Genomic DNA, 102,870 nt, shown 5'->3' on the forward strand with positions numbered 1-102,870 from the left:
TTATGAGTTATTGCCAGAAACATCGGAGACTTTTATTTATCTGGCAATGATCCGTATCATGGTCAGGCGGTTGGCATAATATTTAACCCCTCACCACTTTTCAAACATCCTCTAAAACTGACTGTCTGGGCTTTCGCATTGCAGCAAAAAATTCATCACTTTTAGCGACGGATTCGAGTTGCAATGCAAAAGCACCTACCGACTAACTAATTACTCTTAGCTTTTCCACTTTTTAGCCATCAGTTCAGCCAAGTCTACAACCCGCTGAGAGTAACCCCACTCGTTGTCGTACCATGCGACAACCTTAACCATGTCACCGTCCATAACCATCGTCAGACTGGCATCCACAATGGAAGAGGCATCGTGACCGCGATAATCAGAAGAGACAAGCTCCAGGTCGCTATACTCCAGAATGCCTTTCAATTGACCTTCAGCTGCGTCCTTGAGAACTTGGTTAACTTCTTCGGCAAACGTTTTCTTCTCAACGTTGACCACCAAATCCACTACAGAAACATTAGGTGTCGGAACCCGCAGAGCTAGGCCATTCAGCTTGCCTTTGAGTTCTGGCAGCACCAGAGCTACTGCTTTAGCCGCACCTGTTGTGGTGGGGACAATGTTCATTGCTGCTGCTCTTGCCCGGCGCACGTCCCGGTGAGAAGCGTCTAGTAAACGCTGGTCGCCAGTATAGCTGTGGGTTGTGGTCATCAGCCCTTTGATAATGCCAAAGTTGTCATTAAGCACCTTGGCAAAGGGAGCCAGACAGTTAGTGGTACAACTGGCGTTGCTGATGACAACGTGCTTATCGTGATCGTAGTTTTGATCGTTGACACCCACCACGAAGGTGCCGTCATCGTTTTTACCGGGAGCGGTAATCAAAACTTTTTTTGCTCCAGCGGTTAAATGCTTGGATGCCCCTTCCTTGCTGGTAAAAACGCCTGTTGATTCGATAATCAGGTCAATTTCCCAATCTTTCCAGGGCAAGTTTTCGGGATTGCGATCCGATGTGCATTTTACCGTCTTGCCGTTGACGATGATGGAGTTGTCATCGTGACTGATGTCAGCCTTAAACGTTCCCAACATGGTGTCATATTTCAGCAAGTGGGAGTTAGTTTTTGGGTCGGAAGTGTCGTTGATGGCAACGACTTCCATATTGCTATTTTCCCGACCCAGCCAGCATCGCATGAAATTACGTCCGATGCGTCCAAAACCGTTGATCGCTACTCTAATCACTGCTACTTGCCCTCTGTCTTTTGACCTACAGTAATTTCCTGTTGATGACCCCAATCATATCGCAAAGGGCGCTCATACATAGCGCTAACTGCTGAACAATTCGATGTTTGGTCAGGTAAGACTTCGCACAATTCAGTATGTTGGGGGATCGGCAGGTATTTGTTTCTACTCAAGCAGGTGAGTTTTGCTGGTCTGAAAAGCCAGTAGCGATCGCCCAAGTTCAACAGCCGTCAGCAACTTGGCAGCATAGCGATCGCTCTTTTGTGAAGCTTCGAGTCTGCTTAGAAACTGGGGCATCCGTGTTCAAATCACCCTGTACACCATCAGGTTAAGCAGTTTTTTAGCCTAAATTTCTATTAAAATAATTTATTTCAGCTTTTATATATGATAATTGCTCATAATGAGCTTTTTCTAGCTTATTTACTTCTATTCTCTCTTCTTAATGACTAGTATCTATTTTTTATAACAGATAGCACAAAAAACAAAAATATTCTGGCAGCATAAACTCTCAGCGAAGCAATTTGGGATTTTATATTCAGGAATTGGGGATTGTGTATCCAAAATCAATCGGTTTCAATGTTGCGTAAGTTTAAGAACATTATTAGCCGATCAATTTGAGTAAAGTTTGTGGGTATCAATGTAAATTCGGACAGCTTCCGGGACTAAGTAACGAATCGAACGTCCTTGGCGGCAATACTGCCGAATCAAACTTGATGAAATGCCCACACTTGGCATGGCAAGCAACGAAGAGCGAATCGTCATACCTTGGAGAGCCAGCTGTTGAGCAACCTGGGTGTCATCTAGCTGGACATGAGTTGATGGACGCGGTGCCACCAACCAGTCACAGATTGTTATAAGTTCCTGACGGCGATACCAACGGGGTAAAGTTGTGAAGGCATCCATGCCAATAATCCAGTGCCAGTGGGTGTGGGGGTAGAGAGACTGGAGGTAATTCAGGGAGTGGATGGCATAATCTATAGCCTGGAGATTTGCCTCTACGGGTGCCAGAGCAAAGCTGGGATGGTCAGCGATCGCTAGTTGCACCATTGAGGAACGATGCTCAAATTCCATCACTTGTTTGTGGGGAGGAGAGAAACTTGGTACCCAGATCACCTTGTCCAAATCCGCTTGAATTAAGGCAGTTTCCGCCATCAACAGGTGTCCCCAGTGAACGGGATCAAAGGTGCCACCCAAAATTCCCCAGTTTTGCATAATACAACAGCCAACCCAGCTTGTCTCCCATAGTCTTTGTCCAACAGTGAAAACTCGGATGAACTGCAACCAACTATGGTGTTAGTCTTTTCAAGAAGTTTCCGGAGTGTAAGCAATTTTGACGAGTAAAGATAAAAACCATCTCATGATAGAAGCTACTGGGTCAGGAATAACCTAGTGTGTAGTTAATCTAACTAGGGTGCCTAGTGCTACGCTCTTGAAGTGCGGGTATTGCGTGAAACAAAAATACTCTTATTATCGAATTGCGCTCTGGGATTGTATTGTAAATCTCGACAAGGTTGTATCAAGAAAAATCAATTCTTGATATGATAGCGCGTGTTATCGGTGCAGCCTGGATGTGGTGTGGTGTGTAAGGAGCTAAAATGCCGAATACAGTTGATTTTACCGGGAGGCCATTTCATTTCATCGGCATTGGTGGAATTGGAATGTCAGCTCTCGCCTACGTTGTAGCTAAACGTAAGTTGCCTGTATCTGGGTCGGATATTCATTCGAGCCATATTACCAAGCGTTTGCAGGCAGTTGGCGCTCACATTTTTGGTAGTCAAGATGCCTCAAACTTAGAATTTTTTCAACCGAGTAGAGACACTGAAGCGGAGAAAGCGGCAGTTATAGGCATAAGCGACGCAAAAGAATCTTCTTTGGAACCAGAGAAGAACGGACAAGTCCGTTCTGGCGGTCGATGGTCATCTACGAATGAGAAAGTAATGTCGATGACCTTGCCGCAAGTGATTTGTTCCACAGCAATCAATCCGGCAAATGCTGAATATCGGGCAGCACTTGATTTAGGCTGTCCGATTTTTCATCGTTCGGATTTACTGGCAGCTTTGATTCAGGATTACCAGAGTATTGCGGTCGCTGGTACTCATGGCAAAACCACAACTAGCAGCATGATTGGGTATTTGCTGCTAAAAGCCGGGTTAGACCCGACAATTGTAGTAGGTGGAGAAGTAAATGCCTGGGAAGGCAATGCGCGTTTAGGAGAAGGGCCCTATCTGGTTGCAGAAGCAGATGAATCTGATGGTTCTTTATCTAGACTTTCAGCTGCCATTGGGGTAGTGACAAACATTGAACTGGATCATCCAGACCACTACGATAGCCTCGAAGAAGTGATTAACACCTTCGAGATATTCGCTTCTCGGTGTAAAAGTGTCATAGGTTGCATCGATTGCGCGGTAGTTAAAGATTCCTTGCAACCGGAAATTAGTTATAGCCTGCGGCGGGACTCTGGGGCTGATTACACCGTCGATGAAATTAATTATGGAGCTGACGGCACAGAGGCCAGAGTTTGGGAACAAGGAAAAATTTTAGGGAAGCTTTCAGTGAAGTTGCTAGGGGCGCACAATCTGAGCAATGCTCTGGCGGCAGTAGCTGTAGGGCGCAAATTGGGTGTAGATTTTGGGGTAATTGCAGAAGCGATCGCATCCTTCGAGGGCGCACGCCGTCGATTTGAGCTGCGGGGCGAGAGCAATGGCATCTGCTTTGTAGATGACTATGCCCACCACCCCAGCGAAATCATCGCCACAGTAGGGGCAGCACGTTTGCAAGTCAAAGCACCGCGCAGGATTGTGGCAATCTTCCAGCCACATCGCTACAGCCGGACTGTCACTTTTTTGGCAGAATTTGCACAGTCGTTTAAGGATGCCGACATTGTTGTCCTCAGTGATATCTACAGCGCGGGAGAACCAAATTTGGGGCAGATTAGCGGTGAACAGGTCGCAGAATTAATTGCAACCCATCATCCGAATGTTCACTACCAACCGTCTCTCCCCGAAATCTGTAGGTTGCTTACCCGAATCCTCCAACCAGGCGACTTGGCTCTGTTTTTGGGAGCGGGAAACCTGAATCAAATTATTCCAGAGGTCATGGCTTTCTATCAAAAAGAAGGAAGTAGTTAATAGTCATGAGTCATTGGTTACAGCTTTTGTAATGACCAATGACTGATAAATAATGGCCTTTCTTCCGTGGTGTCAGCTGTCTCGGCATTCTCATTAGCGAATTGATATGACTCTTTCCTATGATCCACCAAGCGTTTTGGACGCTTCTGTTAACCCCAGCAAAGAATCCCTGAAATCTTCACCCCTTTACTTACCAGGAACTGAGTGTTTATTGCGATCGCAAGCACCACTCGACCGACTCACCTCTTACAGAGTAGGAGGCCCCGCCGAGTGGTACGTGGCTCCCCGTCGCATCGAAGAACTGCAAGCCAGTTTTGAATGGGCTAATTTTGAGGAGTTACCAATTACTTTGTTGGGGGCTGGTTCAAATTTACTGGTAAGTGATAACGGGCTTCCCGGTTTAGTTATTTGTACTCGCCATCTCCGTCAGACTCACTTTGACCTCGAAACTGGTCTAGTGAGTGCAGGTGCAGGAGAACCGATAGCCCGCCTCGCATGGCAAGCAGCCGAACGCGGTTGGCAAGGGCTAGAATGGGCAGTTGGCATTCCCGGTACAGTCGGCGGCGCAGTAGTGATGAATGCGGGCGCTCACACTAGCTGTACTGCTGATATTTTGGCCAACACCCAAGTCTTCTCACCAGACGGGAAAATAGAAATTCTTACCCCGGAAAAACTCAAATTTGCTTATCGTACCTCAATACTGCAAGGAGGCAATCGCTTAGTCACCCAAGCAACCTTCCAGCTTCAGCCTGGAGCAGATCCTGCCTTCGTTATGGCAGCAACCAGCAAACATCTAGAACAACGGCGCACCAGTCAACCTTACAACTTGCCTTCCTGTGGGAGCGTTTTCCGCAATCCCAACCCCCACAAAGCAGCTTGGTTGATTGAACAAACTGGTCTCAAAGGATACCAAATTGGCGGCGCTCAAGTTTCCCAGCGCCATGCTAACTTTATCCTTAATTGCGGCGGTGCCAAAGCTAGTGATATTTTCCAACTCATCCGCTATATTCAGCAGCAAGTGGAACATCGCTGGTCACTGTCTTTAGAGCCGGAAGTGAAAATCCTAGGTGACTTTCAACCTGTGTAGAGATGTCGCACGGCCTCAACAATACTAAGATCAAGATAGACTTGCAAGTCCAACTAATACAGCGTTAAATAGTCATGACACAAAAAGGATTCGGCTTCGGTTTAGGCAAAATGAAAGAACTAGCCGAAGCTTTCAAAAAAGCCCAGCAGGTTCAAGAAGGTGCTAAAAGGCTTCAGGAAGAACTGGAGCAAATGGAGATTGAGGGAACTAACGACAATAGCACCGTCAAGGTTTACTTGAGCGGTAATCAAGAACCTCTGCGGGTAGAAATTTCAGCAGATGCCTACAATTTGGGGGCAGAAGCCCTTTCTGGACAAGTGACGGCGGCGATGAAAGATGCCTACGAGAAGTCCACAGCAACCATGCGATCGCGCATGGAAGAACTCACCAGTGGACTCGATCTACCGATGTAGTTAGGGATTGGGGATTGGGGATTGGGAAAGAGGAAGAAGGCTTACCTAGTCCCTAAGTCCCCAGTCCCCAGTCCCCAGTTCCCAGTCCCCAACCCCTATCTCGGCTTCTGAGTTGCAATCTGAAGCAGAGGTAACTCCAACATAGTTTTGTAGAGTCTATCTGCCAGGATTGTATTAGCTTCATCCGTCAGGTGAACGGCATCAGAGAAAGCCTGACGGGGAGACTTCTCGTAAAGTTGGTAGAAGTTCAGCGTTTTCACATTTTGCCCATACATTCGCTCTAGCTGCTGATTGGCTGCGGCTAATTGTACATAACCGTCTTTGACTCGTTGAGTGTAGGTTGAACCTAGTTCGCCCAAAAGCTGCCGCTCTTTTTCCGACATACTACTTGTTGAGCGCCCGGTAATTTCGGGTTGAGTAACTACAAGCAAAGGAATCTTTGCCGGTGCTGTCAAAATAGCCATCTGCTTCATGCGATCGCTATAGCGCTCAACCCGACGCTTCAACTCAGCTGGCGAAGCCGCCAAACGTTTTTCTAAAGGCAAACTTTCCTCACTCACCGCCATACTCAGCTGATCTACCGATGGCTGCGGTTTCAACACCCAATACTGCGTTGCTTTCACTAGATACGTTTGACTTAGCCAGCGCTTAATATCCTGGCTCAGAACGAACCCTAGATGCCCAGGCGCATTGTTCAGAAATTTGTCTAAATGAGGAATATCCGTTTCGTTTTCGGTGCTGGGCAACATTAAGTCACCATACCCATCCAAAACTATGATCGCGTCCGGCTTATAAGGCAAAATCTGGAGCGCTAATTGAGCTAGTTGATTGCCAGAAGTATAGCCTGGTACTGCCGCATTGATGACGCGATATTTGCCTTCGCGAATCCGTAGCGGTAAGGAGAGCGCTTTTATTCGTTCTGGCTTGTAGTAAGGCAAAAAATCTGGGCGAAAGTTCTCCGGAGCCGCTTTTTGTTTGGCTACTCGTATATTGAGGCTACCTTCAAGCTTGTTAGCGAAGGTTTCTTGGTTACTCAAATTCATGTGACCAAAGGCGGTTGATCCGCCCAAAACGAAAACCCGAATTTCATCTTTGGGTTTTGCTAGGGGAACCGCTTCGTTGTCACGAAAACCCTGCTGGTTAATGCGCCAAAATTTGCTCTTCTGGTTAGGAGCCAGCTCATATCCTACAGATAAACGCCGATTAGCAATCAGATGCCCATAGTTGGGTAGACCGTCGAAGGGTTGCTGGTTTTGATCGAGGAACTTAAGACGGTAAGCTGTAACTTCTGGTGGTTCGCCTTCATAGGCTGCCAATTCGGGGCTTTTGCCTGCGACACCCACGAAAACCCGTGCCAACAATTCTAGAAAAATCAAGAATAGGGGCAGGGCTAAGAGTAAGAGGAGAAGCTGAGGCGGCTGGCGGCGTTTTTGGTAAGATTTGTAGCTGTAGCCGGACTTTTTAAACATCAAGTAATAAACCTCAAATAAGCAACGAACAAGGGAAGTTAAAAGTTAAAAAGCAAAGGTAAATATTTATTCTTTTTTGCCTTTTGCTTTTTGCCTTTTGCCTTCGGCAAGCGATCGCGCTATGCTGCAATTTCGTTGCTAAACTTAACAGCGTGGTAGATGACAACCTATGATGAATTTGCTGTGCCAACTGACTTTTCCCTAAATGCTGGTGCGGTATTCAGGGAATCGTTACTGCATTAGAGTACAAAAGTAGATATCTTACCATATGCCCTACAAGTTATTATTCGTCTGCCTTGGTAATATTTGCCGTTCGCCTGCGGCAGAAAACATTATGAACCATTTGATTGAGCAAGCGGATTTAAGCGATCGCATTAGCTGCGATTCTGCCGGTACTGGAGGTTATCACATTGGCAGTCCTCCAGACAGACGCATGGCAATAGCCGCTAAGGCGCGTGGAATTACGCTTCAGGGTCAAGCGCAGCAATTTCAAAAGTCAAACTTTGAGGAATTTGATTTAATTTTGGCAATGGATCGAGAAAACTACCAAGATATCCTCTCCCTTGATCCAGCTCTCAAGTATCAGGACAAAGTGCGCCTAATGTGTGACTTTTGCACCCACCATACCGCCAAGGAAGTTCCTGACCCCTACTATGGTGGCCCGGAAGGATTTAATAAAGTCATAGATTTACTTTTAGATGCCTGTGAGGGTCTGCTGCAACACATTACAGCTAATGGCATTTAAACAATTAGCTATTAACTATTGACTATTCCACCAAATGATGCTCCATAGCGAAACGCACCAGTTCGGATCGGTTGTTAGTTTCCGTTTTTCTCAGTAGACTGCTGACGTGCTTTTCCACCGTCCGAGGACTCAGGTGCAGCTTGTTGCCGATGTCGCCATTAGATAGACCTTTGGTGAGTTGATCTAGAACTTCCTGTTCTCTCTGAGTGAGGTTGAGTATCACGGAAGCAACAGGTGGAGAAAGTCGAGAAGCTTCGACTTCTTGTGTTGGTGCAGCTCCACCTTGGATGAACGATCGCCACTCGACTTGGATCATTTGCGATCGCTCCAACAAATTGCGAATCACCGCTCCCAACTCCTCCAGTTCAAACGGCTTGGGCAGATAAAGATCGCACCCCAACTTATACCCCTGAATCCGTTCTGAGGTACTGGCACGTTCTGTCAAAAAAATCACAGGTAGTAAGCGGAAGGTTGGACGCTGACGAAGCTGCCGCACCAGTTCGTAGCCGTCCATCCGAGGCATCATAATGTCTGTCACCAGCAAATGAGGATGATACTTCTCAACCAAGCCGAGTGCGGCTTGACCATCCTCGGCTGTAATGACCGAATAGCCAGACAGCTCCAGATAATCGCTAATAGAAAGACGAATCCCTGGATCGTCATCGGCAACCAGGATGAGCAAAGGCATGGCAAACAGGAAACAGCGTACTTAACCCCTAGAATAAGTCAATTTTATTTATAAGATTAAAACATTATAAGTTTTAGGCAACTTTTCTACCCATTGAGGTAAAAGCTGAGGATGCGTGAACACCGACTCAAACAAAAACTCCAGCAGGGCGAAGTCGTACTAGGTCCATTTATCAATTGCGCCTATCCCGCATTTATTGAAATCTGCGGACACGCCGGATTTGATTTCGCTGTCATTGATATGGAACATGGTGCCTTAAACACGCTAGTTGCCGAAGACCTATGCCGTGCAGCAGACTGCGTGGGATTAGCACCTATTATACGCATCAGCAAGAATGACGCGCCACAAATCCAACGAGCGCTAGACATCGGCAGCGCAGGTGTCCAGGTGCCTCAGATTGAAACCCAAGCGGACGCAGCAGACGTTGTGCATGGTGCCAAGTATAGCCCTCTTGGTTCTCGCGGTCTATCATTCTACACCAGGGCTGGTGTGTATGGGGCAGATGGCACGCAAATTACCGATCGGCTAAACCAAGAGTCTTTAATTGTCGTTCACGTCGAAGGCAGGCGCGGCGTGGAAAACATCGAAGAGATTGTCAGTGTCCCCCACATCGATGTTATATTTCTCGGCCCTTATGACCTGTCGCAGTCGTTGGGAATTCCCGGACAGGTACGCGACCCGCGGGTTATTGACTTGATGCAGAAATGCGTTACCAGCATCCGCAACGCTGGGAAAGCTGCTGGCACCTTTGCCGATAATCCGGAAACCGCGAAGCAGTGGATTGATGCTGGGGTTCAGTATGTCGGGCTAGGCGTGGATGTGGGCATCTTTTTAAAAGCGTGTCAGGCGTTGGTTCATGCGGTGCGGTCTTAAAGCTTTTTACCAGGCGTCAAGATGCGATAACCGCAAGTTTTATATACCAATCCTATTTGAGTTGTCAGGCAGCTCATCAGATCCCCGACTTCTCCAAAAAGTCAGGGATCTCACCTTCAGGAATCATTTAGAGCTGCTACACAAAATGGCAGCCAGCTTCATCAAAAATTTATATGAGTTTTGTATCAAATATAATAGTTTTTTATTTTTCTGAATCTATGCTTGATATAGAGTCCTCATAAAGAGGCTGAATATATAGGGATCAATGCTTATTGGAGAAAAAGCTATGCAAACGCTATCTGAAGTCAAAAATTTGGCTTATGCCATGATGTTTACTTTGCACAAAGTCAAGTCAGTAAACATTGAGGAGTTTAAGCCATTCTTTACCAATCTTCCTGTTGACCCTTATATCAAAGGTAATTATCGCTTTAGAAGGTTATCTCGCTTCAAAGTATTGGGGGATGAGTTAATCAAGCTGCCTCATGGCTACTTGTTCCAAAGCAAAAAATACAATCCATTACTGGGGGACATTAAGAGAGAGTTTGCCGAACTCGATGATGCCATTACAAAACTTGAGGATTTTAAAAAGCTGGTGTTGGCTTTTATTGATTACTGCCAGCTCGACGAACAAGCTGTTGAAATTGGAGTTCATCAAATCAGAACTACCTGTTCGCCGGATAATTATGGAAACCCAGCGCCTGAAGGCATTCATAAAGATGGCACTGATTTTGTAGGGATATTTTCTGTGGGTAGGAACAATATTCAAGGCGGGGAAACCGAACTGTATAAGTCCAAAAAGGAGAGTCCAGTTTTTCATAAAATCCTCAATCCAGGGGACTTGCTATTAGTCAATGATGACGAGTTTTTTCACTACACTACTCCTATCCAACCGCTAGTTTCTGGTGAAGGTACGCGAGACGTGTTTGTTCTGACTTGCCCAAGTTTACTCAAAGATTAAAAATGGGAAGTTGTTAATTTCCCATTTTTACTGAAGGCAGAGTTTCGATTGTTCGAGAAAATCGAAATTCTGCCTCGGTTTTTTTAAGCTATGCTTTTGCATCTGCCAGATCGTATAGGAATAGATGGTGTCATGGCACGATAATCTGGATCGTGGGAAAACCATGACCCAGCACTGCATTCACTAGCAAACACAGTTCTGAATTGGGGTTGATAGCACCGTAGGGAATTGTAACTGCAAGTAGATGGCGATCGCTCAAAGGAATGTACTGATATCGGTTTTGCAACAGCACCATCATAAAACTCCTGAAGATTACGGTTGGCGGCTCAAACGCCGACTGAGAAGCCGATTGTCAGAGGAATTAGAAGATGTTCGACGCGATCGCGATCGCGTCATTTTTTCCTATTGGTGGAATTTATCTGAATAGTTGCTACGTTTGAAGCGATCGCCCTTCTCACTTTACCACTGCCAACGACACTGATAGATGGGGCAGAGTTTTAACCCCTCCATGATGTCCTCTAGCCATCTCGCACAATTGTTCAACAGCCATCCTTGCAGCGCTAGTAAGGGCATTGCTGCAAAAATCCTAGCGATAGGATAGCGCCCAATGATTCCGCGGGACAGGTAATTAATACGCCTCCTCTTCTGTCTACCAACGCTATTACCTTATCCCCTAACTACCTATATTTTCCATGTTATTCCGTATGTTTACGGATATTGCCAAAGCCAAAAGTGCTTTACCAATAACTTGAATTACTAATAACCCTAAGTATTTATAATTAAGCACTTATCAGTTCGGATAAAGATTTGAAATCTTTACCCAAACTTTACTAAATAATTTAGCAATTTCAGTAAAGATTCGGTTTACCCCAAGGAAAAGAGTCAGTTAATTTTAGACAAGGGAATAAATATTATCAATTGCTCTAAACGGGCGGCGTTATTGAGTTCTTATTAAATTCATAGCCTTGAAAATTGATGCTTTTGCAAGTGCAAAAGCATCCCTATTGTGATGTTTAAACAAGATATCTACCAGAAAATTAATCATGGGAAATCTCTGGAATAACTCTTATTCTCAAAATCAAGAACTAAATCCCACTTTTAATGGCACCAAGAGTGGTGGCAACTCAAGAGAAGTGACTTCTCTCATCTCAGCTTCCCCAAGAAAAGAAATCGTCTTCATTGACTCTACAGTTGAGGATTACCAAAGTCTTGTTGCTGGTGTCAAACCAGAAACTGAGGTAATTATCCTTGACCCTTTGCAGAATGGAGTAGTGCAAATTGCACAGGTGTTGGCAAACCGCACCGACATCAGTAGCGTTCATATTGTCTCCCACGGCAGCGAAGGCAATTTGCAACTGGGGTCAACTCTGCTCAATTCTGACAACTTGGAAGCCTACACCAGCTTTTGGGAGCAGTGGACAGGTGCCTTGACAGCTGATGCCGACATTCTCCTGTATGGTTGCGATGTGGCAGCGGGCCAGGTGGGGGAAGCCTTCGTGCAACAGTTGAGTCAGCTGACAGGAGCAGTTTTCGCTGCTTCTACCAACCGCACTGGTAGTGAGGCAAAAGGCGGTGACTGGGAACTAGAATTCACCACTGGAAACATCAAAGCCGATTTGGCGTTTGGGCAGTTGGTGAGGGAGGCTTACGGTGCTGTTCTTCCCATCAACCGCGTCTCCGTTGCTAGTGACGGCACTCAAGGGAATGGCTCCTCAGACTACGCCTCTATTTCCGGTGACGGACGGTACGTGGCGTTTCAGTCTACTGCCAGCAGCTTGGTGAGTGGCGACACTAACAACACTTCCGATATTTTCGTCTACGACCGAGAGACTAACACTACTAGCCGCGTCTCCATTGCCAGTAATGGCACTCAGGGGAATGACTACTCCTACGACCCGTTTATCTCCGCGGACGGACGTTATGTAGCGTTTGAGTCTCAGGCTAGCACTTTAGTGAGTGGCGATACCTCTGGAAGTGTCGATATTTTCGTCTACGACCGAGAGACTAACACTACCAGCCGCGTTTCCGTTGCCAGTGGCGGCACTTATAAAGGAGGTAACTCTTACGACCCCTCTCTCTCCGGCGATGGGCGCTATGTAGCGTTTTATTCCAATGCCAGCAGCTTGGTGAATGGCGATACCAACGGTCAATCCGATATTTTCGTCCACGACCGAGAGACTAACACGACCAGCCGCGTCTCGATTGCCAGCGACGGCACTCAGGGGAATAACTACTGCTACGAACCCATCATCTCCGCCGATGGACGTTATGTGGCGTTTGCTTCTTTTGCTACCAACTTGGTGAGTGGCGATACCAACGGTGCATCCGATGTTTTTGTCCACGACCGAGAGACTAACACGACCCGTCGGATCTCAGTTGCCAGTGACGGCACCCAGGGGAATAACTACTCCCGCAGCCCCTCTATCTCAGCTGATGGACGCTATGTGGCCTTTTATTCTAGTGCCAGCAACTTGGTGAGTGGCGATACCAACGGTGCATCCGATATTTTCGTTTACGACCAACAGACCAACGCTACCAGCCGTCTCTCGGTTGCCAGTAACGGTACTCAGGGGAATAACTACTCTCTCGATCCTTCCATTTCCGCTGATGGGCGCTACGTAGCATTTTATTCTCTTGCCAGCAACTTGGTGAGTGGCGATACCAACGGTCAAAGGGATATTTTTATCCACGACCGACAGACGGGTACCACCAGTCGCCTCTCCCTCTCTAATGACAGTACTCAGGGGAATACTCACTCAGACTCCCCTTCCCTATCAGCCGATGGACGCTATGTAGCGTTTCATTCTGATGCCAGCACTCTAGTGAGTGGTGATACCAACGGTCAAAAGGATATCTTTGTCGCCGCTAACAACAGCGCCCCCGTACTTGACAACACGGGGAATCCTACCCTAACAACCATCAACCAAGGTGATGCCAACAATACTGGCACCCTGGTTTCTGCCTTAATTGCCAGTGGCGCTAACGGCGACCCTATTACTGACTCAGACGCAGGTGCTGTTGAAGGAATTGCCGTCACCGCCGTCAATAATACCAATGGCACCTGGCAATACTCCATTGATGATGGGAATACCTGGAATAACTTTGTGGTGTCCGCCACGAATGCCACAGTTTTGACAGACACCGCAAGCGATCGCATCCGCTTCGTTCCCGGTACTAAGTATAGTGGTACGGTTACAAACGGCATTACTTTCCAGGCTTGGGATGCTACAGACGGACTTGCTAGCGGCACAACGGGAGTGAACGCGAGTATCAGTGACGGGGCAACGCCTTTCAGCTTCGCTGCTGAGACAGCCAGTATTACTGTCAATCCCCCACCTACCCTCAGAATCATCGGTACCAACGTCATCGAAGGCGACAGCAACACCCCCAACGCCGTTTTCACAGTTCGCCTATCAGCCGCTAGCACCCAATCGGTGACAGTCAACTATGCCACTGTCACCGGGAGTGCTACAGCTGGCTCAGACTACACCGCCACCTCTGGACAACTCATGTTTGCGCCTGGAGAAACTACCGCTACTATCAGCGTCCCGATTCTCAACGACTCCCTAAGCGAAGCGCTGGAATCTTTCAGCGTTAATCTATCCAATCCCACCAATACCACTATCGCCACTCCAACGGGTACAGCTATGCTCACCGACTTCCTCGTGACTTCGGTTAGCACTACTCTCAGCCCTGGCATTGAAAATCTCTCGCTTGAGGGTGACAGTGCTATTAGTGGGATCGGTAACTATTCTGGCAACCTGATGATTGGGAATGCAGCTAACAACTTCCTGCGAGGAAAAGTTGGGAATGATACTCTCATTGGTGGCGCTGGCAATGACACCCTTGTAGGCAATTACAATAACGATACGCTGTTTGGCGGTACGGGCAATGATTTGCTTAAAGGCGGTAAAGGTGCAGATATCTTTGTCTTTGCCAGCCCTAGCGAAGGGATGGATACCATCGCTGATTTTAATGTTGCTGAGGATACGATCCACGTTTACAGTGATAGTTTTGGTAGCGATTTAGTTACTGGAGCTGTAATTACAACCCAACAGTTTTGGCTGGGTGCTAGTGCAGCTGATACCAGCGATCGCTTTATCTACAACCAGAGTACGGGTGGTTTGTTCTTTGATGTTGATGGTAAAGGTGGAGCTGCACAAATCCAAGTAGCTCAACTCTCAACTGGCTTAGCGATGACTAATAATGACCTTTTTGTTGTTTGATACTGATGACATTAGGGCATTGATTTAGGGCGCAAAAAATTTCGGGGTAATGCCAAAAGCATTACCCCGGAATTTTTAGGGTGCAATATTCCTTCTCTAGCTACCTACTGGAGTTTAGAGTCAAGCTAGGTGACTCTTAAGAGCCGAGACTTAAAAATTTGAGTACCTTTTTTAACCACAGGATATGTGATTCTATGTTAGCGAGACTGATCTTGTTTCCAACCTGGAGATTTTCCACGCCAACCACAATTCCCAGATGATCAAGGGCATTAAATTACTCCAGCGATCGCTTGTTTTTAGCCTAAACTCCAGGCTGGAACCTCCCCCACAAAAACACTACTGAAAAACCTAATCACCCAGTTTTGCCTACGTTAGCGAAGCGGCACAAAGTGCCGGAAGGGGAGCCTGTTGCCCCTCCCCTTGCTCCCGGAGAGGTTGGGGAGAGGTCAAACGAGCTATTTTCCCGGCTGAGTCTGGGAACGAGAAAACGAGAAATTAGGTGGCGGAAACCATCAAAGTCGCTGGTTTGGCAAAATTGCCTTCTAAGGCGACACCCCGGTGGTTGGCATGGAGATGCCGCAGGATTTTGTAAATCGCCTCAACTTGATCGGAAGCACCAGCTTTCTGTGCTAATTGGGTAAGAGAGAGGGCAGTGCCTTCTTCCTGTAGGACTTGCAAAACTTGTTTCTGCAAGTCGAGAATGGTGGCGGCAGCTTTTTTACCAGCTTCTACACCTGGTTGGTGATAAGCATTGATATTGACAAGGATTCCATAAAATCCAACAGCCCGCTCATACAATGCAATTAACGCTCCCACCATGCGGGGATTGACTTGCCCAATCGTCACGGTGATAGAATCTCGGTGATTTTCGTAAAGAGCTTGTCGCGTTCCCTGCAAGAAACCGGATAGATAGTCGCCTGATGTGACACTAGGCTCTATTTCTGGGGAGTTGCCAGAGCGATCGCGTAACACTTCAATAAAGGTTAAGAAGAAATTCGGAACCCCATCTCGCAACTGCTGGACATAGGCGTGTTGGTCAGTTGAGCCTTTGTTGCCATAGACGGCGATGCCTTGGTGAACGATATTACCGTCCTTGTCTCTTTCCTTGCCCAAAGATTCCATCACCAGCTGTTGCAGATAGCGGCTGAATAACAGCAGGCTGTCTTTGTAAGGCAACACCACCATGTCTTTTTCGCCTTTGCCGTTGCCAGCGAAGTACCAGCTGAGGGCAAGCAGTGCCGCTGGGTTTTCTTTCAGTTTGGGAATGCGGGTGGCGGCATCCATTTCTTTTGCACCGGCAAGCATAGCGCGGATATCGATGCCTTGCAAAGCGGCTGGAACCAACCCCACGGCTGACATTTCCGAAGTTCTTCCTCCCACCCAGTCTTCCATTGGGAAGGTGTCTAACCAGCCTTCTGACTTTGCCTGCTGGTCTAATTTGCTGCCGTCTCCTGTGATGGCGACGGCTTGGGGGGGAAAGTTCAAATTCTGAGCAGCATAGGCTGTTTGCACCTCAATCATGCCGTTGCGCGGTTCTGGCGTTCCCCCAGATTTGGAGATGACTAAGACTAGGGTGCTGGCTAGTCGGTCTTTGAGTTTGTTGAGGATACTGTCGATACCAGCGGGATCGCTGTTGTCGATGAAGTGAATTGCCAGGGGTGGGAAATCTGGCGCTAGGGCTTCGGCGACAAACTCAGGGCCAAGTGCTGAACCGCCAATGCCAATGGAGATAATGTCGGTAAATTTGGGGGCGTTGGGGGGCTTAATTTCCCCGCTATGGACTTTTTGGGTAAAGGCTTCAATTTTTTCTAAAGTTTTGACAATCTGTTGTTTTATTTCCGGGGTGGGGGCTAAGTCGGGATCGCGCAGCCAGTAGTGTCCGACCATGCGGTTTTCGTCAGGGTTAGCGATCGCGCCTCCCTCCAATTCTGCCATCTCCTTAAACGCCTTCTCAAACCCCGGCTGCATCGATTGGACAAACTCATCATCAAACCGCATCCGGCTGATATCGAGGTAAAATTCTAACCCCTCGTGATAGTAGAGCCAATCCTGGTACCGTTGCCAAAGTGCCACTGCATCCATAAGCGAATCTCACCAAGCGTGTTTTCAGTCAACACAAGTGTAAGGTAAGCGATCGCATTACTTCTGTGCTTACAGTCTAAAATTCGGTATTTGTGCCGAAACAACCCAGAAGTAAAATTCTAAATTTCTTTTCGTCTCCCTAAGAGAAGGGACTGGGGGCTGGGGACTGGGGACTGGGGACTGGGTAAGAGTCCTTCCAATACCCAATCCTCAATCCCCAGCTTACAAATCAGGTTTAGGCAGAACCCGCAGGAATTTAACAATATGCCCTGTCACCTCAATTGCAATCAGATAGTCATCTATACTGAAGCGGTAGAAAATGGTATCGGAACCGAGTCGCTGTAATTCCGGTAGGTCATAAATTTGATTGATCCGCATGAACTCTTCAAAAACGAATTCATAGATGCGTTCTCTAGCCGCGTACTCTAAATTTTTAAGGTCACGCAAAAAAGACCGGGCGTAGCGCACTTCTAGTTTCACTTTCCAGCTTTAGCTTATTTTAATCGGCACACCCAATTTATTTTGCACTCTTCATGCTGCCAAACACATTTCCCCAGTGATGGAAAAACTTAGGGGAATTGCAACATACGTATAGCCTCTTCGCGGGTTAGGCTTTCCCCTGGCTGTACGCTTTGCTTCGACTCTTGGATGGCTTTGAGCATATAGAGGTCATAATAAACCTGTTGTAGAACTTGCCAAGTGTCTTCCAAGTTATCATCAGTTAGTTTCTCGATTAACTTAGGCATCTTAGCAATTAAGCGTTGTAACCGGCCTCTGACAAAATTCATACTTAAATACCACTGAACAAATTAACATCTTCTTTCTTCGGGTGCTGTTTTTATAAAACGGTTGCCCCTTGTTAGAGGACTCTAGATAGTCTAAAGTCTAAAGTCTAAAGTCCATTGTTTCATTACGTTTCACAAGCGTGACATGATTGGCTATCTAATTTTTTTGGTAACTTTTACTGCGACCTTTGCGCTGTTTAGCCTGGGGTTAAATTTACAGTGGGGCTTTACGGGGCTGATTAATTTTGGACACGTTGCCTTTATGACTGTTGGTGCATATACCACAGTATTGTTGAGTATGAAAGGCGTACCGCTGATTTTTGCGGTTTTGATTGGTGCAGCTGTGGCGGCGCTGTTGGGTCTGTTGATTGGTTTATCGACGCTGCGGTTGCGGGAGGATTACCTGGCGATTGTTACTATTGGGGTTGCCGAGTTGCTGCGTCTGGTGGCGCTGAATGAGGAGGAGTTGACTTTTGGCAGCTTTGGGGTGCAAGCTCGTACTTCAGTAGGAAGATCGGGGTATGCGCTGCCACTAGATTCTCTGCCACTGGATTTGAATATTGGGTTGATGGTGTTGTCCCTGTTGGTGTTAGGGCTGACGTTTTGGCTGCTGGAGAGGTTGGTGCGATCGCCTTGGGGTCGAGTGCTGAAAGCTATCCGGGAAGATGAGCAAATACCGAAAGCGTTGGGAAAGAATGTTTTTTGGTATAAGTTGCAAGCGTTTATGTTGGGGGGCGCGATCGCGGGTGTCGCTGGTTCGTTCTATGCTTGGTATCTGAAAACAGTTTACCCGACTAACTTTGAGCCTCTAATTACTTTCAACGCTTGGACAATCGTGGTTTTGGGCGGTGCTGGTAGCAATCTAGGTACTATACTAGGAGCAATTATTTTCTCGGCATATTTCGAGGCAACTCGCTTTATCCTTCCCGGACTTGTTAACCTCGATAGTGCGCGTTTGGGGGCGTTGCGAATTATGCTGATTGGTTTAATCCTAATGTTGCTGATGATTTGGCGACCGCAAGGTATCTTGGGAAAAAAAGAGGAATTGACCCTTGGCAAATAATTCTCACATTCCGCCCAATTCACTTTCTGATGATTCTTTAAACGGTAGCACCCACCATGTCGAAAACAGTTCGGATGTGGTGGAAGAATACCAAAAACCCCAAACAGAAATATCTTTGCTGGCCGCTACTGGATTGTACAAAAGCTTCGGCGGAGTCCGGGCGGTGAATAATGCCGAAATTAGTGTAGCTCAAGGTAGCATCACTGGGCTGATTGGCCCGAATGGTGCTGGCAAAACTACTCTTTTCAACCTTTTGTCTAATTTTATTCGCCCAGATAAAGGGCGAACCATTTTTGACGGCGAACCTATTGAACACTTACAGCCTTATCAAATTGCCCAGATGGGGATGGTTCGCACGTTTCAGGTAGCGCGGGTGCTGTCGCGGCTGACGGTGATGGAAAATATGCTCTTAGGGGCGCAGAAGCAAACTGGGGAGAACTTTTGGAATGTCTGGCTTCAGCCGCATCTGGTTGTTAAAGAAGAAAAGCAACTGCGGGAACGGGCGATGAGTATGTTGGAATCTGTGGGTTTGGCTGCGAAGGCGCAGGACTACGCAGGGGCGCTGTCTGGCGGACAACGCAAACTGCTAGAAATGGCGCGGGCGCTGATGACTCAGCCGAAGTTGATTTTGTTGGATGAACCAGCGGCGGGGGTGAATCCGACGTTGATTAATCAAATCTGCGAGTACATTACCCAATGGAATCGCGAGGGGATGACGTTTTTGATTATTGAACACAATATGGACGTGATTATGTCACTATGCGATCGCGTTTGGGTTCTCGCGGAAGGTCGCAATCTTGCTGTAGGTACTCCGATAGAAATTCAGCGCAACTCAGAAGTTTTAGAAGCTTATTTGGGGCAGTAAGCCTTTTGGGAAGGCAAAAGAAAGAAGATTATTTACTATGTTTCTATTGTTTTATAGTAATCCTATTTAACTTGTGAACGATTATTGACCCTGGCGTAAGGAAACGGCAGTGCCGTGTCCCTACAATGGTTAACGAATCATTTAGGATTGCTATATCTAATTCGTCTTTCTTTTGCCTTTTTTCATTATATATTTATTTTTCTTTCATCTATCTTATGGCTGAAATTTAACTATTTTAAAAATTAATAAATATTGATTGAAGAATGTGCCTATATATTGGAAAAAATATAATATGTAATATTTATAATAATTGTACTAAATTCGGTATAAAGAATAACAACGTATGAACGTGCTTTAAATGTAGATTCATACTAATTTAGACCGACGGGTGAGAAATATTCTAAGCTTTTGCATTAAGGGTTTAATTTATCCATCAATGCACTACTTAGGTGTCAGGAGAGACTATGCGGAAACTTTGTGGGAAGATACCTTTTGGTATAGCTGCCCTAGTCAACACGTTGCTAATTGTCAATTTTACCCAAGCAAAAGCTACTGGTCAAACCACAGATTCTTTAGAAATAGACACTTCTCTAGAACAAATTAATCAGTACAGCGATGATAATCAATCAGTTTCCCCGTCCGAGAAAGATACGGATACGATGGATCAAGTTACCAATATGTCGCAGTTGCGGGATGTAACGCCGACAGATTGGGCTTATGAAGCATTGCGAAGTCTTGTGGAACGTTACGGCTGTATTGCAGGATATCCTGATGGCACTTTTCGCGGGAATCGCGCTTTGAGTCGCTATGAATTTGCCGCTGGGGTAAACGCTTGTTTGACGCAAATTGAGAAATTAATTGCCGCCAGTACCGCAGATTTTGTCACCAAAGAAGATTTAGCTACGCTGCAAAGGCTGATTGATGAATTTAGCACAGAACTGGCAACACTACGCGGTCGAGTCGATGTGCTGGAAGCTAGAACCAACGAAATAGAAGCTAACCAATTTTCCACAACTACTAAACTAGGCGGTGAAGTAATAACCTATACTGGCGCTGCTTTTGGTGAGAATGCTAGCGACGTAAACAATGCTACTATCGGTCATCGAACTCGCATCGATTTTAATACAAGTTTCACTGGAAAAGACCGTTTAAGAACTCGTTTTCAAATAACTAATTTGAGACAGTTTGACACAGGGGCAACATTTGGCGGAGGGCCAGATCCAGGTTTAACAGGCGAAACTCGCTTTACTCCTAGTAGCGTATCTCAAAATAATGATGCCAGAATCAGCCAGCTAGAGTATCGCTTTCCAGTGGGAGATAAACTAAGAATTTATCTGGAAGCTGGGTCAATTGATCCGTCGTATGTTACGGATACAATTACTCCTTTTATCGACACGTCTACTGGTGCTATTTCTAATTTTGGTCAAGTCAATCCTGTGTATTTTCCACTGGGAAATCGAGCAGGTATTGCGGCAAATTATGCCCTTAGCAAAGCCATCAGTTTAGACGTTGGTTACTTTGGTGAAGACGCGCCTAATGGGCCTAGTAACCCAGGCAGAGATTCAGGTATATTTAATGGTGGTTACAGTGCTTTTGCCCAATTGGTTTATAGTGGCGATCGCTTGAAAGTTGGGTTGCTTTACCTTAACTCTTTTTCTCAAGCTTTTGGTGTCGATACTCTTGCAGGTAGCAACGCCGCCAAAGTCATCGATCTCACCGATCCTGATGGTAATCCCGTGGTGGGTAACGGTTACGGCGCACAAGTTAATTACCGCTTCAGTCCCCGCTTTGAACTCGGCGGCTGGGTGGGTTATACTGCCGCCCGCGCTCTTGGTAATATCAAGGGGGATGCAGATGTCTGGAACTATGCAGTGACGTTGGCTTTTCCTGATTTGGGGAAAAAGGGAAATTTGGGCGGTATCGTGTTAGGGATGCAGCCTAAGTTAACTGGTACTAGCAATAGTGCTTTAGCGCAGGCTATTGGTTTACCTCCCGGACAAAGAAGCGATCGCGATACGGGATATCACATCGAAGCTTTTTACAGATATCAGTTAACAGAAAATATTTCGATTACTCCTGGTTTCTTTTGGCTAACAGCGCCTAATCATGACGATCGAAATCCTGATGCTGTGATTGGTGTGGTGAGAACAAGTTTCGTTTTTTAGGATAAAAATATACCTGGCGAATAGAATTCGCGGCTACACAAATAAAGTCCGCCTATGCGCTAACGCGGACTTTTGAAACCCGCGAAGGCGAGTTTAGTCTGTGTAGATGTGAATTCTATTCGCCCTTTCTACTTATGAATATGTAACTTTTTGTTAATAAAATCTCATCCTTAAGATAGTAGAAATCATCCTATAGTTTAAGTGTTAAATGTTGATAATCAAAACTATTAAGGAATTCCTAGCCATGCCAAAAAGGAAATGGCTCTTCTTTATCCTATTTTCTGTCGCGCTGACGATAAGTTTGGTTTTTGGAGGTTGGAGAAGCGATCGCGTCTTAGGACAATCGCCCCAATATCAAGGTAAAAAATTTGTGATGGTCACGTCAGCGGACTATCCACCTTATGAATTTCGAGATACTGCTAGTGGTAGCGCTGATATTGTTGGTTTTGACGTAGATATTGCCAACTATATTGCCAAAGAGTTAGGGTTTCAACTCGATATTAAAGATACAGATTTCAGCGGCATAATTCCTGCTGTGCAATCAGGTCGGGCTGACTTTGCGATGGCTGGAATGACACCGACAGCAGAACGGAGACAAAATGTAGATTTTTCCAATATTTACTATGAAGCCAAAAATACAATTGTTGCCCAAAAAGGTAGCAACCTAACTACACCTGAAAGTTTAGCCGGGAAAAAAGTCGGCGTTCAATTGGGTTCAACTCAAGAAAAAGCTGCTAAAGAAATAAAAGGCGCAAATCTTGTCGCACTAAACAAGACTGGGGAGATCATCCAAGAAGTTAAATCAAATCGTATCGACGCTGCAATTATTGAAGATACGATCGCCAAAGGCTTTATCGCCAATAACCCAGATTTGGAATTTAATACTGTTCCCAATACTGGAGAAGCAGGGAGTGCGATCGCTTTCGCCAAAGGTTCGCCTCTAGTCAATGACTTCAACCGCGTTCTGGCAGAAATGAAGCAGAACGGGGAAATAGACAAGTTGGTAACAAAGTGGTTTGAAAATAACGGGAAAACCGAAACACCAGCGAGTAGTTCCAGCTTAGCTTTTGCTAAGATAACGCCCCGGATTCCTTTCATTATAAAAGGAATATTAGTTACTCTCCAATTTACTGCCATCTCCGCAGTTTTAGGATTCATCTGGGGAACAATCCTATCGTTGTTTAAGATTTCTACCTTCAAGCCTTTGGTTTGGTTTGCCACAGCCTACACATCTATCTTTCGAGGCACACCACTACTGTTGCAAATCGCTTTAGTTTATTACGCAACGCCTCAATTGATTGGCTACAATATTCCCGCCTTGTTAGCAGGTGTAATTACTTTTACTCTCAACTCAGGCGCTTACATTTCTGAGACAATTCGCGGCGGTATTCTGGCAGTTGATAAAGGACAACGGGAAGCGGCTTTATCGCTTGGTGTTCCCTACAGACCAATGATGCTGGATATTATCTTGCCACAGGCGATAAAAAACATTTTGCCAGCATTGGTAAATGAGAGTATTGCACTACTGAAAGACTCAGCATTAGTCTCTACAATTGGTGTAACTGACTTGTTACGCCGCGCCCAAATTGTGGGAGCAGAACAATATATCTACTTTGAACCTTTGCTATTTGCAGGTGCGATTTACTATTTAATGGTCATGAGTTTAACATGGGGGGGTTATGCACTCGAACGAAGATTACAACGCAGCAGTTAAGGTTGATAACTTGCATAAATCTTTTGGCAACCTCAAGGTTTTGCAAGGAATTTCTACTGAGATTGGACACGGGGAAGTTGTGGCAGTTATTGGGCCTTCGGGTTCTGGTAAATCCACTTTCTTGAGGTGCATGAATTTACTAGAAGTGCCAACTTCAGGTAAGATTTACATCCAAGGAGCAGACATTACCTCGCAAAAAACTGACATTATGAAGGTTCGTCAAAATGTCGGGATGGTATTTCAACATTTCCATTTATTCCCTCACAAAACTGTCCTTTCTAATGTGACGTATGCACCAAAAAAGGTGAAAAATGTTTCAGCGGAGGAGGCGCGGCGAGAAGGAATGGAGTTGTTGAGTAAAGTTGGCTTGGCAGAAAAGGCTGATGTTTATCCTTCCAAGTTGTCAGGGGGACAGAAACAGCGGGTAGCGATCGCGCGTTCCTTGGCAATGAAGCCTGATATCATGTTGTTTGACGAACCCACCTCCGCACTCGACCCGGAAATGGTGAAAGAGGTGCTGGAAGTGATGAAAGACCTTACAAAAACTGGGATCACAATGGCAATTGTCACCCACGAAATGGGGTTTGCGCGAGAAGTTGCCAATCGAATTTTGTTTTTGGATAAAGGGATGCTGGCGGAAGATTCACCGCCTAGCAAGTTCTTTACAAATCCAGAATGCGATCGCGCTAAGCAATTTCTTGAGAAGATGCTGTAAAAAAATGCCGAATCGACTTTAGGCACGCCTTCCCGAAAGGTAGTTAAGGGTAAAAAAAAGCCTGCCGACCCAGGCTTTTACAACGCTTTTCGGCTATGTACTTCATCCGGCTGCAAGCCGCTGTTTAATAAAATAAAGTACCCGTAGCCGGACGAGAGTTAGTCTAGCGCCATACTTTAGGGTGAGCGCTAACTAACATTCTTGACACATTCATGAAGCTGAGTTTTGAGCTTTCTACAGTGAGCCTTAACTTCATTAGCTTTTTGTCTAAGCCTGTTAGATCGAGCTTGAAGTTTATCACTTTGCTCTGCCAGCGATGTAAACTTAGTTCTAAGTTCACTTCCCCTGAGAGGGTCAGGTGCATTATTAGGGTGAGCGTTTGTCAGACGAGTAATAGAACTTGCTGTGTCTATTTGCTGCAACTCATCGGCTTTGACTGGAGTACCATAGATAGCACTGAGGAGTTCACAGAGAGATTCGCCAGTAATATTCTGGCTTGCCAAAATGTTTTTAGCTAATTCCTTAGCCTCATCAAGAGTTAGCTGCTTTACTGTGAGTACGGCACATAGCTCCTGATTTGTAAAAATCAATTCTTGCTGTATCTGTTGCAGTTCTAACTCTTTGTAATGCAGCTCTTGCTTTAAGCTTTCTACTTGCTCTTGCAAAAGCTCTACGGCATCCTCAATTTCCGTTCTGTCTGCGTACATCTACTTCAATAGCGACTTTTTTAACTTGTTGTAGTAGTAGCGATCGCGTATCAAGAGCAACAGACTTATTGCACCTTTACGCTAGCCTTTACTATTTAGTATAGAGTTTTGAAAATCGTTGTTCTGTCCGATACCGTACTCTAGGTAGAAATCGCTGCTGGTGTCTTTGGCGCTATAAAGCTGGTTCCTCCACTGGACGGATAATGGGAGGACTTGACGGGGTTTCTGGTTGGAAGATAGCCTGGAGTGCTTGCTCGAGAGTTTCTGCCATGATGATGCGGTTTTCATAGGCAACAATTACGCGCACTAAAGTTGGTAAACTATTTCTTTCTGCTTCTAAATAAAGAGGTTCAACATAAAGCAGCGATTCTTCAATTGGAATGACCAATAAATTTCCTTGAATTGCTCTTGAACCTTGACGAGTCCACAGAGAAATCTGTTGGGAAATAACCGGATCTTGGTTAATCAACGCTTCAATTTGCTCGGTTCCATAGATTAATTCCTGCTTAGGAAATTGGTAGAGTAACAGCTTACCGTAGTTATCACCATCGGAACGCGCCGCTAACCAAGCAATTAAGTTATTGCGTTGTATGGGAGTGAAGGGTAACAGCAGGATAAATTCTTCTTCTTCGGCTGTTGGCAGTCTCATAATTAGAAAGTAGGGTTCTACTGCTTGCTGTTCGGCGGCGTAAATTTCCATCGGAATCCGCCACTGATCTTCGCGGTTGTAGAACACCTGCTGGTCTGTCATGTGATATGTTAGTAATCGTTCCGATTGGGTGGTGAAAAAGTCCATCGGATAACGAATATGACTGCGTAAGGTAGCTGGCATCTCGTTTAAGGGTTTGAAGAGTCCCGGAAAGATGGCACTCCAGCTATTAATAATTGGGTCGTTGGGATCGGCAATGTAGAAGTTAGCAGAACCGTTGTAAGCATCGATAACAACTTTGACGGAATTCCGCATATAGTTAAAGTCATACTTGCCTGGATCTGAGTAGGGATAGCGATCGCTTGTTGTATAAGCATCCACAATCCAGTACAAGTAACTTTGAGTCTCGCTGTCGCCAGTATTAGCAGCTACCAAATAAGGTTCGCCATCGTATCGCAAAAAAGGCGCGATCGCTCGAATTCTCTGATTAATATTGCGGCGAAACAACAACTTAGTTTCTGGCGTAAAGTCCCGCGTAAGCAGCATTTGCCAGTCTTTCAAATACTCGGCAAACAACAACCGCCGCCACCAAGCACCGATAGAAATACCGCCGCGACCATCATAAGTGTTGTAAACATTATCGTCACCACTGGGAAAATCTAACTCTCTAGCTCTTGTTGATGTCATTACATAGGTGTTGCTAATTTCACCGTAGTAAATCCGAGGCGTTTCAATCGGAATACTAGCTCGAACTGCTTCGCTAGATGTCTTTAAAGTGCCAGCTTCACCCGCCTCCGTGCCAATATCTTTTACAAAATAGTCTGGTAGTCCGCCTGGGCCTACTGTATTTACTGGAGAAAGGGTAAAACCGTAACCGTGAGTGTAAACTAGGTGTTCGTTTACCCAAGTCTGCGCTTGTTGCGGAACGGCGGTATAGTCTAGTTCTCGCGCGGCGATCAGTACCTGTTGTCTTGATGTTGGGGGCGTTTGTGGAGCAATAACCTCACTTTTTAAAGTATATCTATCGATATCTGCATCGGGAAATTTGTAATAGAGTCTGATTTGCTGTAACTGGCGATTAGTTTGCAGAAGTGGTCGCGTATCCCAAAGGCGAATATTATCAATAGTTAGATTGTTATTCTGCAAGTCAGCTGCGGTGAGTTGATCTGTGGGATTAAAGGTTTGTACTTCAATATCATCTAGAGCGAATGCTTGACGTGTGAAAGTGATGCTGCGTTTAATAAAAGGGCTTTCTCGGCGGAGTTCGTTAGGCTGAACAACTAAGCGTTGTACTACGAAGGGTAAGACAATAAAAAATGAAATATGAAGACTTAAAAATGCAATTAAAAAGAATTTTAATTTTAAAATTTTTAGTTTAAATTGCATTGTTCGCCAAAACAGGAAAAGCGCGATCGCTATTGCCAAAATGCTCAAACCTGTATTCAACGGCAACTTCACTGCGACATCAGTGTAACTGGCACCATAGCTAACACCACTGGTGGAATACAACAATTGATAGCGCGACAGCCAATAATGCAGCGCCAACGCACTAAATAAACATCCCCCCAGTCCGTACAAATGCCGCAGTTGCGCTTTAGAAAATCCCGGAAATACGCCTTGACTAATACTGTCCCCGGAGGTTAAGTATGTCAAAGTTACTGCTACCAAACCATACAAAAATAGTCCAGAAAGCCCAAAATCCAACAACTCCCAAATTGGCAAATTAAATACGTAAAAGCTGATATCGCGTCCAAATAAGGGGTCAGTGCTATTAAAACTTATGGGATGGAAAAACTGTAAAACTCTCGCCCAGTGACTTGAGAGAACCAGCCCAAAAAATAAACTTATGACAACAGCGATTGCTGTTACCAAAAACTGCGGAAAACTAAAAACTAGCGCCGTCGCTACCAACACTACAACTATCTGCCAGCTGTTAGATAGTATCTTGCTACTTTGAACCAAAATCAACTCTGGCTGAATCCACACTGGCACGGGTGGAGATATATTAGGCAAGTTGAGATTTGGATGCCAATAGCTTACGGCTATTTGACCATAGTGCAGCAACATTAACCCAATCAGCAAACTGAGGGCAATGGTGGTTACTAGAAGTGATCGCAATTTCAGTGCTGAGGATTGGGGATTGGAGGCTGGGGACTGGGGACTGGGTGAAAAAAAGGATTCTCCCTTATATTCGCTTAAGATTTGATCCCCCCTAGCTCCTCTTAAAAAGAGGGGAGAAAAGCCCCCGTTTTTAAGGAGGGTTGGAGGGATCTCGTTGGGATATTTGAGACGATGGGCGAGATATAAATTGCCCAGTAAAAAGCCTGCTGTAAGGATAAATGCGATCGCTCCTAACAACAGCTGAGTTTTTATCCTCAGAAGAAACGCCGCTAAATACCCGACTTCCTGAAACCAAAAAACATCTGCTACTAGGTGTGCGACTAGATCGAAACCTAGCCAAACCCCCAGTAGCAGTACAATTAATCGGAAAATTCGATTCATTATGTTAATTGCTAATGGCTAATTGTTCATAGCCATTGGCCATTAGCTAAATTGTTCACCTACATCCAGGTTAAACAATACTTGCAGCGATTGCATCGCTTTGCGTCTGGCTTCGATATCTTGCTGCGATCGCAACTGTACCATCGGATCGTGCAGAATCTTATTAACAATTCCGCGAGTTAGTGCTTCGATGACTTCTTGATGTCTTTCCGCAAACTCAGTCCCCAAGCGGGATAGAGCTTTTTCTAACTCTTGGGCGCGGATAGTTTCCATCTTGTCGCGCAGACAGCTAATGGTTGGAACAGTTTCCAGCGATCGCCACCAGACATCAAAGGCATCCACCTCCTCTTCTAGCAGCCCTTGCGCTTCCATTGCCATCTTGCGACGGCTTTCGTGATTTTGCGCCACTACCGCTTTCAAATCATCCACATTGAACGCCTGCACGTTCTGCATTTCCTTGACATCCCCGTCCACATTGCGCGGTACGGAAATATCAAATATCATCAAAGACCGATGCGCCTCTATGTGAATTTCCAGCTTTGAGCGGTTCAATAGCGGTTCAACAGAAGCGGTACTGGTAAACACCAAATCCGATTGGGCGATCGCGCTCATCATTTCTGACAGCGGATACAGTTGAAACTGTGCTTCTGGGAACTGACGCGCCAATTCTTGCGCCCGATCCAAAGTGCGGTTAAGAATTGTGATGTGGACAGCTCCCTTTGCAACTAAATGCTGCACCAAAAGCCGTGACATTTTCCCAGCGCCGACAATTGCCACCCGACAAGCTGCCAAGTTCTGCGCTTTAACTTGAGCCAATTCTACAGCCGCCGAGCTGATCGAGACTGCCCCAGTACCGATACTCGTTTCGGTGCGGACGCGCTTCCCAGCGGTAAGCGCACTTTTAAACAACCGATTCAGGATGCTGCCGATACCCTTGTATTGCTGCCCCAATTTGTGAGTATGTTTCACCTGAGCTAGGATTTGCCCTTCTCCTAGCACCAGACTATCTAACCCAGCTGCCACCCGCATCAAGTGCATTACAGCATCTTGGTGCAGCAACATAAACAAATGTTGCCGCAACTGGTGCATAGGTAACTTGCTGTATTCCGAGAGAAACTGGATAACTTCCCGGACTCCCTGTTCAGTCTCTTGAGCGACGATGTAGATTTCCAGACGATTACAGGTGCTAAGTATCGCTACCTCTTGAATATGAGGGTAGCTGGTAACGTGGGCGATCGCACCTTCATACGCTGCCTCTGGAATACTGAGTTTTTCCCGAATTTCAACTGGCGCTGTCTTATGGCTAAGACCTACGACTGCAATATTCATTTGCTAAATTGCTAATTACTAATTGCTAATTACTAATTGCTAATTACTAATGGCTAATTGTAATTAACCATTAGCCATTAGTCATTAACGTCTTACTTCAATTGCAGCTGCTTTGGCTCTTCAAACATATGGATAGTATCCACAAACCGAGCCGTGCGCGACTGACTGGAAATTACCAGGCTTTCAGTCCTTGCCCCTCCCTTGAAGAACCGGACACCTTCCATGAGTGTTCCAGGGGTGATGCCACAAGCTGCAAACAGAACCGTCTTGCCAGAGGCTAGTTCGTCAGCGTTGTAAACTTTGTCTGGGTCTGTGATACCCATCCCGTTGAGTCGCGCAATGTTGCTTTCTCTGCTCTCCCCAATCAAGCCTGTTTTCACCACATCTGGATCGTAGATCAATTGACCCTGGAAGTGTCCACCCAGACAGCGCAGGGCGGCGGCTGAGATAACGCCTTCTGGTGCAGCACCAATTCCCATCAAAGCGTGGATATTAGTACCGGAGAAGGCGCAGGAGATGGCAGCAGAGACATCACCATCGCTGATCAGGCGCACTCTAGCACCAGCTTGCCGGATTTCCTGAATCAACTCTTTGTGACGGGGACGATCCATCACTACTACCACCAGTTCCTCAATCGAGCGGTTCAGGCACTCGGAGAGAATTTTCAGGTTTTGGGTAGCAGACTTGTTAATATCTACATGACCCCGTGCCACTGGCGGCGCTGCCAGCTTTTTCATGTAAAAGTCAGGAGCTGCAAACAAACCGCCTTTTTCAGCGATCGCCAGCACTGCCATTGAACCATTTTGACCGTAGGCAACCAGGTTGGTGCCTTCGCAAGGGTCAACGGCAATGTCAATCTCCATCAATTCATCTGGGTTGCAGAAAGTTTTGGCATCTTCGCGGGTGCAAATGCCAACTTCTTCCCCGATATACAACATGGGAGCGTCGTCCCGTTCGCCTTCGCCGATGACAATGCGACCCCGCATATAAATTTTGTTCATCCGCTCCCGCATAGCTTCCACGGCTACTTGGTCAGCCGTGTTCTTTTCGCCTTTGCCCATCCATCGGGACGATGCGATCGCAGCTTGCTCAACTACCTCTATAATTTCTAATCCCAGCGTATTTTCCACGAAGACTGTCCTCCCAAGTGCTTGATTTGGCGACGTTTTATCTGGCGATTCCAGTTAGAAGTCTATCAGAGGGGGGATACCGAAAGCTGGAGATTTTCCGGCTTATTTATGTTAACTTTTGCTAAAGGCTAATAGCTAAAGGCTTTCTGAGCCTTTAGCTATTAGCCTTTATGGCAACTCAACCGATGTTGGTTTAGCAATGTGAGGCAAACCCCAGCCGAGTTTTTCCCGCAAAATCCGGAAAAACTCAGGTGGTTGCAGGCGAATGAAATGAGCCGAATAAGGCGATCGCTGCATCTGTACCCGATCTTCTGGCAACACATAACACCCTGCATTCCCATCGACTACCATCACCAGTGGATTAGAATTAGCTGGGAAAATTGTCACCGTTTCGCTATCAGCAAACACCAAAGCCCTAGATGCCAGCGAATGCGGACAAATCGGCACCAACTGTAGAGTCGGCACCCCTGGTGTCACCACTGGCCCTCCAGCACTCAACGAGTAAGCCGTCGAACCAGTCGGAGTAGAGATAATCAAACCATCTGCCGCAATATCCACAGGCGCATGACGACCTATCACCACCTCAAAATGGCACATACTCGTCAACGGTTCCCGGTGAATCACCATTTCATTCAGACAAAGCGCTTCCCACAACAGGCAATCATCCCGAAACAGCTGCACCGACAGCATCGCCCGTTGTTCAATTTCAAATTCCCCAGTCTTCAACATTTCCAGGGCGGCCGGCAACTGGTTCACATAAGCTTCAGTTAAGAAACCCATGTGTCCCGTATTTACCGCCAGCAAGGGAATCCCGCAGGGTGCCACTTGCCGAAATGCCGCCAACACTGTGCCATCTCCCCCCAACACCACCGCAAAGGACATCTCGGCATCAAATCCAGGGGGAGCCAACGAATCAATCGGTGTATGACAAACTGGACCACCCGGGCGAGAGTAACCCAAAATCCCACCGGAACCCGTTGCCATGCAAACTTCCCAACCATCTGCCGCCAGCTTGTCTTTCAACTCCACTGCCGCACGACAAGCTACAGGTTTGATGTCATTGTAGATAATCCCTGCTTTAGGCACGCTTCGAGTCCGGTAATGGTTCATTATTTGCTATTTGTTTATCTTGGTTTTTAGTTATCTAATAACTAAAAATTAACAAGTAAGCAACTAACTTGGGATTGGTAATTAGTATGGTGGACAATGCCACCATACTGCTGTAAATTTAGCTCAGAATGTAAAAGGCATCTTTTTCTTCTGCTTTTTATTTTTGGATGTTTGGTAATCTATTTCCTTAAGCTTTTTCAAAATTCGACTAAAGTAGTCTTGCAGGTACGCTTCTAAGGTTGTGATTTCCTCTTTGTCTATCCCGAAGACAGGATAAACTTCATCCATCGAGGAACTTAGCGGCTTGCCACTAGCCAAAACTTCGGCAAAAGCTAGTCTATCAGCTAAATTCCAGCCCCATTCAAAAAAGCGGGCAGTGGAACGAACCCCACGTAGTAAACCCAGAGGCATCCGCGATACCTTTGCCTGCCGCCCCGAAAGTCGTTCGCACAAGCGGATGATTTCGTATGCACCCCACGCACGAGATCCGACCACTGGAAAAGATTTCTTTTCTGTTTCCGGAAGCCGCAAAGCCGCAACTGCAAACTTAGCGATATCCTGAGTATCCATGTAGGCAATCGGAGAGGTGTCACCCGTCACCCACACCGCTTGCCCATCCAAAATCGGCACTGCATATTGACCAATTAGCCCTTGCATAAAGCCGCTTGGTCGCAAAATTGTGTAATTTAATCCTGATTGGGCTAAAAAAAGTTCTGTACACCGCTTGATTTCCATCAGCGGCACATTGGGGTACTTTTCGGCATCCAAAATTGAGAAGAAGATAAAACGCTCAATACCCCCTGCCGCTGCTGCTTGAATCAGTGCGACTTTGCCATCCCAGTCTACCTGTCTCATACTCAGGGAGTCGGTGGGGCGAGAAGTTGCTGCATCAATCACAGCGTTTACTCCGCTGAGGGCAGCTTTGAGGGTTTCAGGTTCGCAGAGGTTGCCTGGTACAAGTTCAGCGCCCCATTCTTTTAAGAATGCGGCTTTTTTAGCACTCCGTACCATACAGCGTACTTGATAGCCCTCTTCTATTGCCCGACGAGCCACCTGTCTTCCTAAGGTGCCGGTGGCACCGACTATTAATACAGTCATCTAGATAAATTAGTAAGGAATCTTAATCTTTCTATAAGATGTTATCAGAAATCTCTGGTTTAACTCTAAGAAAGTTTACAAAAGCCGGGAAGCTGGGATCAATGGCACGACGGATGCGATCGCGTAACATACGGGCTATCTGTGCTGTTCCCCATCAAAACAGGAAATTTTCGCCTCATGGCAATGCCACAGGCGAGTTATAAAATTAAACAAGTACCGCAAAAGGCGACACGCGGCTTTAAGCCGCGTGTCGCCTTTTGTGCGAATGAAGAATTTTCCCCTACAAGGACTCGTTTTCACCGCCTTGGATTTTGAGTAACAAAAAGCCCATGCCCAGACCCACTAAAATCAAGGAAAAGGACAATATAGCTGCCTTGACAATCTCTTCGGTCATTGCTTGCAAACTCCAACGTTGGTGAATTTAAAGTTAGTCGTATTTTAAACTGAAAGCTGTGACAAGTTTCTTTACAAAAAGTTCAACCAATTTCACACAACAGCAAACTCGTCCCCGGTTGGCTGTTACATTGGGAGATCCAGCCGGAATTGGGCCAGAAGTGGTGCTAAAGGCGCTGGCAGATCCGGATGTCACTAAAGATTGCCATATTACAGTGGTTGGCACCTCTGCGCTGTTGCAAGCCGGACTGAAGTCGCGGCTATCTGAACAAAGCCTGCCTTCGCAGACTAAAGAGTTATCTATTATCGATGTGCCACTGGATTCGGAAATTACAATTGGTACTGGAAATGCTGCCAGTGGTGCCGCTAGTTTTGCTTATATGGAAACTGCGATCGCACGAACTCTTTGCGGCGAGTTCGATGCCATCGTCACTGCACCCATCGCCAAGTCTGCTTGGAAAGCTGCTGGACATCATTACCCCGGTCAAACGGAACTTTTAGCTATCCGCGCTGGTGTCGATAAATTTGGAATGCTGTTTGTAGCGCGATCGCCTCATACTGGCTGGACACTCCGCACTTTACTGACTACCACACATATTCCACTTTGTCAAGTTGCAGAAACATTATCACCGCAGTTGATGACAGCGAAACTAGATTTGCTGGAAAAGTGCTTGCGGGAAGATTTTGGGATAGAAAAGGGAAAGATTGCGATCGCGGGTTTAAATCCCCACAGCGGCGAACAAGGACAACTCGGACGAGAAGAAATAGACTGGTTAATTCCTTGGCTAGAACAAGAACGCCAAAAACGTCCGCACCTGCAACTCGACGGCCCAATTCCCCCAGATACCATGTGGGTGAAGCCTGGTCAAGCCTGGTTTGGTTCTGGCATTTCATCTGCTCATGATGGCTACCTTGCACTTTACCACGACCAAGGTTTAATCCCAGTAAAACTGATGGCTTTTGACCGTGCGGTTAATACATCTATCGGTCTTCCCTTTATCCGCACCTCACCGGATCATGGTACAGCTTTTGATATTGCTGGTAAGGGAATTGCTGATGCTACTTCGATGAAAGCAGCGATCAGGTTAGCAACCCAGTTGGCGTATCAGCGACAAAATTGTTCAAGCTAAACTGGTCGTTAAATGCGATCGCAATCTCTCACTAATTGCCTTATGGCTACTATCACCACTGTTACTCCCAAGCGTTTTACTCTAGAGGAATATCATCGCCTCATTGAATTGGGGTTCCTCACCGAAAATGACCGCCTAGAGTTAATCAAGGGAGAACTGATGCAAATGGTAGCTAAAGGAACCCCCCACACCGTTTGCAATACAAGTTTGGTTTGCGAAGTCACATTTTTGTTGCAAAGACAAGCAATAGTCCGAGGACAAGAACCAATAATCCTACCTCCCAATAGCGAACCTGAACCCGATTTAGTAATTGCACGTTATCGTCCAGATCGTTATTTATCTGATCATCCCAGTCCATCTGATATTTTACTCGTAGCTGAGGTTGCGGATTCTACGCTTAAGTATGACCAGGAAGTGAAATTATCTCTCTACGCTGAATCTGGAATTTATGACTACTGGATATTCAATTTAGTAGCAAGTTGCTTAGAAGTTTATAGTCAACCTTATCAAGACTGGCAAGGCAACTTTGGTTATGCCAGTAAACGAATTTTTCTATCTAATACTATTGTTACTTTACCAGGTTTCCCCGATTTGTCTCTCGATTTATCTAGAGTGTTTCCCGATTTTGACACAATGAATAATTGACGCGATCGCTTCGGCCGCATCTAATTTTTGTAACTTAGCGATGTTCCTAATCGCAACTACACTGGCGTTACCCGAATTGTGCGCGGGTTAAAATTTATTAGTCCGCGCAGGCGGACGAGAGTTTGTGTAGCCGCGAATTACATTCGCCAGGGTCTATTTGCTTCTCTTGGTAGAAGGCTATCGGCGACGCGCCCCCTAAAGTAGAAAATATACTCAGGTGAGTATTGTTTGCAGTTGGTGGCAAGTCATGACTTCTTCTTGGCGCGATCGCTTTAATCGAATCAGTGGCAAAACCCGCTTTGCGGTCTGTCGTATATTTATCCATCTAGCAGGTGCAGAGGTTGCGCCTCTCCTGGGAGTCCTCAATCGTGCCGCTAGGGAGGCAGTCGAAGCCGACGGCGATATTACAATCTTAGGGGAAGGATTAGTTGAAATTTGCCAGAATTTATTACAAAACGATATTTACTGGCAATCAGCAGCGAATGAAGGCGATGTTTTCTGGGATGAAGGTGAAGCTGGAGACTATGTGAATGAACTATTCACTGACTCTGCCGAACGCTATCTAAGCGAACCTGATTTCAGTCAAAATCCTAGCAGGGGAAATGAACCGTTATCATTGCCTGTAACCCGGAACTTGATTGTAATGATTACAGTGGCTTACGAGGGTGAAGTACCGCAATTGGAAACTGACCTGGCAAATATTGATGCGCTCAAACAAGGTTTAAAAGCCTTGGTAAATCTGCACTATCAGGAAAAATTGCGGGCTATTCAAGTTCATTTTTCTCCGGCACAGTTGGGCGATGAATTGACAAGCGATCAACTGTTGGAGTATTTTCCAGAACTGATTCCCCTCTAATCGATTTTGGATTTTAGATTGGGGTTGATGGGAAAAACTATAGATTGTTGAGTATAACAATTTACCCAAAATCCCAAATCTAAAAATAAAAATTTATAAATCCAAAATCCTTGCATCGAAAATCCCAAATTGTTATCCCGGTTTATGTTGCGAAAATTTACCATCTTTTTAATGACCATGACGTTGTGTTTCACCACATTAGCTTGTGGTGCGCCAACACCTCCTCCTACCCAATCTCAAAATCGGGATTTCAACACAACGTCCGCTCAAACTCGATTAAGCGAGGGACAATATCCCGTACAACAGGCTACTTACAATGATGCCAATGGGGAATATAGTGTAATGTTGCTCAATACCCCTCCTGGCACACCGTCTGTTTATCGCAATACAGATTTGCAGATGGCTCGTCTGACCGACGAAGAAATTAAGTCTGGACAAAAAGGTTATCTGAAGATGGATAACGGTCAGGCATCTCTACACATACCAGAAGACTTCAAAATTGAATACATTCACAACGTTACCGAAACTCGAACCGACCCACAAACAGGTCAACCCCAAACCGTAGTCGTGCGTCAGCAACCTAGCTTCTGGACTCCTTTTGCGGGAGCATTGGCTGGCCAAGCTGTGGGCAGCTTGTTGTTTTCTCCGCGTTACTATGTGCCGCCAGTTTACCAACCAGGAGGCATTCTCAGAGGCTACGGCGGCTATGGCAGCAGTTATGGGCAAGCGGTTCAGCAATACCAAACTCGCTACCAAGCGCCGCCACCAGCTGTACGCAATCGTCAAGTTCTCCGGACTACTGGACGCTTGCGATCGCCTTCATACAATCAACCAACGGTGCGCCGAACACCTGCAACCGGAAGCGGTCGGGCTACAGGATCAGGTTACGGTACTAGCACTCTGCGCCGTTCTAATAGATCTACTCCCAGCCGTGCCGAGAGAAGCCCAAGTTTTGGCAGTGGTGGGCGATCGCGCGCTCCTAGCCGCAGTCGCGGTTTCGGTTCAAGCGGCAGAAGGCGCTAATTCTGTCTCTTCCTCTTTCCAATGATTACTTCTTCCCTACAAGGGTGTTAACCTCTCCCCAAACCCCTCTCCTAAAAGGAGAGGGGTTTTGATTTCCCGTTCCTTTCAAGGGAAGGGGCTAGGGGTTAGGTCTTTTTCCTACCCACCAATTGCTAAAGTATCGCCGGATTCAGTTTGCAGCAACCCTGTCAAAATAGAGGCGGGACGCTGAGCGTAAGGCCAAGCGAAGGCATGGCGGAAAGCTGCTTCTTGACAAGCTTGCAACTGGTCAAAACCAATCACATCTAAAGTCAGCAGATTTTCATACTCAAAGGGCAAACGCACATTGTGCAAGCCAGCATTATCGGTGCAGATGGCGATGTCTACCCCAGCATCAAAACAGCGGTCGAAAACCAGTTTCAGTTGGCGCATATCTTCAAGCGTGCCTGTTTTCAGGTACGTGGTCGGGCAAACTTCCAAACACTGATTGCGTTGAGCCACTTCGGGCAGTAATTCTGGATACTTTAGGGGAATTTGGATGCCGTGACCAATTCGCATCAAATAGGGTAGCAGTTGGGGATAACAGCCAGATGAAGTTTCAAACAGGTGTCCGGTGGTTTTAATGCCGAGACTCCGCGCATACTCAAACAATCCCACAAATTCATCCAAACGCTCGGCTACATGGGCATCTCCCCCGGCAATATCCACCGCACATACATACTCCTTAGCCTGGGAAGCCAAGTCAACAATCGCCCGGTTCACCTCATAAGGCAACCGCGAGTGCATACACAAGATTTGGCTGGTGACAATGGGATACTCAGGCACTCGGCTGGAAATGCCTACAATATCGACAATTTCCGCCATTTTCTCAATCCGTTCTGACTGACTCAAATGGTCTGGTGTTCGGAGATAAGGCGTATAGCGCAACTCCAAATATGCCAGATTTTCAAAAATGTAAGCACCCCGAATCAGCCGATAGATAAAGTAAGGCAGCGTTTGGGCTGTTTGGACACTTTCTACCAGCGTATGCAGTTCTAAATACTCATCAAGAGTATTGCGCGGGCGCGTATAAAATTCTTCAAACTCAGGATACTCAGGAAACCGTTGCGCCAGATCGCGATCGCTGCGATGGAAATATCGCCAGAGAACGCGAGGTACAACCGAACCGCCTAGATGGCGGTGTAATTCAGCATATAAAGACATTTGATTCTCTTCTATTTAGTGGTTTGCGGTTTAGTTGATATGAGCTTGACATTTTGCAACACAAGCAACAAGAATCGGGAGGCAGAGCCGCCAAGAGCTTCGTTAACAAGCATTTAATGAAGGCAGACCCTTGACTGCGAATTGTTAACTCTGTATTGACAGCGATATCACTATCTGTTAATAATTGTAATTTGTGAAAACTCTAGCACTTTTAATAAACCCTTGGCTAACGTAGTTGTGATTGGCGCCCAATGGGGCGATGAAGGCAAAGGTAAGATAACCGATTTACTGAGCAAGTCAGCAGATGTCGTAGTACGTTACCAAGGGGGTGTCAATGCTGGACACACCGTTGTGGTGCAGGGTCAGACATTTAAGCTGCACCTGATTCCGTCTGGAATTTTGTATCCTGACACCGAGTGCATTATTGGCTGTGGTACGGTCATCGATCCGCAGGTGCTGATAGAAGAACTCGATCAGCTGGAAGCTCTGAATATTTCCACCCGGAATCTGCTGATTTCCGAGACTGCCCATGTAACGATGCCTTATCATCGGATGATTGACCAGGCATCCGAGGAGCGTCGGGGTACTCATAAAATAGGCACGACCGGGCGCGGTATTGGCCCGACTTACGCCGATAAGTCGGAGCGAACGGGGATTAGAATTTTAGACTTGATGGATCCAAAAGGGTTGCAAAAGCAACTGCGCTGGACGATTGAGTACAAAAACGTCATTTTAGAAAAGCTTTACAATTTACCGCCGTTGGATGCAGAGACGGTGATTGCTCAGTACAGAGAGTACGCTGAGCGTTTGCGTCCCCATGTGGTAGACAGTTCCCTGAAAATTTACGATGCCATTCAGCGGCGGCGAAATATTCTGTTTGAGGGCGCTCAAGGAACGCTCTTAGACTTGGATCACGGGACTTATCCTTACGTTACGTCCTCGAACCCAGTTGCAGGTGGAGCTTGCGTGGGAACTGGCATAGGGCCGACAATGATTGACCGCGTGATTGGGGTGGCGAAAGCTTACACAACACGGGTGGGAGAAGGGCCATTTCCTACGGAACTGGATGGGGTAGTAGGGGAAATGTTATGCGATCGCGGTGCTGAATTCGGCACCACAACAGGACGCAAACGCCGCTGCGGTTGGTTTGATGCTGTGATTGGTCGCTATGCTGTCCGCATTAACGGTCTGGACTGTCTCGCCATCACTAAGCTGGACGTATTGGACGAACTAGAGGAAATCAAAGTTTGCGTCGCATATGAGATTGATGGCGAAACTACGAAAGATTTTCCTAGCAACGCCCGTCACTTTGCCAATTGTCAGCCGATTTACAAAACCCTCCCCGGTTGGCAAAAATCGACCGCTGAGTGCCGCACCCTGGAAGACTTACCCAAAGAGGCACTTTCTTACCTGAAGTTCCTAGCAGAGTTGATGGATGTCCCCATTGCGATCGTCTCTCTCGGCGCTAGTCGCGATCAAACGATTATAGTAGAAGATCCGATCCACGGTCCCAAGCGGGCGCTGTTACACGCCAACGGCACACCCGTGACATCACATAGGTAATAGTTAATGGCTAATAGCTAATGGCTAATCGGAAGACTTCACCAATTAGCAATTAGCTATGAGCGATTAGCAATTAGCTTTTTCCCCTGAACACCTAACAAACGACGAAAATGCAAGTTACAGTTGAATGTCAAAAGCGACCCGAAGGCAGCAAGCCAAATGCTCTTCGTCGCAGTGGGTTAATCCCAGTAGTTTTATACGGTCACAAAGGAACTGAATCCCTTTCCCTGACCATGCCTGTCAAAAAGGCTGAAGTCTTACTCAGAGAGTCGTCTGTTAACAACACTCTGATCGATCTGAACATTCCTGAAATCTCTTGGAGTGGTAAGACGCTGCTAAAAGAAGTCCAGAAGCATCCCTGGAAAAACTCTCTCTACCACCTCAGTTTTTTTGCGGTTGCTGCTCATGGCGACCTGGATATTGAGGTGCCATTGCATTTTGTGGGAGAGGCAGCTGGTGTCAAGCAAGAAGGCGGCTTATTAGACCCCGTGCTTACACAACTTCAGGTGCGATGTGCGCCTGAAAGTATCCCAGATTCAATTGAAATTGATGTCTCTAATATGCAGGTTGGGGATGCCTTGCATATCAATGAACTGGTTTTGCCTCCAGGCGTTACAGCTTCAGGCGAGCCAGATCAAGTAATTGTCAGCGTTCTCCCGCCGCAAATCAGCACTGAACAGACAGAGACTGAAGAGGCAACCCAATCCGAATAATTGAGGTTGGTTTTTCTGACATCTTGCACCATTCGCAACAGGGGGGAGGCACCTCCCAGCTTTCGTTCCCAGGCTCAGCCCAGGAATGAGAATATTGAGGCACCTCAATTTGATGCTGGTGCAAAATCTCAGTTTTCGTTAATCTGTATAGCCAGGGGTTAACCCCTGGCTTTTTTTTAACCGCTAAGACGCTAAAAACGCAAAAAATATGACTGAGAATTCTTTTCCTCCTTTGATTCAGCAGATGTTGCAACCGGGTTTTTATCCGCACCCAGTGATAGAACCAATTGAACTGATTCAAACACACGTTTCTTATGTGCTGTTGACTGGCGATTATGTTTATAAAGTTAAAAAGCCAGTAAATTTTGGCTTTTTGGATTACTCGACTTTGGATAAAAGGCACCATTTCTGTAAGGAAGAAATTCGGCTGAATCAGCGCGGTGCAGCAGAAATTTATTTGGAAATTTTGCCAATTAGTCAGGCTGGGGAAAAATATCAGTTAGGCGGTACTGATGCAGTAGAATATGTGCTAAAAATGCAGCAGTTTCCGCAGGAAGGGCTATTTAGCAATATGTTTGAGCGGGGCGAACTGACAGAAAAATATATGGAAGATTTGGGGCGGATTGTCGCCAAATTCCATGAAAAAGCCCATACGGATGATTATATTCGCAAGTTTGGCGAAATTCCCCAGGTTCGCGATGCGATTGATGAGAATTATCGGCAAACAGCCAGTTATATTGGTGGGCCTCAAACTCAGGAAAATTACGAGGAAACTCAGCAGTATACAGATAAATTTTTTGCCTCTGGTCAAGAAGTTTTTGCCAGTAGAATTAAAAATAATTGGATTCGGGAATGCCACGGGGATTTGCATCTAAGAAATATTTGTTTGTGGCAAGACAAAATTCTGTTGTTTGATTGCATTGAATTTAATGAACCTTTCCGCTTTGTGGATGTGATGTTTGACATTGCTTATGCGGTGATGGATATGGATGCGCGATCGCGTCCTGACCTGGGCAATGCCTATCTAAATACTTATGTGGAGCAGATCGGCGATTGGGAAGGGTTGCAGGTTTTACCTTTGTACTTGAGCCGTCAGGCGTATGTCAGAGCTAAGGTGACTTCTTTCTTGTTGGACGATCCCTCTGTTCCCGCAGCCGAGAAGGAAGCTGCTGCGGTGACAGCGGCGAAATACTATCAGCTGGCGTGGGAATATACGCGATCGCCGTCTCCGGCATATGCCCCTCAAAGCGGCTCCAGCCAAGGAAAACTAACTTTGATGTCAGGACTATCAGGTTCTGGTAAAAGTACCGTAGCGCGTCACCTAGCGCGGCATACGGGGGCAATTCACATTCGCTCGGATGCGGTGCGAAAACACCTTGCAGGCGTACCATTGGACGAGCAAGGCGGAGCCGACCTTTACTCAGCCGAAATGACTGAGAAGACTTACAGCCGCTTGTTGGAATTGGGAATTAAGCTGGCAAGTGTTGGCTGGTCAGTGATTCTCGATGCGAAGTACGATAAAAAGAAGTTGAGACAAGATGCGATCGCTGGGGCTAATTCCCACCAGCGGCCTCTTTCAATTCTCCACTGCACCGCACCGATCGAAGTTTGCCAGGGTCGCGTTTCCTCTCGCACGGGAGATGTCTCTGATGCTACCGCTGACCTACTGACTAAACAACAAGCAGCAGCTGAACCCTTCACCGAGTCGGAACAACCTTTTGTGAAAACTTTAGACACAACCCAAGATTGGCAGTCACAATTAAATTGTTAGCACTCAATAGCTAATTGCTAATAGTAGCGCAGGCATCACGAGAGCGACTTCCCGGATATAACTGTCAATTACTATTAGCAATTAGCTATTAGCCATTAGCCGTGAACTAATAACTAATGACTAATAAAAGCACTGCGCGAATTTCAGCGGGTTTTTCATCGGCATTGAAGTATTGGTTATTTTTCCTGGTTAGCTTTTCCTTGCTAGGCTACCCAGTACCTTTAAGTATCTTTATTGGGGCTATTGGTGGTTTAGCTGGAGGCTGGGTCGTTTCCTGGTCAAAAGCCAAAGATGATGTAGCACCGCAGATAAGCCCTGCAAAAACTCCTGAAGAAAAAGCCGAGGAGCAACCTAAGATTGGTTCACAAAAGCGACAACGGTATGGTAAACCAAGGGATGCTTACATCCGGCGTCGCGGTTCTGAGGAAAAGCCAGAAGAATAGAAGCAGTTAGCCTCCTGCGGGATTGACATTCCAGACAATCGCTCGCTACCTTAACATTGCCTGACTATCTCATGAAATGGCGAGCGGCTAAGTTCATGGCATCAGAAATATCGACATCCCCATCCCTGTCAGCATCCAAGAAGGCACTCAGCACAGGATTAGACCCGCGCCCACTTTGAGTATGGGAGCCAGTATGTAGGAAATTTAGCACTAAGGGAACCAAAATTGGCAGCATCTGCTGAATCATCCCAGCATTTAATCCTGTCCTTTGAGTAACTGCTTGGACGATTTGCTGCACCTGAGAAGCACCAAAAAGGGCGTTTACGGCTTGAGGGTTGGGAGAAGACCCGCTATATTGATTAACGAAGGCTTCCGCTTGCTCAGGGCCTTGGGTAGCTTGCTTTTGCTGTAACGCAGAGCGAACATAGTTTCCGACAATCGACATGGCAGATTGAACGGATGAAGGATCGGCACCGTAGCTATTACTCACCTGCTGCACAGTATTGAAAATACCAGACATCTGTCCCGGACTGGCTGCTTGATTCGGATCGCCGATGGCATTCAAAATTTGGTCGAAAAGTCCCATAATCTTTCTTTGTACTCAGTTTTCACCTTTTCAAATGTCTCACTTTTCGGAGGCAATCGCCTCTAACTAATAGCAGATAATTGCTTAAGTTAGTGCTTTATTAGGTTCATGTTTGATGGGTAAAGCGATCGCAAACTCTGTGCCTTTCCCTAACTGGGAAACGCAGTTCAACTTACCGCCATGTTTTTCTACGACAATTTGATAGCTAATCGATAAACCCAAACCAGTACCAACGCTTCTCGGTTTCGTTGTAAAGAAAGTATCAAATATTTTCCCCTGATTTTCTGGAGCAATGCCAGAACCATTATCAGAAATTTTTACTTTAACCCAGTCTTTGTCTATGAGTTCTGTGGAAATAACGATTTCCTGCAACCCTTTTACTTCTTCCAAGGCATCAATCCCATTACTCAGCAAATTCATAAAGACTTGATATAGCAAACTTGTATAACCTTCAATTGGGGGGATGTCGCCGTAGTTTTTCTGTACCGCGATTTCCTTGTTGAGACGATGGTTTAGAATTAGCAGTGTACTATCGATACAGGCGTGCAAATCTACAAAGGTGGCTTTTGTCTGATCTAAGCGAGAGAAATCTTTCAAACTGAGAACAATTGACCTAGTGCGTTCTGCTCCAAATTTCATTGATTGCAATAGCTTAGGCAAGTCTTCTTTGAGGAATTCAATATCAATTTCATCAGCTTGCTGTTGAATCTTTGGGGAAGGATTAGAAACCTCGTTTTGATACGTTTCCAGCAGTGCTATCAGTTCGTCAATGTATTCACTAGCATGGATAATATTGCCATAGATGAAGTTAACGGGATTATTTATCTCGTGGGCAACTCCTGCCAACATTCTTCCAAGGCTGGACATTTTTTCACTCTGAAGCAGCTGGGTTTGTGTGGCAGCTTTTTGTTCTTCTAAAAGGTGCTTGACTTGTTGAATCAGCTGGTTAAGGGAAGTGGCTAATACCCCAACTTCATCCTTAGTTGTTACTGGTGCTTGCAAGTCGAAATTTGCTTCTTTAGTGACGCGCTCAGCAACATCGGTTGCTGCTAGAATAGGATACGCGATCGCTCGACTCGTATAAACAGCACAAAGGGCAGCGAACACAACTGATAAGAATATACTGGCAGCAATGATCTGCACTCGAATTGTCTCCGCAGCAATTAGGGCAGTCTGTGCTTGCGCGTCCTCCTGATAAGCGGATTGAATTAGCTCCGTTAGATCATCTGAAAACCCATCAAATTTAAGTGCTACAGGGCTATTTGTGAACTTTAAAAGTATTTTTTGGGCGGCATCAATTTCCCCTGACTTTAAATTAAGCGGCTCGATTTGCTTTAAAAGTTGGTTTATCTGCTGAAAGTAAACTTCTGGCACATCTTCGTAGGTTTGCAGAAACTGTTCTATATTCTCAGTATTAGGATCCTCTTTAAAAGAGGTACGCTCTTCAAAAGATTTGACTTCCAGAAATACTTTAGTAATCTCAGCGGCATGGTGCAGAAAATGTGAGTATTCTTCTTGGAATTTTTCTGGTTCATCCATCAAAGGTATGAACTGTTGTTGATGCGTTCGTGCCTGTATTATGCCCGTTTGCAAGCGATGCAGAAGACGTATTTCTTGGTGAGCGTGTTCTTCTTGCTCTTTAGCCGTTCGCTGAAAGGAATCTCCAATGGTAAATCCGGCAGTTGTTCCTACAACGGCAATGCCAAGGGTAAGCGCATATCCATAACTGATTTTGTTACTAATACTTAGGCGACGACTCAACTGAGCGATCCACTTGCTTAAGGGTAGCTGAGTCTCTCTGGTGTCACGCTTAGAAGTCACGATTTTGCTCCTGTGAGCGATACGAAGGTATGTTTACCTGGTAAGTTGCTTAAGCAAGCGTCATGTTTTCACAAGTCATCCCCTATTCCACATCCATCACCACCGACTATTTGCCTAGGGAAATGCTTGATACTATAACCTGCTTTTTGAGTTTCAGGCTTATTATGGCAGTACGGTGTGGCAAGAAGATCCGTGTAGATTCTGAATTTGCTTTCCTGACAGCTCTGATTGCGCCGCTGTTTTTCTAAAATTTAAAGTAAATTACCAAACTTCTTCATGCCTTTGTCGCGCTTATTAACGCTATTAGTTGGCCTCAGTTTAATCCTGGGGCTAATGCTGTGGCTGATAAACTCTCTATATCGGCTTTATATTCAAATCTCCTTCACAGCCCCCCTGCTGGCGAATCTGCTGTTATTGTTGGTGATTGTGTTGTTGGGGGCGATAATTGGCGCATTTATATATTACGTAAATTTGTTTGGGCAGCCAAAACGCTCATCACGCCGCAGACTTCCGAAAGTTCCGGAAGCGAAGACGGAAGCAGCTGAGGAAACTCTTAAAGCTGTACGCCAGCAAGTAGCGCAAATTCAGGATGAGGTATCTAAGCAGGCTTTACTAGAGCGATCGCGCGAAATTGAGGCAAACTTGTCTCGTGGGGAACTGTTGGTAGTCGTCTTTGGTACGGGTTCCGCTGGTAAAACTTCTCTGGTAAATGCCTTAATTGGTCGCATGGTGGGCAGAGTAGACGCGCCAATGGGTACAACAGAGGTAGGGGAAACTTACGTTCTCAAGTTGAAAGGATTAAATCGGGAAATTCTGGTCACGGATACGCCAGGAATTTTAGAAGCAGGTGTGGCGGGAACGCAACGAGAACAACTGGCGCGACAATTGGCAACGGAAGCCGATTTATTGCTGTTTGTGGTAGATAATGACTTGCGACAATCGGAATATCAACCGCTGCGAACTTTAGCGGAAATTGGCAAGCGATCGCTTCTTATCCTCAACAAAACCGATCTTTACACAGAAACCGACAAAGAAACCATACTCGCTCGTCTCCGAGAAAGAGTGCGCGGATTTATCTCCACATCTGATGTAGTCGCCATTTCTGCCAATCCTCAACCAGCAAAATTGGAAACCGGCGAAACCTTCCAACCCGAACCCGATGTCATGCCCTTAATCCGCCGCATGGCAATCGTTCTCCGCGCCGAAGGTGAAGACTTGGTGGCAGACAACATATTACTGCAATCTCAGCGACTGGGAGAAGAAGCGCGACGACTACTTGATACCCAGCGCCGCCGACAAGCCGACAAAATAGTAGAACGTTATCAGTGGATTGGTGCGGGTGTCATCGCCGTTACTCCCTTGCCAGTGGTAGATTTGTTGGCAACTGCTGCCGTAAATGCCCAAATGGTGGTAGAAATTGGCAAAATTTACGGTTGCGAACTGAATATGGATCGCGGGCGCGAATTAGCGCTTTCTCTGGGGAAAACTTTGGCAAGTTTGGGAATAGTTCAAGGAGCAATAGAATTGCTCTCCAGGGTATTGCAACTGAGTGTCGCCGCCTATCCGATTGGAAAAGCAATTCAAGGCATTACCGCAGCTTACCTCACCCGCATTGCTGGTAAAAGTTTTATTGAATACTTCCGCCACGATCAAGATTGGGGTGACGGCGGCATTACCGAAGTTGTGCAGCGACAGTTTCAACTCAATCGCAAAGATGAGTTTGTGAAGGCGTTTGTACAAGAAGCGATCGCTCGCGTTGTCAAACCTTTGACAGAAGCCTCACCGAAAAATACACCCCAACAAGAACTTGACGAGCAGGGTCATTGATAATAAAGGGACATCCATAAACAACTTTATCTTTTATATTAGACTTCTTGCAGAAATCCTAAACTAGGATATTTAACCACAGATGAACATAGATGAATCCGGATAATTATCGACTACGTACAAGAGGTTTATAGTCTCCCTTTCCTCGTCTAGGAGAAGCGGCTAGGGGGTGAAGTTCTTAGTATATTGTGCTTTTGCTACACAGCTTGAAGATTATCGTAATACGTATACATCACATCCGATCGCAGTACATACTTCCGACCCTGAATGACGGGTGCGCCTTCGTGTTTTAGTTCATGGATAAAGAACAACACCATACCCATTTTTGGAACTATAGAGACGTAGGGTGAGAAAAACCGAGTTTCACCTCCCTCAAAGTCTTCGTTTAGATAAATCATAAAAGTCAATCGGCTATGATCGCCGTTTGTTCGCCAATAACCACCATCGTGATGCGGTGCAAAGCGCTGACCCGGATCGTATCGGTAGAATCGCAAGCGCTCATTAAGCCCAATTGCACACCAGTTATCGATCCTGGGAACATAAGTTTCCACACGACACCACAAACTTGCTGCAAGCTCTTCATTATCCAAAATCACGCGATCGTTATTTCGGATTGATGGAGCCATTAGGTATTCATCCTGTCCTACAGTGAGACCAGCAGGAGTATAGCCAATGTTCTCGCTCAGGGTGATATACTCGGCACATTCTGCTTTTGACAGAACATTTTGGACTGTAAAAATTGGATTTTCCAAGGGGTGTTTTTTCATGATTAAGTATTATTTAATACTTGTTTTATTCGGAAAATAATGTAACATTAAATAATGGAAATCTGTCTGCTCAAGAAAATCTCTAATTGTGACGATTTCTAGCATCCAAAAACTTTAGCTGCTGGTAAAGCATAGTGATTTGCGATAAATTACCACCCGCAGCTTTAGCAATTCTCAGCGGGTTGCCAAACATTGTTTCTACTTCCATCTGTCGCTTTTCGTCGTAGTCTATTTTCATGCTGGTGCGGTACGGCTTCATCTTTAGAGTGTAATCGAGCATCTTTTGCACAAAGCTATCTGGGATAATGCGATCGCACGCTTTAGCACCCGCCACGACTTCATCCATCAGTTGCTTAACTAAAGTGCAGGTGTGACTATCCGCCATCAACTCGTCTGTGGTAGCATTGAGAACCACAGAAAGACCGTTGTAAGGAATATTCCACACCAGTTTCTGCCAACGCGCCAGCAGCAAATCTTCAGCGAGTTGGATAGGGATACCAGCATTCTCAAAGTCATTGGCAATCTGACGCATTCGCCCAGTTATCCCGCCGGGACTATAATCGGGCGTATATTCGCCAAGCTTAATCTCGCCATAGTCAAGGTGGTGGATATGTCCTGCGCCTACCTTATTAGAGCAGAGAAAGCACAACCCGCCGATAACACGTTGCGAACCGACAATTTCGGCAACTTCCGCCTCAACACCCAGACCATTTTGCAAAACCAAGACAACGCCATCATCTTTGACAACAGAGTGTAGCATCTGAGGTAAAAGATGATTTTGGGTAGTTTTGAGAGCGATCGCTACCACATCACAAGGTGGCATCTTAGCAGCATCTTGGTAAGCATTTACACGAGGCAGGGTAAAATCCCCGTCTGGAGACTCCACAACTAAACCATGCTGACAAACGTGTTCATAATCGCTGTGCAGCAAAAAATGCACATCCAGCCCCGCACGTTGCAGTTTAGCACCGTAATACCCGCCCAAGGCACCCGTTCCCAGGATGCCATAACTGCGATTAGACATTGCCTTCCGGTTGTAGAGACGGTGTAAACGAGATTTCTACAACCAAATCGACTGGTAGGGCAACTTGCACTGCTTGCGGCAGTATACTTACAGGTGCAGGTATCATCTCCCGCCGGAAGTCTAGCAACTGTACCAGCAGCAGGTAGGCAAGAGCTAGAGTTATAGAAATCGCCCCGGCGACAATTGCAACTATTTTTGAACGATCCATAAGTTACCTCGAAATATTATTAACTTCATACACTATTCTTAACTGATATGAAACCAGGCAAAATAGGGAATTAATCTACTTAGTTGCCACAGCTACGATATGTCGTTGATATAGATATGGATACTGTTGTCGATAAACCAGGGGAACTCGTTACTGTCAACCGCGAACCAGTGGTGCAAACTTCTCAACTGCGAAAAGTCTATCGCACTGGCTTCTGGATGAATCAAAAAATTGAATCTTTGAAAAGCTGCACTCTGACAGTGTATCAGGGAGAAACTTTTGGCTTGCTAGGGCCAAATGGTGCCGGAAAAACTACCCTGTTGAAGACGCTGCTGGGCATTGTGCGCCCGACTTCTGGGCGGGGATTCTTGTTGGGAAAACCTGTAGGCGATCGCATCGTTAAGCAGCGCATCGGGTATCTCCCAGAAAACGCCTATTTTTACGATTTTCTCACAGGTTGGGAGTTTTTGCAGTTTGCCGCCGGGTTATTTCAAATCCCCGCCTCAGTCCAACGTCAGCGCATCCCCCAACTGCTAGACTTAGTTGGTTTAGCCCAAGCCTCCGCCCGGAAAAAGCAGATGCGTCAGTATTCTAAAGGGATGCTACAACGAGTTGGCATGGCTCAGGCATTAATCAACGACCCAGAACTGGTATTTTTAGATGAGCCGATGTCTGGACTCGACCCGATGGGGCGTTACCAGATGCGAGAGATTATTCTATCTCTCAAAGAGCAAGGCAAGACAATTTTCTTCAATAGTCACATTTTGGCGGAAGTCGAGCAAATATGCGATCGCGTCGCCATCCTTGCCCAAGGCGAATTAATTTGCGGCGGTTCCCTCAACGACCTCCTCGGTACAGCCGAAGCCTACCATGTCAAAGGCAAAGGCGGCAACCTGGATATACTCAAACGCTGGATACCCGATCTAGAATTTGACCATGACGGTTGGTACGGTCATTTAAAAGGCGAACCCCAAGAGTTTCTCGCTAGCCTCCGCATCATGAACGCCCAGCTAATTGCCATGAACCTCTCTCGTCCCTCCCTGGAAGACTTCTTTATTCAGCAACTCCAGCAGCGCGGTATTCGTTCGAGTAGTTGAGTTATTGCGCCGACTACTAAAGCAATTCTCCATCGGGTGCGATACATCTCTAGGGACATGGCATTGCCATGTCCCTACCAACGTGGCGAAAACAAAACAACCGCGATATATTCCACCCAACTGAAAAGCGGTATAAAATCGCGACAAACAAACAAAATTTACGCGGTTCCACCCTTCTAGGATGCGGTTGTAGTTGCAATCGCTACCAATTTAATCTCACTTGCAACTCCAGAAAGATGCGCTCTTGCTCTTCTAACCTGTATCCCTAAACAGGATACATACTTAGAAATCATCAAAACACATGGCTGACCTTCTAGAAACTGCCGCCAACGCCGAATCTTTCACAACCCTGCTGAGTGCTGTTGAAGCTGCTGGTTTATTAGATATTCTCAAAAGTCCTGGCCCCTTCACCATCTTCGCACCCACCGATGAAGCTTTTGCCAAGATTCCCTCTGACACCATCACTTCTTGGATGGAAGACATCCCCAAACTCAAGAAAATTCTGACTTATCACGTCCTGTTTGGCGATGTCAGAACCGACAACTTGGTTGAACTAGATTCCGCTGAAACAGTTGAGGGCGGCATTGTCGGAATTGATAAAATCGACGGTGGCTTCAAAGTCAATGATGCTAAGGTTCTCCAAACAGATATCCTCGCCGACAACGGCGTTATCCACGTCATTGATAGCATACTTATGCCAGCGCTAGTGTAACAAAAACAACAATTGTCAGCTATTGTCTTCTCTCTAAGGACATACTTATTCGACTCACAACCTTGTCCTGTGGAGGGGAGCGAGTTTTGGTTCAATGTAATTTGGACGACATCATAAAACTTAAAAGTCCTTTACATTTGTTAAAGAAACGTTTTTAGAGATTAGGTGCAACAAATGGCTGACATTGTAGATACCGCCGTTAGCGCTGGAAATTTCAAGACCCTAGTAGCTGCTGTCCAGGCTGCGGGCTTAGTAGACACCCTCAAGGGGCCCGGGCCGTTCACAGTCTTCGCACCAACCGATGCGGCATTCGCCAAGCTTCCCGCCGGAACAGTAGATTCTCTGCTGGCGAATATTCCTGAACTGACCAAAATTCTGACCTATCACGTTGTCCCAGGCAAAGTGATGTCTTCTGATGTGGTCAATCTGGATAAAGCTACAACCGTTCAAGGTTCAGACCTCACCATTGATGCTTCTAGCGGAGTCAAGGTAAATGCTGCGATGGTTGTGACACCGGATATCGAAGCTGACAATGGCGTTATCCATGTCGTTGATATGGTTTTGCTACCACCTCAAGGATAAGCGATCGCTGCTGACCAGATTAAGTAAATAAAAAGGAGGCTACCTGTGCTGCGGTACCTCCTTTTTGTTTATCAAAAAATAAAAGTTTAGGTGGGGTTGAACCAACAAAACCCTACCATTGCTTAAAATGGTAGGGTTTTGTTGTAAGTTTCAACCTACAGAGATCGCATTCTCAATCGCTTACTTTTACAAGTAACCTATATTAGCGGTTAATACAGTTGGTAGGTGCGCCTTTTGCTGATTGGCTATAGCGATAAAAACCATCTAATTTGAGTACAGCATCGCGATAGCGAATTTTTCTACTCCCGGTGGTAGCATTCCTGCCAATTTGAGTGGCTCTCGCAACTTTCAAATAACCTTGGCTATCCCAATTAACCAGTCTATTTCCTCGTGAATTTGGCGGGATATTGCGGTTCCCAATATCTCCTACCAATTCTACAGATTCGCCGCGAACAGTTTTATTGTTGAGCGTACCACTAACACAGGCGCTTACTTCGCCCAAAGACCTGGAATCGTAAAAGTCTCCGACTAGGCGATTTCCTCTTTTATTGAATACATAACAATAGCCTGTATCTCCGTTACCTGTGTCCGCTGAAGGCGACTTGCTACAAAATCTGTAGTCACCATTGGGTAAGCTTTGAATAGACTGAGTTGGCGTTGGGGTTGGGGTGCTGGATGCGATCGCTGTAATTTTAAACGGTGTAGCCACCAAACGTTCATTAGGATAGATTTCTTTTACTTCACCGCTGAATACGATTGCTTTTCCCTCTGTTTTGAAAGCATCGGGAAGATTGCAAGTAACAAATCTTGTTCCATTAACGCCTTCAGTAACAATTACATAATTGTTAGCAATCAGAGTCACTCTCCCCTTTTGACTTTTCACAGTTTGCACTGTTTTTCTAGTGTCGTAGACACACTTAGGGGAAAGTTGCGTTGATTGGGCTAGGATGTTCTGTGATGTTGTGACTGTTTGGCTTGACGCGGAAGATTGGGATAAAGCTATGACGTGATTAGCAGAAGTAATTGTTCCCAAGGTTGTCAGAGATAAGCTGACAAATAGCATTGATTGACGATGAATACGCATTTTGATTGTTGTTGCTAAACTAATTGTGTACTACACCAATGTAGAAAACGTTTCCGAAAAAGTTCGGTTGATTGTGTGTCAATATTTGAACTGACATAAAGGATTAACTTTTACCTTGGGGAAACTAGAATTACCCTCTAAGCAAAAAAACCTGCATACACAGGTGTTAAATCTATTTGTAGAGACACGAGTCTCTATCCGCGCAGGCGGACTTGGTTGGTGCGGTTGCGAATTCTATTCGCTGGGGTTTATTTTTATTTCATCCTTGCTCGTACATCTGTTTATGCTTTGCTAAAAGCTGTAAATACTTCTCATTTGTCTTGGCTTGCAGCCATTTTTCTTTGAATATTGCCGCAGATTCAGCTTTCACCGGGTCTACTTCGTTTGGTAAAATATCTTTTCTGGCTTCAAGCTGGGCTTCTTTAGAATCTTCTTTTTGAGGATTTGACTTATATTTTTTACCGCTTTTATGATTGGCATAGCGACGCGATCGCGTATAACCCATTTGTAAAAACTTCCGCGCCATATCCGCCCCAATAAAATCATCCTGCTCCAGATAATCCAGAAACATTTGGTAGATTTTTTCGCTAGACTCCCTAGCTATATCCGGAGTTTTAAAACGCCAATGGGGAAGGATTTCAGATTTGTATGGCTCCACCAAAAGCACTCCCTGTTCCCCCTTGCCAACTCGATAAAGTTCAGGGGAGCAGCGAAAATTGATATTTTTAAAATCTAGAGAATAATCAAACTGCATAATTAATTTTTAATTTAAAATAATAGAATTAAAGATAAAACTCTAGCTTCTATCTTAAGTAATGAAAGGTTGCGATTACTACCATGCTTTCTAGCCCTCAATCTCAGAATATTGCTCTTACCCCAGGTAATCTGCGTCGGGTACACCACATAGCCTTGAACGTTCAAGATATGCAAGCTTCCCGTCACTTCTACGGAGCTATACTTGGTTTACACGAACTGACAGGCGAAGAAGTTCCCGCAACATTGCGATCGCTTGTGACAGATGGAAAAGTGACCAACTTCGTCACCCCAGATGGCACCGTCCTCGATCTGTTTTGGGAACCGGAACTGTCACCGCCAGACGAAAACCCCCATCGCGCCTTTACCCGCGCCAATCACCTTGCCTTTGACATCGATCCGCAATTGTTCGACCGCGCCGTCGAAGTGCTAAAGCAAAATCAAGTGCAGATCGATCATGGCCCGGTTAGTCGCCCTACCGGACGAGGCATTTACTTCTACGATCCAGATGGGTTTCTCGTCGAGATCCGCTGCGATCCAGAATAAATTTAAGCTTGAAAGTCTTACCTTTGTCGCTGATGATAAGAAAAGTGCCTGATGGGAGTTAAACCAGTGCAGCAGCTATTTAAGGTAATCGAGGAAATATTTACCAAGCCTCCGATAAAATTTGAGGCAGAAAAACACTCGCTAAAAGCGTGGGCAATGTATTGTCTTAGAGACAAAGGCTTTAAAGTAGTCTACGCTGAAAAAGCCGACTTTGCGGTTGAACCTAGGAACGGAGAAAAGATATATTTTAAGGTCACAAATAGTTCAGATAATTTAGACAATAAGTTGGCTTGGATTGTCTGGGATAACTCCACTAACAGCGCCAAAGTAATTGCACCTCAACAGTAAAATACCCTTCCACATCTACAGGGTGTACTGCAATCAGAACAATATTAATGGAGATTAAATTATGTGGCTGCTAACCGTCACCTGTTCAGGCGATGACTGGAAAAGACATGGAAATGAATTTAAAGCGATCGCAGACAAGTATCAAAATACTTGTATTTCTTCCAAAAAAATGCCCGATGGCAAGCGTTTCATGGAATACCACGTTGAAGACGTGGGGGACGCGGAAGCCTTCCAAGACGAGAGTTTAAGCCTGGGGGGATTTTCGGCTTCCTTTGAGTCACTTTGAGAAATGACAAACTAAGAAAGCCAAGCAGCAGAAAGTTATGTTTAGAGTAATAACCCCTGGATTCTCCCAAGAGTTTGAAAGATGGACGGACGCATTGAATACTGCTAAGTCTCTTCAACCAAAATGCAAAAGTTTGTTTCAAGATATCCGAATTCTTGATGGTGAAGATGTGGTATGGGTATATAGCCGTTCTCACACTTACCCGCAGTTTATTGGTGCTGGCACATACAACAGATTGGCAATGCTATTTCTTCAGGAAGCGATGGAAGATAGTGAATCATCTGATGGAGAAAGCACGGATAATTAAAAGTAGTTTAATTTAGCTAAAGATTAGGGGAATAATGTTGAATAAGTTAGTGAAAATCGCAATGCTGATCGTAATAATGCTGACCATTGCATTTATTCCAAATGCTTTAGCGGCAGATACAGCTAATGGTGCGAAAATTTTCAGCGTCGAATGTGCTGGTTGTCATATCAATGGCAGCAATATTATTAGACGGGGAAAAAATCTGCAACTAAAAGCTTTAAAACGAAATGGATATGATTCAACGGATGCGATCGCATCCATCGTCGCCAACGGCAAAAACAATATGTCGGCATACAAAGACCGCTTAAGCGAACAAGAAATCCAAGCTGTTTCTGCTTACGTGTTAGAACAAGCTGAAAAAGGCTGGCAATCTTAAAGAGTTGCTGGTTACTGATACATAACTAAGAAACACAAATCTCAGTTAAGAGGTGATAAATGTCTGAACCACAGCAAATAAAAACCACAACTTTTAACAGCTTTGCTGACTGGTGTTTGCACAAAGATAGCCTCTCTCCAGCAGCAAGGCATACGGTTGAGGTGCTGTTGCATAAAGCTGGCACTTCTGACTGCTATGAAGCTGATCGGATACTTTCAAACTACACTAAGCTGGATATCAGTCGCAATCAAATTAGCGACTTGAGTCCACTTTCTGGGTTAATCAACCTCACCCAACTGAATCTCTACAACAATCAAATCAGTGACTTGAATCCGCTTTCTGGCTTGATCAACCTCACTCTCTTGTATTTAAATAAAACTCAAATTACTGACTTGAGACCCCTGTCTAGGTTAACTAACCTTACTCAACTAAATCTCAGTGATAATAAAATTAACGACTTAAGTCCGCTTGCTGAATTAAGCAATCTCGCCTACCTAAGTCTTAGTAATAATAGAATTACTGACTTAAGTCCGATTTCTGGGTTAAGCAATCTTGCCCTGATAAATTTTAGTAATAATAGAATTACTGATTTAAGTCCGCTTTCTGGGTTGACCAACCTCACCCGCCTGTACCTTTATGTCAATCAAGTTACAAGCTTAAGTCCCCTGACTGAGTTAATCAGCCTCACCAATCTGAATCTCAATAGCAATAGAATTACGGACTTGAGTGGGCTTTCTGGGTTAATCAACCTCAGCCACCTGAATCTCCACACCAATCAAATTAATGACTTGAGTTGGCTTTCTGAGTTAACCAACCTCACCCAACTGTATCTCTACAACAATCAAATTACCGGCTTGAGTGGGCTTTCTGGGTTAATCAACCTCACCCAACTGTATCTCGGTGGCAATCAAATTACCGACTTGAGTCCGCTTTCTGGGTTAATCAACCTCACCCAACTGTATCTTCAAGTCAATCCAATTTCCAATCGAAGTTTGTTGCGCTCGCTTCAACAGAAGTGGCGCACTTTGTTAACGAAGCCGATCGACTTTCAAAAAGCCAAAAATGCTATCATATCTGCCTATGCAACGATTGGCAAAGAAGAACCAGAAGTTCTTTTTTTCCGGAGTCCATACGCAGGGTGTACTCAACTATTCAACTTGCTCAAACTAGACAATACACAAGAAGAACAAACATTTGGGAAGCTGAAATCCCTTATCGTGTGGGGAGAGTCACTATCAAAGCCGCTCCAGGGAATTTTGGAAGGACTTCCGTGTCAAGCGCTGTGGAAGCATATTCAAAATACAATAGCGTCAGATCACATAGCACTAGAGCCGACAGCAGGAGATAAAGAAGCATGGTGGGAGCTGGATGAATTAATTAATAACTCTCCAGAACTTCTAGGAGCTGATTCCAGCTCTTTTGATGCAGATGATATTTACCCAGTAACCCCCACCGAGCTTTTTAAGCAAATCTACGCAACTGAATTTTATGTTTCTTCGTTAGGTGTCACTCTCGACCAAAAGACACGGGAAGCATTTGACTGTCTGAACCAGCTTTTCGAGCATTGTGGTTTAATTTTCCCGTTTGAGAAGGTTTGTATTGTATGCGATCGCCCTACTAAACTCTTGCTCGACAACGAAGATCGCCTCCACGCCGAAGGTGAACCCGCGATTCAGTTTGCCGATGGATGGCATACGGGATATTACTATCACGGTGTGAAACTACCTGAAAAATATGGCAAACTGCATCCCCATCAATGGCAAGCGCAATGGCTTTTAGAAGAAGACAACGCGGAACTGCGTCGAGTATTAATTCAGGGGATTGGCTATGCACGAATCTGTCAAGAATTACAAGCAACTGAATTAGATTCTTGGCAAGAATACACTTTGCTAAAACTTGATGCTGATATTGATGGTTTCGAGCCTGATGATTTTGATGATGATGCTCCTCAAAAAGAGCCAATTCATTTGCTGAAAATGACCTGTCCTAGCACAAGTTTCATCCATGCTATACGAGTTCCACCGGATATTACATCGGCTCGTGTAGCGATTCGCTGGATCAATTGGGACATCGATCCAGAAGAATTTTCCGTGCAAACCTGAAGAGCAAGTTTTTAGAGTAATTACCACAAATAAACGCAGATAATTTATCAGTGTTTATCTGTATTTAAATTTCAAAACCAGGAACTTGAGAAAGCCTTTATCCTTGTATGAGATGGGTTTTGGGAGAGGTTAAATTTGTGTATCGCATCCAAATTCTGGCACTATAAGCAATAATTTTATCTATACATAACAAAGCGTCAACATGAACTTACCCGAATCAAGCAGATTGCAATTTACCCCAGATTTGAATATTTGCCGCGTACTGAATGGAATGTGGCAAGTGTCCGGCGCTCACGGACGAATTAACTCAAAAGCCGCCATCCAAAGTATGTTTGATTACATAGATGCAGGCTTCACAACGTGGGATTTGGCAGACCATTACGGCCCCGCAGAAGACTTTATTGGCGAGTTCCGGCGGCAATTGGTAGAAACCCGTGGAAACGAGGCGCTATCTAACTTGCAAGCTTTCACAAAATGGGTGCCAAGACCAACTAAAATGACGCGCAAGTTGGTAGAAGATAACATTAATATTTCCCTAAGAAGAATGGGAGTTGATTCCTTAGACTTGATGCAGTTTCACTGGTGGGATTACCGCGATGAAAACTACTTGGAAGCGCTCAAGTACATGACCCAACTTCAAGAAGAAGGTAAAATTAAGCACCTGGCTTTAACAAACTTTGATACGAAACACCTAAAAATTATTACTGATGCAGGAATCAAAATCGTTTCCAATCAAGTGCAGTTTTCCCTAATTGACCGCCGTCCTTTAGTAAATATGGTGCAGTTTTGCCAAGAAAACAATATCAAACTATTTGCTTACGGTACGCTCTGCGGCGGCTTGTTGTCAGAAAAATATTTGGGAAAACCGGAACCGCGCGGCGGAGAACTGAACACGGCTAGTTTGAGGAAATATAAAAACATGGTAGATGGGTGGGGTGGTTGGAGTTTATTTCAAGAACTACTTTCAACTCTCCAGCAAATTGCCCAAAAACACGCTGTGAGTATTGCTAATGTGGCGGTTCGTTACATTCTAGATCAGCCAGCAGTCGCAGGTGTAATTGTCGGCGCACGGTTAAGCGTGTCGCAACATTTAGAAGACAACGCCAGAGTATTTAATTTAATGTTAGATAACTCAGATTATCAGCAAATTGATGCTGTCTTAGGACAGTCGCGGGATTTGTATCAGGCGATCGGTGACTGCGGAGATGAGTATCGAAGATAACGTTTTTGTAGTAAAAATGTCCGACGACTAAAGTCGCGGCTCAACAAACAAAGCCAGCCAACGCAACGGCTTGATAGTATTAGCCGTTGCGTTGCTAGGCTTTGTTCTTTGAGTATCGAGGCTTCTAGCCTGTGGGCTTATATTTGCCGGGATTAAGCGATCGCTTAATCCGGAACCACAAAAAAAAGCTTTGGATTCGACCTTTGGAGGATTGGCGAGGACGTAGAGACTCTTTTAAGCTGGCTGTCAGCTCGTTTTTTGAATTTGAGATTTTAGATTGATGTCTGTGCGGGTTAAGCCACAATAGTTCATATCGCCCCGAAGGTTCAAATACCAACATCAAAAAATTCCCCTTCAGCCTTAAATCCAGAATCAAAAATTTAAAATCAAAAATTATTTACACTTTGTATACAAATGCCACAAAATACCATCCGTTACATATCTCGTCCCCTAATCAAAATTGACGGACAGGATGCTCCGGCGGGATTGGCAGAGGATATTCTTCAAATCTCCGTCGAAGAAAGCCTCCATCTCCCGGCAATGTTTACTTTAGTTGTCCGCAATGACTACTTTCCAGGTAGCGACTCCGAGCAGCTTTGGAAGTACGACAATCTCTTTACAATTGGTAAATCTGTCCAGCTCGGTTTAGCCTCCAGCACCACAGAAGATTTGGACTTTGATGAGGCACAGCGAGGCGATATTCTCAAAGGGGAAATCACCGGGATCGAAACTCACTTTTCTAGTCAATCTCAGGCACCAGTTATCATTCGCGGTTACGACGTATCCCACCGCCTGCACCGGGGACGCTATAACCGTTCTTTCCAAAACATGACTGATACTGACATTGTGCGGCAGATTATCGGTGAAGTCGGGATGACCGCTGGCACAATTGATGAGAGCGGCGGGCCTTATGGTTTTGGCGATCCGGTCGGCTATGTTTTCCAAGAAAATCAAACCAACATGGAATTTCTGCGGGAAAGGGCGGCGCGGCATGGCTTTGAATTATTTGTGCAAGATAGTAAGCTGCATTTTCGCAAACCTGTAGCAGGCGATACTTTAAACCTTAAGTGGTTGCAAGAAATACATAGTTTTCAGGTGCGAGTCACCAGTGCCGAACAGGTAAGTGCTGTAGAAGTGAGGGGTTGGGATTACAAAAACAAAACAGCAATTACATCGAGTAAAAATAGTCAATCAGATGTAGTAATTACTGATACCGAACACGGCAAAGGTAAAACGACTAGCACTAAATTTGGGCTAGAGAATCAGGCACCGAAAATGATTGTGGTAGATCAAGCCGTCTACAGCCAGAAGGAAGCCGATAAAATAGCTCAAGCCCTGTATAACGAGCTTAGCGGAGAATTTGTCTATGCTGATGCAAAAGCTGAGGGAGATCCGCGAATTCGACCGGGACGGGTAGTAGAACTATCAGGTATGGGAAAGTATAGCGGCAAATATTACGTCACCGAAACTCGTCAAAACTATCAAGACCGCTATTACAGTACGGAGTTTAGTGTCAGAGGTTTGCGGGGAGGAGATTTGCTGACAACTCTATCCCCGCAAACTCGCCTGCGACCGGGACAAACTATGTTAGTAGGGATTGTTACTAATAACAAAGACCCGAAAAAATGGGGCCGGGTAAGGGTAAAGTTTCCTACCCTAACTCCAGAAGATAATGCCAGCGCCCACGAAAGCAACTGGGCGAGAGTAGTGGGGGTCGGAGCAGGAACCACTCGCGGCTTTGACTGTCTGCCGGAGATTAACGACGAGGTGCTGGTAGCTTTTGAACACGGCGACATCCATCGCCCTTATGTGATTGGTGGGGTTTGGAACGGTAAGGATGCGCCGCCGGAAACAGTGGATAACAGTATCTCAGGTGACGGCAAGGTACGCTTACGGACGATTAAAACCCGTGTTGGGCATAAAATGCAGTTTGTGGAAGAGGATAAAGACAGCAGCAAAGCTGGTGTCTATGTCGAGACTATAGGCGGTCATAAATTACACATGAATGACAGCGACAAATTTGTGGAAATTAAAACCACTGACGGTCATTATGTGCGCCTAGACGATCAGAATAAGAAGATCGAAATTAAGACTAAGGGCGGTCACAAGATACTCATAGACGATCAAGGTAAGAAGTTAGATATCACAACCAGCGGCGGTCAGAAGGTGCTGATGAATGACATGACCAATAGTATCAAAATGGAGGCGGTGCAAAAAATTAGTATTTCCGCACCAATGGAGATTTTGCTGCAATCAGGCCCTAGCACTATAAAACTGGCACCTGCTGGCATAGAATTTCAAACCGCAGCCAAGTTAAGCGCTCAAGCAGGCGGAGTTTTAGACTTGAAGTCTGGGGGTGCTGCCACTATGAAATCTGGTGCGGCTTTGTCGCTGCAATCTGGCGGTGCTTTGTCGGCGCAGTCTGGTGCGGCTGTGAGTGTGCAGTCTGCGGCGGCGCTGAGTCTGCAAGCGGGTGCGGCGGTGGCGATTATGGCAGCTGCCACAGCTAGCATGACAGCGCCTTTGATTCGACTGAACTGTTGATATGGTGTGATATGGTGAGCGATCGCTACTAATCCCTATTAATCGCTACTAATGGCTAATGGCTAATCATAAAAAATTGCCCCACAATCGACCAAATAGCAATTAGCCCCATTAGCAGAAGGAAGATTGCCATGTTACCAGTAGCAGTAATCGGTGATGTCGCTGGCGGTAGTCCCATTATTGGCCCCGGCGCACCAACCGTGCTAGTTATGGGACGACCTATAGCTTGTATGGGAGATGCCGTCGTCGGCCCGACAATAGCCACTGGCGTTCTAGCTATGCCTTGTTCTGTCACCGTCCTGGCTTGCGGTCGTCCAGTAGCTCATATGGGTACTATGGCTGTGGGAGTGACTCCCCCCGCCCCCGTTCCAGTTCCCATTTCTTTACCTGTTATCGCCACCGGAGCCACCGTATTAGTTATCCCCTAATTGCTAATTGCGATTTGTTCTCTTCCAAGTATTGACTTCTCCTTTTAAGGAACGAAACCGAACACAGTCCTGGGTTTCGTTCCAATGACTCAACCTACAACTTAGTAATTCTGAAGCGTTGTTAAGAGTAACTCGACTTTTGGCGAATACTCTTGGAAAGAGCAGCTAGAGTAAAGTGGCTGCGATACTAGGCAAAAAGTCACTTGTATGCCAGAAGGAACTGATAAGCAGCGCAGCCACCTGGGTACGGGGTGGTCTTTCCCACTACGGGTGAACGTACAGGGAGGGCTTCAACTCAGTTCGGCAGAGCGCAACATCGAAGAGTCGATTCGGATTATCCTGCAAACTCAGATAGGTGAAAGGGTATACCGACCTAATTTTGGATCGCGTCTGTCGGAAATGGTCTTTGCGCCCATGAACACCCAAACCCTACTGCTATTACGTCTTCACGTACAGGAAGCTCTGGAAATGTGGGAGCCTCGCATAGTTCTGGATGTGGTGCGTACTGAACCCGATCCGATTCGCGGCCGCGTGGATATCATTATTGAGTACCACGCTAAGGGCAGTTACGATCGTGGGAGCTTGGTTTATCCTTTCTACCTGAACGGGGGAAATGATAGTTAGGAGATGAGCAGTTTTGAATTAATAACTCTTAAGTGTTAATTCCTCGCCTCTTAACTTTTAGCAATTACCTATTACCTATTAATAATGGATTTTGATTTTTTACCCAAGTTACCGAAGTCCGATTTAGACGATCGGACATTCAAAGATTTAGTAGATGAGTGCATTCTGCGGATTCCTCGCTACTGTCCGGAGTGGACGAATTACAACCCCAGCGACCCTGGAATCACGCTGATTGAGCTATTTGCCTGGCTGACTGACCAAATGTTGCTGCGGTTTAATCAGGTTCCCCGTCGCAACTATGTTGCTTTTCTAGAGTTATTAGGGGTTCGCCTGCAAGCTCCGGTTCCAGCTCAGACAGACTTGACTTTTTATCTAAGTGCTGCATTGCCCGAGCCGTACACTATTCCATCTGGGGTGGAGTTGGCAACATTGCGGACAGAAACCGATCCGGCGATTGTTTTCAGCACCGATCGTCCGTTGGTGATTGGTAAGCCTAACATCCGCCACTTTCTGACGGCGCAGAGTGTAGAAGATACACCCCAGATGTTGCGCGATCGCTTCACGAATCTCTGGACATTCCGACCTAATGGCGAATGGGCGGGTACAAATCTCTCCATCTTTGACGACCAACCCAAGCCGGGAAATTGCTTTTATCTGGTGTTCAACCCAGAGGACGAGTGCGAAGGTAATGTTCTAGCACTCAAATTCAAAGGCGAAGCAGCTACCTCTACTGGCATTAACCCGGAGGCTCCTCCCCGTCGCTGGGAAGCTTGGAATGGTGCTTATTGGCAGCAGGTTCTGTTGCAGGAATCAGATGATAGCACCAAAGGATTCAGTTTTAGCGAAATCGATCGCACTGGCAGCAATCCCATCCAAAGCGCAGATGTAGTCCTGCATATGCCTCAGCGCTGGCCCGTGTCCCACTTCCTCACCTATCAGGGGCGGTGGCTGCGTTGCGTATACAGTCATATAGACACCACGCAACCAGATTACAGTAATTCCCCCCGAATTGTGGGTTTGTCTGCCAGAGCAATTGGCGGCAGCGTGGGCGCTTCTCAAAGTGAGATAATTAGAAATGAACTTCTGGGAGAAAGTGACGGTTCGCCCGGTCAAACTTTCCAATTGCAGGGGGTTCCCATCTTGACTCGCCGGGAAGATGAATACATTTTGGTGAGTCCGCCGGGAGCATTACCTCAAGCTTGGACAGAGGTAAGTGATTTTGCCGAATCTGGTTCCCAGGATCTGCACTACACCATCGATTCGCGTACCGGGTTGGTTCAGTTTGGCCCCTTGATTCGAGAGCCAGCCCACCTCCAGCAGCAGACGCAGTTGCGTGCTAGAACGCAGACGGCTGGAGACTGGGGACGTGCTGCGATCAATTCCCAATCCCCAATGCTGAATGCCCAAACCCCAATCCCCGCAGACGTGCGATCGCTAGAACGTCAATATGGCGCAGTACCTCCCAAAGGTTCCGTGATTCGCATGGTTGCATACCGCACAGGCGGCGGTCGCAAAGGAAATGTCCAACGGGGGACAATTACCGTACCCAAGTCAGCGCTTCCCTACGTTGCCAGAGTAATAAATCATACACCAGCCCGTAACGGAGCCGATGCCGAATCTTTAGAAGATGCGGTAATCAGAGTGCCTGCAATGCTCCGGACTCGCGATCGCGCCGTCACCCCAGAAGACTTCGAGGTACTGACGCTACAAGCTGGTGGCGGTGCCGTTGCCCGCACCCTGTGCTTGCCACCAAGTACCAGCGAACAAGCCGGGACAGTACGGATGCTGCTGGTGCCGCAAGCAAATACAGATGCGATCGCGCAAGGCGTTGGCATTCCCCCGGATTTACTTTCCCTGACTCCCCAACTCAAAGAACAAATTCACGCTTACCTGGACGAACGCCGACTACTAGGAGTTCACGTACAACTGCAAGCACCCGAATATGTCGGAGTCGCAGTTCAAACCGAAGTGGCACTAGAGCCAGAATACAAAAATCCCCGCGCCCAAGAAGACATTCTCTTAAAATTGCGGATCGCTTTGTACCGCTTTTTAAATCCACTTACCGGAGGCATGGATGGCACAGGCTGGCCTTTCGGTCGTCCCGTCTATCCTTCAGATATTGTCACCTTATTCCAGCAAATCCCCGGTGTGCGTTATTTAGGTGTTGTCCAGCTGTTTGAGTTGCGTAAGCAGGAACAAACTTGGCTGCGAACATTACCCCAAAACCCAGTCATCGATCCGGGCCCTCTCGGTTTAGTCTGTTCTTGGCAGAATAATCGACTGCGCTCCGGTCACGTCGTTAATATTATCCAGTAAATACTTCAACTTATAGTGCAAAGAGGATTAATGTATCAGAAATGAGGAATGAGTATGAACAAGGAAAGTTAAAAGCAACACAGGAAAAAGTAGAAAAATCGAAATTCATACTTCTTCCTAACTCTTTTACTGTTTCACTCAGCCCTCACTCCCCCTTACTCAGTTCTGGCCATGACTCAAAGCACTTCCCACAGTAAAATTCTCCGCCTGCAACTCACCCCCATGCAGATCACTCAAGCGATCGCGCCCGTGGGAAATGCTTTTGATAGTCCGCAATTGATGAGTGGCGGCGTAAATAGCAGGCTTACCAGTTGCGATCTGGTTGTGCATCCCAAAGAACCAAGTGAAATGGTTGTACAGCTAGAAAACTTGGGAAGGCGTAACTTACAAGTGAACCTGCAAATTGAGGGCTTCCCGCCACAATGGTGTCGCATCGGTATGGAAGGACACGAAATTGCTCCCGGTCAGCAGATGGATGCAGTTTTATACTTCCAAGTTCCAGCCAACTTCTTTGAAAATAATGAATCTTTGGCGACAGATGAAACCCTGGTAGTTGATTATCAGAGCCGTCTTTATGTTTACTACGTAGAAGAAGGTAGTGGCAGGCAACAAATTGAATCCGCCGTCTTTAACCTCTATATACGTCCCCGCAGTCTCTACCTGAATTTTTTGCCAGCACTCTATCAAGAAGTAGATTTTATTGGTCGCTTCTTGAAAATTTTTGAGGAGACTTTTGAACCCGCAGTGCAGTCTATGGATGCTCTGTGGGCTTACCTAGACCCCTTGACTGCGCCTGCGGCGATGCTACCTTTTCTCGCCCACTGGGTAGCTTGGCCCATGAACCCCCGCTGGAGCCTGACTCGGCAGCGTTATCTAATTCGACAAGCTGTGGAACTTTACCGCTGGCGCGGGACAAGACGGGGCTTGCGCCACTATTTGCATCTCTACACAGATTTACCTTTAGACGACCACATACCCCAAGAAGCTGATAAACATATTTGTATTGAAGAAATCTTTGGTAGAGGTTTTGTATTAGGAGAAACACACCTTAGCGAAGATTCTATGCTTGGTGGCGGACGACCCTATCACTTTGTTGTACGTCTGCGTCCTGACCGACCGGAACAAATTGATGAAGGATTAGTGCGCCACATTATTGAACAAGAAAAACCAGCTTTCTGTACTTACGAACTTACTATCGAAACAGGTTAATCGCTAATTTCTAATGGCTAATGGTAATAAAAAAGCAATTAGCAATTAGCAATTAGCAATTAGCAATTAGCAATTAGCATACCAACTATGTTTCCCCCACCATCCACCAACCCCTTAGAGCGCTTACACGTCACTGACGGTCTACTAATGAACGCCGACCGCTGGCGGCGATCGCATGAGTACCATCGACAGCGCCAAAATATTCATTATCAGTCCTTGAATCAGCCAGGAATTGTCTCTGGTTTAGGCGTACATTTGATTTCAGCACCAGCAGATGTAGCACCGCAATTCCGGGATGGACGTTGGCTGCAAATTCAGCCGGGAATTGCCATAGATTTAATGGGAAATCCGATTGTAGTTCCCGAACCAATTGAATTTCGGGTGTCGGGGGAGATGGCACAAAATCCCCAAATGGTTTATTTGGTGGTTAGTTATGTAGACCCAGAGAAATTGCGTCGGAAAGAGTCGCGTGAATTTGAAAGGGAAACTTTTAGAATTGACGAAAAAATGGCTCCGCCTAGTGATTTGGAAGTGGAATTGTGTCGAATTCTCCTGCAACCAGAGGCGGAACAATTAGAGAATCCCAAGGATGTATTTTTTCCGACAGTTAATAGTTTAGATTTGCGCTACCGAACAGTTGCGCGATCGCGTCCAGCAGCAGTTGTCCGAGTTGCCCATATAATGCGATCGCAACCCGCCGACGAGCGCAGTTTTACTAATCTTTCCTATTTGCTAGATTCTGTTGCTGCTCTTTACCCAAGTTTACAGGGAGAAGACACAATTGGACGAGTAACTTTAGCAGATTCTAAAATTTCAGATTATGACTTACTTTATCTAACTGGTAAGCGCTCTCTTTATCTGAACCAACAAGAATTTGAAGCTTTGAGGAATTATTTAGATACAGGCGGTATTCTGCTAGTAGATGCTCCCACAGATGCCATAAACCTGATAGAAAGTGTCATGGCTATCACCCAACAACTAGGGACACCTCTAGAAGATATCAAACGCCTGAGTCGAAATCACCCCTTACGCACCAAGCCTTTCTTATTTGCAGCGCTACCCACATTAAATAATCAGCAAATTCAAATAGGTTATGGGGGAGGAATCATTTTAGTAATTGGCGAACTGTCAGCAGCTTGGGGATTAGATGACAAGCTTCTCCTATCGCGAGAAACCATTCGTACCGCCCAAGAACTAGGAATTAACCTTCTACATTTTGCCCAAGCTCGAAGACAAATGACGCAGTTAATAAAAGCAGGAAGTGTAGTAGCGATCGCTCCGGAAACGCCTGTTTCTAAAAGGCAAGCTATTTTTGACAAACTCCAATTTTAAATTAATCATAAGCAATCCAGGCAAGTTGCCTGAGTTATTAGGCATTTCTTACTAACAAAAAACTATGACGAAGAGTTTTATTAGTGCAAGTATCTCCACACAGGTACTCAGATTAAAGCCAGGAGGAAACACAGCTTCCTTTGAAGTAAGTGTTACCAATGAAAGCGAACAATTTGCTACTTTTCAAGTAGAGCTTCTAGCCGCTGGTACCGATGGTAACTTAGGTTCTCGCTGGTACAACCTTTCACCAGGAATAAGCGCTAAAAAACCACCAGGAGATAGTACAAAGTTTTATGTAACTATTACCGATACACCTGTTCCAGGGTTTGTCGGCAAAATGAACATCACAGTACGCATTTTCTCCCTGGAACTGCGGGAGGAAGAAAGACAACTTTTGCGTCTGGCAGTTGAGCAGGGAATTGGCTCTATACCGATGCAGCTGGAGCTGCCAGTTCGAGAATTTAAAACTCATCCGACAGACCTGATAGAAATACCAGTCCGCGTTTATAATCCCAGTCAATCGCCCGCGAATGTTGTACTGCATTTTTTAGGTGTAGAACGCAGCTGGTTGATAGAGGGAACCGACCGAAAATTGCTAGTTCCTGCTGGCACCAAAACAGAGACAATTTTCTTATGCCAATTACCCAGCGCCGGACTCGCTCCCAGTGGAACATACCCTTTCACCATCGAATGCCAACAGGTAAACGGCCCCCCATCTAGTATCCAAGGGGCGGTAATAGTTTCTCCTGGGGGGTTTATGGACTTCCTGTGTACCCCAGCTTTACATCAGATACCCGAATCCCGCAATTGGCGGCTTCTTAAAAACTGGAAATCGAACGCTGCAACTTATAAAATTCAATTCGACAACGCCAGCAATTTAACTCAGCAGGTGAGTGTTGAAGTCCACCCAGAAGAGCCGCGTGCCTTTAAGTTAGAGGTGATTCCTGAAAGTTCGCAAGTAGCTCCGGGTGAGACAACTGAGTTGTTGCTGGTGGCTAATAAGAAGCGGCGGCGCTGGTTGGGGATATTGCCGCAAAGATTTTTGTTTGAAGTCAAGGCTGTGGTGTCGGACGATAGATTAGATGTACGCAACGACACTCAAATCGTAAAATTGCGTGTTTTACCTGTTGTACCGATTTGGATGCAGTTAGTAGGCGGGTTTTTATTATTATTCCTGCTCTGGTGGCTCTCCTGGCTTAACCCTAAAAACCCATTTTGGGGTCACAAGGAAGCTGTTACTTCTGTGCAATTCAATGGAGTAGGCGAACAAGTTGTCAGCGGTTCTAATGACCAAACTACGATTAGATGGGGGAGTGCAGGCTTTTTCAATCCATTAATCAACCAACAACTGGGAGTAATTGGGAGAAACGAAAAGGGGGTGCGAACTGTTCGTTATAAACCTGTAGACAACGATCTGATGGCGGCAGGATTGGAAAATGGGGAAATAAAACTGTGGGATGTATTGGGTAATGGGAGAAACCCGATAAGTTCTTTCTCCTACCAAAAAGATGACCGGGTTTTGGCTTTAGAGTTCTCGAAAGACTCGCGCTATCTGTTCAGTGGTCACGGTAGCGGCTTAGTGCTGGTGTGGGATGTGGAACGCACTAACATTAGCACGCCTAACAATCAACCTCTTCGGGGCAAGAAATTTGACTTTGTGGTGAATTCTTTAGCGCTGGTGGGGAAAGCAGGTAAAAACCTGATGATTGGCGGACGGTATAACCAATTGGTAGTGTGGAACTTAGAAAAAGACAAATGGGGGCGGGTGTCCTATCCCCGCAAAGGTAGTCAGGAAGATTACATTGTCAGCTTGGATAGTGCTGAATATAACCCTAATCTTTTGGTAACTGCTGATAACCAAGGCTACATTACCTTGTGGAATATGCAACAATGCCTTGCCGATAAGGGGCTTTGTGAGGTTTTAGATGAATGGTCTGATGGTCACGGTGGCAAACCAGTTCGTTCGGTGGCTCTGAGCGCTAATGGTTGCTACTTGGCAAGTGGCGGGGATGATGGAAAAGTGATGCTTTGGTATCTGACGGCTGAAGGTAAGCGCGATCCGCAATTCTCGAAAGGAAAAAAAATCGATCAGTCTTTGAAGGAGTCTGAAAAGATCAATAGTGTTGATATTAAGCAGACAGGGAAATATATTTTAGTGGCTAGTGGAAGCGATGATACAGAGGTGAAATTAGATCGTGTGGAGCGACAACGTAACGCGCAGTGTGGGAACCAGGAATAGGGATTGGGGGATTGGGAATTAGGAATTGGGAATCCCTAGTCCCCTTCTCCCCCATCACTACTTTTTTGTAGAGGGGGTAACATGACGAGGCAGCACTTGAACCCTTCTGGGGCAGAGACGGGGAGACAAGAGCCGGAAGGCTCCGGCGGTCTAAATATGGTGGATATACTGACGCTGCCTGACGAGCAGCGGCAGGTTGTCCAATGGATGATGCGAAAAAAATCAGATGTCAGCTTGGCTGAGGTAGCAGAGCGCATTGACTCAAATCAGTCGGATGCGATCGCTATTATGGACGAGTTGGTAGATCAAGGCTTCGTGCAAGAAATGCAAATTGCAGGCGAGGCACGCTACCGGATTCGTCTTGCTGCCAAACGAGGAACCCAGCAGCAGACTATCCAACAGGCTTTGGCTCCTGGTAATCCTCTCTCTGTCATCCTCAATCCCAGTGGAGATTACGCCCTCGTAGCCGGGAGTAACTTCGATCTGTGCGTCACCGTAAGTAACAAGGGCAACCAGAGCGCCTTAATTGATATTTTTATCGATGAAGTATCCTATCCCCGCAACTGGTGTATTAATCCCCATGAGCGGCTGGCTTTGGGTGCCAACTCCACTAGCGAGGTTATATTTCAGTTTCAGGTGCCATTGGAGGCTAAACCCAGCACCTACAACTACCTGTTAGTGGTTGATGCGCCACTGCACTACCCAGAAGATACTCCGATTCGACATAACAGCCGGCTTCAGGTTTTACCGCCAGTTGAGGCTGCTATCCGAGTCAGCGACCCTACTTTCAGTCTTTCACCACCTACGAGTTCTACTGCACCTGCCCTTCTGCAACCTGGAGCGCTGTTGCAAGTCGCGGTGAGCATACATAATCGCTCCGACCGAGTAGACCGTTTTCGACTGACGTGTCCAGAGCTGAATGAAAAATGGTATACCGTGCGCTATCCAGAGGGTTTAAATTCACCTGGATTAGTAACAACTGCAACTGCATTAGACCTTAACCCCGGAGAGAAGGGCGACATCCTGCTATTTTTGAATCCGCCAATGGACGCTGTGGCGGGAACTTACTTTCCCACTGTGCGGCTATATTCTGCGAACAATCCAGACTTGGTGTTGCTGGATGTGGTGTACTTACAAATTCTCCCGACTTACCTGCTGACTGTAGAATTTCGCAGCTTGGTGGGCAAGGTGCGGCGTTTAGCCGGACTGTATGAGGTTAGGTTGAACAATTCGGGTAACATATCGCGGGAAGTCATTGTACGAGCTAAAAGTTTAGATGAGGAGGATGTGTGTAGTTACACAGTGCTGCCGACTATGCTGCGGATAACGCCTTTTTCCTTAGCTACCGCGGAAATTAAGGTAAAACCGCTCAAGTGGTGGCGTCGCCCAATCTATGGGGGAGGACGGCTGATCAACTTCGGCGTTGAAATTGAAGATACGCAGCAGTTGCCTTTAATTAATGATGCGCCTCAGGGGACTTTGTATTGGGAGCCGCGTCCTTGGTGGCAGTTTTTGCTGGTGTTGCTCACTGTGTTGGGAACTGTCGCTGCGATCGCATTCCTCGTTTGGTTGCTATTCTTTAAGCCAAAGCCATCACCAAAAGTTATTGAATTCGGCTCTCAAGACAATTTCTATCAAGCGGCTGAAGGTGATTTTATCCGCCTCTCTTGGCAAATTCGCAACCCGCAACAACTAAACTCGCTAACCATCACTGGTCAATCACCTGATGGTACAGCTGCCATTGAACCAATATCTTATGATTTCAGTCGAGGAGTCCCAGATCAGCTCAAGTCCTTCTGCGCTATTCGGCAGATACTAATCTGCAAAAATGTGCGTACAGATGCCCGCAAACCTGGTGACTATGTTTTTGAACTAAAAATATTTCCCAAGAACAATAAAGATATAGCATCTAATATTTTAAAAACTAACGTAATTAAAATCGAGCCTATAGCTCCTCCAAAAATTGTCGAGTTTTCCTCTAGCCTACCTGTCTACCAAGAAAGATTAGCAGTTCCGCCAAATAACACACCCAACGATAAAATCCTTCTCAACTGGAGAATTATCAACAGAGATCAAATTAAAGAATTACAGCTAATCGGGCGAGCGCCTGAAGGTGAAGTCACAAGTGTTTTGAAGCGTTATAACTTCAGCGAAGGGATTGCTGTAGGTTTGAAGAAATATTGTTCCATCGAAGTTGGACTCTTATGCAAAAATGTACCTACAGATGCCCGTAAACCTGGAGACTACATTTTTGAACTCGCAGTAATTCCCAACAACGGACAAGAGGAACCATCAGATACCAAAAAAACTGATGCTATTAAAATTCAAGCTCAGCCCTCCAAAATTGTAGAATTTAAAATCAATAATCAAGAGGCTTTGGCGAAATATCTTGTTCCAATTAATAAGAACAAACCTGGGGGAATCTTTAGAATTTCTTGGAAAGTAGAAGGCGGCAAAGATATAAAAGTGCAGCTGCTTCCCTCACCTGGAAACGTCCCGACTTCTGGTAGTCTCCCCTACACCATCAGCCAAAAACCTGGTAGCGAAACTCTTACCTTGCAAGTAACAAATGCTGCTGGCGAACAAATTAGTCGCTCAGTTACTATTGAAACCTTTGAGCCGCCTCCTCCTCCAGCTCCTCCACCTTTAATTCCGGCTCCAGGCGCTAAAGGTTCAACCGCACCAACGTTAGTCCCAGCTCCACCCATTCCACCACCGCTACCGATTGCTCCACCCCCTGCTGCGGGTGCGCCAGCTGGGGATACTGGTGCAGGATCTCCCCCTCCTCCTGCCCCTGGTGCCGCCGCCTCACCTACCGCTCCGAGTGCCGCCGCTCCAGGTGCCGCTCCAGGTGCCGCCGCATCACCCGCCCCTGGTTCCCCCTCACTAAGCGATCCTGATTCGCTTTCACCCTCTGAACTACCACCGCGTTCTGACTAATATTAAAATCCGGTGCAGACTTCGTGTCTTGCACCGGATTCTAATATTAATTTAAACAAGAAACCAAACCGGAAACTAACGAAGGTTGATAGTTCCTTCTCCAACTTAGAGATAATAATCTGGTTGGTAAGGTTAATAGTGTGTCAAGAAAAAATCCACTGCCAAAATGTTTATCCTGAGAAGATCCAAGGAGAGCCTTTAGCAGTGGAAGCGCCAATGTGTGGGAGACTAGCCGAGTTAAATTCTTAATTTCAAGATTTAGTAACGGCGAGAGAAGCCACCACTAGGCCTGCGGTTGCCACCGCCGGAGGGCCCCCTATCTTCACGAGGCTTGGCTTTGTTGACTTTTAGATCGCGGCCCATCCACTCAGCTCCATCCAGAGCTTCAATAGCAGCAGTTTCTTCAGCGTCAGTTTCCATTTCTACGAAACCAAAGCCGCGTGGACGACCAGTTTCTCGGTCGGTAGGTAGTTGAACACGCTTAACAGTTCCATATTCAGCAAAAACTTGGCTGAGGTCTTCTTGCGTGACATCGTAGGATAGGTTGCCTACATAGATTGACATGGAGTATCTCACTTCATCAGATGGTGTAGAGACTTCGATTCGGAGAGATGCCTGTCAATGTAAGACAACAAACTCGCTCAGCCGAATTAAATTCCCAGTGACTAACTTAACATAGGATCGGGCTTCAGGTATTTATTGAAAAGTTAAAACAGCATGAAGTTTGTCAAGGGCAGGATTGCGTAATTTAGGAAGTGACAATTATTGGTAAATTAATAAGAATTTATACATAAAGCAAGAACTTCAGCTAAATTCAGTTCCAACTGTTATAGATGCAGTGCCACCCAATGAGCTGTGCCAGCCGTGAAGGTGTCACGCACCATGTAGCATATAAACTTAGGCAAATGCTTCGCCGATCTGGGAAATTTTTTAAATTAAGCAAAAAGTGTCTACTAGAGTGGCACAATTTACCTTCTAGAGCGCAAACTAGGGTTGTAGATAAGAAGCTCCTGAACAATTGCTATGTTTCCATCTGACCCCCCTCCATCTGGGAGCGGATTTCACGCTCTGTTGAAGAACCGACCCTTTATGGTGCTGTGGGTTGGGCAGATATTGTCCCAAATAGCAGATAAAGTATTCTTCGTTTTGCTGATTGCTTTGCTGAGCGAATATCAGTTCGCTCCCGAAATGGAAAATTCCATGCGATCAGCTCTGATGGTCGCTTTTACGCTACCCGCGATTCTGTTTGGCTCAGCTGCTGGCGTGTTTGTGGATCGCTTTCCTAAGAAGAAAGTTATGGTTGCTTCAGATCTGCTGCGCTTTGGCTTGACAATATTAATTCCCTTGTTGCCACAGAAGTTTAGCATCTTGTTGGTAATTACGTTTTTGAGTTCTGCGGTAACTCAATTTTTTGCCCCAGCAGAACAGGCGGCTATTCCGTTAATGGTGCGGCGCGAAAATTTGATGACGGCTAATGCGCTGTTCACCACGACGATGATGGGTTCTTTGATTGTGGGGTTCGCTGTCGGGGAACCTGTGTTGAGTTTGGCTAGAAGTTTGGGTGGAGAATCTAGTCAAGAATTTTTGGTTGGCGGATTCTACCTGTTAGCGGCGATTATTAGTATGTTCGTTAAGATTAAAGATCCTGCGGTTATCAATCCACAGGCAGCAATTAATCCGATAAGCGACTTGAAAGCGGGGTTGCGTTATCTGTGGCAAAACCGCCTGGTTAGGAATGCAATGTTCCAGTTGGTGATTTTGTATTCGGTGTTTGCGGCGTTAACGGTGCTGGCGATCGATCTTTCCGAGAAGCTGGGGCTGAAATCAGAACAGTTTGGCTTTCTGTTGGCATCTGCTGGGGTGGGGATGGTGTTAGGTGCGGGTATATTGGGACACTGGGGCGATCGCTTCCACCAAAAACCGTTACCATTGTTTGGTTTTCTCAGCATGGCGTTTGTTTTGGGTGTGTTTAGCTTTACACATCGACTTTGGCTGGGTTTAGGGCTGAGTGCTTTTTTGGGTTTGGGGGCATCTTTAATCGGCGTACCGATGCAAACTTTGATTCACCAGCAAACATCGGAATCGATGCGGGGTAAAGTTTTTGGGTTTCAGAATAATGTGGTTAATATTGCTCTAAGTTTGCCGTTAGCGATCGCAGGCCCTCTGACGGATAAATTTGGTCTGCGAGGCGTTCTCCTGGCAATGAGTATCGTTGTTAGTGTAGTGGGCATTTGGGCGTGGCAAAATACCCGCAATGTTTTGAAAGATGCGATTTAGGGATTGGGGATTGGGGATTGGGGATTGGGGATTGGGAGGACTCTAACCCAGTCCCTAGTCCCTAGTCCCCAGTCCCTAGTCCCCAGCCCCTAGTCCCCAGCCCCTCATCTAAAATAAATGAACTTTTCTGCTGCTGCGGCATTGAGTGGCTTAGAGAAAAGATATCCTTGCCCATGTTCGCAGCCAAGAAGTCGCAATTGCTCTAACTCAAGAGGAGTTTCTATTCCCTCGGCGACTACATCCATTCCCAAATTATGGGCAAGCGTGACAATTGTTTGGACAATCTGTAGAGGCAGTCTTGCCTGTCTGCTATTGCCGGATGTCCTCAGTCTACTTACGAAAGAACGGTCAATTTTCAAGGTATTGATGGGAAAACGGTGCAGATAGCTCAAGGAAGAGTATCCTGTACCGAAGTCATCCAAGGATAGTTCAATCTGACGCGATCGCAGTTGCTCTAAACTAACAGTTGCAGCTTCCGCATTTTCGATCAGAACGCTTTCAGTAATTTCCAGCTTCAAACAGCTTGCTTGCAAACCAGTATCCTTGAGAATTTGGTCAATTTGCTCAACTAAATCTGGTTGCAGAAACTGTTTACCGGAAAGATTAACGCTGATAGTTAGGGAGTTGCAACTATTGCCATTTGCCTGCTGCCATGCCCGCATCTGATGACAGGCTTCGCGCAGTATCCACCAGCCAAGCGGTACAATTAGACCAGTTTCTTCGGCAATGGGGATGAACTCGACTGGAGAAATCATGCCTTGTGTCGGGTGAATCCAGCGCGCCAACGCCTCGAAACCAGCGAGCCTACCCGTAGAGAGCAATACAATTGGCTGGTAGTGAAGCTGGAATTGGCAGTTGGTAGGATACGCATCTGGCCTGTCACTCAGTTGTTGATCGAGTGCTAATTGCTCAACTGCCCGTCGCAGATCCGTCTCCAGCTGCAAGTGAGCGATCGCTCTCTCGTGCATAGTTGAGTCAAACACAACGTGGCACGCTTTACCTTCTCCCTTAGCGCGGTACATGGCGATATCAGCATCCCGGAGAAAGTCTTCTGGCTGATTGTATTCAGTTCTAAGCAGAGGAGTGCTAAGTAATGTAGACGCTTCGCCTTCCCAGAGGGTGGGCTGAGGGTTGAGTGAAGAGGAACTAGAGGAATTTTTAAGTATCGCGCCGCTATTTTCTAACTGGGTCTGTACTTCGTACCGCTGCGCTACCACTTCTGAAGTTCTCAATCCTGCTTGCATCGTCAGTTTTTTTACCCCAGCTCTATTTATGGCAATGCCAATGCTGGCGGAGGTGAATACCTCATGTCCATCCAGGTAAAATGGTGATGCTAGCGCCGAGTGAATTTGCTCAGCAAGGTGGACGGCTTCGCTGACATCTTGGATGTTGTCTTGGAGAATTGCAAACTCATCCCCGCCAAAACGTGACACTGTATCAATCGGGCGCAGACACTCTTGCAGCCGTTGAGCAACCGCTTTTAGCAGTTGGTCCCCCAGGAAGTGTCCCAAACAGTCGTTCACAAGTTTGAAGCGATCCAAATCCAGAAATAGTACAGCGAATCGATAGTCAGGACGCCCCTTTGCAGTCTCAATTAAATCTTTCAGACGAGACATCAACAAAGCTCGATTAGGCAGGTTTGTGAGGCTGTCATAAAAGACATTCCGTCGCAGTTGTGCTTCTGCCCACTTTTGCTCAGTAATATCAGTGAAGGCTCCAATAAAACTTTGCAATTGACCAGTTGCTGAGAACAGGGGCGTACAAGAGAAGGCGGTTGTGCGCTGGCAACCATTTTTCCCAATGATGTCCACTTCGTAGCTGGAGGGTTGTCCTTGCAGGCTTTTGCTGTGTTTGTTCGCCATTTTCTCCAGGCTTTCAGGGGTGAAGAAGTCGTGGAAGGTTTTGCCTGCCAGTTCTCCCGCTTCCTCTATCTCCAGCAGGGAACACATTGTGGGATTGATGTAAATTGTGTAGCCATCTTCGCTAAGATGCCAGACTCCCACGGTGTTGTTTTCGGCAAGTGTCCGGTAGCGTTGTTCGCTTTCGCGCAATGCCTCTTCTGCCTGCACGCGGTAGGTAATGTCTGTGGAAATGCCAATAATTCCAATCAATTCGCCTTTATCATTATAAATCGGCGAGTCTGTCACCATTGCCGGGAAGGTACTACCGTCTCGGCGCTGCATCAAAAATTCTCCAGACCAACTTTCGCCAGTGCGGAGGCTGGATCTAATCTCAAGTGCTTGCGATCGCACACAGGGCGGTGCGATAATTTCCGCGATTTTACTACCTATTACCTCTGCTTCTGACCAGCCGTAAAGCGTTTGTGCAAAACGGTTCCAATAAGTAATTCTTCCATCTATATCGGTAGCAATTACTGCCTGCTGCACTGCATTCAACAGTCGCGCCTGAAAGCGGATTTTTGACTCGGCCTGCTGGCGCTCATTGATTTCCCTTTGTAGTTTGTGGTTGGCTACCTCTAGTTGTGCGGCACTGGGGAGAGCGAGCGCTTGCGGAATTAACGGTACTAGCTCCATAGCTGTATAAACGGAAACTCCTGCTGTTGTCGCTTTCACAAATCCCGAAACCCAGTAATCCGGGTGCCATAACGTCCACACTTCTATCAAATGTCCGGTGCCGCAGGCAACAATAAAGGCACCGAACAGCAGGAATATCCAGTTAAACGGTATATCCCGACGCTGTTTAACGAAATATACCAGCATCAGAGGTATTGAATAATACGCCAGCGCTATCAGTAAGTCGGAGGCTATATGCAGCGATACCAACCCAGGCTTCCAGAGATAGCAATGGCCGTGGGGGATAAATTGGATTAAAAATAAAGGTTTTGTGATATATTCCAGCATTGAGCTTATTTTCTGGTGCCATTCATTGCTGTTTCTGGAGCTGATAGCAATTCTCTTGGTCAAGGATGTTTTATCTGCTCTGTATGCTTTGTAACACAACTTAGCATTTAGGAATTGTTCTTTTGTATACTAGGCGACTTAATGTTTGTTGCTTATACCAAAATTCAGCCGATTCGCACAGATTATTCTAAGCAGAGTCCTGATGTCTTCAGCTGAAATACTGACTTATTAGTTGTTTGTGCAAGGTAGGGAGTAATGAAGTTGGCTAATTACCGATTACCTAATGTCTTCAGCTGAAATACTGACTTATTGGTTGCTTATGCAAAATGGGAATTGGAAATAAGTCTTACCCAGTCCCTAGTCACCTCCTCCCCAATGCCCAACTTTGAGAGATCGCTCGACAGGAACTGATAGAAGGAATTAGACTTAAGAATTAACCCCCAACTTGGCATCATTCATTAAATACAAAAGATACAAGAGTTAAGAAAAACCAGTTACTTATAGTGAGAGGTCTACAAGTGCGATCGCAAAGCATCTCGGAAAAAGAAGCAACACGTCAAATGAGCAACAACCGCCAAACAGGTGCATATGCCTTGATTGACAGCTTGATGCGTCACGGTGTAAAGCATATTTTTGGCTATCCAGGTGGTGCAATTCTGCCGATTTACGACGAATTATATCGGGCAGAAGCTAGAGGTGGTATTCAGCACATCTTGGTAAGACACGAGCAAGGTGCGTCACACGCCGCCGATGGCTATGCTCGTGCTACGGGACAGGTGGGTGTCTGTTTTGCAACATCTGGCCCTGGGGCAACCAACTTGGTGACAGGTATTGCCACTGCTCACATGGATTCGATTCCAATGGTGGTGGTCACGGGTCAGGTGGCTCTAGCATCAATTGGCACGGATGCGTTTCAGGAAACAGATATCTACGGAATTACGCTGCCAATTGTAAAGCACTCCTATGTAGTGCGCGATCAAAAAGACATGGCGCGGATTGTGGCGGAAGCGTTCCACATCGCTACTACGGGACGACCGGGGCCAGTTTTGATTGATGTGCCGAAAGATGTTGCATTAGGGCAATTTGACTATTATCCAGTAGAACCAAATTCAGTTAAGTTGCCGGGATACCGTCCCACGGTGAAGGGAAATCCTCGCCAAATCAATGCGGCAGTACATTTAATTCGGGAAGCACAACGTCCCTTATTGTATGTGGGAGGAGGCGCGATCTCAGCTGGCGCTCATCCAGAAATTCAACAACTAGCACAAAGTTTCCAAATCCCCGTCACCACTACCCTGATGGGCAAAGGTTCATTTGACGAAAACCATCCCCTAGCATTGGGAATGTTGGGGATGCACGGCACTGCCTATGCTAACTTTGCAGTGAGCGAGTGCGACTTGTTGATAGCAGTGGGAGCCAGGTTTGATGACCGCGTGACGGGCAAATTGGATGAGTTTGCCTCCCGCGCTAAAGTTATCCATATTGATATTGACCCCGCTGAAGTCGGGAAAAACCGCGCTCCGGAAGTACCAATTGTGGGCGATGTGCGGAATGTCTTGATTGACTTGCTGCGCCGATGTCAGGAAACAGATACCGGAGCGCCAATCCAGACGCAAGCATGGCTAGAACGGATTAATCGCTGGCGGGAAGACTATCCCCTAATTGTCCCCCAATATCCCGATAGTCTGGCACCGCAAGAAGTGATTGTGGAACTAACTCGTCAGGCTCCAGATGCCTACTACACCACAGACGTTGGACAACACCAAATGTGGTCGGCGCAATTCTTGAAGAATGGCCCGCGTAAGTGGATTTCTAGCGCTGGTTTAGGCACGATGGGTTTCGGGATGCCTGCGGCGATGGGTGTCAAGGTAGCTCTGCCGAATGATGAAGTCATCTGTATCAGCGGCGATGCCAGTTTCCAGATGAATTTACAGGAATTGGGAACTCTTGCACAACATCACATAAATGTCAAGACAGTAATTATCAATAATGGCTGGCAGGGGATGGTGCGCCAGTGGCAGGAAGCTTTCTATGGAGAGCGTTACTCGTCCTCGAATATGCAAGTAGGGATGCCAGATTTTGTGCTGCTGGCACAGGCTTTCGGAATTAAGGGGATGGTGGTTCGTAGTCGAGATGAATTGAAAGATGCGATCGCCGAAATGCTTGCCCACAACGGCCCAGTGCTCTTGGATGTCCAAGTCAAAAAGGACGAAAACTGTTACCCAATGGTAGCTCCCGGCAAGAGCAATGCTCAGATGATTGGCTTGCCAGAACTCCACAAATTGGAAAAAGCTACAGAATTAATTTACTGTAGCGGCTGCGGTGCCAAAAACATTGCCAGCAACAAATTCTGTCCTGATTGCGGCACCAAAATTTAATGGCTAATAGCTAATGGCTAATTGTTTAAGAGCAATTAGCCATTAACTTAATCTCATGATTACTTAATCTTTACCTTCAGGAGTTAGAGTGGGGCTGGCTATAATACGCCAGTTTTTCATAGCTGGAGATTCTTGCAGCCATGCCCCCATTTTCTTCTTCAGTTCTAGAAATAGACCAATACGACCCGAACGAAACCCGTCGGTTGCATTTTTACTCGAAAAATGAAGAAATTCCCCTAGTGCCGCAGGGTGTCTGGCAAGTAGATCGGGGATTGGTGCAGATGAGTACAATTTGCGCTAACGGTGACGAAGTGCTGCTGGGTTGGGCAGCGCCTTCGATGTTCTTTGGTCAGTGGGTATTTCAATCCCTGAAAGGAATTCATCCCTTAGCTCAACCAAACGCTGCAATAATATACCACGCCCTATCCGATGTTTACCTGAAGTGGTTTTCTATTCTAGAGATAGAAGCTTCTGGGCGTTTGGCTCAGATAATTTTGCCGCAAATGGTACGACGGATGCAACAGACAGAGGCGCTTTTAGCCATAGTAGGACATCGGCGTGTAGAGGATCGCTTGCATCGGCTACTACTGTTATTGAAACAGGAAGTCGGGCAACCTGTAGCTGGTGGCACTCGTCTATCTGTCCGCCTGACACATCAAAATATTGCCAGTGCTATCGGTACTACTAGAGTCACGATTACGCGACTCCTTAGCAAACTCCAGGGTCAAGGATGGATTAGCCTAGATTGCGATCGCCACATTATCCTAAAAGAAGAGAGCTTCGCTGGCATCTCGGATTGATCGGTCGCATTTTTTTAGGAGTAAGATTCTGTCTTTATCAGTAATTTCCGTTCCCCCATCTCAGGGACAGCAACCAGCTGGGTTGATTGTCGTTTTGCATGGCTTCGGTGGTAATGCCCAAGAGTTGGCATCTTTAACCCCGTTGTTGAATTTACCTTCTTATCAGTTTTTGGTTCCCAATGCTCCCTCTACTCATCCCCAAATGTCATCGGGGAGAGCTTGGTACTACTTCCAAGAGCAGCAGAACGGCTTAGAGCAAAGCAAGACGCAGCTCACTGACTGGCTGAAGTCTCTTGAGAGTACCACTGGGGTTCCCCTGTCGCGCACGATTTTGATGGGTTTTTCTCAGGGTGGCGCAATGACGCTGGATGTGGGACTCAATTTGCCTTTGGCTGGTTTGGTGGTTCTAAGTGGGTATTTACATCCCATTTCTCAACCATCTAAACAAGGTTATCCACCAGTATTGATTGTGCATGGTACAAAAGATACGGTGGTGCCTCTGAGTGCTGCCCAGAAAGCGCGGGATACTTTAACAGCACTGGGCGTATCCGTGCAATATCATGAATTTAACATGGGACACGTAATTCTGCCGGAAGTCTTAGGCGTTGTCCGAAATTTTGTGACAACAAATACCCAATCGTCCTTGGTTTCTTAAACTTGAAGTTTCGTTGCCTCTGTCAATAATACGTAAGAGCGTTAAGATAAAATGGGATGTTTCATCTGTACAATGCTCAATACAGGTGTAAGTTGAGGGAGGCGCGGTCAATGGCAACTGTTAGCATTTCCGAACGGGAAATTTCGGCTCTGACGATGACAGACGTGGAACAACTGGCTGTACGTTTGGAGCGAGATGAATACAACAATCCTTTTGAAGGGTTGGATGATTGGCATTTGCTGCGAGCGATCGCATTTCAGCGTCCAGAGTTAATTGAACCATACATCTACCTCTTGGATTTACAACCCTACGATGAAGCCTAACAATTTTAGATTTTAGATTGGGGTTGGATGGTCATCACAAAGATAATCGCCGTTAACGTCGTACCTTTGTCTAATCCAAAATGGAATCGCCCGACAATCCCAAATCTGATCCCCTCCTACCCCCCCCTGATAAGGGGAATATCCAAAATCCAAAATTGTCAGGTAGACGGGTTCTAATTGGTATAGGCGGCGGTATCGCCGCCTATAAAGTTTGTGAAGTTATCTCAACGCTTGCTAAGTCTGGGGTGGAAGTTCGAGCAATTCTCACTGATGCTGCTTGTCAATTTATCACGCCCTTGACAGTGGCAACCCTGTCTCGTCATCCGGCTTACACAGATGAGGACTTTTGGCAACCACACAAACGCCCCTTGCATATTGAGTTGGGGGAATGGGCAGAGGTTTTTGTTATTGCTCCCCTGACAGCTAATACTTTGGGTAAGTTGGCTTATGGTTTAGCTGACAACTTGCTCACCAATACCGTGTTAGCTTCCACTTGTCCCGTGCTGTTGGCACCTGCAATGAATACGGATATGTGGGAACAACTTTCGGTGCAACGCAATTGGCAACAGTTGTTGACAGATAAACGTTATCACAGTGTGGGGCCTGGTGCCGGACTTTTGGCTTGCGATCGCGTTGGTGCTGGGCGAATGGCAGAACCTGCGGAAATTTTGCCGACAATTGCATCATTATTACACGCAAAAGGCAAGCGAGATTTAGCCGGGAAGCGAGTTTTAATTAGTGCTGGGGGAACACGAGAACATTTAGATCCGGTGCGCTTCATCGGCAATCCCTCTACTGGCAAAATGGGATTAGCATTGGCACAAGCTGCACTGCATCGAGGCGCAGGGGTGACACTGGTTCGCGCACCCGCCGCTTGGGATGTACCATTGGGGGTGCAAGCGATTTCTGTCACCAGTGCAAAAGAGATGGAACAGGAAATGCGATCGCATTTTTCCAATGCCGATGTAATAATAATGTCGGCAGCTGTGGCGGATGTGAAACCAGCCGAGTATAGTGCAGAGAAATTGCCGAAGCGTTTACTTCCAACAAACTTACCCCTCGAACCCGTACCGGATATCGTCGCAGAATTGGCAACTCTTAAAAAGCCGCATCAAAAGTTAATTGGGTTTGCGGCTCAAACTGGAGATATTGTAACGCCAGCTTTGGAAAAGTTGCACAAGAAAAAATTAGATGCCATTGTTGCCAATCCTATTGATAAACCGGATAGTGGTTTTGGCAGCGACAACAATCAAGCTATATTTCTAGACAAGCAAGGACACAAAGTAGAGATTGAGCCTTGTAGTAAATTACAGATGGCTCACTATTTGTTTGATTTTATTATTAGTTATTAGTCATCAAACGTTGTCAGGTTTCAACTTTTTAACCTGACAACAAACAAAGGACAACCTTCCTTTTTCATCCCTCCCTCAACAGCAAAATAGAGTGGGAGTCGGACAATTGACTAAGAACTAAGACGATAAAAAAGATTTAGCAAACCCACCCACCAACCAACCTCACAAAAAACATAGCCACTGGGGAGGTGTCCCAAAGGAGCTAGAGCGCAATCAAACATAAATTGCTCATAGTCAACCCAACAAGAGTTTATCCGCCATTGCAAGCGATCGCCTAAATTACACATAATTTCATAATTGGCATTTTTCGTACCTCCTATACTTTCCCAAATATGCTTTTGTACGCTAAAACCAAAGCGTCCCTTACTGTGCTTTATCCAAAGAGTGTCAATTAAACAAAGGTCTTTTGAGGGAAACATTTTAATATCTTCAACTCTCAGCCAGCCTTCCTTTTCTCTACAGGCTATTTTTAGCATGAGTGCCGCAGTTTCCTCATCCGCTTCTTTCCACTTTCCTAGCGCTAAATGAGCTTGTAAATTACGATAATCTATCCCGGAAGATGAATCTTGCCTGTGAGTTAGAATATTCTGATTAGTAGGCGTGTAACTTTGTTTAGATTGTCTTAAGGTTGGACTAATATTTGATAATTGTTGCCCAGTAGGAGTATTAAAAGTCAGCAACTCTATCCACTCCTGCACCGACTGAGGACGATTTTCTGACTGAAACTCCAAGCCTTGGAGAATCGCCCGATTAACTATATTACTAATATTGGGATTTATTTGCTGCGGTGCATCCAAGGGAATGCCAGCAGCCCTAGCGGGAGCAGGTAACGGCACTTCTTGGGTAAGCAGATAGTAAAGCGTTCCCGCCAGTGCATAAACATCCGAATACTCTCCGCGTCTCGCTTGCAGCGCATACTGTTCGATAGGTGCAAAACCGGGAGTAAAAGTTTGCGTCTGAGTCTGCGTCAAATTTGGAATAAATTCTCGTGCAATGCCAAAATCAATTAGCACAGCTTCTAGTTTTCCAGTACGCACCATAATATTAGACGGCTTCACATCCCGATGTAAAAAGCCTCTATCGTGAATAAAAGTTAGCGCCTCACCAATTTGTCGAATATATTTTAATGCTTCGGTTTCCGACAGTACGCCTTGCTGACTAACGCGCTGCCATAAATCTTCCCCCTCAACATACTCCATAGCTATGCAAGGTAGTTGCCCCTCAGAAAAAGCATTTTCAATCCTTACAATGTGCGGGTGTCTGCATACGGCTAGGCGTAGCGCTTCTTTCTCAAAATCTCGATTGAACTTGTCTCGATACGTCGTAAATTCGCGTTTATTCAATACTCTATCGTTCAGCGTCTTGATGACGACAGCATTCCCTTTTTTATCCCTAGCCAAATAGGTGATGCCACAGCCACCTTCTCCCAGCACCCGTTTGATAATATATCGCCCGCCATGCAACAGCTGCCCATCTGCCCAAACCATTGCTTAAATCTGTGACACTTGCGTTAATTTTGACATACTGCCTGCCCTAAAAAACAATAAAGTATGGGAAAACTGGCGTTAATCTTGACATAAAGCTACCAGCATCGTTTACACTATCTTCTGGCAAAGAGTGAAGTTAAAATCAGATATGAAAAAAGTCTTGTTGTCGGGTTTATTGTTGTTGTCTCTAGGGGCTTGTTCGCCAAACCCATCTGGATCAGTGGCAACTGGCTCAAATCAGGCAAAACAAGCTCTAGAAATTGGGGCAATTCCAGATCAAGATCCGCAAAAGTTGCAGCGTCAATATGACAAGTTAGCCAGCTATTTAGAGAAAGAATTGGGTGTGCCAGTAGAATATAAGCCTGTCACGGACTACACCGCAGCTGTCACCGCATTTAAAGTGGGGGATTTAGATTTAGTTTGGTTTGGCGGATTGACTGGGGTGCAAGCACGCTTGCAAGTACCAGGTGCGGAAGCGATCGCGCAACGCGATGTAGACGAGAAATTCCACACTCTCTTCATCACTAACAAAAAAACCGGACTGAAGCCATTTAAAGATATTTCTGATTTAAAACAACTCAAAGGTCGTACTTTCACCTTCGGCAGCGAATCCTCTACATCGGGGCGTTTGATGCCGCAATATTTCCTGCAACAAGCAGGTTTGAAATTGGAAGATTTTAAAGGCGAAGTCGGCTTTTCTGGCGACCATGATAAGACAATCAAATTAGTGGAAGCAGGCACCTACGATATCGGATCAGTCAACAAAAAAGTCTGGCAAAAACGAGTGCAAACTAAAGAAGTAGACGAGAACAAAGTCGAGGCGATCTGGGAGACTCCAGCCTACTATGATTACCACTGGGTAATTCACCCGGATGTCAAACAGCGCTATGGCGAGGATTTTGTTAAAAAAGTACAAAACGCCTTTTTAAAACTAGACCCCAACGTACCAGAGCAAAAAGAAATTCTCGACCTTTTACAAGCAACTAAATTTATTGCTACCCAAAACTCCAACTATGCTCAAATTGAGGATATTGGTCGGAAAATTGGCAAAATAAAGTGATGTAAATGACAGAAGGAAACTTTAAAATTGCAGAAAAATCAGATACTGAAACTCTTGTGGAGTTTATACAAGAGTTCTACGAGTTTGAACAACTAAAATTTGATGAATCCATTGTTCGCACGGCGTTGGCGAATATTTTGCATGATGATTCTCTAGGACGAGTGTGGCTGATCCAGCATGGCGACGAAGCGATTGGCTACGTCGTCCTTACCTTTGGCTACAGTTTGGAATTTCGAGGACGTGACGCATTTATTGATGAACTCTATATCCGAGAAAGTTATCGGGGGCAAGGGGTAGGCATGAGCGTAATTCAGTTTATAGAAACTGTTTGCCCTTCTCTGGGAATTCAAGCACTTCATTTAGAAGTCGAGCAGAAAAATACAGCAGCACAAAACTTATATCGGAAGGTTGGTTTTAAAGATCACGATCGCTATCTCATGACTAAATGGATAGCAAACTAAGCAGAGAAATGAACTCATCTGCGCCAGTGTTTGAACTGAAACACGTTTCTAAGCAGTTTGGACGCTTTGAATCTCTCGCTGAGATTAACTTGCAGATTCGTGCAGGCGATCGCGTGGCGCTGGTTGGTTCCAGCGGTGCGGGGAAAAGTACGCTGATTAGCTTGCTGAATGGCACCCAGTTACCAACTCAAGGAGAAGTTTGGGTACTCGGTCGCAATGTCGCCCATCTTCGCCCAAAATTGTTGCGTCAGGTTCAGCGCCAAATTGGTACGATTTACCAGCAATTTCATCTGGTGGATAATTTGCGGGTGATTCATAATGTCAATGCAGGACATCTGGGGCGCTGGTCATTTATAAAAGCTGCGGCTTCGCTGATTTATCCAATGGAAGTCGAGACAGCGGTAAAAGCACTAGCACAGGTGGGTATTCCTGAAAAGCTTTATGAACGCACAGATAAACTTTCTGGCGGTCAACAGCAACGGGTAGCGATCGCGCGCGTCCTCGTGCAAAATCCTACCGCTATTCTTGCCGATGAACCAATTTCCAGCCTCGACCCCGAACGCAGCCGCGAGATTATGGACTTATTGCGCCAGTTGAGTGTAGAAACGGGGAAAACTTTAGTTACCAGTGTTCACGCGATAGAATTTGCCCGCAGTCATTATCAGCGAATTATCGGTTTGCGACAGGGGCGTATTCTATTTGATACAGAAGCAGCAGCACTGTGCGACGCAATGATTGAGGAATTGTACAAAACCAACAACTAATGCTAAATCCATTCGTAAAAATTCCTCTGCGTTCTCAGCGCCTCTGCGGTTCAAAATCTTAACCGTGTCCCAGACAAGCAAAAGCAAACCAACTACCCTTCCCAAGCGCCCTTCCGTATTTAACTGGCGTACTTTCTGGGGATTGCTGTTTTTGGCATCCTTCGTTTGGTCGTTGCACTCAGCAGGCGTATTTGAAGCGGATTTAATTAACGAAGGAGGCTGGAACCTCGTTTGGCGCTTTCTGGTTGCTGCTGTCCATCCCGACTTCAGCCCGGAATTTCTCCAACTTACTTTAGATGCCACTCTTAAAACACTAGCTTACGCAATTTGCGGCACCTTCTTTAGCGTACTGATCGGTTTGGTGGCTGGTATTCTTTCCTCTGAAATTTGGTGGGAATCGGTACTCAAAACTCAAAAAACGAAGTTAATAACTCAATCGCCTTGGCTGGTGGTAAGAGGAGTTTTAGCGATTCCAAGAGCAATTCACGAGTTAATTTGGGGATTGTTTTTCGTTAATATTTTTGGACTAGATCCCCTAGTGGCGGTGCTAGCGATCGCTATTCCTTTTGGTGCTATAACTGCCAAAGTATTCTCAGAAATTTTAGACGAAACGCCTCGCCAGCCACTAATGGCACTCCTCAATAGCGGCGTTCCACCTCTGAATGCTTTTATTTATAGCCTGATTCCCCAAGCTTTTCTAAATTTGCTTTCCTACGCTTTCTACAGGTTCGAGTGTTCGATTCGTTCCGCCGCCGTACTGGGAATTATCGGTGCTGGTGGATTGGGGTATCAAATTTTTCTCAGCCTCCAATCCCTACGCTATGAACAGATGTGGACGTTTTTAATTGCCTTAATTTTACTAACTGGTGCTACCGATTTCTGGAGTGCGATGCTGCGTCGCCGCTTGGGTGCGCCTTCTCGCCTAGATTTGAACGTCTTAAATCTTTCTCGGCGCAAAAAGCCTCTCTACCAAAATGACCCAGTGGTGAAGGTGTCATTTCTAGGTACGGTGGTTTTAGTAATATTCTCCTTCTGGTACGTCCAAGCTGATTATTCTAAACTTTACTCGCCGCGAACCTTTCAACTTTTGGCAGGAGTGTTTCAGGATGCTTTGCCACCCGATTTCAGCCAGCTGAGTCAGCTATTCGAGCTTTCTGCTAAAACGCTGGCTATGTCTATTCTGGCAATGGCTGGAGCTGGATTAGGAGGAATTTTGCTTTCTTTCCCAGCAGCAAATAATTTCCTGTTGTCGGGGGGAATTGGGGATCTCCGGGGAAACGTTGTCCTGTTTTTTACCCGATTCCTGCTGTTAGTTGCTCGTGCTGTCCCCGAACCCATTTGGGCATTAATCTTTCTATTTGTGTTGTTTCCCGGGATTTTACCGGGAGCGATCGCGCTTTCCCTGCACAACCTGGGTATACTAGGTCGTCTGATGGCGGAAGTGGTAGAAAATTTAGAACAGCGTCCAATAACCTCCCTTAAAGCATTGGGCGCTACTGATTCCCAAGTCTTCCTCTATGGCATCTTACCCCGCACCCTGCCCCGATTTGTCGCTTACATCCTTTACCGTTGGGAAGTCTGCATCCGTTCTACCGTCATTGTCGGGTTAGTAGGTGCTGGCGGATTAGGGCGTTTGCTGGCGGAACAACTGAGTAGCTTTGACTACAAAGGTCTTCTCACCACTTTAATTGTCTTTCTCGTCCTCACTTTTTCGGTAGATTTAATCAGTGCCTCAGTGCGACGGTCTTTAAGGTGATAATTTAACTAAAGTAGCTGCTGACAAAGTTGTCGGAAATGGTCGCCTCTTTCCTCAAAGTTTTGATATTGATCGAAACTAGCACAAGCAGGAGAAAGTAGAACAACTTTAGCACCATGCTGCTCGGCTAATTCTGCACCTCTGAGTACAGCTCTCTCCATAGTTTCTACAATTTCGTAGCTGGAATAGTCAACTCTAGCCAACGCTTTTGCAAAGGTATCTGCGGCACTACCAATTAGTAACACAGCGGCGGCTTTAGCTTGAATTGTCTCTATCCAACTGGTATCATCTCCAGCTTTGGCTTCACCACCAGCAATCAGGATGGCGGGATACTTGACAGAAGCTAACCCGACTTGTGCAGCATCGTAGTTGGTAGCTTTGCTGTCGTTGATAAAGTCAACTCCCGCCAGAGTGCGAATGTATTCTAGACGATGAGGAACGCCGGGGAAATTAGCGATCGCGATCGCAATTGCCTCTTTCTCAATTCCCGCCAATCTGGCTGCTGCTACCGCCATCAACAGATTTTGCTGATTGTGTTCTCCCACCATTCTTAAAGCTGATGTCATCACAATTTGTTCGCCATCAGCCACCACCCAACCATCCTCGATGTAAACTCCCCCATCGCGATCGCCAATTAGTTTAGCTTTGCCTTTCACACTCGTCCAGCAAGCATTGGGAAAGCTATCGGGTGCATTCTTTCGCAAATAAGCATCGTCGCCGTTGATTACTTGCTGGCGCGCCTGACGCAACAGACGCGCTTTAATGTTGTAGTAATTCTCTAAAGTTTTATGGCGGCTAAGGTGATCTGGTGTAAAAGTCGTCCAAATGCCAATTCTAGGAGCAATAGAATTAGAAGACTCAATTTGATAACTGCTAAGTTCAGCAATTACCCAGTCGGGAGGAGTTTGGGATAACGCCAGTTCGCAGGCAGCATAGCCGATGTTACCGCAAGCCGGAGCATGAAAACCAGCGGCTTGAAAAATCGCCGCAATCAAAGCCGTTGTCGTAGTTTTGCCATTAGTACCAGTAATTCCCACCCAAGGACAAGACTGGAGATATCGCCACGCCAGTTCCATTTCTCCAATTGTCTCGATCCCCAACTCTCTAGCCTGGACTAATAGGGGTGCATCCCAAGGTACGCCAGGACTGACGACGATCATCTGGGGTAAGGTATCAACCAGTTCCAGGGAATAGCCAAGCTTAACAGTAATTCCCTCGTCCTCAAGCTGTTGTTGCTGTTCTTGCAAGCTTTCGGCGGTATTGCGATCGCTTACCGTCACCGAGTAACCTTCCCGTTTTAACAATCGTGCAGCAGCAATTCCCGACTTTCCCAAACCGATAATATGAGCGATGGGCATAGCTAACTTGGCCGTACAAATTCCCTTGTTTCGCAACCCCTCATCATACCGCAATAACGGTATTTAAAAACCTATTTCCCTCCAATAACTTCCTTCCTTGTCTTTCCTTCGCGCTCTTTGCGTCTTTTCGGTTCTTTTTTCCCCTCCTAACTCTTCACAATTGCGCCAAAATCTGCCAAAACCCGCGCATGATTCCGCAATAACCCCAATAAATTCAAACGATTCTTGCGTATTTCCAGATCCGAATCCATCACCAAAACACTTTCAGCACCATCAAAGAAAGCGCTCACCCTAGGAGCTATCTTACTTAAAGCATCTACTAGCTGCTGATAATTTCGCTGCTCTTGAGATGCTTTAGTTTCGGGAACTAGCTGCACAATTGCATCGTAGAAAGCTTGCTCCGATGATTTTTGAAATAATTCTGGACGCACCACAGCCGATGGTGACAACTCAACTTTATCTAAATCGCCTTGGGAAGCCAGACGAGTAGAACGGTTGACAGTTTCGTAGATTTCATCTAACTTGCCATTATTGCGGATACTTTGGAGAAATAAAGCGCGATCGCGTACATCCAATAAATCCTTTAACGCCCGTTCTGTATACTCCGGATCGTTTTCTCCTAGTACCGCATTCACCAAGTCATAGTCAATATTTCGCTTATCTTGTAGCAAGTTGCGGATACGCTGTAAGAAGAATTCCTGCAAATTAGGTAACAACTTCTCACTTTGACGTTTCGGATGTTTCACCACAAAATCTGCCACAGATCCTTGCAGCAATTGATGCAAATTAATAGCTAAATCTGCCGCCCAAGTAATGTTAATAACAGCCTTTGCCGCCGGACGCAGAGCAAACGGATCTGAAGAACCTGTTGGTAACATTCCCAGTCCAAAGATACTCACCAAAGTATCCAACCTGTCTGCCAACCCCACAACTTGACTTGTTAGATTTTGAGGGAATTTTTCCCCGTCTCCCCGTGGCAAATAATGCTCAAAAATTGCTGCTGCTACCGCTTCTGATTCGCCACTAGCTAAAGCATATTTTTGACCCATTACACCTTGCAATTCTGGAAATTCTCCCACCATCTGAGTCACAAGGTCAGCTTTACAAAGTAAGGCGGCGCGTTGGATATTCTGCCGCTCATCTTCTGATAATTGCAGTTGTTTACTAATACTGCTGGCAATTTTTCCCAGCCGTTCCACCTTTTCCCGTACCGAACCCAAATCTTCTTGAAAAGTGACTTTTTCCAGCTTCGGCAAATAACTTTCTAAAGGCTGAGATAAATCAGTTTTGTAGAAATACTGACCATCAGCTAAACGGGCGCGAATCACTCGACCATTGCCTTCAGCAATAATGTCTGATTTGGCTGGATCACCATTAGAAATTGTGATAAAATAGGGGATTAACTCGGCTTTTTTCTCATCTTTAAATACTGGAAAATAACGCTGATGAGTCACCATGACAGTAGTAATTACTTCTGGCGGTAAACTCAAGAATTCCGGATCAAATTTACCAATAACTGCTGTAGGCAATTCAGCTAAATTAGTGACTTCTTGCAGCAAATCCGGGTATATTTCACAGTAGCCATCGAGCTTTTTAGCAGCAGCCTGTACTTGTTCTTGAATTTTGGTTTTCCGCGCCTGGGGGTCAACTTCCACAAAGGCAGAACGTAGACCATTGACATAATCTGAAGCTTGGGAAATTGTCACGAGTTCGGGATGCAAGACGCGATGAGCGCGGGTTGTGCGATCGCTCTTAATCGTCTCGGAACCATTTACAATCTCAATTGGTAGCACTTGGTCATCCCACAAAGTCACCAACCAGCCAATCGGACGGGGAAACTTCAGATCCCCATCCCCCCAGCGCATAAACCGCTTCCCTTCTAATCCGAAAATCCATTGCCAAACCAGCTGTGTGAGAATCTCAACCGTTGGTCGTCCGGGGATGGTCTGGCGAACAAAGACAAAATCCCCTTTATCGGTGGGGCGAATTTCCAACTGATCGAGTTCCACCCCCAGCTTACGCGCAAACCCTTCTGCTGCCTTGGTAGGTTTGCCATCTTTAAACGCCGCCTGTGCTGGTGGCCCTTTAACTTCTTCTTCCCGATCCGGTTGCTGAGTCGGCAAACCTTCAATTAGCACCGCTAAACGCCGGGGGGTGGCGTAAACTTCGATTTTCTCGCTAGTGAGGCTATTTTCAGTAAGACTTGTAGGAATGCGCGATCGCCACTGCGCGATCGCTGCATCCACAAAGCTTGCAGGTAATTCTTCTGTACCAACTTCCAATAAAAACGTACTCATAGCGGTATCTCTTTAACTATCAGGGGCTTTTGGGTTACAAGCCAGTTTAAACAGTTTACCGCGCTCGGAATCCAGATACTGTTATCCTCGTATTCTTCCAGCCTCCGACTGGGAACGGATGCAGCATGGCTACGCCTCCCCTCTTACAGCCAAAAAAAACTGACGCCTAATATGTTAAGCGAAGCTAACACATTAGGCATTCCCCGTCAGAGACTGGAAGGAGAGAAGAAATTCTTTTTTTGCCTTTTTATTTTTGGAACTGCAACTCATTCATAGTCGCGAAAGACATGAATTTGGGCGTTTCTGTCAAAGCCGGATTCAGCCCAAACCAGCGCCCCTGTTCGTCGCGATATTCAAAGACAAACATACTTCTAAGCAGACTCTGGTATTCTTTCTCACCCTTAAGAGTTTGCAGTTGCACCACTTGAAACAACAAATCCCACTCCTCTTCATCAATCGCCAGCACCAAGTCATCGCGATACTCTTTAATCACGTTCTCTAAACAGCTGCGCGAAAATGGCGGATCTTCCTGCTGAAGACAACTGTAGAGCAATCCCAGGAGGTTTCGCACATGACCACCACTGACGCGACACAATCGGGCAAGGGTTTCCGGAGAATCGAAAATCTCTGTTATTAGCAAATGATGCTGCTCTGGCGCTACCTCTGGAAAAGCACGCGCCATCACCATTTTTCGCAGCAAAGTCATTCCCGGTTCGCAGTCACTACCATCTCGGTTTCGCACTGGTACCATTGGCAATACTTTGGGAGCAACCCCACCCCCCAGACGATTTTTCAGGGTTTCGTAATCGTTTGAGAAAATTAATGCCAGGGGTATTGTGTAAACTACATGGCAATTCAGGCGGCGTAACTGTCCGCCTCGGTCGATAAACAGGTACTCTGGCAAAAGTTTCTGCGAACCTGCTAAGGGGCGAGTATTGTCCAGGCGATCCAAGTTATCAATAATCACCACCAACCCTTTTTTACCGCGTCGCTTCAGTTCCTCGTTCGCCCGTTTTAGCAATTCTTCGTTGATAGCTTTCAAAAAGCCTTCGGTTCGAGGTTCCAGATACTGGCGCAATTGATCCCGGAGTTTGGGGCTGTCTTTGGTTTTGGCGGTAATTCTGCCAATACCGATGGATAACTCGGCTTCAGCTGAAACGTCGATGGGGGTCTGTAAGATATCTTTAATTTCGGTGAACAGATTGGCAAAGTAACTGGGTTTTAGCCGAATCTGAATTTCTTCGAGGCTTTCGCTGACTTGACGCGCGATCGCCAGTAAAATATCGCTGATATCTACATCCGCCATGTCTAGTTCTTGACCAGACTCGAAATAAACTACATGAAATTTCTGTGCCTCCAAGTCAGCTTTCAGGCGAAACAGTTCTGTAGATTTCCCACAGCCGATATGTCCTGTAAACATCTGGCTGGTGGGATCGTCGGGCGAAATTCGGGTAATGGTTCGCCCAATTGCCTCAATGATTTTTCCGCCCCGTACAGAGGAAAAATCGATATAGTACGAACGATCCTCCGGCTTCGAGAAGATTAGGGTCTTGGCTGGGTTACAGGCTTTATAAAATCTAATTAAGTCCAGTTTCATTTAGACCTCTGTTATGTTAAGGGCATCCCTCTGGGTACCTCCCTTCTACTTCTACCGGATAGCTTCCCTTAAATTTCCCCTCTATGGGTTGGAGGGTAGCACCCCCCTGCACATAAATGTGTTCGTTCTGGTATTCTTTTTGCGTATAAAATGTATGATATATGCCCTTTCTATGAGAGCGGATTGTTTATTAGAGATAGGAATGGCGGGGCGAAGTTTAAACGCGATCGCTTTTATCCTCCAGCCGGAAAGACAAAGTTTGTCTTTTTTGCTACTTACTCTTTGGGCATCGGTAAGAGGCTGGCCTGAGAGGACAATCGGGTGAATTTGCATACCTACCCCAGTTCCCATTTCCCCTCTGGTGCCGCAAGCAAAAGAAGAAAAAAGGATTTTGTCTGGGGATCAATCCAAAATTTTCTTGATAATCTTCCTAAAGTGATTCCATGATGGCTGTGACACGTTAATATCTAGACGTTGTAATATTCCGCTACACTTCCTGACGGCCCGTGTTGAAAGGCGAAAAAGATTCACATCACCTAGATGTAAGCTGGGATTACATGGGTTGTGTGATCGTTATTGTTTGCCAACGGTCAGATACTTGTGCCGCGATATCTCCCTCTCAGGTGGGAATGGGATCGACTCCTGATATCTCGGTTAAAGTTACGTAGGGTTATCAAGCTTGATAACTCCCCAAACAGAATTTTTTTTGTTAAGTGCAGTACGTCTGGCGCACCAAAAACTCCGATTGAGAAGTTAGGATGACAAGCATCGCATCAGTATCTCAGACAGAATTGACCCAAAGACGGCAAAAGTTACGTCGCCAACGACGGATGAAATCTTTTCAGGCGGTTTGGCGAAGTCTATTCATCGCTGGATTGGCTGGCGGTTTAGTTTGGGTAACGACTTTACCCGCCTGGGTGATCCTAAAACCAGATCAAATTGAGATTGAAGGCAATAAAATTCTCTCAAAACAAGCGATTCAGTCGCTGCTATCGCTTTCCTACCCGCAGTATTTGCTGCGCCTGCAACCGGAAGTCATTGCCGAAAAGTTGGAATTGCAGCCAGCCATAGAACAAGCCACCGTTACCCGGCAACTGTTCCCCCCTAGTTTGACTGTACAAGTTAAAGAGAGACATCCGGTAGCGATCGCTCTTTTAGCCCGCACTTCTTCCCCAACCAAAACAACACCTCGTGCGGGATCGCCGCCCCAGCCCTTATCAGCTGGTTTGTTGGACGAAGATGGCGTCTGGATGCCCTTAGAAAGCTACGCTGGACTAAAGCCAACTCTTCCCTTACCCACCTTAAAAATCATTGGCTATAGAGATGAATATCGCCCCTACTGGTCAGCACTTTACCATGCAGTAAGCCGCTCCCCAGTCAAAGTTTTTGAGATAAATTGGCAACAACCAGCCAATTTAATTCTTCGTACTGAGCAAGGAATGGTACATTTTGGTTCTTATAGTTCCCGATTTGCCTATCAGCTGGCTGTCCTCGATCGAATGCGCGATTTGCCAGCCCATCTTTCCACTAGCCAAATTGCCTATATCGACCTGAAAAACCCAGATTCTCCAGCCATTCAAATGAAAAAAGTCACCGCCCCGGTGACAACCAACAACCCTTAAAATCATAGGTACAACTAACTCATGCTTAACCCAGAAATCGTCCCCCGAAATTAATTAATTCTTTATACTGCATTTTAAGAACAGCATCAGCCTTCAGACAGTTGCCGCCAGACCTCTTTAGGAACGTCAATGCACCTATAACACTCGTTGGTTTTAAGGGTCAACTTACCCTATAGTTGACTCATATCGCTTCCCTAAACTGAAAAAGCTGTTTATTGACCCTTCCTATTTGCAATGACGCTCAATAGTAAACCAGGGCTTGACAATCAAAGCTCACACACCACAGGAAACGCTCTTCGTCCACTCTCCGTGGACAACGCCAACCCGTTTAACAACGCTGGGTTACATTTAGGTCAACACGATGCCAGCAAGACACCCAAGGAAGAAACCAGGAGTGACAACATCGTGCCAGGTAGCGTCGCCAAAATTAAAGTGATTGGTGTTGGTGGGGGTGGAGGCAATGCGGTTAATCGCATGATCGCCAGTGATGTAAGTGGCGTTGAGTTTTGGTCAATCAATACAGATGCCCAGTCACTATCGCACTCGTTAGCCCCCAGACGCTTGCAAATGGGACAAAAATTGACACGAGGTTTGGGTGCTGGCGGCAATCCTGCCATTGGGCAAAAGGCAGCAGAAGAATCGCGGGACGAAATCGCTCATGCCCTAGAAAACACCGATTTGGTGTTCATCACCGCTGGTATGGGCGGCGGTACCGGTACTGGTGCCGCCCCGGTTGTCGCGGAAGTGGCTAAAGAAATGGGAGCATTGACGGTGGGTGTTGTCACTCGTCCTTTCACCTTCGAGGGACGCCGCCGCACTTCTCAGGCAGATGAAGGCATTGCCGCTTTGCAAAGTCGGGTGGACACCCTAATCGTGATCCCCAACAATAAGCTGTTGTCGGTAATTCAAGAACAAACCCCAGTACAAGAAGCCTTTTTAATGGCAGATGACATCCTGCGCCAGGGTGTGCAAGGGATATCTGATATTATTACTATCCCCGGCCTGGTAAATGTTGACTTTGCCGATGTGCGCGCAGTGATGGCAGATGCGGGATCGGCAATGATGGGAATCGGTGTTGGCTCTGGGAAATCAAGAGCCAGAGAAGCCGCAGTTGCCGCAATTTCTTCCCCCTTGCTAGAGTCCTCGATTGAAGGAGCTAGAGGTGTAGTATTTAACATTACAGGCGGCAGCGACTTGACGCTACACGAGGTGAACGCCGCAGCGGAAACAATCTATGAGGTTGTCGATCCCAACGCTAATATCATCTTTGGAGCTGTGATTGATGACAGGCTGCAAGGCGAGGTGAGAATTACCGTTATTGCTACGGGATTTAGTGGAGAAGTTCAGTCCACACCAGCAGCGAGAGAAACGCGCACTCCCAGACAACCGCAGCGCCCAGTGGCACCAACACCAGTTCCTCCACCCACGCCTACTTATGAGCCTAGACCAGAAGCTGGCTCTGGATTGGATATTCCAGACTTTCTCCGCAGACGCCGTCCACCACAACGTTAGAGGAATTAAAAATTAAAAATTAAAGATTAAAAATTTTCATTTTTAATGCTTTATTTTTAATTTTTAATAATTGGTGGGCAATTTATTAGCAGGATGCGGCATTCTTGGACACTGCCAAGAGCGCTGTAGGTTTAGCTATTTGCACAATCTATATTTTTAGGCGAAATCGGGTCAATTTAATTGCAATATGAGGTAACAAGTAATAGGTAACAGGTAATGAATGCTACTTACGATGTACTTGATTGCCCCAATTACCTTTTTACCAATTACCAATTTCTAATATGAGTGTTATAGACAAATCAAGCGTTCCTGTTGCTCTCACCATCGCTGGTTCCGATAGCGGCGGCGGTGCGGGGATTCAAGCTGATTTACGAACGTTTGCCTTTCACTGCGTTCATGGCACCAGTGCTATAACTTGCGTGACGGCTCAGAATACGGTCTTGGTGACGCGGGTTGATGCTCTACCAGTAGATGCGGTTGTCGCTCAGATTGAGGCTGTGGTGACGGATATCGGCGTGCAAGCAGTGAAAACGGGGATGTTGCTCACAGCGGAAATTATCGCGGCTGTGGCGCAGCAGGTGGAAGTTCTGAAACTTAATAATTTAGTGGTAGATCCGGTAATGGTATCGCGCACGGGCGCTGTATTGATTAACGATGAGGCTATGGCAACTTTACAGAATGTCTTGATCCCCAAGGCAACGATTGTGACACCGAACCGTTACGAGGCTCAACTACTGAGCGGTTTGCAGCTTCATACTCTAGATGATATGCGGGCTGCTGCCCAACGCATCCATCAGCTGGGAGCAAAGGCTGTATTGGTCAAGGGAGGAGGAATGCAGGGAAATTTACGCGGCGTTGATGTCTGGTTTGATGGTCACAAATTGGAAACTTTGAAAACGGCGGTGGTGGATACCAGCAATACTCATGGGACGGGTTGTACTCTGGCAGCTGCGATCGCTGCTAATCTAGCTCTAGGGTGCGATCGCTTATCTGCGGTACAAAAAGCCAAAGATTACGTCACCACTGCATTAAGATACTCTTTAGCCATTGGTCAAGGTCAGGGCCCCGTAGGACACTTTTTTCCCCTCCTGCAAGAAAATACACCCTGAGTCTAGACACTTTCGGGTTGACAATCTAAAATTTCTAAATTTACAGGCTTGTGTGGTTGTAACTAGAGCAAATTTGTTAAAAAATGGCTGTCAGAGTCGCGCAATTTTACACTATTGTTGCCTTACAGAACTTAGGCTAAACCAATAATGTCCAATCCTACTACCAGATCGCCCATGCAAACTGCTCATTTCCCAGAGCAGTCCTCCCATCCATCCACAGCCTATCGCCCGTCTGTGCCAATTTCCGTTTACAAGGAACTCTCTGCTGAATTGCAAGCAGCGCAAGCGATGCTAGACTCGCTGAATACCCAAAATCAGCAGTTAGCCCAAGAAAATCAACAACTGCGACAAGAAATAGAAAAAGTTGCCCAAGTTTCTTTGCACGCCCAACATGTGGTAGATTCCCTTTCCACCGGGAACCGAGTTGATTTCATTCCGCCTCTAGTCGAACCGGAAGTTCGGACTAGAGAAAGCGAAAAATCACCTAAGCGGCGTTCGCAACCGCGTCCTCCTCGTCCTGCTGGCGTGGAGAGATCCGTCGAAGTCTTACCCTCTCCTCCCAAACCTGAACCAATCTCATCTACCTTTCCTGAAAACTTGGTTATAGAACACGAAGAAGGTAGGTATCGCCGCCCAACCCCACCAGAACGTTCCCCAGACGTTAGTGGGTGGTGGTTATTGCTGGTCATCTTTCTCATCGTGGCGACGGCGTTTGGTACGGGCTTTTTGATTGTGCGCCCGCTTCTAAATAATAATAGTCGTTAAGCTTGCATCGCCAATTCACCCTTTAGCTTGTAATGGACAGACATTGAGAAGGATCTACCTGTTTTGATAAAGTGTGCATTGAGGCTAAAGGAACATTGCTCTTTTTAACCCGATATATTAACTCCTGAGTCATGGGGGTTGGGTATTAACAGGTTAAAAAAGCGCTGTGCCGAAATACTACTACAATCAGAGCGATCGCTTCGCGGCAAAGCAGCCGTTACAGCACGATTGTTTCTCAGAACAATCGCTCCCAAACATATGTATCATAGAATACAAAATCTTTGTTTGAGCAGTGATAAAAAATAGCCGCCGCACACTGATACTTTTGGTTGTACAAATTGGTTGTACAGATACACGAAAATCACAACAAACTGAGGAGTAAAGAGCTTGAAAAAAGTAGAAGCGATTATCCGGCCATTCAAACTCGACGAAGTTAAAATCTCGCTGGTTAATGCGGGGATTGTGGGAATGACGGTTTCTGAAGTCCGAGGATTTGGACGGCAGAAAGGAATGACTGAACGCTATCGCGGTTCTGAGTACACGGTTGAGTTTCTGCAAAAACTCAAAGTCGAGATCGTTGTTGAGGATTCCCAGGTTGATATGGTAATTGAAAAAATCATCGCCGCCGCCCGAACCGGTGAAATTGGCGATGGTAAGATTTTTGTCAGCCCGGTTGAACAAGTGATCCGGATTCGCACGGGAGAAAAGAATCTGGAAGCAGTTTAACGATTTTGGATTTTAGATTTTGAAGCGATTTTTGGGGAGATTGATGAGGGAGTTGAACCATTACTGGTTCTTCGCGCAACCTCCTGTTCTTCCCAAAATATCGCGTGATTTTAGATTGTTCTTGAATCTAAAATCATCGGAGGCGAGGAAACTGCTTCGCCTCCGCAAAATCTAAAATTTAATATCTTGAAGCTGGGGTAACAAAATTTTAAAGGCTTGTCCCCGATGACTCCACTGACGCTTCAAATCTGGGGACATTTCTGCAAAGGTCATTTGCTGTTGTGGGACGAAGAAAATTGGATCGTAGCCGAAACCGCCAGTACCGCGAGGGGAGTGGAGGATTTCGCCCCGGCAAACCCCCTCAGTAGCGATCGCTATCGCACCATCAGGACGAGCAATGGCGATCGCGCACGCAAATTGAGCTTCCCGATTCAGTTCATTACCTAACTCGTTGAGCAAGCGTTCAATTCGCTCTGGGTCAGTTTTTCCGTAACGAGCCGAATAGATACCCGGTGCGCCATCTAAGGCATCCACTTCCAAACCAGAATCATCTGCGATCGCCCATTCTCCAGTCGCCAGTGCCACCTGAGAAGCCTTCAGGCAAGCATTAGCCATGAAGGTGCCACCCGTCTCCTCAATCTCCAATTCATCCGGCTTCAGCGTCAATTCCCAGTCCAATCCAGCTAGATATGTCTGCATCTCCCGCAGCTTGCCTGGATTTCCCGTAGCGACTACTAACAAAGTCATATTTCTTAATTCTCTATAAGCAAGCTATTGCTGCTAAGCCTGGAACCAACTAGCAGGATAGCAGCGTCTAGCCTATTGTCTGCTACACGCAACAAATAACCCTAGGAGTGCCGCTCGTTTCAATTAGTGCGCTCTCCAATAGAATTAGAAAATTTTTGAGGTTCTGATGAAACGCATTTTCCAAAATCACTCCATACCAGTAACCAGAAGTCAAACACTTGCCGTGATGCTAACTGGCATTTTGTCCTTGGGCGCTAGTATGACGCTGTTGCAAGCAGCTTTTGCTGCTCCAGCAGCACTTTCTGAGTCTAGCGCTAAACTCGTCAAAGTGAAAGATGTTAGCGTCGCCCAAAGCTTACCTGGCGGGGAAGCTTTTCTCAAGCAGCAACAAAGCGATCGCTTACCCCCTCGCGTCGCCAATGCTGTCCTTGTCGATTTGTCGCGTCAAACTGGCATTAATGTTCAAAAATTCAGCATTAAAGAGTCTAGTCGCCAGAAGTGGACAGATGGCTGTTTGGGACTTGGCACTGCTGCTGAATTATGTGCCGCAGTTATAGTCCCAGGTTGGCGCGTTGTTGTGACTGACGGTAGTAAAACTTGGGTTTATCGCACCGATAACACCGGAATAACTGTGCGCCAAGAAAACTCCAATCCTGTCACCAACTTACCTGGAAATTTACCCCAATCCGTTGCCCCCCCTGTAAAACAGGACGCAGCCAAGCGGTTAAATTTGACAACCGATCAAGTCCGTATCGTCCAAGCTGACAAAAAAACATGGTCTGATGGCTGTCTAGGCCTATATGAGCCTAACATTCTCTGTTCTCAAGCAACTGTAGAAGGTTGGCAGGTGATTGTAGAAGCCAATCAACAACGCTGGGTTTATCGTACTAATTCCAGCGGTTCTATCGTCAAGCTGGATCAGACAGCTAGTTTGCCAAACCCGGTTAAAGATGCTGTGTTGCAGAGGGCTTCCCGACAAACCAGGTTGGCAGTTTCCCAACTGCGCGTCCTCAAGGCTGAACAAAAGAATTGGGATGGTTGTCTAGGTTTGGGCGATCGCAATGTAGCTTGTCCTAGAATCCTAATACGCGGTTGGCAGGTAACTGTAGAAGCAGGTCAACAAATCCTGGTTTATCACGCTAATGAAAATGCTACTACCGTCCGGTTGAATAGAGCTGCTAGTCAGATAGGCAATGCTAACACCATCAATCCGACAAAGATTCCTACAAGCGAACTACCACCGTCTTTGGGGAAAGATGTACTCTTTCGCACCATCTCTAGTGGCGGTATAACTGGTCGCACCTATCAAACTATTCTGTTTAATGATGGGCGGATGATTCGCCAACAGGTTAGCTCCAATGGCGCTACCTCGGCGGAACAAAAATACCAAATTTCCCGCCGCGAACTGCAACAGTTTCAACAGATACTCAACCAGGCGCAATTAGCGAAGTTCAACCAACTCAGTTACCCTGCTTCCCAAGGTGCTGCTGACTATATCACCGTCACCATCTCCAGCAAGCAAGGTACAACCCGCTATGTGGATATGGTACAAGACCGTCTCCCTGAACCTTTACAGGAAGTCATCCAAGGTTGGAACCAAATCATCAGAGCTTAGGGATTGGGGATTGGGGACTGGGGATTGGGAAAGAATCCAAACCTGAGACAAGTCATATCAAATTCGGTAATTACCCACAATTAAGACTCAGCTCACCCCAGCCCTTCCCCGAAAAGCCTGGAGGGGAGCCACAGCCTGCGGCTGTGGCTCTCTTCGGGTTTTTTAGATTATGGGCAATCAACCGGATTTGATATCAACTACCATCACTGCCTCCCTCTTCCCCAGTCCCTACCTTAATCTACGGTTTCCCTATCGGGATATGTTGTATTCCACGAGTAACTTTGCTAGAATGCCTAGTCAATAGACAACAAGTAGCATTTGAAGGCAATTCATGAGCGTTCAGCCTGAACACTTACAAGATTTACCGACACAAGCTTCTCTGGAAATTGCTAGAAGCAAAGCCGAGCCTGAGTTTTACTACTTTGCCTATGGCTCTTGTATGTGTCCAGTGGATTTGAAGCGGACGCTGGGCGAGAATACCCATGTTTATGTGGTTGGTAATGCAACACTCAAGGGGTATAGATTAGGCTTTTATCGTCGTTCAGCTCTTCGAGACTGTGGCGTACTCGATATGGTGAAAGATTCATCAGCCTCAGTGGAAGGGGTATTGTATAGATTACCCTGGAGATTAAGCGATCGCTTAGATGAACGAGAAGAAGTACCTCAAGGCGGCTACCGTCAGGAAATGGTAAATGTTTCTTGTCGGGGGAAGATTTACACAAGTGTCCGTACTTACGTCGTCGTCAACAAATTAACAGAAGAACTAGCGCCCAACGACTGGTACTTCAACGTCGTTCTGCGCGGTGCCTTAACCTGCGGACTCCCAGAACAATATTGCTGGCAGCTGTTTAACCATATGTACCAGCTACAACAGCGCCATTGGGTTTCCCAATCTCTGCGCTCAGCTTAGACTCGGAAATACAGCCAGAAAATAATCACCTCGTCATAGCTAACTAGCGGGGGAGAACGTTACAAGCCTCCTATCAGGCATTTGCACCCCAGTTAAATTTGCCCCATTCAGGTCTACACGGCTGAGAGTTGCTCCACGCAAGTCGGCTCCAGTCAAGTTGGCTCGGCTCAGATTTGTAGCGCTCAAGTGTGCATCGCACAGGTTTGCGTGATTCAGGTGCGCCCGACTCATATCTGTCAAAGTCAGGTTTGCTTGACTTAGGTTTGCCTCGCTCAAATCAGCTCCAGCCAAGTTTGCCGCAATTAGGTTGGCTCCACTTAAATCTACTCCACGCAGGTTTAAGCCTCTCAAGTCTACCCCAACCAACTTTGCGCGATGAAAATTTCTTTGTCCGGCTGCATATAGTCTGACAAGTTCATCAACACCCATATTTTCCACGCTCAACTGACTCATAAGTTCTACCCGGCTAAGCTTTTATGGAGGTTTGTGGTTTTCTTCACCCTTTAGATAGATGATTATAGGTTAGTTTATGTACTGAATCTTTGGATTAGCTGGTTTTGGATATAAGAATATAAATTTCGCAAAATTTATATTCTTCAGGAGTTACGCAGTTGGTGAGAGGGACAACCAAGGAGCAGCTAAGTAAGAGCGCACCGCCTCACGAACAATGCTGAGTTTAGACTCGTAGCAACTGATGCCCGTGTTGAA

The 102,870-nt window shown here is 46.1% G+C and carries 90 protein-coding genes and 1 pseudogene; 58 read left to right on the plus strand and 33 right to left on the minus strand.

All coding sequences use genetic code 11. The features are described from left to right. Positions 1 to 216 precede the first annotated feature (216 nt). The 3 genes from H6F66_RS24385 to nadD all read right to left on the minus strand — a co-directional run bounded on the left by H6F66_RS24385 (position 217) and on the right by nadD (position 2,442). The gene (locus tag H6F66_RS24385; RefSeq protein WP_190426849.1) at positions 217 to 1,230 is read right to left on the minus strand and encodes a type I glyceraldehyde-3-phosphate dehydrogenase; all 1,014 of its coding nucleotides are present in this window, start codon (positions 1,228 to 1,230) and stop codon (positions 217 to 219) included. A gap of 165 nt (positions 1,231 to 1,395) precedes the next feature. After that, the gene (locus tag H6F66_RS29105; RefSeq protein ID WP_277873862.1) at positions 1,396 to 1,527 is read right to left on the minus strand and encodes a hypothetical protein; all 132 of its coding nucleotides are present in this window, start codon (positions 1,525 to 1,527) and stop codon (positions 1,396 to 1,398) included. 312 nt (positions 1,528 to 1,839) lie between these two features. Continuing rightward, complete coding sequence (nadD, locus tag H6F66_RS24390; protein WP_190426852.1) at positions 1,840 to 2,442, minus strand: nicotinate (nicotinamide) nucleotide adenylyltransferase; 603 nt, start codon at positions 2,440 to 2,442, stop codon at positions 1,840 to 1,842. A 383-nt stretch (positions 2,443 to 2,825) separates the two neighbouring features. On the opposite strand from nadD, the gene murC reads away from it, so the two are divergent. From murC to H6F66_RS24405, 3 genes are all read left to right on the plus strand, one after another. Then, complete coding sequence (murC, locus tag H6F66_RS24395; RefSeq protein ID WP_190426855.1) at positions 2,826 to 4,358, plus strand: UDP-N-acetylmuramate--L-alanine ligase; 1,533 nt, start codon at positions 2,826 to 2,828, stop codon at positions 4,356 to 4,358. A gap of 106 nt (positions 4,359 to 4,464) precedes the next feature. Beyond that, positions 4,465 to 5,445 (plus strand): UDP-N-acetylmuramate dehydrogenase, encoded by a 981-nt coding sequence (gene murB / locus H6F66_RS24400; protein ID WP_190426857.1) that lies wholly within the window; start codon positions 4,465 to 4,467, stop codon positions 5,443 to 5,445. A gap of 74 nt (positions 5,446 to 5,519) precedes the next feature. Beyond that, positions 5,520 to 5,858: a YbaB/EbfC family nucleoid-associated protein gene (locus tag H6F66_RS24405; protein ID WP_190426859.1), complete on the plus strand. Its 339-nt coding sequence runs from the start codon at positions 5,520 to 5,522 to the stop codon at positions 5,856 to 5,858. 95 nt (positions 5,859 to 5,953) lie between these two features. On the opposite strand, the gene H6F66_RS24410 is transcribed toward H6F66_RS24405, so the two are convergent. Next, a complete protein-coding gene (locus tag H6F66_RS24410) occupies positions 5,954 to 7,327 on the minus strand; it encodes an SGNH/GDSL hydrolase family protein (protein ID WP_190426862.1) in 1,374 nt (457 codons plus the stop codon). Positions 7,328 to 7,595: 268 nt separating this feature from the next. On the opposite strand from H6F66_RS24410, the gene H6F66_RS24415 reads away from it, so the two are divergent. Then, positions 7,596 to 8,072: a low molecular weight protein-tyrosine-phosphatase gene (locus H6F66_RS24415; RefSeq protein WP_190426865.1), complete on the plus strand. Its 477-nt coding sequence runs from the start codon at positions 7,596 to 7,598 to the stop codon at positions 8,070 to 8,072. A gap of 22 nt (positions 8,073 to 8,094) precedes the next feature. On the opposite strand, the gene H6F66_RS24420 is transcribed toward H6F66_RS24415, so the two are convergent. Continuing rightward, positions 8,095 to 8,760: a response regulator transcription factor gene (locus tag H6F66_RS24420; RefSeq protein WP_190426868.1), complete on the minus strand. Its 666-nt coding sequence runs from the start codon at positions 8,758 to 8,760 to the stop codon at positions 8,095 to 8,097. Positions 8,761 to 8,871: 111 nt separating this feature from the next. Here H6F66_RS24420 and H6F66_RS24425 point away from each other — a divergent pair, with 111 nt between their 5' ends. Beyond that, positions 8,872 to 9,633, plus strand: a complete 762-nt coding sequence (locus H6F66_RS24425) for an aldolase/citrate lyase family protein (protein WP_190426870.1) — start codon at positions 8,872 to 8,874, stop codon at positions 9,631 to 9,633. Between the two features lie 286 nt (positions 9,634 to 9,919). Further along, positions 9,920 to 10,591 (plus strand): 2OG-Fe dioxygenase family protein, encoded by a 672-nt coding sequence (locus H6F66_RS24430; RefSeq protein ID WP_190426885.1) that lies wholly within the window; start codon positions 9,920 to 9,922, stop codon positions 10,589 to 10,591. Positions 10,592 to 10,721: 130 nt separating this feature from the next. Here the strand turns inward: H6F66_RS24430 and H6F66_RS24435 are convergent, their stop codons facing one another. After that, a complete protein-coding gene (locus H6F66_RS24435; RefSeq protein WP_190426887.1) occupies positions 10,722 to 10,889 on the minus strand; it encodes a hypothetical protein in 168 nt (55 codons plus the stop codon). Here H6F66_RS24435 and H6F66_RS24440 point away from each other — a divergent pair. Next, a complete protein-coding gene (locus tag H6F66_RS24440; RefSeq protein ID WP_190426890.1) occupies positions 10,872 to 11,018 on the plus strand; it encodes a hypothetical protein in 147 nt (48 codons plus the stop codon). The two genes, H6F66_RS24435 and H6F66_RS24440, sit on opposite strands and share 18 nt — an antisense overlap. Positions 11,019 to 11,634: 616 nt before the next feature. After that, positions 11,635 to 14,817 carry a DUF4347 domain-containing protein gene (locus tag H6F66_RS24445; protein ID WP_190426892.1) on the plus strand — a complete coding sequence of 1,061 codons (3,183 nt, stop codon included), beginning with the start codon at positions 11,635 to 11,637 and terminating at the stop codon, positions 14,815 to 14,817. 495 nt (positions 14,818 to 15,312) lie between these two features. Here the strand turns inward: H6F66_RS24445 and H6F66_RS24450 are convergent, their stop codons facing one another. The 3 genes from H6F66_RS24450 to H6F66_RS24460 all read right to left on the minus strand — a co-directional run bounded on the left by H6F66_RS24450 (position 15,313) and on the right by H6F66_RS24460 (position 17,687). Continuing rightward, the gene (locus H6F66_RS24450) at positions 15,313 to 16,899 is read right to left on the minus strand and encodes a glucose-6-phosphate isomerase (protein WP_190426894.1); all 1,587 of its coding nucleotides are present in this window, start codon (positions 16,897 to 16,899) and stop codon (positions 15,313 to 15,315) included. Between the two features lie 222 nt (positions 16,900 to 17,121). After that, a complete protein-coding gene (locus H6F66_RS24455; RefSeq protein ID WP_190426896.1) occupies positions 17,122 to 17,379 on the minus strand; it encodes a cytotoxic translational repressor of toxin-antitoxin stability system in 258 nt (85 codons plus the stop codon). Between the two features lie 89 nt (positions 17,380 to 17,468). Then, positions 17,469 to 17,687, minus strand: a complete 219-nt coding sequence (locus H6F66_RS24460) for a hypothetical protein (RefSeq protein ID WP_190426899.1) — start codon at positions 17,685 to 17,687, stop codon at positions 17,469 to 17,471. A gap of 142 nt (positions 17,688 to 17,829) precedes the next feature. Between H6F66_RS24460 and H6F66_RS24465 the strand changes: the two genes are divergently transcribed. The 5 genes from H6F66_RS24465 to H6F66_RS24485 all read left to right on the plus strand — a co-directional run bounded on the left by H6F66_RS24465 (position 17,830) and on the right by H6F66_RS24485 (position 24,206). Further along, entirely contained in the window at positions 17,830 to 18,747 is a 918-nt protein-coding gene (locus H6F66_RS24465; RefSeq protein ID WP_190426902.1) for a branched-chain amino acid ABC transporter permease, read from the plus strand. 79 nt (positions 18,748 to 18,826) lie between these two features. Then, positions 18,827 to 19,612: an ABC transporter ATP-binding protein gene (locus H6F66_RS24470; RefSeq protein ID WP_313930670.1), complete on the plus strand. Its 786-nt coding sequence runs from the start codon at positions 18,827 to 18,829 to the stop codon at positions 19,610 to 19,612. A gap of 464 nt (positions 19,613 to 20,076) precedes the next feature. Further along, positions 20,077 to 21,777, plus strand: a complete 1,701-nt coding sequence (locus H6F66_RS24475; protein ID WP_199295099.1) for an iron uptake porin — start codon at positions 20,077 to 20,079, stop codon at positions 21,775 to 21,777. A 244-nt stretch (positions 21,778 to 22,021) separates the two neighbouring features. After that, positions 22,022 to 23,491 (plus strand): ABC transporter substrate-binding protein/permease, encoded by a 1,470-nt coding sequence (locus H6F66_RS24480; RefSeq protein ID WP_190426909.1) that lies wholly within the window; start codon positions 22,022 to 22,024, stop codon positions 23,489 to 23,491. After that, complete coding sequence (locus H6F66_RS24485; RefSeq protein WP_190426912.1) at positions 23,457 to 24,206, plus strand: amino acid ABC transporter ATP-binding protein; 750 nt, start codon at positions 23,457 to 23,459, stop codon at positions 24,204 to 24,206. The genes H6F66_RS24480 and H6F66_RS24485 overlap by 35 nt, the downstream gene beginning before the upstream one ends. A 188-nt stretch (positions 24,207 to 24,394) precedes the next feature. On the opposite strand, the gene H6F66_RS24490 is transcribed toward H6F66_RS24485, so the two are convergent. From H6F66_RS24490 to H6F66_RS24515, 6 genes are all read right to left on the minus strand, one after another. Then, positions 24,395 to 24,913, minus strand: a complete 519-nt coding sequence (locus H6F66_RS24490; protein ID WP_190426915.1) for a hypothetical protein — start codon at positions 24,911 to 24,913, stop codon at positions 24,395 to 24,397. Between the two features lie 172 nt (positions 24,914 to 25,085). Further along, positions 25,086 to 28,064, minus strand: coding sequence for a UPF0182 family protein (locus tag H6F66_RS24495; RefSeq protein ID WP_190426918.1), 2,979 nt, complete (start codon positions 28,062 to 28,064; stop codon positions 25,086 to 25,088). A 42-nt stretch (positions 28,065 to 28,106) separates the two neighbouring features. Beyond that, positions 28,107 to 29,393, minus strand: a complete 1,287-nt coding sequence (locus tag H6F66_RS24500) for a glutamyl-tRNA reductase (RefSeq protein WP_190426921.1) — start codon at positions 29,391 to 29,393, stop codon at positions 28,107 to 28,109. A 92-nt stretch (positions 29,394 to 29,485) separates the two neighbouring features. After that, positions 29,486 to 30,523, minus strand: a complete 1,038-nt coding sequence (glpX, locus tag H6F66_RS24505) for a class II fructose-bisphosphatase (RefSeq protein WP_190426937.1) — start codon at positions 30,521 to 30,523, stop codon at positions 29,486 to 29,488. Between the two features lie 168 nt (positions 30,524 to 30,691). Beyond that, the gene (locus H6F66_RS24510; protein WP_190426940.1) at positions 30,692 to 31,609 is read right to left on the minus strand and encodes an NAD(+) kinase; all 918 of its coding nucleotides are present in this window, start codon (positions 31,607 to 31,609) and stop codon (positions 30,692 to 30,694) included. A 147-nt stretch (positions 31,610 to 31,756) separates the two neighbouring features. Then, complete coding sequence (locus H6F66_RS24515) at positions 31,757 to 32,731, minus strand: SDR family oxidoreductase (protein WP_190426943.1); 975 nt, start codon at positions 32,729 to 32,731, stop codon at positions 31,757 to 31,759. 38 nt (positions 32,732 to 32,769) lie between these two features. Between H6F66_RS24515 and H6F66_RS24520 the strand changes: the two genes are divergently transcribed. Beyond that, on the plus strand, positions 32,770 to 32,934 hold the full coding sequence (locus tag H6F66_RS24520) for a hypothetical protein (RefSeq protein ID WP_190426945.1): 165 nt from the start codon (positions 32,770 to 32,772) through the stop codon (positions 32,932 to 32,934). 77 nt (positions 32,935 to 33,011) lie between these two features. On the opposite strand, the gene H6F66_RS24525 is transcribed toward H6F66_RS24520, so the two are convergent. Continuing rightward, positions 33,012 to 33,125, minus strand: coding sequence for a PetM family cytochrome b6-f complex subunit 7 (locus H6F66_RS24525; protein WP_190426950.1), 114 nt, complete (start codon positions 33,123 to 33,125; stop codon positions 33,012 to 33,014). Between the two features lie 58 nt (positions 33,126 to 33,183). Between H6F66_RS24525 and pdxA the strand changes: the two genes are divergently transcribed. From pdxA to H6F66_RS24545, 4 genes are all read left to right on the plus strand, one after another. Beyond that, entirely contained in the window at positions 33,184 to 34,254 is a 1,071-nt protein-coding gene (pdxA, locus tag H6F66_RS24530; RefSeq protein ID WP_190426953.1) for a 4-hydroxythreonine-4-phosphate dehydrogenase PdxA, read from the plus strand. 51 nt (positions 34,255 to 34,305) lie between these two features. Beyond that, complete coding sequence (locus H6F66_RS24535) at positions 34,306 to 34,899, plus strand: Uma2 family endonuclease (RefSeq protein ID WP_190427099.1); 594 nt, start codon at positions 34,306 to 34,308, stop codon at positions 34,897 to 34,899. Positions 34,900 to 35,146: 247 nt separating this feature from the next. Continuing rightward, positions 35,147 to 35,755: a DUF1517 domain-containing protein gene (locus H6F66_RS24540; RefSeq protein WP_190426954.1), complete on the plus strand. Its 609-nt coding sequence runs from the start codon at positions 35,147 to 35,149 to the stop codon at positions 35,753 to 35,755. A 144-nt stretch (positions 35,756 to 35,899) separates the two neighbouring features. Next, a complete protein-coding gene (locus tag H6F66_RS24545) occupies positions 35,900 to 36,778 on the plus strand; it encodes a hypothetical protein (protein WP_190426956.1) in 879 nt (292 codons plus the stop codon). Positions 36,779 to 36,916: 138 nt separating this feature from the next. On the opposite strand, the gene H6F66_RS24550 is transcribed toward H6F66_RS24545, so the two are convergent. After that, positions 36,917 to 37,960, minus strand: a complete 1,044-nt coding sequence (locus H6F66_RS24550) for an adenosine deaminase (protein ID WP_190426957.1) — start codon at positions 37,958 to 37,960, stop codon at positions 36,917 to 36,919. Positions 37,961 to 38,182: 222 nt separating this feature from the next. Between H6F66_RS24550 and H6F66_RS24555 the strand changes: the two genes are divergently transcribed. From H6F66_RS24555 to H6F66_RS24570, 4 genes are all read left to right on the plus strand, one after another. Beyond that, positions 38,183 to 39,523: an adenylosuccinate synthase gene (locus H6F66_RS24555; RefSeq protein WP_190426958.1), complete on the plus strand. Its 1,341-nt coding sequence runs from the start codon at positions 38,183 to 38,185 to the stop codon at positions 39,521 to 39,523. Positions 39,524 to 39,633: 110 nt separating this feature from the next. Further along, entirely contained in the window at positions 39,634 to 40,236 is a 603-nt protein-coding gene (locus tag H6F66_RS24560) for a 50S ribosomal protein L25/general stress protein Ctc (RefSeq protein ID WP_190426959.1), read from the plus strand. 208 nt (positions 40,237 to 40,444) lie between these two features. Further along, a complete protein-coding gene (locus tag H6F66_RS24565; protein WP_190426960.1) occupies positions 40,445 to 42,007 on the plus strand; it encodes an AAA family ATPase in 1,563 nt (520 codons plus the stop codon). A 116-nt stretch (positions 42,008 to 42,123) separates the two neighbouring features. Further along, positions 42,124 to 42,450, plus strand: coding sequence for a hypothetical protein (locus tag H6F66_RS24570; protein ID WP_190426961.1), 327 nt, complete (start codon positions 42,124 to 42,126; stop codon positions 42,448 to 42,450). Between the two features lie 64 nt (positions 42,451 to 42,514). Here H6F66_RS24570 and H6F66_RS24575 read toward each other — a convergent pair whose 3' ends face one another. Both H6F66_RS24575 and H6F66_RS24580 read right to left on the minus strand, forming a co-directional pair. Beyond that, positions 42,515 to 43,036 carry a DUF937 domain-containing protein gene (locus H6F66_RS24575; protein WP_190426964.1) on the minus strand — a complete coding sequence of 174 codons (522 nt, stop codon included), beginning with the start codon at positions 43,034 to 43,036 and terminating at the stop codon, positions 42,515 to 42,517. Positions 43,037 to 43,120: 84 nt separating this feature from the next. Then, positions 43,121 to 44,857 carry an ATP-binding protein gene (locus H6F66_RS24580; RefSeq protein WP_199295102.1) on the minus strand — a complete coding sequence of 579 codons (1,737 nt, stop codon included), beginning with the start codon at positions 44,855 to 44,857 and terminating at the stop codon, positions 43,121 to 43,123. Between the two features lie 276 nt (positions 44,858 to 45,133). Here H6F66_RS24580 and H6F66_RS24585 point away from each other — a divergent pair, with 276 nt between their 5' ends. Beyond that, on the plus strand, positions 45,134 to 46,684 hold the full coding sequence (locus H6F66_RS24585; RefSeq protein ID WP_190426967.1) for a GTP-binding protein: 1,551 nt from the start codon (positions 45,134 to 45,136) through the stop codon (positions 46,682 to 46,684). A gap of 197 nt (positions 46,685 to 46,881) precedes the next feature. Here H6F66_RS24585 and H6F66_RS24590 read toward each other — a convergent pair whose 3' ends face one another. The 3 genes from H6F66_RS24590 to H6F66_RS28620 form a co-directional block, all read right to left on the minus strand. Continuing rightward, positions 46,882 to 47,451: a 2OG-Fe(II) oxygenase gene (locus H6F66_RS24590; RefSeq protein WP_190426969.1), complete on the minus strand. Its 570-nt coding sequence runs from the start codon at positions 47,449 to 47,451 to the stop codon at positions 46,882 to 46,884. Between the two features lie 82 nt (positions 47,452 to 47,533). Continuing rightward, positions 47,534 to 48,475 carry a putative 2-dehydropantoate 2-reductase gene (locus H6F66_RS24595; RefSeq protein ID WP_190426972.1) on the minus strand — a complete coding sequence of 314 codons (942 nt, stop codon included), beginning with the start codon at positions 48,473 to 48,475 and terminating at the stop codon, positions 47,534 to 47,536. Next, positions 48,468 to 48,683 (minus strand): hypothetical protein, encoded by a 216-nt coding sequence (locus H6F66_RS28620; protein ID WP_190426974.1) that lies wholly within the window; start codon positions 48,681 to 48,683, stop codon positions 48,468 to 48,470. Before H6F66_RS28620 ends, H6F66_RS24595 begins: the two co-directional genes overlap by 8 nt. Positions 48,684 to 48,799: 116 nt before the next feature. Between H6F66_RS28620 and H6F66_RS24605 the strand changes: the two genes are divergently transcribed. The 3 genes from H6F66_RS24605 to H6F66_RS24615 all read left to right on the plus strand — a co-directional run bounded on the left by H6F66_RS24605 (position 48,800) and on the right by H6F66_RS24615 (position 51,074). Continuing rightward, positions 48,800 to 49,780 carry an ABC transporter ATP-binding protein gene (locus tag H6F66_RS24605; protein WP_190427103.1) on the plus strand — a complete coding sequence of 327 codons (981 nt, stop codon included), beginning with the start codon at positions 48,800 to 48,802 and terminating at the stop codon, positions 49,778 to 49,780. Between the two features lie 301 nt (positions 49,781 to 50,081). Next, complete coding sequence (locus tag H6F66_RS24610) at positions 50,082 to 50,492, plus strand: fasciclin domain-containing protein (RefSeq protein ID WP_190426976.1); 411 nt, start codon at positions 50,082 to 50,084, stop codon at positions 50,490 to 50,492. A gap of 174 nt (positions 50,493 to 50,666) precedes the next feature. Further along, positions 50,667 to 51,074: a fasciclin domain-containing protein gene (locus tag H6F66_RS24615; protein ID WP_190426978.1), complete on the plus strand. Its 408-nt coding sequence runs from the start codon at positions 50,667 to 50,669 to the stop codon at positions 51,072 to 51,074. Positions 51,075 to 51,276: 202 nt separating this feature from the next. Here the strand turns inward: H6F66_RS24615 and H6F66_RS24620 are convergent, their stop codons facing one another. Both H6F66_RS24620 and H6F66_RS24625 read right to left on the minus strand, forming a co-directional pair. After that, entirely contained in the window at positions 51,277 to 52,158 is an 882-nt protein-coding gene (locus tag H6F66_RS24620) for a hypothetical protein (protein WP_190426980.1), read from the minus strand. Positions 52,159 to 52,417: 259 nt separating this feature from the next. Beyond that, positions 52,418 to 52,912, minus strand: a complete 495-nt coding sequence (locus H6F66_RS24625; RefSeq protein WP_190426983.1) for a DUF4385 domain-containing protein — start codon at positions 52,910 to 52,912, stop codon at positions 52,418 to 52,420. Between the two features lie 83 nt (positions 52,913 to 52,995). Here H6F66_RS24625 and H6F66_RS24630 point away from each other — a divergent pair, with 83 nt between their 5' ends. The 15 genes from H6F66_RS24630 to H6F66_RS24700 all read left to right on the plus strand — a co-directional run bounded on the left by H6F66_RS24630 (position 52,996) and on the right by H6F66_RS24700 (position 71,730). Beyond that, positions 52,996 to 53,457, plus strand: coding sequence for a VOC family protein (locus tag H6F66_RS24630; protein WP_190426986.1), 462 nt, complete (start codon positions 52,996 to 52,998; stop codon positions 53,455 to 53,457). Positions 53,458 to 53,508: 51 nt separating this feature from the next. After that, the gene (locus tag H6F66_RS24635; RefSeq protein ID WP_190426989.1) at positions 53,509 to 53,805 is read left to right on the plus strand and encodes a hypothetical protein; all 297 of its coding nucleotides are present in this window, start codon (positions 53,509 to 53,511) and stop codon (positions 53,803 to 53,805) included. Positions 53,806 to 53,866: 61 nt separating this feature from the next. Continuing rightward, positions 53,867 to 54,091 (plus strand): hypothetical protein, encoded by a 225-nt coding sequence (locus H6F66_RS24640; RefSeq protein WP_190426991.1) that lies wholly within the window; start codon positions 53,867 to 53,869, stop codon positions 54,089 to 54,091. 37 nt (positions 54,092 to 54,128) lie between these two features. Next, positions 54,129 to 54,398, plus strand: a complete 270-nt coding sequence (locus tag H6F66_RS24645; protein ID WP_190426994.1) for a hypothetical protein — start codon at positions 54,129 to 54,131, stop codon at positions 54,396 to 54,398. Positions 54,399 to 54,432: 34 nt separating this feature from the next. Continuing rightward, positions 54,433 to 54,774: a cytochrome c6 PetJ gene (gene petJ, locus H6F66_RS24650; protein WP_190426998.1), complete on the plus strand. Its 342-nt coding sequence runs from the start codon at positions 54,433 to 54,435 to the stop codon at positions 54,772 to 54,774. Between the two features lie 59 nt (positions 54,775 to 54,833). Next, on the plus strand, positions 54,834 to 56,876 hold the full coding sequence (locus H6F66_RS24655) for a leucine-rich repeat domain-containing protein (RefSeq protein ID WP_190427000.1): 2,043 nt from the start codon (positions 54,834 to 54,836) through the stop codon (positions 56,874 to 56,876). 202 nt (positions 56,877 to 57,078) lie between these two features. Beyond that, positions 57,079 to 58,098 (plus strand): aldo/keto reductase, encoded by a 1,020-nt coding sequence (locus H6F66_RS24660; RefSeq protein ID WP_190427003.1) that lies wholly within the window; start codon positions 57,079 to 57,081, stop codon positions 58,096 to 58,098. Between the two features lie 414 nt (positions 58,099 to 58,512). Next, entirely contained in the window at positions 58,513 to 60,642 is a 2,130-nt protein-coding gene (locus tag H6F66_RS24665; protein WP_190427006.1) for a VgrG-related protein, read from the plus strand. Positions 60,643 to 60,773: 131 nt separating this feature from the next. Beyond that, positions 60,774 to 61,070: a PAAR domain-containing protein gene (locus tag H6F66_RS24670; protein WP_190427008.1), complete on the plus strand. Its 297-nt coding sequence runs from the start codon at positions 60,774 to 60,776 to the stop codon at positions 61,068 to 61,070. A 207-nt stretch (positions 61,071 to 61,277) separates the two neighbouring features. Continuing rightward, positions 61,278 to 61,694, plus strand: coding sequence for a GPW/gp25 family protein (locus tag H6F66_RS24675; RefSeq protein ID WP_190427011.1), 417 nt, complete (start codon positions 61,278 to 61,280; stop codon positions 61,692 to 61,694). Between the two features lie 84 nt (positions 61,695 to 61,778). Next, positions 61,779 to 64,010 carry a putative baseplate assembly protein gene (locus H6F66_RS24680; protein ID WP_190427013.1) on the plus strand — a complete coding sequence of 744 codons (2,232 nt, stop codon included), beginning with the start codon at positions 61,779 to 61,781 and terminating at the stop codon, positions 64,008 to 64,010. Positions 64,011 to 64,181: 171 nt separating this feature from the next. Then, entirely contained in the window at positions 64,182 to 65,219 is a 1,038-nt protein-coding gene (locus tag H6F66_RS24685) for a phage tail protein (RefSeq protein ID WP_190427015.1), read from the plus strand. An 87-nt stretch (positions 65,220 to 65,306) separates the two neighbouring features. Continuing rightward, positions 65,307 to 66,551 (plus strand): DUF4159 domain-containing protein, encoded by a 1,245-nt coding sequence (locus H6F66_RS24690; protein ID WP_190427017.1) that lies wholly within the window; start codon positions 65,307 to 65,309, stop codon positions 66,549 to 66,551. Between the two features lie 64 nt (positions 66,552 to 66,615). After that, entirely contained in the window at positions 66,616 to 68,790 is a 2,175-nt protein-coding gene (locus H6F66_RS24695; RefSeq protein ID WP_190427019.1) for a hypothetical protein, read from the plus strand. Positions 68,791 to 68,871: 81 nt separating this feature from the next. Beyond that, positions 68,872 to 71,730 carry a hypothetical protein gene (locus H6F66_RS24700; protein ID WP_199295103.1) on the plus strand — a complete coding sequence of 953 codons (2,859 nt, stop codon included), beginning with the start codon at positions 68,872 to 68,874 and terminating at the stop codon, positions 71,728 to 71,730. 258 nt (positions 71,731 to 71,988) lie between these two features. Here the strand turns inward: H6F66_RS24700 and H6F66_RS24705 are convergent, their stop codons facing one another. Beyond that, complete coding sequence (locus H6F66_RS24705; protein ID WP_190427022.1) at positions 71,989 to 72,294, minus strand: RNA-binding protein; 306 nt, start codon at positions 72,292 to 72,294, stop codon at positions 71,989 to 71,991. Positions 72,295 to 72,753: 459 nt separating this feature from the next. Between H6F66_RS24705 and H6F66_RS24710 the strand changes: the two genes are divergently transcribed. Next, positions 72,754 to 74,007, plus strand: coding sequence for an MFS transporter (locus H6F66_RS24710; RefSeq protein WP_190427025.1), 1,254 nt, complete (start codon positions 72,754 to 72,756; stop codon positions 74,005 to 74,007). A 104-nt stretch (positions 74,008 to 74,111) separates the two neighbouring features. Here the strand turns inward: H6F66_RS24710 and H6F66_RS24715 are convergent, their stop codons facing one another. Continuing rightward, positions 74,112 to 76,868 (minus strand): bifunctional diguanylate cyclase/phosphodiesterase, encoded by a 2,757-nt coding sequence (locus H6F66_RS24715; RefSeq protein WP_190427028.1) that lies wholly within the window; start codon positions 76,866 to 76,868, stop codon positions 74,112 to 74,114. Positions 76,869 to 77,386: 518 nt separating this feature from the next. On the opposite strand from H6F66_RS24715, the gene ilvB reads away from it, so the two are divergent. From ilvB to coaBC, 5 genes are all read left to right on the plus strand, one after another. Further along, positions 77,387 to 79,246, plus strand: coding sequence for a biosynthetic-type acetolactate synthase large subunit (gene ilvB, locus H6F66_RS24720; RefSeq protein ID WP_190427107.1), 1,860 nt, complete (start codon positions 77,387 to 77,389; stop codon positions 79,244 to 79,246). A gap of 140 nt (positions 79,247 to 79,386) precedes the next feature. After that, positions 79,387 to 80,046: a Crp/Fnr family transcriptional regulator gene (locus H6F66_RS24725; RefSeq protein ID WP_190427031.1), complete on the plus strand. Its 660-nt coding sequence runs from the start codon at positions 79,387 to 79,389 to the stop codon at positions 80,044 to 80,046. A 28-nt stretch (positions 80,047 to 80,074) separates the two neighbouring features. Next, positions 80,075 to 80,701: an alpha/beta hydrolase gene (locus H6F66_RS24730; RefSeq protein ID WP_190427110.1), complete on the plus strand. Its 627-nt coding sequence runs from the start codon at positions 80,075 to 80,077 to the stop codon at positions 80,699 to 80,701. A 110-nt stretch (positions 80,702 to 80,811) separates the two neighbouring features. After that, entirely contained in the window at positions 80,812 to 81,024 is a 213-nt protein-coding gene (locus tag H6F66_RS24735) for a DUF2555 domain-containing protein (protein ID WP_190427034.1), read from the plus strand. Positions 81,025 to 81,104: 80 nt separating this feature from the next. Continuing rightward, positions 81,105 to 82,376, plus strand: a complete 1,272-nt coding sequence (gene coaBC / locus H6F66_RS24740) for a bifunctional phosphopantothenoylcysteine decarboxylase/phosphopantothenate--cysteine ligase CoaBC (protein WP_190427037.1) — start codon at positions 81,105 to 81,107, stop codon at positions 82,374 to 82,376. A gap of 110 nt (positions 82,377 to 82,486) precedes the next feature. Here the strand turns inward: coaBC and H6F66_RS24745 are convergent, their stop codons facing one another. Next, on the minus strand, positions 82,487 to 83,863 hold the full coding sequence (locus H6F66_RS24745) for a serine/threonine-protein kinase (protein ID WP_190427040.1): 1,377 nt from the start codon (positions 83,861 to 83,863) through the stop codon (positions 82,487 to 82,489). A 148-nt stretch (positions 83,864 to 84,011) separates the two neighbouring features. Between H6F66_RS24745 and H6F66_RS24750 the strand changes: the two genes are divergently transcribed. From H6F66_RS24750 to H6F66_RS24765, 4 genes are all read left to right on the plus strand, one after another. Then, positions 84,012 to 84,923 (plus strand): putative selenate ABC transporter substrate-binding protein, encoded by a 912-nt coding sequence (locus H6F66_RS24750; RefSeq protein ID WP_190427043.1) that lies wholly within the window; start codon positions 84,012 to 84,014, stop codon positions 84,921 to 84,923. Between the two features lie 5 nt (positions 84,924 to 84,928). Further along, on the plus strand, positions 84,929 to 85,384 hold the full coding sequence (locus H6F66_RS24755; RefSeq protein ID WP_190427046.1) for a GNAT family N-acetyltransferase: 456 nt from the start codon (positions 84,929 to 84,931) through the stop codon (positions 85,382 to 85,384). Positions 85,385 to 85,392: 8 nt separating this feature from the next. Further along, complete coding sequence (locus tag H6F66_RS24760; protein WP_190427049.1) at positions 85,393 to 86,148, plus strand: phosphonate ABC transporter ATP-binding protein; 756 nt, start codon at positions 85,393 to 85,395, stop codon at positions 86,146 to 86,148. 142 nt (positions 86,149 to 86,290) lie between these two features. Beyond that, complete coding sequence (locus H6F66_RS24765; protein WP_190427111.1) at positions 86,291 to 87,904, plus strand: ABC transporter permease subunit; 1,614 nt, start codon at positions 86,291 to 86,293, stop codon at positions 87,902 to 87,904. Between the two features lie 8 nt (positions 87,905 to 87,912). Here the strand turns inward: H6F66_RS24765 and murD are convergent, their stop codons facing one another. The 3 genes from murD to H6F66_RS24780 form a co-directional block, all read right to left on the minus strand. After that, positions 87,913 to 89,262: a UDP-N-acetylmuramoyl-L-alanine--D-glutamate ligase gene (murD, locus tag H6F66_RS24770; RefSeq protein WP_190427052.1), complete on the minus strand. Its 1,350-nt coding sequence runs from the start codon at positions 89,260 to 89,262 to the stop codon at positions 87,913 to 87,915. 146 nt (positions 89,263 to 89,408) lie between these two features. After that, the gene (glyS, locus tag H6F66_RS24775) at positions 89,409 to 91,559 is read right to left on the minus strand and encodes a glycine--tRNA ligase subunit beta (protein WP_190427056.1); all 2,151 of its coding nucleotides are present in this window, start codon (positions 91,557 to 91,559) and stop codon (positions 89,409 to 89,411) included. 247 nt (positions 91,560 to 91,806) lie between these two features. Beyond that, positions 91,807 to 93,156: a P-loop NTPase fold protein gene (locus H6F66_RS24780; protein ID WP_190427059.1), complete on the minus strand. Its 1,350-nt coding sequence runs from the start codon at positions 93,154 to 93,156 to the stop codon at positions 91,807 to 91,809. 758 nt (positions 93,157 to 93,914) lie between these two features. On the opposite strand from H6F66_RS24780, the gene H6F66_RS24785 reads away from it, so the two are divergent. From H6F66_RS24785 to H6F66_RS24805, 5 genes are all read left to right on the plus strand, one after another. Further along, positions 93,915 to 94,778, plus strand: coding sequence for an FtsQ-type POTRA domain-containing protein (locus H6F66_RS24785; protein WP_190427062.1), 864 nt, complete (start codon positions 93,915 to 93,917; stop codon positions 94,776 to 94,778). 234 nt (positions 94,779 to 95,012) lie between these two features. After that, complete coding sequence (gene ftsZ / locus H6F66_RS24790) at positions 95,013 to 96,290, plus strand: cell division protein FtsZ (protein ID WP_190427064.1); 1,278 nt, start codon at positions 95,013 to 95,015, stop codon at positions 96,288 to 96,290. Between the two features lie 281 nt (positions 96,291 to 96,571). Next, positions 96,572 to 97,399 carry a bifunctional hydroxymethylpyrimidine kinase/phosphomethylpyrimidine kinase gene (gene thiD, locus H6F66_RS24795; protein ID WP_190427066.1) on the plus strand — a complete coding sequence of 276 codons (828 nt, stop codon included), beginning with the start codon at positions 96,572 to 96,574 and terminating at the stop codon, positions 97,397 to 97,399. A gap of 174 nt (positions 97,400 to 97,573) precedes the next feature. Next, on the plus strand, positions 97,574 to 98,164 hold the full coding sequence (locus H6F66_RS24800) for a hypothetical protein (protein ID WP_190427068.1): 591 nt from the start codon (positions 97,574 to 97,576) through the stop codon (positions 98,162 to 98,164). A gap of 387 nt (positions 98,165 to 98,551) precedes the next feature. Continuing rightward, complete coding sequence (locus H6F66_RS24805) at positions 98,552 to 98,890, plus strand: P-II family nitrogen regulator (protein ID WP_190427070.1); 339 nt, start codon at positions 98,552 to 98,554, stop codon at positions 98,888 to 98,890. Between the two features lie 171 nt (positions 98,891 to 99,061). Here the strand turns inward: H6F66_RS24805 and rdgB are convergent, their stop codons facing one another. Next, positions 99,062 to 99,637 (minus strand): RdgB/HAM1 family non-canonical purine NTP pyrophosphatase, encoded by a 576-nt coding sequence (gene rdgB / locus H6F66_RS24810; protein ID WP_190427085.1) that lies wholly within the window; start codon positions 99,635 to 99,637, stop codon positions 99,062 to 99,064. Positions 99,638 to 99,803: 166 nt separating this feature from the next. Between rdgB and H6F66_RS24815 the strand changes: the two genes are divergently transcribed. Both H6F66_RS24815 and H6F66_RS24820 read left to right on the plus strand, forming a co-directional pair. Continuing rightward, entirely contained in the window at positions 99,804 to 101,252 is a 1,449-nt protein-coding gene (locus tag H6F66_RS24815; protein WP_190427089.1) for a hypothetical protein, read from the plus strand. 331 nt (positions 101,253 to 101,583) lie between these two features. Then, positions 101,584 to 102,162 carry a gamma-glutamylcyclotransferase gene (locus tag H6F66_RS24820; protein ID WP_190427092.1) on the plus strand — a complete coding sequence of 193 codons (579 nt, stop codon included), beginning with the start codon at positions 101,584 to 101,586 and terminating at the stop codon, positions 102,160 to 102,162. A gap of 39 nt (positions 102,163 to 102,201) precedes the next feature. Here H6F66_RS24820 and H6F66_RS24825 read toward each other — a convergent pair whose 3' ends face one another. After that, positions 102,202 to 102,615, minus strand: a complete 414-nt coding sequence (locus H6F66_RS24825) for a pentapeptide repeat-containing protein (protein ID WP_190427094.1) — start codon at positions 102,613 to 102,615, stop codon at positions 102,202 to 102,204. A gap of 150 nt (positions 102,616 to 102,765) precedes the next feature. Continuing rightward, positions 102,766 to 102,870: pseudogene (locus H6F66_RS29570) on the minus strand (IS701 family transposase); the annotation flags it as partial.

This window comes from Trichocoleus sp. FACHB-6 (genome assembly GCF_014695815.1).
Classification (GTDB): Bacteria; Cyanobacteriota; Cyanobacteriia; order Cyanobacteriales; family FACHB-T130; genus Funiculus; species Funiculus sociatus.

Excerpts from the sequence above, each read along its gene's own strand:
- H6F66_RS24615 (WP_190426978.1), top strand. The coding sequence starts at position 50,667 with ATGGCTGACATTGTAGATACCGCCGTTAGCGCTGGAAATTTCAAGACC.
- H6F66_RS24705 (WP_190427022.1), bottom strand. The coding sequence starts at position 72,294 with ATGTCAATCTATGTAGGCAACCTATCCTACGATGTCACGCAAGAAGAC.
- H6F66_RS24585 (WP_190426967.1), top strand. The coding sequence starts at position 45,134 with ATGCCTTTGTCGCGCTTATTAACGCTATTAGTTGGCCTCAGTTTAATC.
- H6F66_RS24675 (WP_190427011.1), top strand. The coding sequence starts at position 61,278 with ATGCCAGAAGGAACTGATAAGCAGCGCAGCCACCTGGGTACGGGGTGG.
- H6F66_RS24630 (WP_190426986.1), top strand. The coding sequence starts at position 52,996 with ATGCTTTCTAGCCCTCAATCTCAGAATATTGCTCTTACCCCAGGTAAT.
- H6F66_RS24595 (WP_190426972.1), bottom strand. The coding sequence starts at position 48,475 with ATGTCTAATCGCAGTTATGGCATCCTGGGAACGGGTGCCTTGGGCGGG.
- rdgB (WP_190427085.1), bottom strand. The coding sequence starts at position 99,637 with ATGACTTTGTTAGTAGTCGCTACGGGAAATCCAGGCAAGCTGCGGGAG.
- H6F66_RS24420 (WP_190426868.1), bottom strand. The coding sequence starts at position 8,760 with ATGCCTTTGCTCATCCTGGTTGCCGATGACGATCCAGGGATTCGTCTT.
- H6F66_RS24460 (WP_190426899.1), bottom strand. The coding sequence starts at position 17,687 with ATGAATTTTGTCAGAGGCCGGTTACAACGCTTAATTGCTAAGATGCCT.
- H6F66_RS24815 (WP_190427089.1), top strand. The coding sequence starts at position 99,804 with ATGAAACGCATTTTCCAAAATCACTCCATACCAGTAACCAGAAGTCAA.
- H6F66_RS24760 (WP_190427049.1), top strand. The coding sequence starts at position 85,393 with ATGAACTCATCTGCGCCAGTGTTTGAACTGAAACACGTTTCTAAGCAG.
- H6F66_RS24415 (WP_190426865.1), top strand. The coding sequence starts at position 7,596 with ATGCCCTACAAGTTATTATTCGTCTGCCTTGGTAATATTTGCCGTTCG.
- H6F66_RS24575 (WP_190426964.1), bottom strand. The coding sequence starts at position 43,036 with ATGGGACTTTTCGACCAAATTTTGAATGCCATCGGCGATCCGAATCAA.
- H6F66_RS24820 (WP_190427092.1), top strand. The coding sequence starts at position 101,584 with ATGAGCGTTCAGCCTGAACACTTACAAGATTTACCGACACAAGCTTCT.
- H6F66_RS24800 (WP_190427068.1), top strand. The coding sequence starts at position 97,574 with ATGCAAACTGCTCATTTCCCAGAGCAGTCCTCCCATCCATCCACAGCC.
- H6F66_RS24665 (WP_190427006.1), top strand. The coding sequence starts at position 58,513 with ATGCCACAAAATACCATCCGTTACATATCTCGTCCCCTAATCAAAATT.
- murB (WP_190426857.1), top strand. The coding sequence starts at position 4,465 with ATGACTCTTTCCTATGATCCACCAAGCGTTTTGGACGCTTCTGTTAAC.
- murC (WP_190426855.1), top strand. The coding sequence starts at position 2,826 with ATGCCGAATACAGTTGATTTTACCGGGAGGCCATTTCATTTCATCGGC.
- H6F66_RS24645 (WP_190426994.1), top strand. The coding sequence starts at position 54,129 with ATGTTTAGAGTAATAACCCCTGGATTCTCCCAAGAGTTTGAAAGATGG.
- H6F66_RS24520 (WP_190426945.1), top strand. The coding sequence starts at position 32,770 with ATGTTATCAGAAATCTCTGGTTTAACTCTAAGAAAGTTTACAAAAGCC.
- H6F66_RS24755 (WP_190427046.1), top strand. The coding sequence starts at position 84,929 with ATGACAGAAGGAAACTTTAAAATTGCAGAAAAATCAGATACTGAAACT.
- H6F66_RS24545 (WP_190426956.1), top strand. The coding sequence starts at position 35,900 with ATGTTGCGAAAATTTACCATCTTTTTAATGACCATGACGTTGTGTTTC.
- H6F66_RS24655 (WP_190427000.1), top strand. The coding sequence starts at position 54,834 with ATGTCTGAACCACAGCAAATAAAAACCACAACTTTTAACAGCTTTGCT.
- H6F66_RS24670 (WP_190427008.1), top strand. The coding sequence starts at position 60,774 with ATGTTACCAGTAGCAGTAATCGGTGATGTCGCTGGCGGTAGTCCCATT.
- thiD (WP_190427066.1), top strand. The coding sequence starts at position 96,572 with ATGAGTGTTATAGACAAATCAAGCGTTCCTGTTGCTCTCACCATCGCT.
- H6F66_RS24525 (WP_190426950.1), bottom strand. The coding sequence starts at position 33,125 with ATGACCGAAGAGATTGTCAAGGCAGCTATATTGTCCTTTTCCTTGATT.
- H6F66_RS24680 (WP_190427013.1), top strand. The coding sequence starts at position 61,779 with ATGGATTTTGATTTTTTACCCAAGTTACCGAAGTCCGATTTAGACGAT.
- H6F66_RS24565 (WP_190426960.1), top strand. The coding sequence starts at position 40,445 with ATGACTGAGAATTCTTTTCCTCCTTTGATTCAGCAGATGTTGCAACCG.
- H6F66_RS24620 (WP_190426980.1), bottom strand. The coding sequence starts at position 52,158 with ATGCGTATTCATCGTCAATCAATGCTATTTGTCAGCTTATCTCTGACA.
- H6F66_RS24560 (WP_190426959.1), top strand. The coding sequence starts at position 39,634 with ATGCAAGTTACAGTTGAATGTCAAAAGCGACCCGAAGGCAGCAAGCCA.
- H6F66_RS24450 (WP_190426894.1), bottom strand. The coding sequence starts at position 16,899 with ATGGATGCAGTGGCACTTTGGCAACGGTACCAGGATTGGCTCTACTAT.
- H6F66_RS28620 (WP_190426974.1), bottom strand. The coding sequence starts at position 48,683 with ATGGATCGTTCAAAAATAGTTGCAATTGTCGCCGGGGCGATTTCTATA.
- H6F66_RS24425 (WP_190426870.1), top strand. The coding sequence starts at position 8,872 with ATGCGTGAACACCGACTCAAACAAAAACTCCAGCAGGGCGAAGTCGTA.
- H6F66_RS24590 (WP_190426969.1), bottom strand. The coding sequence starts at position 47,451 with ATGAAAAAACACCCCTTGGAAAATCCAATTTTTACAGTCCAAAATGTT.
- H6F66_RS24635 (WP_190426989.1), top strand. The coding sequence starts at position 53,509 with ATGGGAGTTAAACCAGTGCAGCAGCTATTTAAGGTAATCGAGGAAATA.
- H6F66_RS24495 (WP_190426918.1), bottom strand. The coding sequence starts at position 28,064 with ATGAATCGAATTTTCCGATTAATTGTACTGCTACTGGGGGTTTGGCTA.
- H6F66_RS24625 (WP_190426983.1), bottom strand. The coding sequence starts at position 52,912 with ATGCAGTTTGATTATTCTCTAGATTTTAAAAATATCAATTTTCGCTGC.
- H6F66_RS24750 (WP_190427043.1), top strand. The coding sequence starts at position 84,012 with ATGAAAAAAGTCTTGTTGTCGGGTTTATTGTTGTTGTCTCTAGGGGCT.
- H6F66_RS24605 (WP_190427103.1), top strand. The coding sequence starts at position 48,800 with ATGGATACTGTTGTCGATAAACCAGGGGAACTCGTTACTGTCAACCGC.
- coaBC (WP_190427037.1), top strand. The coding sequence starts at position 81,105 with ATGGAATCGCCCGACAATCCCAAATCTGATCCCCTCCTACCCCCCCCT.
- H6F66_RS24725 (WP_190427031.1), top strand. The coding sequence starts at position 79,387 with ATGCCCCCATTTTCTTCTTCAGTTCTAGAAATAGACCAATACGACCCG.
- H6F66_RS24540 (WP_190426954.1), top strand. The coding sequence starts at position 35,147 with ATGACTTCTTCTTGGCGCGATCGCTTTAATCGAATCAGTGGCAAAACC.
- H6F66_RS24715 (WP_190427028.1), bottom strand. The coding sequence starts at position 76,868 with ATGCTGGAATATATCACAAAACCTTTATTTTTAATCCAATTTATCCCC.
- H6F66_RS24710 (WP_190427025.1), top strand. The coding sequence starts at position 72,754 with ATGTTTCCATCTGACCCCCCTCCATCTGGGAGCGGATTTCACGCTCTG.
- H6F66_RS24550 (WP_190426957.1), bottom strand. The coding sequence starts at position 37,960 with ATGTCTTTATATGCTGAATTACACCGCCATCTAGGCGGTTCGGTTGTA.
- H6F66_RS24430 (WP_190426885.1), top strand. The coding sequence starts at position 9,920 with ATGCAAACGCTATCTGAAGTCAAAAATTTGGCTTATGCCATGATGTTT.
- H6F66_RS24695 (WP_190427019.1), top strand. The coding sequence starts at position 66,616 with ATGACGAAGAGTTTTATTAGTGCAAGTATCTCCACACAGGTACTCAGA.
- H6F66_RS24500 (WP_190426921.1), bottom strand. The coding sequence starts at position 29,393 with ATGAATATTGCAGTCGTAGGTCTTAGCCATAAGACAGCGCCAGTTGAA.
- H6F66_RS24700 (WP_199295103.1), top strand. The coding sequence starts at position 68,872 with ATGACGAGGCAGCACTTGAACCCTTCTGGGGCAGAGACGGGGAGACAA.
- H6F66_RS24685 (WP_190427015.1), top strand. The coding sequence starts at position 64,182 with ATGACTCAAAGCACTTCCCACAGTAAAATTCTCCGCCTGCAACTCACC.
- H6F66_RS24735 (WP_190427034.1), top strand. The coding sequence starts at position 80,812 with ATGGCAACTGTTAGCATTTCCGAACGGGAAATTTCGGCTCTGACGATG.
- glyS (WP_190427056.1), bottom strand. The coding sequence starts at position 91,559 with ATGAGTACGTTTTTATTGGAAGTTGGTACAGAAGAATTACCTGCAAGC.
- H6F66_RS24690 (WP_190427017.1), top strand. The coding sequence starts at position 65,307 with ATGTTTCCCCCACCATCCACCAACCCCTTAGAGCGCTTACACGTCACT.
- H6F66_RS24610 (WP_190426976.1), top strand. The coding sequence starts at position 50,082 with ATGGCTGACCTTCTAGAAACTGCCGCCAACGCCGAATCTTTCACAACC.
- H6F66_RS24465 (WP_190426902.1), top strand. The coding sequence starts at position 17,830 with ATGATTGGCTATCTAATTTTTTTGGTAACTTTTACTGCGACCTTTGCG.
- H6F66_RS24480 (WP_190426909.1), top strand. The coding sequence starts at position 22,022 with ATGCCAAAAAGGAAATGGCTCTTCTTTATCCTATTTTCTGTCGCGCTG.
- H6F66_RS24490 (WP_190426915.1), bottom strand. The coding sequence starts at position 24,913 with ATGTACGCAGACAGAACGGAAATTGAGGATGCCGTAGAGCTTTTGCAA.
- H6F66_RS24785 (WP_190427062.1), top strand. The coding sequence starts at position 93,915 with ATGACAAGCATCGCATCAGTATCTCAGACAGAATTGACCCAAAGACGG.
- H6F66_RS24660 (WP_190427003.1), top strand. The coding sequence starts at position 57,079 with ATGAACTTACCCGAATCAAGCAGATTGCAATTTACCCCAGATTTGAAT.
- H6F66_RS24475 (WP_199295099.1), top strand. The coding sequence starts at position 20,077 with ATGCGGAAACTTTGTGGGAAGATACCTTTTGGTATAGCTGCCCTAGTC.
- H6F66_RS24825 (WP_190427094.1), bottom strand. The coding sequence starts at position 102,615 with ATGAGTCAGTTGAGCGTGGAAAATATGGGTGTTGATGAACTTGTCAGA.
- H6F66_RS24640 (WP_190426991.1), top strand. The coding sequence starts at position 53,867 with ATGTGGCTGCTAACCGTCACCTGTTCAGGCGATGACTGGAAAAGACAT.
- H6F66_RS24570 (WP_190426961.1), top strand. The coding sequence starts at position 42,124 with ATGACTAATAAAAGCACTGCGCGAATTTCAGCGGGTTTTTCATCGGCA.
- H6F66_RS24435 (WP_190426887.1), bottom strand. The coding sequence starts at position 10,889 with ATGATGGTGCTGTTGCAAAACCGATATCAGTACATTCCTTTGAGCGAT.
- H6F66_RS24780 (WP_190427059.1), bottom strand. The coding sequence starts at position 93,156 with ATGAAACTGGACTTAATTAGATTTTATAAAGCCTGTAACCCAGCCAAG.
- H6F66_RS24405 (WP_190426859.1), top strand. The coding sequence starts at position 5,520 with ATGACACAAAAAGGATTCGGCTTCGGTTTAGGCAAAATGAAAGAACTA.
- H6F66_RS24410 (WP_190426862.1), bottom strand. The coding sequence starts at position 7,327 with ATGTTTAAAAAGTCCGGCTACAGCTACAAATCTTACCAAAAACGCCGC.
- nadD (WP_190426852.1), bottom strand. The coding sequence starts at position 2,442 with ATGCAAAACTGGGGAATTTTGGGTGGCACCTTTGATCCCGTTCACTGG.
- petJ (WP_190426998.1), top strand. The coding sequence starts at position 54,433 with ATGTTGAATAAGTTAGTGAAAATCGCAATGCTGATCGTAATAATGCTG.
- H6F66_RS29105 (WP_277873862.1), bottom strand. The coding sequence starts at position 1,527 with ATGCCCCAGTTTCTAAGCAGACTCGAAGCTTCACAAAAGAGCGATCGC.
- H6F66_RS24515 (WP_190426943.1), bottom strand. The coding sequence starts at position 32,731 with ATGACTGTATTAATAGTCGGTGCCACCGGCACCTTAGGAAGACAGGTG.
- H6F66_RS24745 (WP_190427040.1), bottom strand. The coding sequence starts at position 83,863 with ATGGTTTGGGCAGATGGGCAGCTGTTGCATGGCGGGCGATATATTATC.
- murD (WP_190427052.1), bottom strand. The coding sequence starts at position 89,262 with ATGCCCATCGCTCATATTATCGGTTTGGGAAAGTCGGGAATTGCTGCT.
- H6F66_RS24485 (WP_190426912.1), top strand. The coding sequence starts at position 23,457 with ATGCACTCGAACGAAGATTACAACGCAGCAGTTAAGGTTGATAACTTG.
- ftsZ (WP_190427064.1), top strand. The coding sequence starts at position 95,013 with ATGACGCTCAATAGTAAACCAGGGCTTGACAATCAAAGCTCACACACC.
- H6F66_RS24445 (WP_190426892.1), top strand. The coding sequence starts at position 11,635 with ATGGGAAATCTCTGGAATAACTCTTATTCTCAAAATCAAGAACTAAAT.